Annotated in this window: 104 protein-coding genes and 1 riboswitch (2 of these 105 running past the window's edge); of the genes, 56 read left to right on the top strand and 48 right to left on the bottom strand. The window is 62.5% G+C overall.

Going from position 1 to position 114,417, the window contains the following annotated elements; all coding sequences use genetic code 11:
* The 3 genes from FNZ07_RS32450 to FNZ07_RS32440 all read left to right on the top strand — a co-directional run.
* A protein-coding gene (locus FNZ07_RS32450; protein ID WP_091017335.1) for a GMC family oxidoreductase crosses the window boundary here: on the top strand, positions 1-887 show its 3' portion. It extends 742 nt beyond the left edge of the window; 887 of the gene's 1,629 nt are visible here — the last part of the coding sequence; its start codon lies off the left edge, out of view; the stop codon is at positions 885-887.
* Between the two features lie 502 nt (positions 888-1,389).
* Positions 1,390-2,589 carry a porin gene (locus FNZ07_RS32445; protein WP_322788660.1) on the top strand — a complete coding sequence of 400 codons (1,200 nt, stop codon included), beginning with the start codon at positions 1,390-1,392 and terminating at the stop codon, positions 2,587-2,589.
* A gap of 295 nt (positions 2,590-2,884) precedes the next feature.
* Entirely contained in the window at positions 2,885-3,631 is a 747-nt protein-coding gene (locus tag FNZ07_RS32440) for a glucose 1-dehydrogenase (protein WP_091017337.1), read from the top strand.
* A 134-nt stretch (positions 3,632-3,765) separates the two neighbouring features.
* On the opposite strand, the gene FNZ07_RS32435 is transcribed toward FNZ07_RS32440, so the two are convergent.
* Positions 3,766-4,602, bottom strand: coding sequence for a hypothetical protein (locus tag FNZ07_RS32435; RefSeq protein ID WP_143098145.1), 837 nt, complete (start codon positions 4,600-4,602; stop codon positions 3,766-3,768).
* A 71-nt stretch (positions 4,603-4,673) separates the two neighbouring features.
* Here FNZ07_RS32435 and FNZ07_RS32430 point away from each other — a divergent pair, with 71 nt between their 5' ends.
* On the top strand, positions 4,674-5,561 hold the full coding sequence (locus tag FNZ07_RS32430; protein WP_245811684.1) for a LysR family transcriptional regulator: 888 nt from the start codon (positions 4,674-4,676) through the stop codon (positions 5,559-5,561).
* Between the two features lie 78 nt (positions 5,562-5,639).
* On the top strand, positions 5,640-6,332 hold the full coding sequence (locus FNZ07_RS32425) for a cytochrome b/b6 domain-containing protein (RefSeq protein WP_091017610.1): 693 nt from the start codon (positions 5,640-5,642) through the stop codon (positions 6,330-6,332).
* Between the two features lie 47 nt (positions 6,333-6,379).
* Here FNZ07_RS32425 and FNZ07_RS32420 read toward each other — a convergent pair whose 3' ends face one another.
* Positions 6,380-6,919 carry an ATP phosphoribosyltransferase regulatory subunit gene (locus FNZ07_RS32420; protein WP_245811686.1) on the bottom strand — a complete coding sequence of 180 codons (540 nt, stop codon included), beginning with the start codon at positions 6,917-6,919 and terminating at the stop codon, positions 6,380-6,382.
* Positions 6,920-7,376: 457 nt separating this feature from the next.
* Between FNZ07_RS32420 and FNZ07_RS32415 the strand changes: the two genes are divergently transcribed.
* Positions 7,377-7,814: a YciI family protein gene (locus FNZ07_RS32415; protein WP_091017344.1), complete on the top strand. Its 438-nt coding sequence runs from the start codon at positions 7,377-7,379 to the stop codon at positions 7,812-7,814.
* Between the two features lie 54 nt (positions 7,815-7,868).
* On the opposite strand, the gene FNZ07_RS32410 is transcribed toward FNZ07_RS32415, so the two are convergent.
* Entirely contained in the window at positions 7,869-8,783 is a 915-nt protein-coding gene (locus FNZ07_RS32410) for a LysR family transcriptional regulator (protein WP_091017347.1), read from the bottom strand.
* 190 nt (positions 8,784-8,973) lie between these two features.
* Between FNZ07_RS32410 and FNZ07_RS32405 the strand changes: the two genes are divergently transcribed.
* The 11 genes from FNZ07_RS32405 (at position 8,974) to FNZ07_RS32355 (ending at position 20,195) form a co-directional block, all read left to right on the top strand.
* Positions 8,974-9,390: a CidA/LrgA family protein gene (locus FNZ07_RS32405; protein ID WP_091017615.1), complete on the top strand. Its 417-nt coding sequence runs from the start codon at positions 8,974-8,976 to the stop codon at positions 9,388-9,390.
* Positions 9,391-9,397: 7 nt separating this feature from the next.
* The gene (locus FNZ07_RS32400; RefSeq protein ID WP_091017350.1) at positions 9,398-10,120 is read left to right on the top strand and encodes an LrgB family protein; all 723 of its coding nucleotides are present in this window, start codon (positions 9,398-9,400) and stop codon (positions 10,118-10,120) included.
* Between the two features lie 79 nt (positions 10,121-10,199).
* Positions 10,200-10,317: riboswitch (S-adenosyl-L-homocysteine riboswitch) on the top strand.
* 31 nt (positions 10,318-10,348) lie between these two features.
* Positions 10,349-11,770 (top strand): adenosylhomocysteinase, encoded by a 1,422-nt coding sequence (gene ahcY / locus FNZ07_RS32395; protein ID WP_091017352.1) that lies wholly within the window; start codon positions 10,349-10,351, stop codon positions 11,768-11,770.
* 150 nt (positions 11,771-11,920) lie between these two features.
* The gene (locus tag FNZ07_RS32390; protein WP_091017354.1) at positions 11,921-12,274 is read left to right on the top strand and encodes a phage holin family protein; all 354 of its coding nucleotides are present in this window, start codon (positions 11,921-11,923) and stop codon (positions 12,272-12,274) included.
* Positions 12,275-12,308: 34 nt separating this feature from the next.
* A complete protein-coding gene (gene metF / locus FNZ07_RS32385; RefSeq protein WP_091017356.1) occupies positions 12,309-13,139 on the top strand; it encodes a methylenetetrahydrofolate reductase [NAD(P)H] in 831 nt (276 codons plus the stop codon).
* 201 nt (positions 13,140-13,340) lie between these two features.
* Complete coding sequence (locus tag FNZ07_RS32380; protein ID WP_091017358.1) at positions 13,341-14,972, top strand: ABC transporter substrate-binding protein; 1,632 nt, start codon at positions 13,341-13,343, stop codon at positions 14,970-14,972.
* Between the two features lie 119 nt (positions 14,973-15,091).
* Positions 15,092-16,102, top strand: coding sequence for an ABC transporter permease subunit (locus FNZ07_RS32375; protein WP_091017360.1), 1,011 nt, complete (start codon positions 15,092-15,094; stop codon positions 16,100-16,102).
* 9 nt (positions 16,103-16,111) lie between these two features.
* Positions 16,112-17,029, top strand: a complete 918-nt coding sequence (locus FNZ07_RS32370) for an ABC transporter permease subunit (protein WP_091017363.1) — start codon at positions 16,112-16,114, stop codon at positions 17,027-17,029.
* A 1-nt stretch (position 17,030) separates the two neighbouring features.
* Positions 17,031-18,029, top strand: coding sequence for an ABC transporter ATP-binding protein (locus tag FNZ07_RS32365; RefSeq protein WP_091017365.1), 999 nt, complete (start codon positions 17,031-17,033; stop codon positions 18,027-18,029).
* The gene (locus FNZ07_RS32360; protein WP_091017367.1) at positions 18,026-19,042 is read left to right on the top strand and encodes a peptide ABC transporter ATP-binding protein; all 1,017 of its coding nucleotides are present in this window, start codon (positions 18,026-18,028) and stop codon (positions 19,040-19,042) included. The genes FNZ07_RS32365 and FNZ07_RS32360 overlap by 4 nt, the downstream gene beginning before the upstream one ends.
* Complete coding sequence (locus FNZ07_RS32355; protein WP_091017369.1) at positions 19,035-20,195, top strand: TraB/GumN family protein; 1,161 nt, start codon at positions 19,035-19,037, stop codon at positions 20,193-20,195. The genes FNZ07_RS32360 and FNZ07_RS32355 overlap by 8 nt, the downstream gene beginning before the upstream one ends.
* 23 nt (positions 20,196-20,218) lie before the next feature.
* Here the strand turns inward: FNZ07_RS32355 and FNZ07_RS32350 are convergent, their stop codons facing one another.
* From FNZ07_RS32350 to pxpB, 5 genes are all read right to left on the bottom strand, one after another.
* Complete coding sequence (locus FNZ07_RS32350) at positions 20,219-21,175, bottom strand: DUF979 domain-containing protein (protein WP_091017371.1); 957 nt, start codon at positions 21,173-21,175, stop codon at positions 20,219-20,221.
* Positions 21,172-21,924 (bottom strand): DUF969 domain-containing protein, encoded by a 753-nt coding sequence (locus tag FNZ07_RS32345; RefSeq protein ID WP_091017374.1) that lies wholly within the window; start codon positions 21,922-21,924, stop codon positions 21,172-21,174. Before FNZ07_RS32345 ends, FNZ07_RS32350 begins: the two co-directional genes overlap by 4 nt.
* A gap of 174 nt (positions 21,925-22,098) precedes the next feature.
* Entirely contained in the window at positions 22,099-22,851 is a 753-nt protein-coding gene (pxpA, locus tag FNZ07_RS32340) for a 5-oxoprolinase subunit PxpA (protein ID WP_091017377.1), read from the bottom strand.
* A gap of 8 nt (positions 22,852-22,859) precedes the next feature.
* Positions 22,860-23,921, bottom strand: a complete 1,062-nt coding sequence (locus tag FNZ07_RS32335; RefSeq protein WP_091017380.1) for a 5-oxoprolinase subunit C family protein — start codon at positions 23,919-23,921, stop codon at positions 22,860-22,862.
* Positions 23,918-24,571: a 5-oxoprolinase subunit PxpB gene (gene pxpB / locus FNZ07_RS32330; protein WP_091017617.1), complete on the bottom strand. Its 654-nt coding sequence runs from the start codon at positions 24,569-24,571 to the stop codon at positions 23,918-23,920. Before pxpB ends, FNZ07_RS32335 begins: the two co-directional genes overlap by 4 nt.
* A 191-nt stretch (positions 24,572-24,762) precedes the next feature.
* On the opposite strand from pxpB, the gene FNZ07_RS32325 reads away from it, so the two are divergent.
* Positions 24,763-25,275 carry a winged helix DNA-binding protein gene (locus FNZ07_RS32325; protein WP_091017382.1) on the top strand — a complete coding sequence of 171 codons (513 nt, stop codon included), beginning with the start codon at positions 24,763-24,765 and terminating at the stop codon, positions 25,273-25,275.
* 125 nt (positions 25,276-25,400) lie between these two features.
* On the opposite strand, the gene FNZ07_RS32320 is transcribed toward FNZ07_RS32325, so the two are convergent.
* Positions 25,401-26,000: a 5-formyltetrahydrofolate cyclo-ligase gene (locus FNZ07_RS32320; protein ID WP_245811687.1), complete on the bottom strand. Its 600-nt coding sequence runs from the start codon at positions 25,998-26,000 to the stop codon at positions 25,401-25,403.
* A gap of 20 nt (positions 26,001-26,020) precedes the next feature.
* On the opposite strand from FNZ07_RS32320, the gene FNZ07_RS32315 reads away from it, so the two are divergent.
* The 4 genes from FNZ07_RS32315 to FNZ07_RS32300 all read left to right on the top strand — a co-directional run bounded on the left by FNZ07_RS32315 (position 26,021) and on the right by FNZ07_RS32300 (position 30,936).
* A complete protein-coding gene (locus FNZ07_RS32315) occupies positions 26,021-27,988 on the top strand; it encodes a lytic transglycosylase domain-containing protein (RefSeq protein WP_091017385.1) in 1,968 nt (655 codons plus the stop codon).
* An 85-nt stretch (positions 27,989-28,073) separates the two neighbouring features.
* The gene (locus FNZ07_RS32310) at positions 28,074-29,027 is read left to right on the top strand and encodes a complex I NDUFA9 subunit family protein (protein ID WP_091017387.1); all 954 of its coding nucleotides are present in this window, start codon (positions 28,074-28,076) and stop codon (positions 29,025-29,027) included.
* Between the two features lie 29 nt (positions 29,028-29,056).
* Complete coding sequence (locus tag FNZ07_RS32305) at positions 29,057-29,704, top strand: glutathione S-transferase family protein (RefSeq protein WP_091017390.1); 648 nt, start codon at positions 29,057-29,059, stop codon at positions 29,702-29,704.
* The gene (locus FNZ07_RS32300; RefSeq protein WP_091017393.1) at positions 29,701-30,936 is read left to right on the top strand and encodes a multifunctional CCA addition/repair protein; all 1,236 of its coding nucleotides are present in this window, start codon (positions 29,701-29,703) and stop codon (positions 30,934-30,936) included. Before FNZ07_RS32305 ends, FNZ07_RS32300 begins: the two co-directional genes overlap by 4 nt.
* Positions 30,937-30,963: 27 nt before the next feature.
* Here FNZ07_RS32300 and FNZ07_RS32295 read toward each other — a convergent pair whose 3' ends face one another.
* Complete coding sequence (locus FNZ07_RS32295; protein WP_091017396.1) at positions 30,964-31,158, bottom strand: DUF2905 domain-containing protein; 195 nt, start codon at positions 31,156-31,158, stop codon at positions 30,964-30,966.
* A 22-nt stretch (positions 31,159-31,180) separates the two neighbouring features.
* The gene (locus FNZ07_RS32290) at positions 31,181-32,392 is read right to left on the bottom strand and encodes a class I SAM-dependent methyltransferase (protein ID WP_091017400.1); all 1,212 of its coding nucleotides are present in this window, start codon (positions 32,390-32,392) and stop codon (positions 31,181-31,183) included.
* A gap of 13 nt (positions 32,393-32,405) precedes the next feature.
* On the opposite strand from FNZ07_RS32290, the gene FNZ07_RS32285 reads away from it, so the two are divergent.
* The 5 genes from FNZ07_RS32285 (at position 32,406) to glmS (ending at position 38,051) form a co-directional block, all read left to right on the top strand.
* Positions 32,406-33,197, top strand: coding sequence for an SDR family oxidoreductase (locus tag FNZ07_RS32285; protein ID WP_091017403.1), 792 nt, complete (start codon positions 32,406-32,408; stop codon positions 33,195-33,197).
* A gap of 113 nt (positions 33,198-33,310) precedes the next feature.
* The gene (locus FNZ07_RS32280) at positions 33,311-33,706 is read left to right on the top strand and encodes a dihydroneopterin aldolase (protein ID WP_091017405.1); all 396 of its coding nucleotides are present in this window, start codon (positions 33,311-33,313) and stop codon (positions 33,704-33,706) included.
* A gap of 18 nt (positions 33,707-33,724) precedes the next feature.
* Complete coding sequence (ttcA, locus tag FNZ07_RS32275) at positions 33,725-34,717, top strand: tRNA 2-thiocytidine(32) synthetase TtcA (RefSeq protein WP_407670698.1); 993 nt, start codon at positions 33,725-33,727, stop codon at positions 34,715-34,717.
* A gap of 109 nt (positions 34,718-34,826) precedes the next feature.
* Positions 34,827-36,188: a bifunctional UDP-N-acetylglucosamine diphosphorylase/glucosamine-1-phosphate N-acetyltransferase GlmU gene (gene glmU / locus FNZ07_RS32270; protein WP_091017409.1), complete on the top strand. Its 1,362-nt coding sequence runs from the start codon at positions 34,827-34,829 to the stop codon at positions 36,186-36,188.
* 45 nt (positions 36,189-36,233) lie between these two features.
* Complete coding sequence (gene glmS, locus FNZ07_RS32265; protein ID WP_091017411.1) at positions 36,234-38,051, top strand: glutamine--fructose-6-phosphate transaminase (isomerizing); 1,818 nt, start codon at positions 36,234-36,236, stop codon at positions 38,049-38,051.
* Positions 38,052-38,125: 74 nt separating this feature from the next.
* Here glmS and FNZ07_RS32260 read toward each other — a convergent pair whose 3' ends face one another.
* The gene (locus FNZ07_RS32260) at positions 38,126-43,150 is read right to left on the bottom strand and encodes an AIDA repeat-containing protein (protein ID WP_170275868.1); all 5,025 of its coding nucleotides are present in this window, start codon (positions 43,148-43,150) and stop codon (positions 38,126-38,128) included.
* Positions 43,151-43,190: 40 nt separating this feature from the next.
* The gene (locus tag FNZ07_RS32255; RefSeq protein ID WP_091017414.1) at positions 43,191-44,459 is read right to left on the bottom strand and encodes an autotransporter strand-loop-strand O-heptosyltransferase; all 1,269 of its coding nucleotides are present in this window, start codon (positions 44,457-44,459) and stop codon (positions 43,191-43,193) included.
* Between the two features lie 915 nt (positions 44,460-45,374).
* Between FNZ07_RS32255 and FNZ07_RS32250 the strand changes: the two genes are divergently transcribed.
* Positions 45,375-45,707, top strand: coding sequence for an H-NS histone family protein (locus FNZ07_RS32250; RefSeq protein ID WP_091017416.1), 333 nt, complete (start codon positions 45,375-45,377; stop codon positions 45,705-45,707).
* 206 nt (positions 45,708-45,913) lie between these two features.
* Here FNZ07_RS32250 and FNZ07_RS32245 read toward each other — a convergent pair whose 3' ends face one another.
* Complete coding sequence (locus FNZ07_RS32245) at positions 45,914-46,441, bottom strand: hypothetical protein (protein WP_143098146.1); 528 nt, start codon at positions 46,439-46,441, stop codon at positions 45,914-45,916.
* A 566-nt stretch (positions 46,442-47,007) separates the two neighbouring features.
* Between FNZ07_RS32245 and trpS the strand changes: the two genes are divergently transcribed.
* Positions 47,008-48,024: a tryptophan--tRNA ligase gene (gene trpS / locus FNZ07_RS32240; RefSeq protein ID WP_091017622.1), complete on the top strand. Its 1,017-nt coding sequence runs from the start codon at positions 47,008-47,010 to the stop codon at positions 48,022-48,024.
* Between the two features lie 210 nt (positions 48,025-48,234).
* Here trpS and FNZ07_RS32235 read toward each other — a convergent pair whose 3' ends face one another.
* Positions 48,235-50,952, bottom strand: a complete 2,718-nt coding sequence (locus tag FNZ07_RS32235) for a beta strand repeat-containing protein (protein ID WP_091017420.1) — start codon at positions 50,950-50,952, stop codon at positions 48,235-48,237.
* 458 nt (positions 50,953-51,410) lie between these two features.
* Here FNZ07_RS32235 and FNZ07_RS32230 point away from each other — a divergent pair, with 458 nt between their 5' ends.
* Positions 51,411-51,653 carry a hypothetical protein gene (locus FNZ07_RS32230; RefSeq protein WP_091017422.1) on the top strand — a complete coding sequence of 81 codons (243 nt, stop codon included), beginning with the start codon at positions 51,411-51,413 and terminating at the stop codon, positions 51,651-51,653.
* 32 nt (positions 51,654-51,685) lie between these two features.
* Here the strand turns inward: FNZ07_RS32230 and FNZ07_RS32225 are convergent, their stop codons facing one another.
* Positions 51,686-52,549 (bottom strand): hypothetical protein, encoded by an 864-nt coding sequence (locus FNZ07_RS32225; protein WP_143098147.1) that lies wholly within the window; start codon positions 52,547-52,549, stop codon positions 51,686-51,688.
* A gap of 399 nt (positions 52,550-52,948) precedes the next feature.
* Between FNZ07_RS32225 and FNZ07_RS33815 the strand changes: the two genes are divergently transcribed.
* The 3 genes from FNZ07_RS33815 (at position 52,949) to FNZ07_RS32215 (ending at position 53,879) form a co-directional block, all read left to right on the top strand.
* Entirely contained in the window at positions 52,949-53,164 is a 216-nt protein-coding gene (locus FNZ07_RS33815; RefSeq protein WP_096722311.1) for a hypothetical protein, read from the top strand.
* Positions 53,148-53,408 carry a hypothetical protein gene (locus FNZ07_RS32220; protein ID WP_091017429.1) on the top strand — a complete coding sequence of 87 codons (261 nt, stop codon included), beginning with the start codon at positions 53,148-53,150 and terminating at the stop codon, positions 53,406-53,408. Before FNZ07_RS33815 ends, FNZ07_RS32220 begins: the two co-directional genes overlap by 17 nt.
* 75 nt (positions 53,409-53,483) lie before the next feature.
* Positions 53,484-53,879 carry a VOC family protein gene (locus FNZ07_RS32215; RefSeq protein ID WP_091017432.1) on the top strand — a complete coding sequence of 132 codons (396 nt, stop codon included), beginning with the start codon at positions 53,484-53,486 and terminating at the stop codon, positions 53,877-53,879.
* A 39-nt stretch (positions 53,880-53,918) separates the two neighbouring features.
* Here FNZ07_RS32215 and FNZ07_RS32210 read toward each other — a convergent pair whose 3' ends face one another.
* The 3 genes from FNZ07_RS32210 to FNZ07_RS32200 are packed head-to-tail and all read right to left on the bottom strand — an operon-like array spanning position 53,919 to position 56,933.
* Positions 53,919-54,854 (bottom strand): DMT family transporter, encoded by a 936-nt coding sequence (locus FNZ07_RS32210; RefSeq protein WP_091017625.1) that lies wholly within the window; start codon positions 54,852-54,854, stop codon positions 53,919-53,921.
* Positions 54,855-54,886: 32 nt separating this feature from the next.
* Positions 54,887-56,206 carry an ATP-binding protein gene (locus FNZ07_RS32205; RefSeq protein WP_091017434.1) on the bottom strand — a complete coding sequence of 440 codons (1,320 nt, stop codon included), beginning with the start codon at positions 56,204-56,206 and terminating at the stop codon, positions 54,887-54,889.
* A gap of 1 nt (position 56,207) precedes the next feature.
* Positions 56,208-56,933: a response regulator gene (locus FNZ07_RS32200; protein WP_091017436.1), complete on the bottom strand. Its 726-nt coding sequence runs from the start codon at positions 56,931-56,933 to the stop codon at positions 56,208-56,210.
* Positions 56,934-57,105: 172 nt separating this feature from the next.
* On the opposite strand from FNZ07_RS32200, the gene FNZ07_RS32195 reads away from it, so the two are divergent.
* The 3 genes from FNZ07_RS32195 (at position 57,106) to FNZ07_RS32185 (ending at position 59,519) form a co-directional block, all read left to right on the top strand.
* Positions 57,106-57,879 carry a MipA/OmpV family protein gene (locus FNZ07_RS32195; protein WP_245811689.1) on the top strand — a complete coding sequence of 258 codons (774 nt, stop codon included), beginning with the start codon at positions 57,106-57,108 and terminating at the stop codon, positions 57,877-57,879.
* 43 nt (positions 57,880-57,922) lie between these two features.
* Entirely contained in the window at positions 57,923-59,179 is a 1,257-nt protein-coding gene (locus FNZ07_RS32190; RefSeq protein WP_091017630.1) for an SDR family oxidoreductase, read from the top strand.
* 130 nt (positions 59,180-59,309) lie between these two features.
* Complete coding sequence (locus FNZ07_RS32185; RefSeq protein ID WP_091017440.1) at positions 59,310-59,519, top strand: hypothetical protein; 210 nt, start codon at positions 59,310-59,312, stop codon at positions 59,517-59,519.
* A gap of 150 nt (positions 59,520-59,669) precedes the next feature.
* Here the strand turns inward: FNZ07_RS32185 and FNZ07_RS32180 are convergent, their stop codons facing one another.
* The 3 genes from FNZ07_RS32180 to FNZ07_RS32175 form a co-directional block, all read right to left on the bottom strand.
* Positions 59,670-61,334, bottom strand: coding sequence for an NRAMP family divalent metal transporter (locus FNZ07_RS32180; RefSeq protein ID WP_091017443.1), 1,665 nt, complete (start codon positions 61,332-61,334; stop codon positions 59,670-59,672).
* A 66-nt stretch (positions 61,335-61,400) separates the two neighbouring features.
* Positions 61,401-61,562 carry a hypothetical protein gene (locus FNZ07_RS33810; protein WP_170275867.1) on the bottom strand — a complete coding sequence of 54 codons (162 nt, stop codon included), beginning with the start codon at positions 61,560-61,562 and terminating at the stop codon, positions 61,401-61,403.
* A gap of 740 nt (positions 61,563-62,302) precedes the next feature.
* Positions 62,303-62,587: a hypothetical protein gene (locus FNZ07_RS32175; protein WP_091017445.1), complete on the bottom strand. Its 285-nt coding sequence runs from the start codon at positions 62,585-62,587 to the stop codon at positions 62,303-62,305.
* A gap of 139 nt (positions 62,588-62,726) precedes the next feature.
* Between FNZ07_RS32175 and FNZ07_RS32170 the strand changes: the two genes are divergently transcribed.
* Both FNZ07_RS32170 and FNZ07_RS32165 read left to right on the top strand, forming a co-directional pair.
* Positions 62,727-63,596, top strand: a complete 870-nt coding sequence (locus FNZ07_RS32170) for an NAD(P)-dependent oxidoreductase (protein ID WP_091017447.1) — start codon at positions 62,727-62,729, stop codon at positions 63,594-63,596.
* A gap of 68 nt (positions 63,597-63,664) precedes the next feature.
* Complete coding sequence (locus FNZ07_RS32165; RefSeq protein ID WP_091017449.1) at positions 63,665-64,297, top strand: LysE family translocator; 633 nt, start codon at positions 63,665-63,667, stop codon at positions 64,295-64,297.
* A gap of 268 nt (positions 64,298-64,565) precedes the next feature.
* On the opposite strand, the gene FNZ07_RS32160 is transcribed toward FNZ07_RS32165, so the two are convergent.
* From FNZ07_RS32160 to FNZ07_RS32140, 5 genes are all read right to left on the bottom strand, one after another.
* Positions 64,566-65,393, bottom strand: a complete 828-nt coding sequence (locus FNZ07_RS32160) for an OmpW/AlkL family protein (protein WP_091017451.1) — start codon at positions 65,391-65,393, stop codon at positions 64,566-64,568.
* 259 nt (positions 65,394-65,652) lie between these two features.
* Complete coding sequence (locus FNZ07_RS32155; protein ID WP_091017454.1) at positions 65,653-66,876, bottom strand: DUF2957 domain-containing protein; 1,224 nt, start codon at positions 66,874-66,876, stop codon at positions 65,653-65,655.
* A gap of 113 nt (positions 66,877-66,989) precedes the next feature.
* Positions 66,990-68,468 carry a DUF2957 domain-containing protein gene (locus FNZ07_RS32150; protein ID WP_091017456.1) on the bottom strand — a complete coding sequence of 493 codons (1,479 nt, stop codon included), beginning with the start codon at positions 68,466-68,468 and terminating at the stop codon, positions 66,990-66,992.
* A 486-nt stretch (positions 68,469-68,954) separates the two neighbouring features.
* Positions 68,955-69,902 carry an N-acetyl-gamma-glutamyl-phosphate reductase gene (argC, locus tag FNZ07_RS32145; protein WP_091017458.1) on the bottom strand — a complete coding sequence of 316 codons (948 nt, stop codon included), beginning with the start codon at positions 69,900-69,902 and terminating at the stop codon, positions 68,955-68,957.
* A gap of 187 nt (positions 69,903-70,089) precedes the next feature.
* Positions 70,090-70,692, bottom strand: a complete 603-nt coding sequence (locus FNZ07_RS32140; protein ID WP_091017460.1) for a YbhB/YbcL family Raf kinase inhibitor-like protein — start codon at positions 70,690-70,692, stop codon at positions 70,090-70,092.
* A 247-nt stretch (positions 70,693-70,939) separates the two neighbouring features.
* Here FNZ07_RS32140 and FNZ07_RS32135 point away from each other — a divergent pair, with 247 nt between their 5' ends.
* Entirely contained in the window at positions 70,940-71,644 is a 705-nt protein-coding gene (locus FNZ07_RS32135) for a response regulator (protein WP_091017632.1), read from the top strand.
* A gap of 117 nt (positions 71,645-71,761) precedes the next feature.
* On the opposite strand, the gene FNZ07_RS32130 is transcribed toward FNZ07_RS32135, so the two are convergent.
* Complete coding sequence (locus FNZ07_RS32130) at positions 71,762-72,448, bottom strand: orotate phosphoribosyltransferase (RefSeq protein ID WP_091017462.1); 687 nt, start codon at positions 72,446-72,448, stop codon at positions 71,762-71,764.
* 271 nt (positions 72,449-72,719) lie between these two features.
* Here FNZ07_RS32130 and FNZ07_RS32125 point away from each other — a divergent pair, with 271 nt between their 5' ends.
* Both FNZ07_RS32125 and FNZ07_RS32120 read left to right on the top strand, forming a co-directional pair.
* On the top strand, positions 72,720-73,982 hold the full coding sequence (locus FNZ07_RS32125) for an MFS transporter (protein WP_091017634.1): 1,263 nt from the start codon (positions 72,720-72,722) through the stop codon (positions 73,980-73,982).
* A 348-nt stretch (positions 73,983-74,330) separates the two neighbouring features.
* Positions 74,331-76,616 carry an NADP-dependent malic enzyme gene (locus FNZ07_RS32120; RefSeq protein WP_091017464.1) on the top strand — a complete coding sequence of 762 codons (2,286 nt, stop codon included), beginning with the start codon at positions 74,331-74,333 and terminating at the stop codon, positions 76,614-76,616.
* A 248-nt stretch (positions 76,617-76,864) separates the two neighbouring features.
* Here the strand turns inward: FNZ07_RS32120 and FNZ07_RS32115 are convergent, their stop codons facing one another.
* A complete protein-coding gene (locus FNZ07_RS32115) occupies positions 76,865-80,470 on the bottom strand; it encodes an indolepyruvate ferredoxin oxidoreductase family protein (RefSeq protein WP_091017466.1) in 3,606 nt (1,201 codons plus the stop codon).
* 371 nt (positions 80,471-80,841) lie between these two features.
* On the opposite strand from FNZ07_RS32115, the gene FNZ07_RS32110 reads away from it, so the two are divergent.
* Positions 80,842-81,039, top strand: coding sequence for a hypothetical protein (locus FNZ07_RS32110; RefSeq protein ID WP_091017468.1), 198 nt, complete (start codon positions 80,842-80,844; stop codon positions 81,037-81,039).
* A 112-nt stretch (positions 81,040-81,151) separates the two neighbouring features.
* On the opposite strand, the gene hppD is transcribed toward FNZ07_RS32110, so the two are convergent.
* The gene (gene hppD / locus FNZ07_RS32105; protein WP_091017470.1) at positions 81,152-82,249 is read right to left on the bottom strand and encodes a 4-hydroxyphenylpyruvate dioxygenase; all 1,098 of its coding nucleotides are present in this window, start codon (positions 82,247-82,249) and stop codon (positions 81,152-81,154) included.
* Positions 82,250-82,391: 142 nt separating this feature from the next.
* Between hppD and FNZ07_RS32100 the strand changes: the two genes are divergently transcribed.
* Entirely contained in the window at positions 82,392-82,913 is a 522-nt protein-coding gene (locus tag FNZ07_RS32100; RefSeq protein WP_091017472.1) for an Lrp/AsnC family transcriptional regulator, read from the top strand.
* A gap of 92 nt (positions 82,914-83,005) precedes the next feature.
* Here the strand turns inward: FNZ07_RS32100 and FNZ07_RS32095 are convergent, their stop codons facing one another.
* From FNZ07_RS32095 to paaA, 8 genes are all read right to left on the bottom strand, one after another.
* On the bottom strand, positions 83,006-83,674 hold the full coding sequence (locus FNZ07_RS32095; RefSeq protein ID WP_091017475.1) for a GNAT family N-acetyltransferase: 669 nt from the start codon (positions 83,672-83,674) through the stop codon (positions 83,006-83,008).
* Positions 83,675-83,911: 237 nt separating this feature from the next.
* On the bottom strand, positions 83,912-84,508 hold the full coding sequence (locus FNZ07_RS32090) for a TetR/AcrR family transcriptional regulator (protein ID WP_091017477.1): 597 nt from the start codon (positions 84,506-84,508) through the stop codon (positions 83,912-83,914).
* Between the two features lie 12 nt (positions 84,509-84,520).
* Positions 84,521-85,354 (bottom strand): DUF1835 domain-containing protein, encoded by an 834-nt coding sequence (locus tag FNZ07_RS32085; RefSeq protein WP_091017479.1) that lies wholly within the window; start codon positions 85,352-85,354, stop codon positions 84,521-84,523.
* 142 nt (positions 85,355-85,496) lie between these two features.
* The gene (gene paaE / locus FNZ07_RS32080; RefSeq protein WP_091017482.1) at positions 85,497-86,585 is read right to left on the bottom strand and encodes a 1,2-phenylacetyl-CoA epoxidase subunit PaaE; all 1,089 of its coding nucleotides are present in this window, start codon (positions 86,583-86,585) and stop codon (positions 85,497-85,499) included.
* Position 86,586: 1 nt separating this feature from the next.
* Positions 86,587-87,153, bottom strand: a complete 567-nt coding sequence (paaD, locus tag FNZ07_RS32075) for a 1,2-phenylacetyl-CoA epoxidase subunit PaaD (RefSeq protein ID WP_091017494.1) — start codon at positions 87,151-87,153, stop codon at positions 86,587-86,589.
* A 19-nt stretch (positions 87,154-87,172) separates the two neighbouring features.
* The gene (gene paaC, locus FNZ07_RS32070; protein WP_091017496.1) at positions 87,173-87,976 is read right to left on the bottom strand and encodes a 1,2-phenylacetyl-CoA epoxidase subunit PaaC; all 804 of its coding nucleotides are present in this window, start codon (positions 87,974-87,976) and stop codon (positions 87,173-87,175) included.
* 7 nt (positions 87,977-87,983) lie between these two features.
* Positions 87,984-88,268 (bottom strand): 1,2-phenylacetyl-CoA epoxidase subunit PaaB, encoded by a 285-nt coding sequence (paaB, locus tag FNZ07_RS32065; RefSeq protein WP_091017636.1) that lies wholly within the window; start codon positions 88,266-88,268, stop codon positions 87,984-87,986.
* A gap of 40 nt (positions 88,269-88,308) precedes the next feature.
* Complete coding sequence (paaA, locus tag FNZ07_RS32060; RefSeq protein ID WP_091017498.1) at positions 88,309-89,307, bottom strand: 1,2-phenylacetyl-CoA epoxidase subunit PaaA; 999 nt, start codon at positions 89,305-89,307, stop codon at positions 88,309-88,311.
* A 382-nt stretch (positions 89,308-89,689) separates the two neighbouring features.
* Between paaA and FNZ07_RS32055 the strand changes: the two genes are divergently transcribed.
* The 3 genes from FNZ07_RS32055 (at position 89,690) to FNZ07_RS32045 (ending at position 92,443) form a co-directional block, all read left to right on the top strand.
* Positions 89,690-91,339 (top strand): S10 family serine carboxypeptidase-like protein, encoded by a 1,650-nt coding sequence (locus FNZ07_RS32055; RefSeq protein ID WP_091017501.1) that lies wholly within the window; start codon positions 89,690-89,692, stop codon positions 91,337-91,339.
* 17 nt (positions 91,340-91,356) lie between these two features.
* Positions 91,357-91,779: an EF-hand domain-containing protein gene (locus FNZ07_RS32050; RefSeq protein WP_170275866.1), complete on the top strand. Its 423-nt coding sequence runs from the start codon at positions 91,357-91,359 to the stop codon at positions 91,777-91,779.
* Positions 91,780-92,035: 256 nt separating this feature from the next.
* The gene (locus tag FNZ07_RS32045) at positions 92,036-92,443 is read left to right on the top strand and encodes a hypothetical protein (protein ID WP_143098148.1); all 408 of its coding nucleotides are present in this window, start codon (positions 92,036-92,038) and stop codon (positions 92,441-92,443) included.
* Between the two features lie 516 nt (positions 92,444-92,959).
* Here FNZ07_RS32045 and FNZ07_RS32040 read toward each other — a convergent pair.
* Together FNZ07_RS32040 and FNZ07_RS32035 are read right to left on the bottom strand one after the other, a co-directional pair.
* The gene (locus FNZ07_RS32040) at positions 92,960-94,063 is read right to left on the bottom strand and encodes a phytoene/squalene synthase family protein (RefSeq protein ID WP_091017510.1); all 1,104 of its coding nucleotides are present in this window, start codon (positions 94,061-94,063) and stop codon (positions 92,960-92,962) included.
* A 131-nt stretch (positions 94,064-94,194) separates the two neighbouring features.
* Positions 94,195-94,935 (bottom strand): SDR family NAD(P)-dependent oxidoreductase, encoded by a 741-nt coding sequence (locus FNZ07_RS32035; RefSeq protein ID WP_091017512.1) that lies wholly within the window; start codon positions 94,933-94,935, stop codon positions 94,195-94,197.
* Positions 94,936-95,055: 120 nt separating this feature from the next.
* Here FNZ07_RS32035 and FNZ07_RS32030 point away from each other — a divergent pair, with 120 nt between their 5' ends.
* Positions 95,056-95,946 (top strand): LysR family transcriptional regulator, encoded by an 891-nt coding sequence (locus FNZ07_RS32030; protein ID WP_091017514.1) that lies wholly within the window; start codon positions 95,056-95,058, stop codon positions 95,944-95,946.
* An 82-nt stretch (positions 95,947-96,028) separates the two neighbouring features.
* Here FNZ07_RS32030 and FNZ07_RS32025 read toward each other — a convergent pair whose 3' ends face one another.
* On the bottom strand, positions 96,029-96,406 hold the full coding sequence (locus FNZ07_RS32025) for a winged helix-turn-helix transcriptional regulator (protein ID WP_245811690.1): 378 nt from the start codon (positions 96,404-96,406) through the stop codon (positions 96,029-96,031).
* A gap of 97 nt (positions 96,407-96,503) precedes the next feature.
* On the opposite strand from FNZ07_RS32025, the gene FNZ07_RS32020 reads away from it, so the two are divergent.
* The 6 genes from FNZ07_RS32020 (at position 96,504) to FNZ07_RS31995 (ending at position 103,346) form a co-directional block, all read left to right on the top strand.
* On the top strand, positions 96,504-97,625 hold the full coding sequence (locus FNZ07_RS32020; RefSeq protein WP_091017519.1) for an NADH:flavin oxidoreductase: 1,122 nt from the start codon (positions 96,504-96,506) through the stop codon (positions 97,623-97,625).
* A 225-nt stretch (positions 97,626-97,850) separates the two neighbouring features.
* Complete coding sequence (locus tag FNZ07_RS32015) at positions 97,851-98,885, top strand: ABC transporter substrate-binding protein (RefSeq protein ID WP_091017522.1); 1,035 nt, start codon at positions 97,851-97,853, stop codon at positions 98,883-98,885.
* 27 nt (positions 98,886-98,912) lie between these two features.
* Positions 98,913-99,902, top strand: a complete 990-nt coding sequence (locus FNZ07_RS32010; RefSeq protein WP_091017525.1) for a quinone oxidoreductase family protein — start codon at positions 98,913-98,915, stop codon at positions 99,900-99,902.
* 89 nt (positions 99,903-99,991) lie between these two features.
* A complete protein-coding gene (tcuC, locus tag FNZ07_RS32005; protein ID WP_091017528.1) occupies positions 99,992-101,284 on the top strand; it encodes an MFS transporter in 1,293 nt (430 codons plus the stop codon).
* 12 nt (positions 101,285-101,296) lie between these two features.
* Positions 101,297-101,974, top strand: coding sequence for a response regulator (locus FNZ07_RS32000; RefSeq protein ID WP_091017530.1), 678 nt, complete (start codon positions 101,297-101,299; stop codon positions 101,972-101,974).
* A complete protein-coding gene (locus FNZ07_RS31995; RefSeq protein WP_091017533.1) occupies positions 101,955-103,346 on the top strand; it encodes a sensor histidine kinase in 1,392 nt (463 codons plus the stop codon). Before FNZ07_RS32000 ends, FNZ07_RS31995 begins: the two co-directional genes overlap by 20 nt.
* On the opposite strand, the gene FNZ07_RS31990 is transcribed toward FNZ07_RS31995, so the two are convergent.
* The 3 genes from FNZ07_RS31990 to FNZ07_RS31980 form a co-directional block, all read right to left on the bottom strand.
* Positions 103,343-103,765: an EF-hand domain-containing protein gene (locus FNZ07_RS31990; RefSeq protein WP_091017535.1), complete on the bottom strand. Its 423-nt coding sequence runs from the start codon at positions 103,763-103,765 to the stop codon at positions 103,343-103,345. The genes FNZ07_RS31995 and FNZ07_RS31990 overlap by 4 nt on opposite strands.
* Positions 103,766-103,810: 45 nt before the next feature.
* Entirely contained in the window at positions 103,811-105,640 is a 1,830-nt protein-coding gene (locus tag FNZ07_RS31985) for a S10 family serine carboxypeptidase-like protein (protein ID WP_091017537.1), read from the bottom strand.
* Between the two features lie 320 nt (positions 105,641-105,960).
* Positions 105,961-106,761, bottom strand: coding sequence for an alpha/beta fold hydrolase (locus tag FNZ07_RS31980; protein ID WP_170275865.1), 801 nt, complete (start codon positions 106,759-106,761; stop codon positions 105,961-105,963).
* A 50-nt stretch (positions 106,762-106,811) separates the two neighbouring features.
* Between FNZ07_RS31980 and FNZ07_RS31975 the strand changes: the two genes are divergently transcribed.
* Positions 106,812-107,246 carry a MarR family winged helix-turn-helix transcriptional regulator gene (locus FNZ07_RS31975; protein WP_091017541.1) on the top strand — a complete coding sequence of 145 codons (435 nt, stop codon included), beginning with the start codon at positions 106,812-106,814 and terminating at the stop codon, positions 107,244-107,246.
* Positions 107,247-107,324: 78 nt separating this feature from the next.
* On the opposite strand, the gene pdxR is transcribed toward FNZ07_RS31975, so the two are convergent.
* The 4 genes from pdxR to FNZ07_RS31955 all read right to left on the bottom strand — a co-directional run bounded on the left by pdxR (position 107,325) and on the right by FNZ07_RS31955 (position 112,746).
* Positions 107,325-108,812 carry a MocR-like pyridoxine biosynthesis transcription factor PdxR gene (gene pdxR, locus FNZ07_RS31970; protein ID WP_091017639.1) on the bottom strand — a complete coding sequence of 496 codons (1,488 nt, stop codon included), beginning with the start codon at positions 108,810-108,812 and terminating at the stop codon, positions 107,325-107,327.
* A gap of 118 nt (positions 108,813-108,930) precedes the next feature.
* The gene (locus FNZ07_RS31965) at positions 108,931-110,175 is read right to left on the bottom strand and encodes an NAD(P)/FAD-dependent oxidoreductase (RefSeq protein WP_091017543.1); all 1,245 of its coding nucleotides are present in this window, start codon (positions 110,173-110,175) and stop codon (positions 108,931-108,933) included.
* Positions 110,176-110,234: 59 nt separating this feature from the next.
* A complete protein-coding gene (locus FNZ07_RS31960; protein ID WP_091017545.1) occupies positions 110,235-110,873 on the bottom strand; it encodes an FMN-binding negative transcriptional regulator in 639 nt (212 codons plus the stop codon).
* A gap of 844 nt (positions 110,874-111,717) precedes the next feature.
* A complete protein-coding gene (locus FNZ07_RS31955; protein WP_091017548.1) occupies positions 111,718-112,746 on the bottom strand; it encodes a carbon-nitrogen hydrolase family protein in 1,029 nt (342 codons plus the stop codon).
* Positions 112,747-112,819: 73 nt separating this feature from the next.
* Here FNZ07_RS31955 and FNZ07_RS31950 point away from each other — a divergent pair, with 73 nt between their 5' ends.
* Both FNZ07_RS31950 and FNZ07_RS31945 read left to right on the top strand, forming a co-directional pair.
* Complete coding sequence (locus FNZ07_RS31950; protein WP_091017550.1) at positions 112,820-113,803, top strand: LysR substrate-binding domain-containing protein; 984 nt, start codon at positions 112,820-112,822, stop codon at positions 113,801-113,803.
* Positions 113,804-113,948: 145 nt separating this feature from the next.
* Positions 113,949-114,417: the 5' end (the start) of an SGNH/GDSL hydrolase family protein gene (locus tag FNZ07_RS31945; protein ID WP_091017552.1), read on the top strand. It continues 809 nt past the right edge of the window; only the first 469 of its 1,278 coding nucleotides appear in the window; the start codon lies at positions 113,949-113,951; its stop codon lies off the right edge, out of view.

Below are 114,417 nucleotides of genomic sequence, written 5' to 3'. Positions count from 1 at the left end.
AAGTCGTACTCGCGAGCGGCGCGTTCAACTCACCGCAACTGCTGATGTGCTCGGGCATCGGTCCAGCGCAGCATCTGCAGGCGCTCGGCATACCGGTTCTGCACGATGCACCGGAAGTCGGACAGAACCTCATCGATCACATCGACTTCACGATCAACAAGCGCGTGCGCTCGATCGAGCCGACCGGTTTCTCGCTGCGCGGCATCGCGCGCATGCTGCCGCAGTTCGTCACGTTCACGCGCCACGGTCGCGGCATGTTGTCGAGCAACGTGGCGGAAGCGGGCGGTTTCCTGAAGAGCCGGCCGACGCTCGATCGCCCCGACCTGCAACTGCATTTCTGCGCGGCGCTCGTCGACGATCACAACCGTCACATGCATTGGGGTCACGGCTATTCGTTGCACACCTGCGTGCTGCGACCGAAGAGCCGCGGCACCGTCACGCTTGCGAGTGCCGATGCGCGCGTCGCACCGCTGATCGATCCGCGTTTTCTGAGCGATTCGCGCGATCTCGACCTGCTCGTCGAAGGCGCGCATATTGCGCGGCGGATTCTCGATGCGCCGTCGCTCGCGCTGTCGGGCGGCAAGGAGCTGTACACGAGCGCGGACCAGAACGACGCGGATCTGCGCCAGACCATCGCCGAACACGCCGACACGATCTATCACCCGGTCGCGACCTGCCGGATGGGTCCTGACGAAAGGTCAGTGGTCGATCTGAAGCTGCGGGTGCGCGGTGTGTCGGGGTTGCGCATCGTCGACGCGTCGGTGATGCCGACGCTGATCGGCGGCAATACGAATGCGCCGACCGTGATGATCGGCGAGCGCGCGGCGGAGTTCATCGCGGCCGCGCGACGCGTGGGCGAGCCGGCAGCGGAGGGCGTGACGGCCTGAGCACGCGAGTTGTGAAGCAGACCGCACATTCCTGAATGCGGCAGATAGCAATTGCAGGACCCCATGACCCGCCGTCGCGATGCGTGACGGCGGGTTGTGTCCTTATGGCGCGTCATCTCGCGTCCGCCCCTACTTGAAACGCAAGTGGATTTAAAGGATTTCAATAAATCTGTTGTCCGGATAACACGCATTCTGACCAAATATTTCGGACAAAATAAAAGTCGATTCACCGTCACAGAAATGAAACCGGGCCTCTCTATGGTTCGTCTGGCCGCGCGTCCAGAAGCTCCGGATAGTCCTCTCCGCAGGGCACCAGAGGCGATTTTCCCGCCCCTGGTCAGGCTACCGGCATGCCGGACGTTTGGGCCCGCAGATTATTTTGATCAGACAATTCTTCAAATTAATCGAATAGCAATTAAATAATAAAGCAATCAAGCGGTACACGGTTTAGAGATCTTATCAACAAGGTTAAATCCTCTTTTAGAGAACGAAAAAGGCTGCGATGAAAATTCAAAAGACCACGGTCGCCTTCATGGCGATAGGCGCATTTGCGGGCGTCGCTCACGCGCAGAGCAGCGTGACGCTGTACGGTGTTGCCGACGGCGGCATTCTGTTCAACAACAACGTCAAGGGCGGACAGCTCGTCGGGCTGTCCAGCGCCACTTCGTCGCGCTGGGGTGTGTTGGGTACTGAGGACCTGGGCGGCGGATTGAAGGCGATCTTCGATCTGGAAAACGGCTATACCCTCGGCACCGGCGGCTTGAGCCAGGGCGGCCTTGAGTTCGGACGGAAGGCGTTTGTCGGCCTGAAGAGCGACACCTACGGTACGGTGACGGCCGGGCGCCAGTATTCCGCCAGTAACGATGCCACTGCCACCTTCGCGTCTGGCGCCGATTGGGCGGCTTCGGGCCTTGGTTATGGAACGCGCGCCGGCGACGTCGATAACGTCGATACGTCGAACCGCGTGCAGAACGCCATCAAGTATCAAAGCCCCAGCTTCCACGGTTTGTCGGTTGGCCTGTTGTACAGCCTCGGCGGTCAGGCAGGGCAGTTCACGAAGAACGAAGTCATCGACGGCGCAGTTTCGTATCTGAACGGCCCGCTGCGGCTCGGTGCGAGCTACATGTTCACCAAGAACCCGTACTACGCAACCTTCGGCGATCAGGGCAACTCGTCGTCGCCGACATCGTCGGCCACGGGCGCGAACAACAACATGCCGAGCCGTATTTACGGCGGGTACGCGTCGGCGGGTTCGCAGCAGATCATCACGGCCGGCGGTTCGTATGTGCTCGGCTCGGCGACGATCGCCGTGCTGTACTCGAATACGCAGTTCCAGAATCTCGGTGCGGTCAATGCAGTGGGCAGCTACGGCACCAAATACAACGGTGGAACAGCGACGTTCAATTCGGGCGAACTGAATCTGAAGTATCAGTTGACGCCTGCTCTGACATTGGCCGGCGCGTACATCTATACGCATAACGGCGGCGCGGACAACGTCGGTAGCGCCAGCTACAACCAGGTCAACCTCGGCACCATCTATTCGCTGTCGAAGCGCACCTCGCTCTACGCGATCGGTTTCTACGAAACCGCTTCGGGCGTCGATTCGACGGGCAAGAAGGCGGTGGCGGACTTCAGCGGATCGTCGTACTCGTCGACGAATCATCAGGTGGCGGCGATTGTGGGTATGACCCACCGGTTTTAAGCGGATGGTGTGACGCCCGGGCGAACATGCCCGGTGGTGTTGGTTTCTTGAAGAGATGTGCTTCGGCCTTCTCTGCCTGCTTCGCGGCGGGTAGAGAAGGCTTTTTCTTTTGCGGCGTCCGAGCCGACCGGATTGCACTGTTCGGAAATTGTGGCAAATGTATTCGCAATGGACACATTTATCCCACGCGTTTCGCTGAGTAGAGTGGCTCCAGTCGCACCGTCAACAGATCCGGACAGACAACGTCCAGCGGTGCACCGATAAATCAAACCATCGAATCTCAAAGGAAGCGATCATGGGCAAGCTGACTGGCAAGGTAGCCGTTGTAACGGGCGCATCGAAAGGCATCGGCGCGGGTATCGCAGTTGCGCTCGCGGCAGAGGGCGCGTCGGTTGTCGTCAATTATGCGTCGAGCAGGGAAGGTGCGGACGCGGTTGTCCAGACCATTACCGCGGCAGGCGGTAAGGCGATTGCCGTGCGCGGTGACGTGTCGAAGGCCGCGGACGCAAAAGGCATCATCGATGCAGCTATCAACACTTACGACCGTCTCGACATCCTCGTCAACAACTCGGGCGTGTATGAGTTTTCGCCGCTCGAAGAGATTACCGAAGACCACTTTCACAAGCAGTTCAATGTGAACGTGCTGGGGTTGCTGCTTACAACCCAGGCTGCTGCAAAACATCTCGGCGAAGGTGCGAGCGTGATCAATATCGGTTCAGTGGTGAGCCGTCTCACGCCGCCGGGAAGCGCTGTGTACACGGCGACCAAGGGCGCCGTCGATGCGATTACCGGTGTGCTCGCGAAGGAACTTGGACCGAAGAAGATCCGTGTCAACGCGTTGAACCCGGGCATGGTGAACACCGAAGGCGCGCGCGGCGCCGGTTTCATTGGTTCGGAGATGGAAACGGGGCTTGTCAGCCAGACGCCGCTTGGGCGTGTTGGCCAGCCTGATGACATCGCTGCGGTTGCGGTGTTTCTCGCGTCGGATGATGCTCGCTGGTTGACGGGGGAACAACTGCTTGCTGGTGGTGGTTTGCGATAACGTGGTTGTTTCTGTAGGTACTTCGCCCGGCAGCACAGGTTTGTGTGCTGCCGGGCGAGGGCATTACGCTGTTTTTTCGCCGCTTGGTTTGCTCGAAAAACTAACGGCGTCTATCTCGCAGTTCGACACCGATTTCACGACCGAAACGTCCGGCATTCGTGCCTCGTTGTGACGATCACAAGACTCCGCAAAAACCGATCCTGATGCAAGACCAGTGCGAGTGACCGCCGCCCGGCCAACCCAACAACCCGGCCGGCATCAAAGTGCTCCACGAACAGACCATACAGGGCGCTGATCCACAAGACACTGCCGGCGGCAAAACACGCGGTGGCGTGATTTGGCACGCCAGGGCCGAGTAGATAAGCGAGTGCCACTGCGAGCAATGCGAGGCCGGTCAGGTAATTCGGTCGATGCAGCGTAGCCTCGCCCAGTGCGAAGCAAACGACGCCTGTCAGCATCATGAGAGTTGGTAGCAGCCAATCCGGATGACCAAGCAGTTCCAGCACGAACACCAGGTTGAACAACAGCCCGGCGCCGCACAGCAGACCTTCGAGAACGAAGTACGCACCTGATCCACGCGCAGATTGAAAGCGGCGCGCGCCGGGAACCTTGAAGCCACGACGCGAGGCACGGCGATCGCACCAGGCCCACAGAAAAATCGCCGCACCGGCTAGCAACACCACGCATAGCGTCGACAGATCCTGTGCATGCTTTTGCAGACACCAACCCAACATCCAGAGCGAGCCGACCGCACTGAAAACCATCTGGTCCGGCGCCCGGACCGCTTGAATCGATTCTCCATATTTCATCGCAACTCCTGACGGGGATGAGGTGCACCCCAGTAGATCCTCTAACGTTCCTCGATACGTTCCTTCCGTTTCCCGGCGCACACGCAGCTTGCTCGCCTGAGCGCTTGCACTGCTGATGCGTCGTTCCTTTTCGCATGAGGTAAGGCCGAAGAATATATCCACACCGGGCAATCAACTAGATGGATAATCGTGTATGAATCATTAAGAGAAACAGGACAATGCGAAAGAATGGATTGACTGATCTCGAAGCGATATTGACGGTCGCCCGTTATCGGAGCTTCCGGTCATCGGCGGCCGAACTTGAGATTTCGACCTCTGCGTTAAGCCAGATGATCGCTGCATCGGAGTCGCGTATCGGCGTGCAACTGTTCCACCGCACTACCCGAAGCGTGTCGCTCACCGATGCAGGACGGGAGTTCGTGGAAACCATCGCCCCCGCGGTCGCCGTGATTCGTGACGCGACCGAGCGCGCGGGAGCGCAAAAGGATTCGCCTTCCGGGCGGATACGCGTGAGTACAAGCACGGGCTTCGCGCGACAATCCATGCCGATGTTTCTCTCGTTCATGGAGCGTTATCCCGACATCGAACTAGAGCTAAAGGCTGAGGACCGTATCGTCGATATTGTGTCGGAGGGTTTTGATCTAGGCATCCGTTTCCCGAGGGACGTTCCCAAGGACATGATCGCGGTCCCGTTCGGCCGTCCTCAGCGCAGTGCGGTGGTGGCAACGCCCGAATACTTTCTGCGACACCCGGTTCCGAAAACACCTGACGACCTGCATGATCACGAATGTGTTCGGTTCCGGTTAGCTGACGGAACGATCCACACGTGGAACTTCGAGTTCCGGAGCAAAAGAATCCAGATCGAACCGAAGGGCCGCTTAACAGTCAATTCCGCAAACCTGACACGCGACGCCGCCCTTAGCGGAGTGGGCATTGCCTTCGTCAACGATTGGCATGTCATGGGAGACGTTGCCACGCAAAGACTGCAACGCGTGCTTGAAAAGTGGTTACCCGTCTACGACCGGTCTTGCCTGTACTTTGCCAACCGTCGACATAGATCGAGCAGTTTGCGGGCGCTGATCGCGTTCGCAAGGAGTTGGACTCCGGAGTCCAACACGTGATTCAACGTGCCTGTATGTTCATCGCGTGCTCCGGCGATGCGCCGCATTCAGGTCTATGGGGCGTACAGGGACCAGACGATGAACACTGAACGACAGCCAGCTTCGCCCACGAACGACAACAACCGCCCCGTACAGGTCTGGGACCTCCCCATACGCCTCTTCCACTGGCTAACTGTCCTGCTCGTAGCCGGCGCCTACATAACCGAGCGCTTCAACTGGATCGACTGGCATGTACGCATCGGCGAGACGTTGTTCGCGCTCGTGTTATTCCGGTTGCTATGGGGCTGCTTCGGCAGCGAGACCGCGCGGTTTCGTAGTTTCGTCGCTTCGCCTGCTGCTGCATGGGCTCATCTTCGCCATATCTTTCGTCGCGAGGCCGACCTGCAGGTTGGCCACAACCCGGCCGGCGGCTGGATGGTGCTGCTGCTTCTCGCGCTGCTATTCGTCGAAACGTTGAGTGGCATCTATGTCTACAACGAAGTCGCCGACGAAGGCCCGCTAAGCGCATGGGTTCCTGCGTCAATCGCCAACGCGATTTCGACGCTACACGCGGTGGGATGGTACGTGCTGATTGCCGCAGTTGCGCTGCACGTTGGCGCAATCGTCCTCTACGCCGTCGCGAAGGGAAACAATCTGCTGCGCCCGATGCTTACCGGGCGCAAGCCGCTGCCGGCCTCGATCCGCGCGCCACGACGAGCGCCGATGTGGCGCGCGCTGCTGGCGCTAGCCGCAGCGGCGATCATGGTGACGTTGCTCGCAACGTACCTTTGATCGCCACTGCATCTCTACATGGAAGAACAGGGCCGAGCCCAGCAATACTACGGCGACAAGCTATCGATTCCCTGCGCCGTCATCGCCAGCAACAACCGTTCGGCACCGATACCAAACCCGGCTCCCTCGCGATACGCTCCGCCGCCCGCCACTTGCTGCTGGGCGCCGAGTTCCGTGCAACGCATCTCGAACCCACGACCGTCCAGGTAGTAGCTAAGCCCTCTGCGAGCAGCGTCATCGACGACATAGCGCAACCCCAGCGAATCGAAAAATCCCGCGGCGATGGCCTGGCTGCGCACAGCCGCCTGTTGCGGATTCGGGCAAAGATATTCGAATCCCAGTTGCGAGAACTCGCGGTATCGACCGGCTTGCGGTCGCTCGTACCGATAGCATCGCGCGATATAAAACAGCATGCGTTCCCGCCGCCGTCCCAGTAACTCCTTGCACTGCTCCTGGAAGAGCGCGGTCGCCTCGGGAATCAGACAGCAGGGGCGCCCCTTCTTGTCGGGAAACGTCCACATCTGGCCGATGATTTCACTGCCGCCGGCCTTCTCGATGAACGTGTCTTGCGACCACAGCGCGGGCACGATGGCTTCTTCGGCGCCCGCGTCAATGAAGATAGCTCCTGAAGCGGTTTTCGAGCGTACGGATTTGCGCGGCTTCAGTACCGACGACGAAACGGGTTCCACGAATCATGGTCATGCTTGACTCCTTGTAGACAATAAAAAAGGGCGCCTTGGGCGCCCTGGTCGTTGGTGCATGGAAGGGACTCGTGAAGTCCCGGGTTCCGTGCTATGGACGTAACGAACCACGGCGCAATAAGCTGCGGCCGTGATGATGAGATCTGATCGGGACGTTACGGAGTTCCATGCGCTTGATACTGGCATACAAATGTGGATTTGTGGGCCAATCCCGACGATCTCGAAGAATTTCCAGAAGCGCTGTCGATTCCGGAGATTTCCGTTCGTCGTAGTGGTAGAACCGCCTGACTCGTGTAGCCTCTTCGGGCCGAACGGTTCCCACTACCCACTCAAGGAGAAGACGATGCGTGTCATGGTGATGGTAAAAGCAAGCAGCGAATCGGAAGCCGGCAAGATGCCCAGCACGGAGTTGTTGACCGCAATGGGCAACTTCAACGAAGAACTCGTCAAGGCGGGCGTGATGCAGGCGGGCGAGGGGCTGCACCCAAGCTCGCGCGGCAAGCGCGTGCAGTTTTCGGGTAGCGGGCGGACTGTCGTCGATGGGCCGTTCGCGGAGACGAAGGAACTCGTCGCCGGTTTCTGGCTGTGGCAGGTCAAGTCGATGGAGGAAGCCGTCGAATGGGTCAAGCGCTGCCCGAACCCGATGGAAAGCGACTCCGAGATCGAAATCCGCCCGCTGTTCGAAGCCGCGGATTTCGGCGCCGAACTCACCCCTGAGCTGCAGGCGCAGGAAGCGCGTCTGCGTGCCGAGGCGGAAAGCGCAGCGAACAAGCCGCGTTGATTTCGAACGGGCTGGCCGGCCGCGCGAGCCGTCTCGCGCTCCGGCCGGCCGCCGCTACACCGGCGTATGCATAAACTCGTCGCCGGCCTGGCTCGGCAGCGTTTCGCGCGCAACATCGAGCCACGCACGCGCGGCATGTGACAGATAGCCGTTGCGGCGCCAGCCGATCGCCATCTCCCATGGAATCTCCGGTTCGACGACCGGCAGACACGTGAACTGCACCGGATCGAGCCGCCGGCAATACGGCGCAGGTAGCAGCGCGATACCCACGCCAGCCTGCACGAGTGCCGCCATGAAATCCCAATGACCGCTACGACCCACGATGATCGGCGCAAAGCCGGCCGTGCGGCACGCATTCAGCACAACATCGTTGAGCGCGAGGCTTTCCCCGTAGAACACGAACGGCTCGGTGGCCAGATCGCCGAGCGGCACCTGCTGCGTGCCGTCCCAGCGCGAGCCGCGACGCGCGACGAGCCACAGTAGCTGGCGCGTCATCGGTAGCACGTCGAGTGCTTGCGGATCGACTGGCTGCAACACGCCGCCCAGTTCGAGTTCGCCGGCAATCAGCGCAGCTTCGATACCGCGCGCACCCTGCTCGAAGAGCTTCAGTTCGACCTTCGGATAGCGCTGGCGGAACGCCGCGATGGTCGGCGTGAACAGCGAGCCGCCCATAGGCGGAATACCGATGGTCAGCTGGCCGCGGCCGAGTTTGTCCAGATCGTCGAGTTCCGCCTGCAACTGCGCATGCGCGGCCAACACCTCCTGACCGCGCTGGAACACGATGCGCCCGGCATCGGTGAGCATCATCTGGCGGCCGTCGCGCAGCAGCAGCGGCGAACCGATCTCGTCTTCCAGCGACTTCACCATCTTGCTGATGGTCGGCTGGGTGACGAACATCTGCTCGGCCGCCACGGTGAAGCTCTGCTGGCGGACGACTTCGACGAAATAACGGAGCGCGCGCAGTTCCATGGCTGAAGGCCCTCGATACCGGAGAATTCCAATTCGGAATGATGTTGATGATTCTAAGTCATTATATTTATGACGGGGCGCTCCTTATACTCAGTTACGTCAAAAATACTAAGGGTTTTCCATGATCTCCCGCGCCGTTGCCTACTTGCTGCCGCTGTTGCGCGCCGTCGAGCACAGTCGCGTCGCCGGCATGCTGCGAATCGTCCGGATTGTGCGGATTGCGCTGCAAAGCGCGGCGCTGGCGGGTCTCTGGCTCGCCGCCGATTTCGTCGTGCGCATGCTCGACCTGCCGGTGCCCGGCGGCGTGGTCGGCCTCGTCGTCCTGCTCGCGCTGCTGTTCTGCGGCGGCGTGACGACGCGTTGGGTCAAGGCCGGCGCCGACTGGCTGCTGTCCGACATGCTGCTGTTCTTTATTCCGGCGGCGGTCGCGGTCGTGCAGTACGGCGGGCTGTTTCGCGAGGATGGCTGGCGACTCGCGCTGGTGGTTGTCGGTGGGACGCTGATGGTGATGTTCGCAGTCGCATTGGCCGTCGAGCAGGCTGCGAAGCTCGAGCGCCGTGTCGCGTTGCGGCGCGTGCGGCATGCGCGCCACCTGACGCGTGCCTGAGACGGCCATGAGCGCGCTCTATACCTCCCTGTTCGCCGACGGCGCTTCGCGCCTGATCGCGGCCGGCTGTTTGGTGTTGACGGTCGCGCTCTACTTCGCCTCGAAGGCGCTGTACGCGCGCTACCGCTCGCCCTGGCTGACGCCGCTCGTCGCCGTGCCGGCCGTGCTGGCCGCCATTGTTCTGATCGCGCACATCCCGTATCCGGTGTACTTCCGCGACACGCGCTGTCTGATGTGGCTGCTCGGGCCCACGACCGTCGCGTTCGCCGTGCCGATCTATGAATACCGCGAGCTGCTGAAGCGCCACTGGATCTCGCTCGCCGTCGGCGTGACGGTCGGTATCGTGGTGGCGGTCGGCGGGTCGCTGTTGCTGGCGAGACTGCTGCATCTGTCGCCGGACCTGCAACGCAGCCTGATGACACGCTCGATCTCAACGCCGTTCGCGCTCGCCGTATCCGACAAGATCCACGCGCCGCGCGAACTGACCGCGCTGTTCGTGATCGCGACGGGTATCGTCGGAATGCTGTTCGGCGAACTCGTGCTGGCGCTCGTGCCGCTGCGTACGCGACTCGCGCGCGGCGCGTTGTTCGGAGCGGCCGCGCATGGCGTTGGCACCGCGAAGGCGCGCGAGCTGGGCGGCGAGGAGGGTGTCGTCGCGAGCCTGACGATGATGATCGCCGGCGTCGTGATGGTGCTGATCGCACCGCTGCTCGGCTTCCTGCCTGTCTAGCGGCTGTCGTAAGCAGAACCAGAAAAACCAGAAAAAACCCACCCAACGCCGTCATCGCGATTTGCTACAATCGCGGTTCGCCTTCGAGGAGCGTTGCGACGGGTTCACCCCGCCAGGCTTGGAGGCTTTCAATCGGACGGCTTGAAGAGTGCACCAAGCGCTTCGCAAACCACCGCATCGAACGGCGCTCACGTCAAATTTCTAGTCATTTTTAGAAAGGAGGGCGTGATGAACGCCGCAGTCTACGATTCCGCAAGTACTCAAGATTTCGCCGTTGCAGACCTGTCGCTAGCCGACTGGGGCCGCAAGGAACTCAACATCGCCGAAACGGAAATGCCGGGCCTCGTGCAGACCCGCGAAGAGTACAAGACCCAGCAGCCGCTGAAGGGCGCACGTGTAGCCGGCTCGCTGCACATGACGATCCAGACCGGTGTGCTGATCGAGACGCTGAAAGCGCTCGGCGCCGATGTCCGCTGGGCGTCGTGCAACATCTTCTCGACCCAGGACCACGCCGCTGCCGCCATCGCGAAGAGCGGCACACCGGTGTTCGCGTACAAGGGCGAATCGCTCGACGAATACTGGGAGTTCTCGCACCGCATCTTCGAATGGCCGAACGGCGAATTCGCCAACATGATCCTCGACGACGGCGGCGACGCCACGTTGCTGCTCATCCTGGGTTCGAAGGCCGAGAAGGACCGCTCGGTGATCGCCAAGCCGACCAACGAAGAAGAAGTCGCGCTGTACAAGTCGATCGCGAGCCACCTCGAAGCCGATCCGACGTGGTACTCGACGCGTCTCGCGCACATCAAGGGCGTTACCGAAGAAACGACGACCGGCGTGCATCGTCTGTATCAGATGGAAAAGGAAGGGCGTCTGCCGTTCCCGGCCATCAACGTCAACGATTCGGTCACGAAGTCGAAGTTCGACAACCTGTACGGCTGCCGCGAGTCGCTCGTCGACGGTATCAAGCGCGCGACCGACGTGATGATCGCGGGCAAGATCGCGGTCATCGCCGGTTACGGCGATGTGGGTAAGGGCTGTGCACAGTCGCTGCGTGGCCTCGGCGCGACGGTGTGGGTGACGGAAATCGATCCGATCTGCGCATTGCAGGCGGCGATGGAAGGCTACCGCGTGGTCACGATGGAATATGCAGCCGACAAGGCCGACATCTTCGTCACGGCAACCGGTAACTTCCACGTGATCGGCCATGACCATCTGAAGGCGATGCGCAACAACGCCATCGTCTGCAACATCGGTCACTTCGATTCGGAAATCGACATCGCGTCGACGCGCCAGTACACGTGGGACAACATCAAGCCGCAAGTCGACCACATCATCTTCCCGGACGGCAAGCGCGTGATCCTGCTCGCTGAAGGTCGCCTCGTGAACCTTGGTTGCGCAACGGGCCATCCGTCGTTCGTGATGTCGAATTCGTTCACGAACCAGACGCTCGCGCAGATCGAACTGTTCACCGAAGGCAACAAGTACGAGAACAAGGTGTACGTACTGCCGAAGCAGCTCGACGAGAAGGTGGCGCGTCTGCATCTGGCGCGCATCGGTGCGAACCTCACCGTGCTGTCCGACACGCAGGCTGGCTATATCGGTGTCGACAAGAACGGTCCGTTCAAGCCGAATCACTATCGTTACTAATAGCGCTACGACATCGTGCCGGCGCCCGCGGCGGGCAATCAAGCCGCGGGCGTCTCACGACGCTGCAGACAGGGCGGCCGGTATCGTGCAACTCACACGGTACCCGGCCGCTTCGCTCAATCCGGACTTCGCGCCTCCAAGGAGCTTGACATGACCGTACTGCTGACCTGGCTCATCAACGCACTCGCGCTGCTGATCATTACGTACCTCGTGCCGTCGATTCACATCAAGAGTTTCGGCACCGCGCTGATCGTCGCGGTGGTGCTCGGGCTGATCAACACGGTACTGCGGCCGATCCTGATCCTGCTGACGCTGCCGGTCACCATCGTCACGCTCGGTCTCTTCATCCTCGTCGTCAATGCGCTGTGCTTCTGGCTGTGCGCGTCGCTGCTGAAGGGCTTCGAGGTGTCGGGTTTCTGGTCCGCGTTCTTCGGCTCGATCCTGTACAGCATCGTGTCGTGGCTGCTGTCCGCGCTGATCTTCGGCAATCGTTCGCTGATCTGACACGCGCCGCTTCTCTTGCCTGGCATCCACATCCATGAATCCGCTAGAACTGTCATTTGAATTCTTCCCGCCGAAGACGCAGGAAGGCGTCGACAAGCTGCGTCTGACGTGTGTGCAGCTCGCGGCGCTCAAGCCGAAGTTCGTGTCCGTCACGTTCGGCGCCGGCGGCTCGACGCAACAAGGCACGCTCGATACCGTCGTCAATATCGCGAAGGAAGGTCTCGAGGCGGCGCCGCATCTGTCGTGCATCGGCTCGTCGCGCGAGAACCTGCGCGCGATTCTCAACGAGTATCGCTCGCACGGCATTCGCCACATCGTCGCGCTGCGCGGCGACCTGCCATCAGGTATGGGTGAAGTCGGCGAACTGCGCTATGCGTCGGAACTGGTGAGCTTCATCCGCTCCGAGTTCGGCGACTGGTTCTTCATCGAAGTGGCCGGTTATCCCGAGTACCACCCGCAGTCGCGTTCGCCGCGTCACGATCTGGAAAATTTCGCGCGCAAGGTCAAGGCCGGCGCGAACTCGGCGATCACGCAGTATTTCTATAACCCGGATGCTTATTTCCGTTTCGTCGACGATGCGCGCAAGCTCGGTGTCGACGTGCCGATCGTGCCGGGCATCATGCCGATCACGAATTTTTCGCAGCTGATGCGCTTCTCCGAGATGTGCGGTGCAGAAGTGCCGCGCTGGGTTGCGCGACAGCTCGAGAGCTTCGGCGACGATCGCGATGCGATCAAGGCGTTTGGGCTCGATGTGGTGACGAACCTGTGTCGGCGGTTGATCGACGGAGGCGCACCGGGGCTGCATTTCTATACGCTGAACGGCGCGGCCGCGACAAAATCGATCTGCGAACGGCTGGGTACCTGAGTAACGGCCGGGCGTGTGCCCGGCCAGGCGCCATTATCTATCCCAAAATCGCGCGCCCCGACCCACAAAACCTCCGCAGACACCCGCCACACCGCGCTCGCGCCGTGCCGCGCGGCGAATTTAGTCCGCTTGTGGCGTCCCGTAAAGCTCAGTAATATCGCGCTACGCTGGCTTTGGCCGGCGCCGAAACCTGGAGGAAACATGAAGCAAAACAAACTGTTGCGCGCGGCACGGCTCACGACGCTCGTCGCGGCCGCAGCGGCATCGATGGCGGGCGCTCAACTGGCGAACGCCGCCGATATCCCGAACAAGACCCTCGTCTACTGCTCAGAAGGCAGCCCTGCGGGTTTCGATCCGAGCCAGTACACCACCGGCACCGATTTCACGGCGAATACATTCACCGTCTATAACCGCCTCGTCGAATTCGAGCGCGGCGGCACCAAGGTCGAACCCGGCCTCGCCGAATCGTGGGACATCTCGCCGGACGGCAAGACCTACACGTTCCACCTGCGTCATGGCGTGAAATTCCAGACCACGGCGTACTTCAAACCCACCCGCGAATTCAACGCGGACGACGTCGTGTTCTCGTTCCAGCGCATGCTCGATCCGAACCAGCCGTTCCGCAAGGCGTACCCGGCATCGTTCCCGTACTTCACCGACATGGGTCTCGACAAGCTGATTACGAGCGTCGAGAAGATCGACCCGTACACGGTCCGTTTCACGCTGAAGGAAGTGAACGCGCCGTTCATCCAGAACCTCGGGATGGAATACGCATCGATCCTGTCTGCTGAATACGCGGATTCGCTGCTGAAGGCCGGCAAGGCCGCCGACATCAACCAGAAGCCGGTAGGCACGGGCCCGTTCATTTTCCGCAGCTATACGAAGGACGCGACGATCCGCTTCGACGGCAATCCGGATTACTGGAAGCCGGGCGCCGTGAAGATCTCGAAGCTGATCTTCTCGATCACGCCGGATGCCGGCGTGCGCGTGCAGAAGTTGAAGCGCGACGAATGCCAGGTGATGAGCTATCCGCGTCCGGCCGATATCGCACCGCTGAAGGCCGAGCCGAACATCGCGATGCCGTCGCAACCGGGCTTCAACCTCGGTTATCTGGCCTACAACGTATCGCACAAGCCGGTCGATAACCTCGTCGTGCGTCAGGCGCTCGACATGGCGATCAACAAGAAGGCGATCATCGAGTCGGTGTACCAGGGCGCGGGCCAGCCAGCGACGAATCCGCTGCCGCCGACGCAATGGTCCTACGACAAGAGCCTGAAGAGCGCAGCCTACGATCCCGACAAGGCGAAGGCGTTGCTCGCGAAGGCCGGTTTTGCGAACGGTTTCGACATGACGCTGTGGGCGATGCCGGTGCAACGTCCGTACAATCCGAACGGCAAGCTGATGGCCGAGATGATCCAGGCCGACTGGGCGAAGATCGGCGTGCGCGCGAAGATCGTCACGTATGAGTGGGGCGAGTACATCAAGCGTGCCCACGCAGGCGAAGACGATTCGATGCTGATTGGCTGGACCGGCGACAACGGCGATCCGGACAACTGGCTCGGCACGCTGCTCGGTTGCGAAGCGGTGAACGGCAACAACTTCTCGAAGTGGTGCTATAAGCCATTCGACGACCTCGTGCAGAAGGGCCGCACGACGCCCGATCAGGCCGAGCGCACGAAGATCTACACGCAGGCGCAGCAGATCTTCGCGCAGCAACTGCCGTTCTCGCCGATCGCGCACTCCACGGTGTATCAGCCGGTCAGCAAGAAGGTGATCGACATGCGCATCGAGCCGCTCGGTTACCTGCGTTTCGACGGTGTCGGCATGCAGTAAGACTTTCGCGTTAAGCTTTTCGCACGGTTAGAAAACTGGTCGAAATGGTCCGGCGACCGGGGTCACAAGCCCTCGTCGCCGGTTGTGTTTTCCGTTCATCAAGACCATAGGGACGAATCATGTTCCGCTTTGTTTTGCGCCGCATCGGGATGGTGATACCGACCTTCATCGGTATTACGATCCTGGCGTTTGCGCTGATTCACCTGATTCCGGGCGATCCCATCGAAGTGATGATGGGCGAGCGTGGAGTCGATCCCGCGATGCACGCCGACGCGATGCACCGCCTCGGGCTCGATGAGCCCCTGCCGATGCAGTACATCCACTATGTGGGCCATGCGCTGCGCGGCAACCTCGGTACCTCGATCATCACGAATACCAGTGTGATGGACGAATTCCTCGCGCGCTTTCCCGCCACGATCGAACTGTCCATCTGCGCGATGCTGTTTGCGTTGATCGTCGGATTGCCGGCCGGCGTGTTCGCAGCGTTGCGACGCGGTACGGTCGTCGATCACGGCGTGATGGGCACGGCGTTGACCGGCTACTCGATGCCGATCTTCTGGTGGGGTTTGATCCTCATCATGTTCTTCTCGTCGAAGCTTGGCTGGACGCCGGTGTCCGGGCGCATCGCAGTCGAGTACGACATTCCGCACGTTACCGGCTTCATGCTGATCGATGCGCTGCTCGCACCCGACGAAGGTTCGTTCAAGTCGGCGCTGAGCCATCTGATCCTGCCGGCAATCGTGCTCGGCACGATTCCGCTCGCCGTGGTCGCCCGCATGACGCGCTCGTCGATGCTCGAAGTGCTGCGCGAAGACTACATCCGTACTGCGCGCGCGAAGGGGTTGTCGCCGGTGCGCGTGATCGTCGTCCATGCGCTGCGTAACGCGCTGATTCCGGTCGTGACCGTGATCGGCCTGCAGGTCGGCACGTTGCTCGCCGGTGCGGTGCTGACGGAAACGCTGTTCTCGTGGCCCGGTATCGGTAAATGGCTGATCGATGCGATTGGCCGGCGCGACTATCCGGTCGTGCAGGGCGGCATCCTGATGATCGCGACGCTTGTGATCGTCGTGAACCTCGTCGTCGATTTGCTGTACGGCGTGTTAAACCCACGCATTCGCCATACGAGGTAGAAAACAGATATGGCCGACCTACAAAATACAATCCCCCAGGCAGTTACTCCCCCCAGCGGTCGAGCGCTGGCCGTCCGCGAATTCTGGGCGAATTTCTCGCGCAACCGCGGCGCCGTCGGTGCGGGTCTGATCGTGCTGGTGCTGATCTTCGTCGCGATCTTCGCACCGCTCATTTCACCGCATAGCCCGATCGAGCAGTACCGCGATTTCGTGAAGATTCCGCCTGCGTGGCTCGACGGCGGTAACTGGAAGTTCATCCTCGGCACCGACGAAGCGGGTCGCGACATCCTCTCGCGCCTGATGTACGGGGCGCGTCTGTCGTTCTGGATCGGCTTTGTTTCTGTGGTGCTGGCGTTGATTCCGGGCATCGTGCTCGGTTTGATCGCCGCGTTCTTCCAGCGCTGGGCCGATACGCCGATCATGCGCATCATGGACGTGCTGCTCGCGCTGCCGTCGTTGCTGCTCGCGGTCGCGGTGGTCGCGATCATCGGACCGGGGCTCGTCAACACGATGCTCGCGATCGCAATCGTCGCGCTGCCCGGCTATGTGCGTCTCACGCGCGCGTCGGCGCTTGGCGAATTGCAGAAGGAGTATGTGACGGCATCGCGCGTCGCCGGAGCGGGCACGCTGCGGCTGATGTTCTCGCAAGTGCTGCCGAACTGCACCGCACCGTTGATCGTGCAGGCCACGCTGGGTTTCTCGTCGGCGATTCTCGATGCAGCCGCGCTTGGCTTTCTTGGGCTGGGAGTGCAACCGCCATCGGCGGAGTGGGGCGCGATGCTGGCGTCCGCGCGCGACTACATCGACAGCGCGTGGTGGATCGTCACGATGCCGGGTCTCTCCATCCTGATCTCAGTGCTCGCAATCAACCTGCTCGGCGACGGGCTGCGCGATGCACTCGATCCCAAACTGAAACGGATGGCATGAGATGAGCAACTTACTGACCATCCGCAACCTGGCTGTGAATTTCAACGGCCTGCCCGCCGTCGATCGCCTCAACCTCGACGTCGCACCCGGCGAAGTAGTCGGCGTCGTCGGCGAATCGGGCTCCGGCAAGAGCGTCACGATGATGGCGCTAATGGGCCTGATCGACGCGCCCGGCAAGGTCAGCGCCGATGAAGTCACGTTCGACGGCAAGGATCTGCTGAACGCCTCGGCGCGAGAGCGCCGCAAGATCATCGGCAAGGACGTCGCGATGGTGTTCCAGGACGCACTGACGAGCCTGAACCCGAGCTACACCGTTGGCTACCAGATCAAGGAAGTGCTGAAGCTGCACGAAGGACTGCGCGGCGACACGTTGAACCGCCGAGCGCTCGAACTGCTCGACCAGGTCGGCATTCCCGATGCGAAGAACCGCATCGGTTCGTTTCCGCACCAGATGTCGGGGGGCATGAACCAGCGCGTCATGATCGCGATGGCGGTGGCGTGCAACCCGAAGCTGCTGATCGCCGACGAGCCGACCACCGCACTCGACGTGACGATCCAGGCGCAGATCATGGAGCTGCTCGTCAAGTTGCAGAAGGAGCGCGGCATGGCGCTCGTGCTGATTTCGCACGATCTTGCGGTCGTTTCCGAAGTCGCGCAGCGTGTCGCGGTCATGTATGCCGGCGAGGTCATCGAGACGAACCGCGTGCCCGATATCTTCGCCGCGCCGCATCATCCGTACACGGAGGCGCTGCTCGCGGCAATTCCCGAGCACAATGTAGGGGCCGTGCGGCTTGCCGCGCTGCCAGGCATGGTGCCAGGGCGCGACGACCGGCCGCGCGGTTGCCTGTTTGCGCCGCGCTGCAAGTACGTTGTCGACGACTGCATGAAGGCGAGACCGGCGCTCGCGCCGCTACCCGACCACAGCGATGCGATGCTCGTCCGCTGTATCAAACCGCTCAACCTCACCACCGATGCAATTCGACACGGAGGCGCACGATGAATGCAGTACCCGAAGCGCGCCGTGACGCGCATCCCGGCGGCCCCGTACTCGTCGCCGAGCAACTGGCGAAGCACTACGACGTGCGCCGCAGCATGTTCAGCAGCGGCACGGTGAAGGCGCTGAACGGCGTGTCGTTTGCACTCGAACGCGGCAAGACGCTGGCCGTAGTCGGCGAGTCCGGCTGCGGCAAATCGACGCTCGCGCGGCAACTGACGATGATCGAGCCGCCCACTTCAGGCCGCCTGCTCGTGGACGGCGAAGACGTGGCCGGTGCCGATCGCGCGAAGGTTGCGGCGCTGCGCCGGCGCGTGCAGATGGTGTTCCAGAATCCGTTTGCATCGCTGAATCCGCGCAAGACCGTCGAGCAGACACTCGGAGAACCGCTCGCGATCAATACGCCGGCAAGCCCGTCCGAGCGCGCCGAGCGGATCGCGCAGATGATGCGCACCGTCGGCCTGCGCCCGGAACACGCGAAGCGCTATCCGCACATGTTTTCGGGCGGTCAGCGCCAGCGTGTCGCGATAGCGCGGGCGATGATCCTCGATCCACAGATCGTCGTCGCCGACGAACCCGTGTCCGCGCTCGACGTGTCGATCCAGGCGCAGATTCTCAATCTGTTCATGGATCTGCAGGAGCAGTTCAAGACCAGCTACGTGTTCATCTCGCACAACCTGTCGGTGGTCGAACACATCGCCGACGATGTGATGGTGATGTACTTCGGCGGCGTGGCGGAGCTCGGTGACAAGCAGCGGATCTTTGCGCATCCGCGGCATCCGTACACGCGGGCACTGATGTCGGCCACGCCGTCGATCTTCGAGGCGGACCGCAGCATCAAGATCAAGCTGCAAGGCGAAATGCCGTCGCCGCTCAATCCGCCGTCGGGTTGCACGTTCCATCAGCGGTGCCCGTATGCGATTGACCGCTGCCGCAGCGAAGAACCGAAGCTGCGCGAAGTGGATGGGCGCCAGGTGTCGTGTCACCGTGCCGAGGAGGTGGGGGAGGCGGATGCCTGAAGCGTCGGCGGCGCGTCGTCCTGCGCGCCGCCTGCGTGAGGGCGGCCGCCGCGCCGTTTTCACGCGGCGCCGGGCGACGCTCGCGCTGGCGTTTGCAGTTGCGTTGAGCTGCGGTTACGCGACATTCGCGCCACACCTGTATTTCTCCGGTTTTCTGATTGCCTCCGCGTATGCAGCCGGTGCGTCGGCCAATACGCCGGGACAAAGCGGACGCACCGCGTTGCCGGCGCCTCCCACACCGCCGCGCGCAACGCTGCCCGGTTTCAATCCGCCACCGCCGGGTGCCGGTACGACAACCAGCGGCCGGGTGCGCACCCAGCCCGCCCGCATGCCGTTCTATGTCGCCACGCGCGGCACGACCACCATCTATCTGCTCGGCACGCTGCACGTCGGCGACCCCGCCGACTATCCGCCGAATCAACCGTTCCGCCGGCCGATTCTCGGCGCGCTTGCCGCATCGCCGACACTCGCGCTCGAACTCTCGCCGGACGACCTGCTCGTGTCGCAGGACGACGTGTCGCGCTACGGTGTCTGTTCGCGGCCGTGCCTGCCGCGACTGCTGCCCGAGCCGCTGTGGCGCAAGCTCGAAGCGCGACTGCGCGGCAATCCGGACGCGCTCGACGAGATCAAGAAGATGCGGCCGTGGCTCGCATCGCTGCTCGTCGAAACCTACGATTCGCTGAGCGCCGGCCTGCAGACCGAATACGGTACCGAGGCGCAACTGCAAAACATCTATCTGCGCTCGAAGGGCAAGATCGTCGGGCTCGAGACATTGTCGGAACAGATGCGCGCGTTCACCGGGCTTTCGCTTGCCCAGCAGCGCGAAATGCTCGCGCAGGACCTCGCGCAGACACCGGCGCAAAACGTCGCGGATGTGGAAGCGTTGCTGCGTCTATGGCGGGTCGGCGACGCGGATGCGATCGCCGCGTGGGAAACCGCGAAGTCGGAAAAGCTCGCACACGATCCGCGCGTGGCTGCGTCGATCGACAACAAGATCGTGTACGAGCGCAATCGACGCTTCGTCGCGCGGATGCTGCTGATCGCCGGATCGAACAAGCCGGTGTTCGTGGCGATCGGCGCATTGCATCTGGGTGGGCCGAAGGGCGTGCTGCAGCTGTTGCGGCAGCACGGGTTTATCGTCGATCCCTACTGAGCACACCGCGATATAAACGGAACTCAGCGGAACATCAGGAAGTTAAGCAGGAAGATATTCACGACCAGCAGACTCAACGCAGTCGGTATCTGCACCTTGATGACCGCGTTCTTGTCCGGCAGTTCGAGCAGCGCGGCGGGCACCATGTTGAAGTTCGCGGCCATCGGCGTCATCAGCGTGCCGCAGTAGCCGGAGAACATGCCGATCGCGACCATCACCGCCGGATTGCCGTGAAACACGTTGACGAGGATCGGTACGCCGACACCGCCCGTCATCACAGGAAACGCCGCGAAGCCGTTGCCCATCACCATCGTGAAGAGCGCCATCCCGATGCAGTACACCGCCACGGCGACGAGCCGGTAGTCGAGGCTGATGTAGGCGGTCGTCACGTGCGCGACCGCCTTGCCGACACCCGCGTCCGAGAACACGAGGCCGAGCATGCCGAGCATCTGCGGCAGCACTGCGGCCCACGACAGCGCATCGACGAGCCGGCGCGTTTCCTTCATCGACTGGCCGACCGTGTCGCGTGTGATCACGCACGCGATGCCGAGCGTAATCACACAGCCGATGCCGAAGCCGATCAGCGTGACGCTCTTCAGCTCGACGAGCGGCACGCCGCCGAACACGAAGTGGCTTGCGCCGAGCGTGATGATGACCGTGACAACCGGAATGGTCAGCGCGGGGATGAAGAGCCGGTTGCCGAGACGTTTCGCGCTGGCCTCGCGCGCTTCGCCGGATAGCACCTTCGGTTTGGCCGCGGTTACGCCGCCGAAACCGGCGATCAACGCCATTGCAATCACCAGCACGCCAACTACCTCGGCGGGCAGGCGGTCGCCGACCAGGAAGATCAGCGCGTACAGAATCCAGAAACCGCCGGCCGTGAAGCGGCGCGGGTGGTCGCGATCGCTGACGATCATCCCACCGACCACCAGCAACACGATGCCGAGCAGCCAGAACAGATAGTTGATGGTGATCGTCATGTGCGGTCTCCCGTGGCCGATTGCGTCGTCGAAGCGTTTGCTACGTTCGTCACGCCGTTATTGCCGCGCAGTTCGCGCTCGAGCCTGCGATCGAGCAGCATCAACCGGAAGCCATGAATCAGGAACGCGCAGATGGCCGTCGGGATACCCCACACCGCGACGTGCAGCGGCTCGACGACGATGCCGAGCTCTTTCAGGAACGTGACCATCAGCACGATCGCGCCGAACGCCACGAAGATGTCTTCGCCGAAGAACAGCCCGACGTTGTCGGTGGCTGCGGCGTAGGCGCGCAGCCGGTAGCGCACCGCATCGCTGAGCTTGCCGAAGCGGGTTTCGGTGGCGCCTTCGGCCATCGGTGCAACGAGCGGACGCACCATCTGCGGATGGCCGCCGAGGCCGGTCAGGCCGACCGCCGCCGTCAGCTCGCGCACGAGCAGATAGACGATCAGCAGGCGCCCGGCGGTAGCCGCCTTGATACCGCCGATCCAGGCCTGCGCGCGCTCGCGCAGGCCGTGCCGCTCGAGCAGCCCGATGACCGCGAGCGGCAGAAAAAGTATGAGCGGGATGTTGCGCGTCTTGATGAAACCGCTGCCGATGGCGGCAAGGATCCGGTCCGGCGGGAAGTGTGCGGCGAGCGCCGTGACAATCGATGCGACCGCGACGATCAGCATCGGGTTAAAGCGCAGTACAAACCCAACGATGATGACGGCCACGCCGATAAGCGGCCATAAATTGACTGTTGTCTGCATTCCGATCTCCAAACGGGTGTTTGCCGGGTGGCTGTCTAGCGCAGCCGACCCGGGCCAGTGCACGGACGTGCCGTGCGCCTTTTTTGCATGCTGCGGCTCTTGGCGGCCGCATGGGTACTGCTTCTCTCGTTAATACGGTTGGTGCGTTGGGTGCGGTGAATGCGGTGGGTGCGCTCAGCCCCGAACCGTCGCAGCCGCCTGCACATCGATACCGGCTTCGTCGAGTGCCGCGCGAATCCGCCGCGCGAAAGCCAGCGCGTGCGGGCCGTCGCCGTGCAGGCAGATCGTCTGCGCGTTCAGCGCGATCCACTGTCCGTTGATTGCCTGCACGCGATGCTCGCGGATCATCGACAGCGTGCGTGCGAGCACGAGTTCTTCGTCGTCGAGCAGCGCACCGGGCTCCTTGCGCGGCACGAGCGAACCGTCGGCCTGATAGCCGCGGTCGGCGAATACTTCTTCGATCGCGGTCAGCCCGGCGTCGCGCGCGGCCGCAACGAGCCCGCTGTCGGCGAGCGCGAACACCGCCATCGACGGATCGAAATCGTGCACCGCCGATACGATCGCATCGGCGATTTTCGGGTCGCGTGCCGCCTGGTTGTAGAGCGCGCCGTGCGGTTTGACGTGCGCGATGCGGCCGCCTTCGGCCTGGGCAATCGCCGATAGCGCGCCCAGTTGATACAGCACGCCGGCGTAGATCTCGCTGGCCGGCAGCTGCATTTCCTTGCGGCCGAAGTTTTCAGGATCGTTGAAACTCGGATGCGCACCGATCGACACGCCTTTCTCGACGGCCCACCGCACGCAATCGCGCATCGCGTTGGCATCGCCCGCGTGCCAGCCGCACGCGATGTTGGCCGAGCTGACGAGGTCGAGCAGTGCTTCGTCGGAGCCACAGCCTTCGCCGAGATCGGCGTTGAGATCGATTTCCATAACGTCCTCTAGAGTTCCTGTAGCGCCGCGGATGCTGTCCGACGCAGGTAGCGTTCCTCGTGCATGGCGATTGCCGCGTCGATCTGCCGCAGATACGTGCGTTCGTCGAGTAGTGCGCGGCGTGCGTCGTCGGGTGTCGTCTCGACGAAGCGCACGCTGCCGTTCAGTTTCGCCTGCGCGAGTTTCCATAAATCGGCGCGAATCACCGCGCCGATTCTCGGATAACCGCCGGTGGTCTGCGCGTCGCTCATCAGGACGATCGGCTGGCCGTTCGGCGGCACCTGGATCGTGCCGGGCAATACCGCGTGCGACAGCAGGTCGGCATTGCGCGTGCGCTTCAGTTCGCTACCGGACAGCCGGTAGCCCATGCGGTTGCTGTTCGGCGTCACGCGCCATTCATCCGACCAGACAGCGTGCTGGGCGTCCGCGGTGAAGCTGTCGTACTCAGGGCCACGCAGCACACGGACCGCTACCGCCAGTGCCTGTCCCGCCAGATGCCGGCCGCGTCGCAGCGGTTCGTCGGCGAGCGCGAACTTGCACCAGGCGGGCGCTTTCACGCCGAACCCAGGCGCGTCGGGCTCGAACCCGGAACCGTTGCGCGCCGACGGCACGCCGACCGGCAGACGGTCGCCGTCGCGCAGCGCACGGCCCCCGAGACCACCGAACCCCGCCGCGAGATCGGTACTGCGCGAGCCGAGCATCGGCAGCACATCGATGCCGCCCGCAATCGATACGTAACCGCGCATACCATGCTTCGCCACTTGCAAGCTCAGTGCCTGCCCGGCCTGGACCGGCAGGCTCCACCACGGATAGACCGGCTTGCCGTCGAGCGTCGCGCTAAAGTCCGCCCCGGTAATGGCGATGCGCGTCGCGCGCGGAAAGCGCAGCACGACGGGCCCGAAGGTGATTTCCAGGCCGGCCGCGTCCGGCCGGTTGCCGACGAGACGATTGCCGACCTCAAGTGAGAGACGGTCCTGCGCGCCGCCCATTGCAATACCAAGATGCCGGTAGCCGTGGCGCCCCAGGTCCTGGACCGTGGTGAGTACGCCCGCGCGGATTACGTCGATCATTCGTGTATCCCCGCAATCGTGAAGCGCACCTGGTCGCCGGGCTGGAGCAGGGTGGGCGGCGTACGTGCCGGATCGAAGAGCGGCACATCGGTACGCCCGATCAGTTGCCAGCCGCCCGGCGACACCGCCGGATAAAGCCCCGTCTGCGCCCCGCCGATACCCACCGAGCCGGCCGGCACCTCGAGCCGTGGCTCCGCGCGGCGCGGCGTGTGCAGCGATTCGTGCAGGCCGCCCATATAGGCGAAACCAGGCTGGAAACCGAGGAAGAACACGGTGTAGTCCCCGCCCGCGTGCCGCTCCACGACTTCCCGCGTCGACAGGCCAGTGTGACTGGCGACCACCGCCAGATCGGGGCCGAACTCGCCGCCGTACTGAACCGGCACTTCGACCGCGCGACCGGCGGCAGCGGAGTTGCCGGCCGCGTCCCATGCGGCTCGCAGCCGCTCGGCCAGCTCTTCGCTAGCGGTTTCGAGCGGATCGAAGACGATGGTCAGGTTGTTCATGCCCGGCACCACTTCCAGCACATGCGGCCAGTCGCGCGCGGCCTGGGCGGCCGCCCAGACGCGCCGCTGGCAATCGAGCGTGGCGGGCGGCGGCGCTTCGCAGACGAGAGCGGTATCGCCGAACGGGAAAATGCGGGGCTGGCTCATGCGCATTCAGGTGGTGTTGGGTGCTGGATTGCCTGCCATCATCCGACGGCAGCCTGCATTCGTGTTGCATAGCGTACATTATCAATAAATTATCTACGATTTATCAATAAGCGTTTTTGCCAGGCTCACATCGGCCTGCAGTCGTCGTACACTCCGGTCACTCCCCTTTATGCGTATTGAAAGCGACTGTCATGGCGCGACAACCGACCAACATCGTCTCCTCGGAACATCTCGTTTCTGAAACGAGCGCGGAACTCTCCGAGCTGGAGTACGGGCTCATCATGGCGAGCAATGCGTTCAACCGCTGGATGGTGCGTTGCATGTCGGCGGCGGGAGAGAAGGACATGACCGCCATCGAGGTCTCGCTGCTGCATCACGTGAGCCATCGCGAGCGCCGCAAGAAGCTGGCCGATATCTGCTTCGTGCTGAACATCGAAGACACCCACGTGGCAACTTACGCACTCAAGAAGCTGGTCGCGAGGGGCTATGTGGAAAGCGAAAAGATCGGCAAGGAAGTGTTCTTTTCGGCGACGGCAACCGGGCGCGACCTGTGCGCGAAATATCGCGAGGTGCGCGAAAGCTGTCTGATCGCCACGCTCAAGGAAAGCGGTTTGACCAATGAGCAGATCGGCGAGGCTGCACAGTTGATGCGCAACGCCTCCGGTCTGTACGACACCGCTGCGCGGGCGGCTGCTTCGCTATAGCTGTCTGATCTGGGACTAGTCTGGCGGGCGGCGGGGGTTCTTCATCGCTTCGCCTCACCTCACCTTACCTTGCCGCGCGTCGTGCAACGTGCGCGGCCTCGGCGCACTCACTACAGTCATTGCATTTAACCGGCGTCGGCGGGATAGACGCCTGCGTCGGTGACGATCGCATCGAGCGGAATGTCGTGTGCTTCGCGTTGCAGCGTGTCGATGCGGCACGCCTCGTACGCGATACCGATTGTCACGGGCTTGCGCGCGCCGGGCCACGCGGCAAGCGTGCGGTCGTAGTAACCGCCGCCGTAGCCGAGCCGATAGCCGTGCGCATCGAAACCGACGCACGGCACGAATAGCAGGTCGGGCAACACGACGCGCGCGGAGGCCGGTTCGGGGATGCGATGGTGACCGGTGCGCATCGGTGTGTCGGGAGCCCACGCGTGGAATTCGAGCGGCGCGCCGCGTTCGGCGACGACCGGCAGACTTGCTTCGCGCGTATCTGCGGTGGCGAGCCAGATTGCGATCGCGCTGCGTGCGTCGAACTCGCCCTCGAGCGGCCAGTAAAAACCAACGCATGCCGGCTCGTAACGCTTTAGCGCATCGAGCACCCGACGGCTCAACGCACGGTTGTGCGCCGGCTCGCGAGCCGCTTCGCGACGCGTTTCGAGCAGCGCCTGACGCAACGCGCTTTTCGAATTTGCCGTGGGGTTGCATGCTATGCTTGGCTTCACTTCGTGCTCCAGAAACAACGATGTCCAAAAGCTTCCATCGAGTATATCGCGCGGCCAGTGTGATGCTTGCCGCCGCGGCGCTTGTCGCATGCAGCACCGCCTCCGCGGTCAAACCGGTTCCGCTCTCCCAACTCACGAACGACGACCAGATCTTCGTTCAGCTTCGCGAGGCCGCACGCAACAACGACCCGGCGCGCGCCGCACAACTGGCGGCGATGATTCCGGATTATCCGGCGCCGTCGTATCTCGAGTACTTCCAGATCAAGCCGCAGTTGTTCGACAACCAGGGGCACGCGCTCGTCGATGCACCCGACGCACCGGTGCTGTCGTTCCTGCAAAAGTACGATGGCCAGGCCATTGCCGACCGGCTGCGCAACGACTACCTCGTCGTGCTCGGCGCGCGACATGACTGGCGCAACTTCGATCAGCAGTACGCGCGCTTCGTGCTGAACGACGATACGCAGGTGAAGTGCTACGCACTCGAATCGCGCGCGTCGCGCGGCGAGAACGTCGCCGATGCGGCACGCGGACTGCTCGTCGATCCGCGCAATTACGGCGACGGTTGCGTCGACCTGATCACCGCGCTGGCGATCAACCAGCAGTTCAGTACCGACGACGTCTGGCAGCAGATCCGCCTCGCGTACGAACAGAACCAGACCACCACCGGTAGCAAGCTGCTCGATGCACTCGGCAACCAGCGACCCGATCCGACGCTGTTCTATCAGGCGGCGAGCACGCCACCGCTGCTGCTCGCGCGCGGTGTCGGTCCCGACTCGCAGTCGCATCAACTGGCGTTACTCGCGATCACGCGGATGGCGCGCAACGATCCGGCCACGGCGGCGGCGACCTTCGCATCGGTGGCACCTTCGCTGAGCACGCCGGAGCGCGCCATCGGCTGGGGCACGATCGGCTATCAGGCCGCGGCGAAGCAGATGCCGGGCGCGGTCGACTGGTACAGGCTGTCGGCGAACGCACCGCTGTCTACGCCGGCCTATGAGTGGCGCACCCGCACCGCGCTGCTGGCCGGCGACTGGACGATGGTGCGCTGGTCGATCGAGCAGATGCCGTCATCACTGCGCAGTCAGCCGGCGTGGATTTACTGGCACGGCCGCGCGCTCAAGCAGGCCGGCGACACCGTGCAGGCCAACCAGGACTTCGAGCAGATTTCGCAGGGCTTTAACTTCTACGGCCAGCTCGCCCTGGAAGAGCTTGGCCAGAAAATCACCGTTCCGCCGAAGACGACGGTTACCGACGCCGAAGTGCAGCAAGCCGCGAGCACACCGGGCTTCGATCTTGCGCAGCGTTTCTATAACCTGAATCTGCGGCTCGAAGGCAATCGTGAGTGGAACTGGCCGCTGCGCAGCATGACCGACCGGCAACTGCTCGCCGTTGCCGAGTACGCGCGCCGTATCGAGCTGTACGACCGCACGGTGAACACGGCCGACCGCACGAAGACCGATCACGATTTCTCGCTGCGTTATCTGTCGCCGTTTCGCGATGTTGTCGAGCGCGATGCGCAGTCGACGGGTCTGGACGTCGAATGGGCGTATGGGCTGATTCGTCAGGAATCGCGCTTCATCATGAACGCGCGCTCCGAAGTCGGCGCAAGCGGGCTGATGCAACTGATGCCGGCCACCGCCCAACTGGTCGCGAAGAAGATCGGCCTCGGCACGATTTCGCGTGCGCAGATGAACGACATCAACACCAACATCCTGCTCGGCACCAACTACCTGTCCATGATCTACAATCAGTTCGACGGGTCCGACGTGCTGGCCACAGCGGGTTACAACGCAGGTCCCGGCCGTCCGCGCAACTGGCGGCAGTCGTTGCAACGTCCGGTGGAAGGCGCGATCTTCGCTGAAGCGATCCCGTTCCAGGAAACCCGCGACTACGTGAAGAACGTCCTCTCCAACACCGTCTACTACGCGGCATTGTTCGAAGGCCGGCCGCAATCGCTGAAGGCGCGCCTCGGCTACATCGCGCCATAAGCGTCGAGGCTGCACCGCCGCCGTGCCACGGCGCGGCGGCATGCGGTGCCGGCCGCTGCCGCGGCTTCCAGTCAGGGAGTCGAAAATGCGACATCAAGCCATTGCGGTTATCGGCGGCTCGGGGTTTATCGGCAGTCATCTTGTCAGCGCGCTTGTCGAGTTCGGCAAGGATGTGCGCATCGCCACGCGCCGTCGTTACAACGCACGCCATCTCACGCTGCTACCCATCGACGTGATCGAAACCGACGTCTACGACCCGGTGCAACTCGCCAGTTTCGTCGAGAACGCGGATGCCGTGATCAACCTGGTCGGCACGTTGTACGGGCGACGCGGCGATCCATACGGCCCCGAGTTCGCACGCGTGCACGTCGAACTGCCGACGAAAATCGCCGCCGCCTGCGAAGGCAAAGGCGTTCACCGGCTGATCCATTTCAGCGCGCTCGGTGCCGCGTCGAACGGGCCGAGCATGTATCTGCGCTCGAAAGGCGACGGCGAAAAGGCGGTGCACGCGTCGTCGCTGGCTACTACTGTGTTCAGGCCTTCCGTCGTGTTCGGCCCCGAAGACGAACTGCTCAACAAGTTCGCGTTCCTGCAACGTGTTTTCCCGTTGATCCCGCTCGCCATGCCCGATGCGAAGTTTCAGCCGGTGTTCGTCGGCGATGTCGCGAAGGCGATTGTCAACGTGCTCGATCTCGACGCTGCGAGCGGCCGCACTTACGAGCTCGGTGGCCCGAGCGTCTATACGCTCGAACAGCTCGCGCGTTATTGCGGTGATGTGATCGGCCGGCACGCGCGCATCGTGCGGTTGCCCGAACCGCTTGCTCGGTTGCAGGCGATGACGTTCGAAATGGCGCCCGGCGAACCGGTCATTTCACGCGACAATCTCGACTCGATGAGTGTCGACAACGTGCTGAGCGCACCGCTCGCGCCCGAACTCGACATCGAACCCGCGAGCATCGAGACGATCGCGCCCGTGTACCTGACCGGCGCATCGCCGCGTTCGCGCTTCAACGCGTTCCGTGCCAATGCAAGGCGCTGACCTTTCCTTCCACTACCTGTGTGTGCCGCATGAAACTGGTTATCGGTGACAAGAATTATTCGTCGTGGTCGATGCGTCCGTGGGTGCTGCTCAAGCACTTCGGCATTCCGTTCGATGAGGTGCCGATCGAATTGCGTGAACCCGGCACGAAGGCCGCGATTCTCACGCACTCGCAGTCGGGCAAACTGCCGTGCCTGATCACCGACGAAGGTTTCGGCGTGTGGGATTCGCTGGCCATCGCCGAGACGCTCGCCGAACGCTTTCCGCAGCATGCACTGTGGCCGCGCGCGGCGACGGCGCGCGCCCACGCCCGCAGCATTAGCGCAGAGATGCACTCGGGCTTTGCCGAATTGCGCCAGAGCATGTCGATGAACATCCGCGCGTCGTTTCCGGGCAAAGGTGCGACACCCGGCGTACTGGCCGACATCGCGCGCATCGAAGCGCTGTGGCGCGACTGTCTCGATACGTATGGCGGTCCGTTCCTGTTCGGTGAGTTCAGCATCGCCGATGCGATGTACGCGCCCGTGGTGATGCGCTTCAATACGTTCCAGCCCGCGCTGTCCGAAGTTGCGAGCGCGTACGCACGTCGCGTCACGGCGCTGCCCGCCGTGCACGCGTGGATCGAAGACGCGTTGCGCGAAACGCACCGCATCCCTAGCGAAGACACCTGCGAATGAATATCTATGCCGTAGGCGGGGCGATCCGCGATGCGCTGCTCGGCGTGCCCGTGCAGGATCGCGACTATGTGGTGGTCGGCGCGACACCCGAGCAGATGATCGCGCAAGGCTACCGGCCGGTCGGCAAGGACTTCCCTGTGTTCCTGCATCCGCATACACACGAGGAGTACGCGCTCGCGCGCACCGAGCGCAAGACGGCGGCCGGTTATCACGGGTTCCAGTTTTTCTACGCGCCAGACGTGACGCTCGAAGAAGACCTCGCGCGCCGCGATCTGACGATCAACGCGATGGCGCGTGAAGTGCGGCCGGACGGCGAACTGGTCGGTCCCGTGATCGATCCGTTCGATGGTCAGGCGGATCTGAGCGCGCGCGTGTTCCGGCATGTCAGCGACGCGTTTCTCGAAGATCCGGTGCGGATTCTGCGCATCGGGCGTTTTGCTGCGCGCTTTACCGATTTCACCGTAGCACCCGAAACGATGGCGTTGATGCGCAGCATGGTCACTGCCGGCGAAGTCGACGCACTGGTGCCGGAGCGCGTGTGGCAGGAAGTGTCGCGCGGGCTGATGGAAAAGCGGCCGTCGCAGATGTTCGATGTGTTGCGCGCCTGCGGCGCGCTTGCGCGAATCTTGCCGGAGGTCGATGCGTTGTTCGGTGTGCCGCAGCCCGCCGCACACCATCCGGAGATCGACAGCGGCGTGCACGTCATGATGGTGGTCGATCACGCGGCGGCGCAGGGTTATGCGCTCAGCGTGCGCTTCGCGGCGCTCACCCACGATCTCGGCAAGGCGACCACACCAGCCGACGTGCTGCCGCGGCATATCGGCCACGAAGGGCGCAGCGTCGATCTGCTCAAGCTGCTATGCGAGCGGCTGCGAGTGCCTAACGAATGTCGCGATCTGGCCGTACTGGTCGCGCGCGAGCACGGCAATATTCATCGCGTGATGGAGCTCGGTGCCGCGGCGCTGGTGCGGTTGTTCGAGCGTAGCGATGCGCTGCGCAAGCCGGGGCGTTTCGCCGAAGCGCTGCAGGCCTGCGAGGCCGACGCGCGTGGGCGGCTCGGTTTCGAGGCGCGCGAGTATCCGCAGGCGGAGCGGTTGCGGATCGCGCTCGTGGCAGCGCGTGCGGTCGATGCAGGCGCGGTTGCCAAAGCCCATGAGGACAAGCCGGCGCAGATCAAGGATGCCGTGCATCGCGAGCGGGTGCGGGCGGTTGAGGCGGCGTTGAAGTCTTGAAGGCTCGCCTGCTTTGGATATCCGCGTTCAAAACACCCGTGCGAGCAACGACAACACCATCGTCAGCACCAGTGTCGACATGAACGGAAACGGGTACTCGCGTCCGAACAGTCGCAGCGTGACGTCGCCAGGCATACGGCCGATGCCGATCTTGCGCAGCCACGGCCACGAGCCCGACAGGATCGCGACGGCGATGAAGGTGGTCAGCAGCCAGCGGATCATGGTCGGTACCTGAGGAAGCGCATCACAATGTATGCGTCCGGTCGCCGCTCGCGAATGTATCGAGCGTCCCGTCGATCCCACGCGAAAACGCGATCACCTTGAACAGCTCGCCCATCTCCGCTTCGGACAGCAGCTTCTGCACGGCATTGGCGGCCGGCAGGAAGTGCGCGGTATCGGCGGGATCGATCGTGGCGAGCGCTTCGGTGATACCTGCATTCAGCAGAAAACGCGCTTGCGACGTATAGCCGAGCAGATCCGCGCCCGTCTCGACACCGGCTTCCGCGATGCCCGTGAATTCGACGTGCGTCGTGATGTCCTGCAGGCCCGGGTAGACGAACGGATCGTCGTGCGCGCGATGCCGGTAGTGGCACATCAGCGTGCCCTGCGTGCGTTGCGCGTGGTAGTACTCGTGACGCGGAAAACCGTAGTCGATGAAGAATGCAGCGCCGCGTGCGAGCATCGTGCAAACGGTACGCGTGAAGCCGCGTGCGGCAACGTGCGTTTCGGTGACGTAGTCGCTGTTGTTGTCGTCGGCATCGTCGAGTTCGCTGAGCAGCGCGGTGTCGGATGCGTCGCGTGCCGGATCCACCGGGCGGTCCGCGAAAGCGAATGCACCGTCGTCCCGCAGCGAGACGCCGCGCTGATGCCAGATACCGCCGAACCGAGCAAAGAGCCGCACCGGCATCGCGTCGAGCACTTCGTTGCCGATCACGACACCTTCGAAGCTTGCAGGCAACGCATCGAGCCAGCGCACGCGGCTGGCCAGATCCGGCACCTCGGCTTCGAGCGTTTCGTGCTGGCGCTCGCGCAGTTCGCCGGACAGGTCGACGATCGCGTAGCTGTCGAACGGGACATCGGCGGACGCAAGGGCGCGCAGCAGGCCCGCTGCGAGCTTGCCGGTGCCCGCGCCGAACTCCAGCAACTGACGCGTGCCGCTTGCAGTGAGCGCCTGCGCAACCGGCCGCGCGAGCGTGGCGGCGAACAGCGGTGACAGTTCGGGGGCGGTGATGAAGTCGCTGCCGTCCTCGGCGCGCCGGCCGAATTTGATAGCGCCGCCGCTGTAATAGCCGAGTCCGGGCGCGTACAGGGCGAGTTCCATGTAGCGGTCGAACGGCAGCCAGCCGCCGGCTGACGCGATTTCGGCGCGGATCTGCGCGGCCAGCGTTTCGGACTGCGCGAGCGCGGTTGGGCCTGGAGCAGGTAAACTGTCGGGTTGGTGAGCTTTCGGATTCATCCGCGTATTGTAAATGACCGTTCCCTCTGACCTTTCCGCTGCCGGCAGTCCATCTGCGGGCGCCGCGCGTGTCGTCCTGATCACTGGCGCGGCCCGCCGGGTCGGTCGGGCGCTCGCACTGGGCTTTGCGGCGCAGGGTTGGGACGTGGCGGTGCATTTCGGTAGGTCGAAGGTCGAAGCGGATGAAGTCGTCGCTGGAATCGTCGCGTTAGGCCGCCGCGCGGTGGCGCTGCGGGCCGATCTTGCGATCGAGGCGGAAGTCGAGCAACTGCTGCCGGCCTGTACAGCTGCGCTCGGCCGGCCGGTGTGCGTCGTCAACAACGCGTCGCTGTTCGATGAAGACACGGCGCGCGACGTCGGCTACGAGCGGTTGCTGAAGCACACGGCGATCAACGTCGGCGCGCCGCTCGTGCTCGCGCGGATGCTGTTCGACGCGACACCCGATTCCGCGCTGACCGACGAGTCGCAACGCAGCGTCGTCGTGAATGTGCTGGACCAGAAGCTGTACAACATGAGCCCGGACTACCTGTCCTACACGCTGACGAAGGCCGCCTTGCAGACCGCGACCGTCACGCTCGCCCAGGCGCTGGCGCCGAAGGTCCGCGTGGTCGGACTTGCGCCGGGGCTTACGTCGCAGTCGGCGGGCCAGACGCCCGACAGTTTTGCCGCCGCTCACCGGGAAACGCCGCTCGGTCGCTCGTCTCGGCCGGAAGACCTGGTTACGGCAGCGCTGTATCTCGCGGATGCCACGGCTGTCACCGGAACGACGCTGGTCGTCGACGGCGGACAGCATCTGGTGCCGTAGCCGCGCGGCGTGTTTTTTTAACGGGCGCCTGAGCGCGTGGTCCGATGGGCCCGCGTTCATTGCACCCTTTGCGTGTCCGCACGCTTTTTTGCCCTTTTTCAATCGGAACGAACATGTTTGCCGATCTTTCGCATCCCCGGCTTGCCGATTGCCGCCGGCTTTTCCTGCGCAATTACGAAGTGCATATCAACATCGGCGTGCACGACTTCGAAAAGCGCGGCGAGCAGCGCGTGGTGATCAACGTCGAACTGTTCGTGCCGCTCGCGCTGTCCACGCCTGTCGAAGACAAGCTGCGCGAAGTCGTCGATTACGACTTCATGCGCTCGACCATCGCGCGCCGCGTCGAACAGGGGCATATCCATCTGCAGGAAACGCTCTGCGACGATCTGCTGACCGCGTTGCTTGCGCATCCGCATGTGCGGGCGGCGCGGCTGTCGACGGAAAAGCCGGACGTGTACCCGGACTGCGACGCGGTAGGCGTCGAGGTCTTTCGCATCAAGGAGGACTGAGCCATGAATGCTGCTGAAATGGCCGGCCTCGCCGCGCCCGACACGGTTGCCCGCGGAGCAACAGCAACGGCGCAAGCCGACGCACGCCCCGTGATGACACGTCGCGAGCAGAAGGAAGCGTACGAGAACAACAAGCTCTTCAAGCGGTTGGCGCGCCTCGTCGGTCAGGCGGTCGGCGACTACAACATGATCGAGGAAGGCGACAAGGTGATGGTATGCCTGTCGGGCGGCAAGGACAGCTACGCGATGCTCGACGTGCTGATGCGCCTGCGCGAGCGCGCGCCGATTCATTTCGACATCGTCGCGGTCAATCTCGACCAGAAGCAGCCCGGCTTCCCCGAGCACGTGCTGCCGGAGTATCTGTCGAAGCTCGACATTCCATTTCATATCGAGAATCAGGACACATACAGCATCGTCAAGCGCCTCGTGCCCGAGGGCAAGACCACCTGCTCGCTGTGCTCGCGGCTGCGGCGCGGCATTCTCTACCGCGTGGCGGGCGAACTGGGCGCCACCAAGATCGCGCTCGGCCATCATCGCGACGACATCCTGCAGACGCTGCTGCTGAACCTGTTCTACGGCGGCAAGCTGAAGGGCATGCCGCCGAAGCTGCAATCGGACGACGGCAAGAACATCGTGATCCGGCCGCTCGCGTATGTGAAGGAAACCGATCTGGAGAAGTACGCGGAACTGCGCGAATTCCCGATCATTCCGTGCAATCTGTGCGGCAGCCAGCCGAACCTGAAGCGTGCCGAGATGAAAGCGCTGGTGCGCGACTGGGAGAAGCGTTTTCCGGGGCGCGTCGAGAACATGTTCAACGCGCTGTCGAAGGTCGTGCCGTCGCATTTGATGGATCACACGCTGTTTCCGTTCGCCGGCCTGCGCGCAACCGGTGAAGCCGATCCGCATGGCGATATCGCGTTCGACGAAGACCCGTGTTCCACCGATACGACGAACAGCGCGACGCTGGGCAGCGCCCAGCCCATTTCAATCATCCAGTTCGACGACCTCTGAGGCCGCCCGCGCGCACCGGCCCGTCGTGCCAAAGCCCGCCTGCCGGGCCTTGGCACGCTGGGCCGCGTGCTAGAATTGCCCGCTCTGAACCCGTCCTTTCGCTTACGCCATGAACATCGTGATTTTGGCGGCGGGCACCGGCAAGCGCATGCGCTCAGCATTGCCCAAGGTGCTGCATCCTCTGGCCGGTCGGCCACTTCTTGCACACGTCATCGATACTGCCCGCACGCTCAACCCGACGCGGCTCGTCGTGGTCGTCGGGCATGGCGCCGATGCGGTGCGTGCCGCCGTCGCCGCGCCTGACGTGCAATTCGCCCTGCAGGCGCAGCAACTCGGCACCGGCCATGCTGTGCAGCAGGCGCTGCCGCTGCTCGATCCATCCGTGCCGACGCTCGTGCTGTATGGCGACGTGCCGCTCACGCGTGCCGGCACGCTGAAGCAGCTCACCGACGCCGTTGGCCAGCAGGGCTATGGCGTACTCACGGTCACGCTCGACGACCCCAGCGGCTACGGCCGGATCGTGCGCGATGCGCGCGGCAAGGTGCTGCGCATCGTCGAGCAGAAAGACGCGACGCCGGAGCAGCAGGCGATTGCCGAAATCAACACCGGCATCATCGCCGCCCCGACCGGGCAGCTTGCCGGCTGGCTCGCGTCGCTGAAGAACGACAACTCGCAGGGCGAGTTCTATCTGACCGACGTCGTCGAACTGGCGATCGAGGCCGGCATCGAAATCGTCACGACACAGCCCGACGACGAATGGGAAACGCTTGGCGTCAACAGCAAGCAACAGCTCGCCGAACTGGAGCGCGTGTATCAGCGCAACGTCGCCGAAGCGCTGCTGGTTGCCGGCGTGACGCTCGCGGACCCTGCGCGTCTGGATGTGCGCGGTACGCTTGAGTGCGGCCGCGATGTATCGATCGATGTGAACTGCGTGTTCGAAGGCACGGTCACGCTGGCCGACAACGTCACGATCGGCCCGAATTGCGTGATCCGCAACGCGACGATCGGCGCCGGCACACGTGTCGATGCGTTCACGCATATCGACGGTGCAGAAGTCGGTGCGCAGGCCGTGCTCGGGCCGTATGCCCGGCTGCGGCCCGGCGCGCAGCTGAAGGACGAATCGCATGTCGGCAATTTCGTCGAAGTGAAGAATGCGGTGATCGGTCATGGTTCGAAGGCCAATCACCTCACTTATATCGGCGACGCGGACATCGGCGCTCGGGTCAATATTGGCGCCGGTACGATCACGTGCAATTACGACGGCGCGAATAAACATCGCACGATCATCGAAGACGACGTGTTCGTGGGCTCGGATACGCAATTGGTCGCTCCGGTGCGCGTGGGCCGCGGCGTGACGATCGCAGCGGGCACGACCGTGTGGAAAGACGTGGCTCCGGACCAACTGGTGCTGAACGACAAGACCCAGACAAGCAAGCCGGGCTACGTACGCCCGGTCAAAAAGAAAAGCTGACGAGGCCGCGCTCGCGGACCTCCATCCTGCAAGGACAGATAGATCATGTGCGGTATTGTCGGCGCGGTTGCGCAACGTAACATCGTTCCCGTTCTCATCGAAGGTTTGCGGCGCCTCGAATATCGCGGTTACGACTCGTGCGGCGTCGCCGTGCTGGCCGACGGCGAACCGCGTCGCGCGCGCAGCGTGGCGCGGGTGGCCGACCTCGACGAGCAGGTGCGCGAGTCGCATCTCGAAGGCACGACCGGTATCGCGCACACGCGCTGGGCGACGCACGGCGCGCCGGTGACCGACAACGCTCACCCGATCTTCTCGCGCGACGCGCTCGCGATCGTGCACAACGGCATCATCGAGAACTACGAGACGTTGCGCGAGATGCTGCGCGGCAAGGGCTACGTGTTCGTGTCGCAGACCGACACCGAGGTGATCGCGCATCTGATCCACAGTCTGTATCGCGGCGACCTGTTCGCGACCGTGCAGGAAGCCGTGCAGCAGTTGCACGGCGCCTATGCGATCGCGGTGCTGCACAAGGACCAGCCGCATACGGTGATTGGCGCGCGTCAGGGTTCGCCGCTCGTCGTGGGGTTGGGCGACGGCGAAAACTTTCTGGCCTCCGACGCGCTGGCGCTGGCCGGCAGCACCGAACGGTTCATCTTCCTCGAAGAAGGCGACGTCTGCGAGTTGACGCTGACACACGTGCGCGTGGCCGACCGCCATGGCAGCGACGTGCAGCGCGAAGTCCGCCAGGTGGCCGCGTATGGCGGCGCGGTCGAACTCGGACCGTACCGGCACTTCATGCAGAAGGAAATCTTCGAGCAGCCGCGCGCGATCAGCGACACGATTCCGCAAAGCGACGGCTTCGATGCAACGCTCTTCGGCGACGACGCGGCGAAGGCGTTTGCCGGAATCGATAGCCTGCTGATTCTCGCGTGCGGCACCAGCTATTACTCGGGGTTGACCGCGAAATACTGGCTCGAATCGATTGCGAAGATTCCGACCCAGGTCGAGATTGCGAGCGAGTACCGGTATCGCGAGTCAGTGCCGAATCCGAAGGCACTCGTCGTGGTGATCTCGCAATCGGGCGAAACCGCCGACACGCTCGCGGCGCTCAAGCATGCGCAGGGGCTCGGGCATCGGCATACGCTGTCGGTGTGCAACGTCGCGACGAGCGCGATGGTGCGGCTCACCGAACTGTCGTTCCTGACGCACGCGGGCCGCGAGATCGGCGTGGCGTCGACCAAGGCGTTCACGACGCAGTTAGTCGGCCTGTTCGTGCTGGCGGCGACGCTCGGCAAACTGCGCGGTCATGTGAGTGCAGCGCAGGAAGCCGATTACATCCGCCAGTTGCGTCACCTGCCGGCGGCGCTGAACAGCGTGCTGGCGCTGGAGCCGCAGATCATCGCGTGGTCGGAGGAATTCTCGCGCAAGGAGCACGCCTTGTTCCTCGGGCGCGGGCTGCATTATCCGATCGCGCTGGAAGGCGCGCTGAAGCTCAAGGAGATTTCGTACATCCACGCCGAAGCGTATCCGGCCGGCGAGCTGAAGCACGGGCCGCTCGCGCTGGTGACGGAAGCAATGCCGGTTGTCACCGTGGCGCCCAACGACGCACTGCTCGAAAAGCTGAAGTCGAACATCCAGGAAGTGCGCGCACGTGGCGGTGAGCTGTATGTGTTTGCCGACGCGGACACGCGCATCGTTAACGACGAAGGGCTACATGTGATCCGCATGCCGGAACACTACGGAATGCTGTCGCCGATCCTGCACGTCGTGCCGCTGCAGTTGCTCGCGTATCACACGGCTTGTGCGCGCGGGACGGATGTGGACAAACCGCGGAATCTGGCGAAGTCGGTGACGGTGGAATAACTGGGCATTGGCTGTTGCATGGGTTTCTGCCTTGAACCGGGATCACCTGCTTGCCAGCACTCCACCACGCCCGCTTAGAACGACCTCCGCAACATCAGATCGACGCTCTGCTGCGAACGCCCACCACCGGTCGCAAGCCACCCCGAGTAACCCACACTGACTTCGATCCTCGGCGTCACAGCCCCCGCGATCCGCGCCGCAGTCATCAACCGACCGTGCGGCAGCGGCGCGCCCGCCGCAGAAAACGCTGTCCCGTCACCGCTAAACACCGCCACCGAGCGCGAACGCCGCGCGAGTTCCTGCGCGTAGTCGACGCTTAGCTGCAGCGTCAGCGGATGTGCACCGCTTTCGCTGAAGCGCTTGTCGAATTCGATGCCGACATAAGGCTGCACGCTGCGTGCGTTGTCGGTGCCGACCTGCAGATCCTGTCCGCCCGCGCCGTGCTCCGCGAAGACGCTGCGGTGGAAGTAGCCGTACAGCAGGCCCACGCGCGGTGTCAGCGTGAACGTGCGGATCGGCATCGGTAGGCTCAGCTGCGTGCCCAGTTCGATGTCGTGTCCCGTAGGGTCACCGTTCGCCGTGCCGCTCGCACCGAGTGGTCGACGCAGATGCATGTCGTCGTAGCCGTACGACATCAGCGCCGAGAGCACGACCGGCCCGAGACGACGTGATCCGTACAGCGAAGCACGCAGTGTATCGATGCGCCCGTCGTCGCCGGTCGCGCTTTCCGACAGATCGCTGTGTCCATAACCGAGTGCACCGCCGATGCTGTACGGTCCGCGCCGCCAGTCGACGCCAGCAGTGAATTGATACTGATTGACACCGAAACCCGGCGTACCGCCTGCCGCGCCGTGCAGCGACAGACGATCTGCGGAACTCGCGACCCACAGCGAGCCGTCGTCCGAAGAGCAATGCGCGGCGGCGGCGTCATCACAGCGCTGTGCGTTGTGCCCGAGCAGTTGCGTCGCCGCGGCTTCGCCGGCGAGCAGCGCAGTCGAGCCGAGCGCGGTGAAGATGCTCGTATCGATCGGCGCAATGACCGTCACCGGTGGCGCCGGCTGGCCTGGAGGCGGCGGGGGCAGCGTGCCGGTGCCGGCATTGTCGATGGCGTTGACGTTCAGGTCGACGGCCGTCGCTCCGTACACGACGCTCTGGGTAACCTGCGACGCGCCCGCGCCGTCCGCATTGACGCTGCCGAACTTGCCGTTGACGGTCGTCGCCGAGACGATCTCGTAAGTCTTGCTCGCCGCGTACGTACCGGGATCGTAGAGCAGATGCAGCGCGCCGTTGAGTGTCGCGGCACCGTTCACCAGCAGCTTCGATGCGGAGGTCGGGTTCAATTCGATGGTCAGCGTACCGGCCGGTTGCTGGACGTAATCGCCCGCGACGCTCAGCGTGCCGATGGACCCGCCCGGCTGCACGACGCCCGCGTTCGCGATCGAACCGAGCACCGTGCCGTGTCCGAGCAGCGTGCCGTTCGTCTCCACCTGGATGTTGCCGCCGAGCTTCGCCGACGGATTCGCTGCGTCGCCAATGGCGAGCCGTCCCGCGTTCACGACCGTCGTGCCGGCGAACGCACCGCTGTCGCCGGTCAGCGTCAGCGTACCGGTGCCTGCCTGGACGAATGCGCCGTCACCCGAGAGCGAGTTCGCGTAGCGGCTGTCGTCGGTGCGGTTGAAGACGAGCGAGCCGTTGTTCGCCAGGTTGCCCGTTACGTTGCCGCCCGCGATCTGCAATGTGCCGCCCGTGTCGATCGTCGCGCCGCTCAGCGTGCCGAAAATCTGTGCGATGCCACCCTGTGCGATCGTTGTGCCGTTGGCGACACCGCCGCTCGCAACCGTCTGCCGGCCGCCGCTGCCGACCGTTGTCGCATTCGCCGTGCCGCCCGACGACACCATTTGCAGCGCAGCGACCAGAGTCGTGCCATTCGCGATACCGCTGGACATCACGGTCTGCACGCCGCCGCCGTCGATCGTCGCGCGGCTCGCGATGCCGCCTGCGTGAACTGTCTGTGTGCCTTGTACGACCGACAGGTCTGCCGAGCCGAACAGATCCTGTAGCGCGCCGCCGCTCACCTGTGTGCCACTCGCGACAGCGCCCGCGTACACCGTTTGCGTGCCGCCGCTCGACACGGTAGCCAGGTTCGCGAGCGCGCCCGACGAGACGAACTGCTGCCCGCCTGAACCGATGCCGGTTGCTGTAACGACGCCGCCTGACAGCACGGTCTGAGTGCCGCCAGTCAGCGTGACCCCGCTCGTCGTCGCGCCGGACGAGACGATCTGCATGCCGCCTGTCAGCAGCGTCGCGGCGGCGACGATGCCGCCAGCTTCGACGGTCTGCATGCCGCCGCTGTTGACGAGCGTGCCGCTCGCGACACCGCCGGAGCCGACCTGTTGTTTGCCGCCGATGTCGACGACGGTGGCGTCCGCTTCGCCGCCCGACGTCACGGCCTGAGTGCCGCCGCTCTCGATATGCGCGCCGCTCGCGACCCCGAGCGCCAGCACGTTCTGCGTGCCGCCAGCGCTGATCAGCGTGCCGGTCGCGACACCGCCGGACGACACATACTGCACGCCGCCCACGAGCTGCGCACTGCTCGCCGTCGAGCCCGACGACACGTACTGCGTGCCGCCGCTGCCGACTATCGTGCCGGCGACGATCGCGCCTTGATAGAGCGTTTGCGTGCCGCCGTCGGCAACGTGTGTGCCGACCGAAATACCTCCGGAGGACACGATCTGCTGTCCGCCGCTCATCACGGTTGTGCCGTCGGCTTCGCCGTCGTTCGCGACGCGCTGGTCGCCGCCGAGACCGATGGTCGTGCTACTTGCGACACCGCCCGCGAGGATGTTCTGTACGCCACCGCTCATCACCGCGGTGCCGCTTGTTGTACCGCCGGCCGAGATGGTCTGCGTGCCACCGCTAGAAACGAGCGTGCCGGTCGCGCTGCCCGCGCCGAAGACAGTCTGTACACCGCCAACGAGCACCGTGCCGCTGGCCGTGCCGCCCGACAGCACGTTCTGTTGACCGCTGCCCGAAACGGTCGTGGTCGTCGCGATGCCACCGGCCGAGATCATCTGTGTGCCGCCGCTGGAGACGGTCGTATCGCTTGCCGCGGCCCCCGACAGCACGCTCTGCAGGCCACCGCCCGAAACGGTCGTCGCCGTGGCGATGCCGCCGGCCGAGACCACCTGTGCGCCGCCACTGGAGACAGTCGTGCCACTTGCCGCAGCCCCCGCCGACACAACCTGCAAGCCACCGCTCGCCACCGTCGCCGCGTTCGCGATGCCGCCGGAAGAAATCGTCTGCGTGCCGCCATTGCCGATCGCAGTCCCGTTAGCAACGCCGCCGTCGTAAACCGTCATCGAACCGGTGTTGCCAACTGAGGTCGTGTTCGCGATGCCACCCGACGACACGTTCTCCTGGCCAAAGTCCGACACTTGCGCACCGTTCGTCACGCCGCCCATCGCGACGTTTTCGTGGCCGAAGTTCGACACCACCGTGCCGCTCGCAATCCCGCCAGCCGAAACGGTCAACTGCGACGTGTCGAGCGTGCCGACGGCGACACCGCCGGAGACGACGAAGCCGTTGCCGTATGTGCCGATGACGGTGCCGCTCGCAATGCCACCCTTCGTCACGATGAACGTGCCGCCGTTTTCGAGCAGCACGCCGGACGCGATGCCACCGGAGATCGTGAACGCGCCGAGCGAATTCGTGCCGCTAACGAACGCGTCGTCGGTGGTGCCGCTGAACGTGGCACCGGCGTTCAGCGTGATGCCGATGGCCGTGCCGCCGGAGCTGACGGTGATCGTGCCGTTTCCGAACACCGTGGTTCCGCTCGCGACACCGGCCCCCGCGATGAGTTGCACGCCGCCGCTCGATACGACCGTGCCCGACGCGAACCCGCCGCCGTCGACGTTCTGCACACCGGTACTGCCGAGCGTCGTGCCGCGCGCAATGCCGCCCGATGTGACGTCCTCGCGCGAGTTCCTGTCGACGAGACTGCCGCTCGCGATGCCGCCCGCGAGGATCGTGTGCTGCGCGAAACCGAAGACGTGCGTGTCGAGCGCGAGGCCGCCGGACGAGACGATCTGCGTGAACATGTCCTGCGTATCGACGGCGGTTCCGCCGCCCATCACGATCTGCGTGGCGTGGACGATCGTGCCGCTCGCCGTGCCGCCGGACAGCACCGTGAAGAGACCGCCGTTGTCGAGCAGCACGCCCGAAGCGACGCCGCCGCCGATGACGAACGTGCCGGCCCCATTCGTGCCCGTGACGTTGCCGGCGCCGGTGTCCGCGATCAGGATGCCGCCGCTTTGCTGTACGACACCGGTCGCGTTACCGCCGGCGCTGATTCGCAACTGGCCGCCGCTCGACACCGTCGGCGAGACAGCGAGGCCTCCTGACTGCACCGTTTGGGAGGCACCGCCCGCGATCGTCGTGGCGCTCGCGATGCCGGTTGCGAGCACGTTCTGCGCGCCGCCGCTCGTGAGCATCGTGCCACTCGTCATGCCGCCGGACGACAGATCCTCGCGGCTGTTGCTCGTAACGATCGTCGCGACAGCGAAGCCGCCGTCGACCGACTGCGCGCCGCTGCTGCTGATCGTCGTGCCGCTTGCGATACCGCCCGACGAGACAATCTGCTGGGCGCCGGCACCCACCAGGGTACCGCTCGCGATACCGCCGCTCATCACGACTTCGGTGCCGAGGTCGTGTGTCGCATATGCAATACCGCCCGACATCACCGCCTGCAGGCCGAACGCATTGATGAAGCTCGAACGCGCCACGCCGCCCCCTTCTACGTTCAGCGCGCCGTGGGCATTCACCGTCGATCCATCCGCTTCGCCGAACACGAGAAGACTCTGGTTAGAGCCGACCGTCGTGCCGTCGACCGTGACGCCCGCGGCGACTGTCGTTTGCGCGTTCGCCGCGGCGGGTGCGAAGCTTGCGGCGTAGAGCGCGGGCGTCGCGAGTAACCCGGTCAGCAGAAGCGAGACGCGCCGCTGCGGCACGTCGGGCATGGGCACATAGCCGGTTGCGCCAGGCAGTGTCATGCCGCGCCAGGTAGTCGAATATACGTTGGGACCTGTTGCGTCTATCTTCATTGCCGGTTCCTTGCTGGGTGACTTGCTGCGTGTGCCGGTTTCAGCGGAGCACTCCGGGAATCGTCCGGATGGCATCGATCACCTGCTTCGATTCGATCAGACGGGTGCATTCGAACTGCCTCGGTGTGTCCTTGTGTCGCGGGCACCAGAGAAAGTCGTGATGATCGAAGCGCACGCGTGGGTCGTTCCAGCAACTGTTGCAGACGTGATAGTTGATGACGCGGTACGGCGTATGGAACTCGTTGACCGGATGGGTGAAGCCGCTGATCATCACGGCCGGCGTGCGCACCGCCCATGCGAGCCACGACAGTCCACTCGACAAGCCGATGAAAAACGCCGCGTGCTTCAACCAGCGCGCCCGCTCGACGAGCGGCCGATCGCCGGTTTCGTCTTCCACGCCGTGCGGGATGTGATTCCACGCCATGCCGGTGCCGTGCACTTTCTTCTGGTCGATGCAGACGACGCGATAACCGGCTTCCTTCAAGAAGGCGATCACGTCGTGCCAGCCCGTCGGGTTGTTCCAGTATTTGCACTGCGTCGAACTCTGCACGGCGATGCAGACATAGGGCTCGTCGATGGGGCGCGTATCGTCGGGTAGCGCGATTTCCGGCGGTTCCTCGCGCGGATCGACGCCGAGGATATAGCCCGCTGTGCGGTGCAGTCCGACCAGGCGGAAGTCGCTCGGCTGGTGGATTTTTTCGTCGTCGTCGAAGAAGAGTCCGAGGCTGTAGGTCGCGTAATAGCGCTGTGGCTGCACCTGTTCATGCGTAACGAATCCGATCTGCGGATAGGCGTCGCGAAAGAGCGGAATCAGCTTCTCCGACATCGCGCAGGTGAGCCGGCAGCCGTGCCGGCGCTGGAATGCCGCGGCGTAGGGCATCCAGCCGATCGTGTCGCCGATCGTGCCGACCGGGAACTGCACGAGCACCTCCTTGCCGGAGGCGTCGTAGACGTGGTGCAGCGTCGGCGGTGCCTTGCTGTCCCGCGCGAGTGCGACACGTGCCCAGACGAGAATCTCAAAGCGGGCATAGTATTTCCGTGTACTCGCCACATAGCCGCGCGCGATTTCCGTTTCGAACAACACGTTGCCCGTGTCGCAGTCTCGCAGGCAGACGCGCCAGTTGCCCGCGGGCAGTGTGACGCGGCAACCGTCGTTGAAATCGAAGCAGATGCCGGCCGGCCCCTGCTGGGTTGGAACGTTTGCGGGCGGTGGATAGGCCGGTGTTTGAGGCAGTCTGGCTGTGAAACCTGATACTGGGGCGCCCGGCGCTGAAGTGTCAGCGACCGGTGCAGTGACATCGCTATTCATATTGGTTCGTTGGATATCGTGTCGTCCGGGCCAGCCTGATGAGGCTTACCCTCCTTTTCGGTTTACGGCAGATTTTCTGAAGTTTGTATGGTGGGAAAACGCATAACAATGGTGGCTTTGGCGTTGCCGGGCGCTGAGCCTTGCGCAGCAGGCGCCAAACTGGTCTTGCGGGAATCGGTTGATCCTCAGGATTCCTGCGCGCCGTCGATCTGGCCAGCTGCTTTCTTCGTCAACTGGCAGGGCGTCAGGTGAGGTGGTCGAGGCACGATGCCGGTATTGCGATGAAATATGTCGTCAGTCGATTACTGGATGCCGGGGATCCTGCGTCTCCCTGACGTGCCGACGATCTGTTGTACTATGTCGCGTCGCCCGGGGCGGGCGTTGTGAGACCATCTTCGATAGATCAAAGGCCGCAATCGGAATCGGGTTGTTCCGCACAAACCCCGACAGGCGTAATTGTCTTTAGTCACTTTCGTCACATCTGCGATCGGTAATTTGTCTTACGTCTAAACGACAGTTTGTTCACAGATTCGTGCATTGATGGCGTAATTCGGACCGGTGAATTCTCTGAAATTAATGCAGATTTCCCGAATTGCGCAGTATCGGATCGTGATTTGAAGCGATAAACTATGTGCTATTGAAGGGACCGTTAAGTGCCCCGGTCGCAATCCGTTGCGGCCTTCGTTGAACGGAAACCTTCTAGATCACTCCAACCGCCGAATACGACTGCGGAGGGCCAGACATCCTGGCTCTCAACCCCGAAAGGCTGCGTGCGCCTGCTCCCCGAGCATCGAGGGATGCGGCAACCTGCTACAGGCATGATTTTCGTTACATCGGCGCAATCCACGCACGGTGCGATTTACCACAATCGGCGTTCAATGAACGCCAGGCCATAGGCTCAAGAAGGATTCTTTCATGGACGAACGTAAGCGAGACAGCATGATTGCTTATCTCCGCCACAGGATGGAGGAGTTTGGTATCACACCAGACGCCCTCGCCGCTGCGCTAGCAAGCGGACAATCGGAACAGGCGGGGGCGCGCTACCGCAGCGCGACCGGCAATACCTGGTCCGGCGAAGGGGAGATGCCCCAATGGCTTAAACAGGCGATCAGTGCAGGGCAATCCATCGAACACTTCGAATTGTCAGCCCCGCCGGCGCCCGCTCCCGCACCTAAAGCCGGTGTGGATTGGCGAGATGACCCGTTTGCGGGCAGCCCGCTTGCACGGCAGGAAAACCCATCGCGTTAGACGTAGTGCAATTTGCCATCCAGCCTCTGTGCTGGAGAGACTGGCTGTTCTCGTACACGCCAGGTACGTACACCTCGCTGATTTCCAATAGTTTCAGTTCACCGGTCGGTTTCCTTCTCGGTTTCCTGCTCAGTTTCCTGAGTAATCAGACAGACGGGTCGATTCAGAAGCGTCTCGCAGAAGCGGAAAGACCGGCTTCGCAGCGCTCAAAACCGCTTGCAGCGTTTGTGGAGCTGCTGGGTTATTCGTTCGATCTCCAGGATTTTCACGATCGGTGGCGTGGGTGAATACGCGACCCATGCGCTCCAGCCGCCGATCGAGCGGCCCGGTGCCAGGTGAACGGGCACGGCGTTTTCATCGGACGTTTTCCGGCCGGTCTTCAGATCGATATAGGTGCTGCGGAACCGCAAGGTCGTCACCGTGACGAAGCTGTCATTGCGAAACGACCACGTGTAAGTGTTGGCGCCCACTCGGGAAATGCAGATCGATATGCCTTGTCCCATCGATTCATATTGCCCGTCCGCGGCCACACTGCTGACAGCCGAAGGTGGGGACGCCGCGCTCACCAGTTGAAGTTTGCTTCGCTTCAAGCTTAACGGCGTCGCTGCGGATGGCGACCGCATGATTGCGCAGTTCAACGGCGCAATGGGCATCAGGCGAAGCGGACTCATGGCGAGTCTGTCATCCTCCCTGGCTTTTACGAGCGCCAGGATCTGTCGAGTAAACCAGTACATGGAGACCTCTGATCATTCTGTTGACCGGCGTCGAAAAGCCGTCGGACATAAATGTCCGACAACCTTTGCAGTCGCGAATCATGATTGTTTCTGCTGGGCTGAAAGAGCTCTGACGTGACTGAAGCGGCTGTTTAACGTAAGCGCCTCGTGGGTCGCATCAAAGGCAAATCTGATAACTCAAACGGACATTCCCCGATGCGTTTCAACACAATGCGGCCGTTCGCCTGTGCCAAAACCGGGTGTCCGTAGCGCTCGCGTCAATGTAGATGCGGCTGCGCGGAGATATCCGGTGAAATGACGTGGAATGAGGTATTGCGCACATAGCGACCCTGTAACGAAGTCGGATTTCACGGCAGGCTCAGCAGAATTGCGGCCTGGAGGCTGCGCTATACTCGCCCGATGGATATGAAACGAACCTCGCTGAATCTGCTTCATTGGTGGCGCGCCTGAACCCGGCGGCCCGTTTCCCATACCGATTGAAAACGTGATGCCGCCAGTCCTGGCGGCATTTTTGTATCTGCGCGCCGATGACTGGCGGTGTCGACAAACATCCGGAACAGCAAACCATGTCAGACGTAAAACAACCCGTCGTCCTCACCGGCGACCGCACAACTGGCCCGTTGCATCTCGGTCACTACATCGGCTCGTTGCGGGCACGCGTGAAATTGCAGCACGAGGCGCAACAGTTTCTGCTGCTCGCCGACACGCAGGCGTTGACTGACAACGTCGGTCGCCATCAGAAGGTCACCGAAAACGTCATCGAGGTTGCACTCGACTACCTCGCGGTCGGCATCGACCCGGCCAGGTCGACCATCTTCATTCAGTCGCAGGTGCCGGAGCTGGCCGAACTCATGCAGTACCTGCTGAACCTGGTATCGGTCGCGCGCCTCGAGCGCAATCCGACCATCAAGGCAGAGATCCAGTTGCGCGGCTTCGAGCGCGATATCCCCGCGGGTTTTCTGACCTATCCGGTGAGCCAGGCCGCCGACATCACGGCGTTCAAGGCAACGCACGTACCGGTCGGCGACGACCAGTTGCCGATGATCGAACAAACCAACGAACTCGTGCGCCGCTTCAACAACACCGTCGAGCGGCAAGTGCTGGTCGAATGCGAAGCGGTGCTGTCGCAGGTCACGCGGCTGCCTGGTCTGGACGGTAAGGCGAAGATGAGCAAGTCGCTGGGCAATGCGATTCCGCTGGGCGCCAGTCCCGACGAGATCACCAAGGCGGTCAATTCGATGTACACGGACCCCAACCATCTGCGGGCAAGCGACCCCGGCCAGGTGGAGGGCAACGTCGTGTTCGCGTTTCTCGATGCATTCGAGCCGGATGTGCAGAAGGTCGACGAACTCAAGGCTCACTATCGCCGCGGCGGATTGGGCGACTCTGTCGTCAAGCGTGTGCTGAACGAGCGGCTGCAAGCGCTGATCGAGCCGATTCGTACGCGTCGTCGTGAGTTCGAAGGCGACCGGGCCGAGGTGCTGAATATTGTGCGTCGAGGGACGATGCGCGCGCGGGAAGTGGCGGGCGGGACGTTGTCCGAGGTCAAGGGTGCGCTGGGTTTGACGTACTTCGATCAGTAAGGGATGGCTGCGGTAAGGACGCGTTGGGATATGGACGCGTTCGCGTTTGCAATGAGGCACACGGTAGATGAGTCGCGCGACCGGATCGCCGGCGCTGTCGAGCGAATTCGCAGATCGAGGCCGTTCTTTCGAGTGGATGTCGATCGTGCACTGGCAGGCCGGGTTCAACGTTCCGACGTTTCGACCTGCCAGTGCGACGCGTTACTTCGCTTACTTCTTCGCTGCGACGTTAGCCGCGCTCAACGAGCCGCCCAGCGGGTAGGAGGTGCCGCCACCGCCGATCGTCACGCCGCCCGCGAGTCCGCTCGTCAGTGACGCGACCAGGCTCGTCACCGGTGCGAGCAAGCCCGCCGTGGTCGGTGCTGCAGCCGATCCGACCGCGTTGGCTCCAGCGCTCAGCGCACCGCCGATTGCCGCAGTACTCGATGACGTTGCCGCACCTGCTGCGGCAAGGGTCGAGCCGAGCGCCGCACCGCCTGCGCTCACGCCGCCGCCTAGCGCACCGGCCACCGAGACAGCCGCACCGGCAGTCGAACCGACCACGCTGTTGAGTGCTGTCGTGACCGGCGCGAGCACCGAGCCGCCAAGGTTCGTGCCGCCCAATGCTCCACTCACAGTTTTCAGTGTGCCCGTGACGCTGCCGAGCGCACCTGTTACCGGTGCCAGCACGCCGCCGGCACCGCCACTACCCGACAGGGAGCCGGTCAACGACGAGACAAGACTCGTGATCGGCGCAATCGGGCTGCTAGCACCGCCGGTTACGCCGCTCACTACACCTGTCACCGCGTTGAGTGCGCCCGTGACCGGTGCGAGCGGATTGCTGCCGCCCGCGGCGCCGCCGAGACCCGCCAGCGTACCGGTGACCGTGTTGACCGCACCTGTAACCGGAGCCAGCACGCCGCCTGCGCCGCCGCCGATCACGCCGTTCACTGCACCGGTTACCGTGTTGAGTGCACCCGTGATCGGTGCCAGTGGGCTACCGCCACCGACGCTGCCGCCGAGACCAGCGAGCGTACCGGTGACTGTGTTGACCACACCAGTTACCGGAGCGAGCACACCACCTGCGCCACTGCCACCCAGGCTAGTGAGCGTGCCGGTGACTGTGTTGACCACGCCGGTTACCGGAGCGAGCACACCGCCTGCGCCACTGCCGCCGAGACCGGAGAGTGTTCCGGTGACTGTGTTGATGGCGCCGGTGACAGGCGCGAGTACGCCGCCTGTGCCGCTACCACCCAGGCCAGTGAGCGTGCCGGTGACTGTGTTGACCACGCCGGTTACCGGAGCGAGCACACCGCCTGCGCCACTACCACCGAGACCAGCGAGTGTGCCGGTGACGGTGTTGACCACACCCGTTACTGGTGCGAGTACACCACCTGCGCCGCTGCCACCGAGACCAGCGAGTGTTCCGGTGACGGTGTTGACCACACCCGTTACCGGAGCGAGCACACCACCTGCGCCGCTGCCACCGAGACCAGCGAGTGTTCCGGTGACGGTGTTGACCACACCCGTTACCGGAGCGAGCACACCACCCGCACCGCTGCCACCCAAACCAGAGAGTGCGCCGGTGACAGTGTTGACGACACCGGTAACAGGTGCGAGCACACCACCTGCGCCGCTGCCACCCAAACCAGAGAGTGCGCCGGTGACAGTGTTGACGACACCGGTAACAGGTGCGAGCACACCACCTGCGCCGCTGCCACCCAAACCAGAGAGTGTTCCTGTGACGGTATTGACGACACCAGTAACCGGAGCGAGCACACCACCCGCACCACCGCTACCACCTAGACCTGCGAGTGTCCCCGTGACCGTGTTGACCACACCGGTAACCGGAGCGAGCACACCACCCGCGCCACCGGTGCCACCTAGACCCGCGAGCGTCCCGGCGACGGTGTTAACGACACCCGTGACAGGAGCGAGCACGCCACCTGCACCGCCACTGCCGCCGAGACCAGCGAGCGTGCCAGTGACGGTGTTCACGACACCGGTGACCGGAGCGAGCACACCACCCGCGCCACCGCTACCGCCGAGACCTGCGAGCGTCCCAGTGACTGTGTTGACAACACCGGTGACCGGAGCGAGCACACCACCCGCGCCACCGGTGCCACCGAGACCAGCGAGCGTGCCGGTGACAGTGTTCACGACACCAGTGACGGGAGCGAGCACACCACCTGCGCCGCCACTACCACCGAGACCCGCAAGCGTCCCCGTGACAGTGTTCACGACACCGGTAACCGGAGCGAGTACACCACCTGCGCCACCGGTGCCACCGAGACCAGCGAGCGTCCCGGTGACGGTGTTGACAACACCGGTAACCGGAGCGAGCACACCACCTGCGCCACCACTACCACCTAGACCAGCGAGCGCTCCCGTGACCGTACTAACGACACCGGTAACCGGAGCGAGCACACCACCCGCACCACCACTGCCACCTAAACCTGAAAGCGCCCCCGTGACCCCATTGACCACCCCGGTCACCACGCCCACCGGATCGCCGATGTTGCCCAGCCCGAGATTGATCCCGCCGTTCCCGCCGAGCCCGATCGTCACCGCGCCGTTACCGCCCGCGCCGGTGATCCCTCCGCTGATCGCGATCCCCCCTGGGGTGACCGACGCGCCCGCGTTGGCGCCCAACGTAGCACCGCCGGCGCTGCCGGAACCTCCAAGGCCAACGACGACACCCGTCGGCCCAACCGACCCGTTACCGCTCAAGCCGGCCGACACCCCTGCGACGTTACCCGACGCACCCACGCCCAGCGCCGCACCGCTCGGGCCGGCAGTCCCCGTGGCGCTGATGCCCGCGCCGATATTCGCCTGGGGTAGCGAGGCGCTTGAACTGGCTGTCGCCAGGAGATCGCCGGTTGAGAGTCTGTCGATGTTGATCCCGCCGCCTAGTCCTGCGACAGGCACCACGATTGTCGAATCTGCCATCACGGGACTGCTTGCCACTGTCCCGAAAGCTGCCGCTAACGAAATAGCGATAACGCTATAAGCGAAATTGCCGTGCATTTTGTGACCTCGACTTGGTAGGTACTTCGGTGAAAGGCAAGTCGGGGTGTTTGCAGGTTGTATGCCATCGGTAATTCACCAATGAGCGTGTATTTTTTTGAAATTATTCAATGAGTTATATCGCTGTCATTCAATTCGGCAAATTTTACCGATGTCGACGTGATGAGGAACATTATTCCTATTGAATACGATGTAACGTAACGTTATGCCATTTAGATTGAGCGTTACGCTTGAATATCTTGCGTATTGCATATTTTCGGGAGTTTCGACTTTCCCTTGCAGAACCCCGGGAGCAATTTCCCGCAGATTTCCGATCGATATTGAATCCACCCGAAACGTCGCTATATGCGTGCCACATAACTCCGTGGGACCACACTTTCATGAAAACCAGTCCGATCAAAACCGCTTTCGCGATTGCCATGCTGGCATTGGCAACGACAGGAACGGCACACGCCGCGGGATGCCTGAAGGGCGCCGTCGTAGGGGGAGTGGCGGGTCACTATGCGGGGCATCATGCGGTTGTCGGCGCGGTAGGCGGCTGTGTGGTGGGTCACCATCTCGCGAAGAAGCACGCTGAGGAGCAGGCCGCCCAGCGTCGTCAGGCCGAGGCGCAACCTCAGTAAATCGTCGATAGTGCCTGCGCCCGACATCGGGCCTATTGAACGCCCGTACGTGTCAGGTAGTAGATACCGTCAGCGTCGACGTTAAAACCAAAGCCACAAGCGTCAGGCGATCCGAGCGTGCGGACCTTCAAGGTTTCCGCGGTGCCCAGCTGGAATTCGATCAGGCACTGCTCGGCCCCCGTGTATTTGTCGAGATTCCCTAGCCGGTGCGTGGCGTCGATCGGCCCGTCCCGGTTGGGATCGACCGGTACACGCGCCTCGCCTGCAAAGAAGCGGACCGTCGCCGCAAGATCGCCGACGTTTGCCGACAGGTCGCCGTTCTGCGTCACGACCGGGCGGATGAACGAACTCGAAAGCGTGTAGGTATCGGGCTTTCCGCGCACCGGTACCAGCGAGATTTCGTTGTTCGCGCCAAGCGCGACATAACGCTCGAACGTCGCGCCCGTGGCGGGAATGCGCGCGATAACGTTGCGACCGGCAAGCGCCGCCAGCCGCGCGTGCGCGACGGCGATAACCCGGGTCAACACGGGCGACTTCAATGCAAGCGCTTGTTGATCGATCGCGAAGCGATACCACGCGCGTGCCGCGGCAGCGTTACCGGCTTTTGCATCGATGTCGCCGTGATAGATCTGCGCCATCGCGATACGAGCGCTGGCCGAATTGGCTGCGTTGTCGCTATCGGCTGCGATTGAGTCGGCTACCGCGAACTCCAGTTCGGCAGCGACGATTTTTCGCGCTTCCTCGATATGGCCGGCTTCAAGCGCGATCACACCGGCTGCCGCACATGCCTCATTCGAACGGCAGGGCAGGTTCTTGTCCGCGAGCAAACTGTCGCGATAGCGCCCGACGGAGTCTTCGTTGCTCGCCGCGAATCCCGGCGCGCTCGTGCCGAACAATGCGAACGCGATGATCGCAACACCACAGTGACGCGATAACGGCCACGCGAATTTAAAGCGGAAATTATTTCCCATCCGAACAAAAGATTTGCGCCAGGCCAATCGAATACCCTCATTTATTTCGTCAGTTTTTTGGTCGAATATAGATTAACGACACCGCAGTGACCATCGGTATTGCAACCAGATCGCACGTGTGCCGAAAACGCTTTCGACGCTGCGCCGGATATCGCACATACGCTGAAAATTCCCCGGTGCACGCTGCAAGCGGGCCGTGTGACAGACCATCACACGTTTTAAAACCAGGTGTTGCTATTTCGTCAAAAAATAAACGCAGAGGCGCTTTAAGGCATAGAGTTAAAGTGCTTTCTCAAGTTTATTGTGCAGTGCAGGGGGTGTATCATGAAAAGAAGAACGCCACGGCAGCTGGTCCGTTTGCTTTCGGACCTCAACTACGCTGCGAGGTGTACGGCTTTGCGGTCAGCGGCGGCAAGCAGGGAGCTCGAGCGCACGCTGAACGACAAGGAATGCGAGGAAGCGCTGGAAATCGATGACGGGCAGGACGCTTCGCAGGACATAACGCTCGTCCGGGGAGCCCACCGTGAAAACCTCCAGTGAGCACTCGTTGCGCTTTCTCGTCGAGAAATGGCTTTCGCCGGGGCCGTCGGCGCCTATTCACGTGATCGAATTCAGCCGCACGCGCTGGGACCATCGGCGGTATGTCTGCGTCGAAGCCGTGCATGCGAGCGGTTCGCGCGCGCTGTTTTTCTTTCGCCACGACGACGGATGCTGGTGTGTGTTTCCGCCTACGCCCGACAAGCTGCGGCACGCGGAAGAAATGCTGGCGCTTGACGACGCGTAGCGCAAGGCGTCGATCGATCGAGCGACGCGGCATGGCCTGGTATCATCGTGAGGCGGTATCACACGGAGACAGGCCATGTTCAGTCACATCACCGTCGGCACGCGCGATCTCGATCGCGCGATCGCTTTCTACGACGCGGCACTCGGTCCGCTCGGCATCCGGATGCTGGCCCGTCGCCATAACCCGGAGCGTGCGCTCTACGCCGCTATGGACGCGCCCGACGGCGCGCTGTTCTCTGTCTACACACCGATCAATGGCGAACCCGCGACCGCGGGCAACGGCGTAACCGTCGCGTTCGAAGCGACGAGCCGCGCGCAGGTCGATGCGTTCTACGCGCATGCCATCTCGCGCGGTGCCACCGACGAAGGACCGCCCGGTCTGCGCCTCCACTACTCGCCGAATTACTACGGCACCTATATCAGGGACCTGGACGGCAACAAGCTTTGCTGTGTGTGCCATCGCGCGGCATAGCGCACGTCGCTGTAATGCGAGGAAGCGCAGCAGCGCAACTCAGACCGATTCCGCCGCCGGTACGCTGCGCCGCGCAGTCGCGAGCGGCATGATCTGACACACGATCAACCCCGCGAGCATCAACACACACCCGATCAGCGCGCGCGCCGCCAACGTTTCACCGAGCACGAGCCATCCTGCGAGTGCGGCGAACACACCTTCCATGCTGAAGATCACGGCTGCGTGCGCGGGCGTTGCGTCTTTCTGCGCGACGACCTGGATCGTGTATGCGACGCCAACCGACAGCGCACCGCCATACAGCAGCGTGGGTGCAGCCCGCACGATGTCGGCAATACGCAGCGGCTCATACGCGAGCGCGATCGCCAGACACACCACCCCGCACGTGACGAACTGCACCAGCGCCAGCGCAAGAGGATCGTGTCGTCGCGCGAACCGGCCGACCAGCAGGACCTGCGCGGAAATCACCGCTGCGCCGGCCAGCTGATACCAGTCGCCGTACAGGATCGAGAAGTGTTCGTCGACGCTAAGGAAATACATGCCGAGCACGGCGAGCAGCGCGCCGAACCACGTGCCGAGACCGGTCCGGTGGCCGGCCAGCACGCCGATCAACGGCACGATCATCACGTAAAGCGAACTGATGAAGCCGGCGTTTGCGACTTTCGTATAGCGTAGGCCGATCTGCTGCATCGAGATGGCGACGGCCAGCAGCAAGCCGAGCAACACGCCGGCGCGCAGCAATGCAGCGGTATCGTGTGTTGTCGTGTGCGGCACACCGCTTGCCGTGCGCCGTGCCCGCAGGAACGCCACCAGGATCAGCACGACGCCCGCGCCTAGCAGGAAGCGCAGGCCGGTAAACAGAAACGGCCCGATCGTATCGAGGCTCAGGCGCTGCGCGACGAACGCGGAGCCCCAGATCATCGCGGCGATCAGCATCAACAGATTGGCGCGGAGGTGTTTGCGGGTATCGGCTTTCAAATCGGACTTCAAATCACAGTTTCTGTATAGCGTTACGCCGCTTGGGCGGAATCCGCAGTCGGCAACGACATGGGCGGTAGCGTGATCACGAAGCGTGCGCCACCCCATGAGCCGTCGTCGAGGTGCACTTCGCCGCCATGTACGAGCGCCACGCGCCGCACGATCGCGAGGCCGAGGCCGAAGCCGCCCGTGTGGCGATCGCGGCTGGAGTCGAGCCGATGAAACGGTTCGAAGACGCGCGCGCGGTCTGCAACGGGAATGCCGGGGCCGTCGTCCTCGACGGTGAGCACCAGCGAACCGGCCGTGCCCATCGACGCACGCAGCGACACCGAGCGATGCGCGTAGCGCGTGCTGTTGCGAATCAGATTCAGCAGCGCGCGAGCAACGAGCTTCGGATCGCACACATGATACGCGGGCGCCCCGGCCGTCGTCACGGCAAGTGTCAGCCTACGGTCGGCGACATCGTGCGCGATGCTCGCGGCGACACTGTCGAGCAGTTCGCCGACCGAGACCTTCATCAGCACCATGTGCCGTTCGCCCTGTTCGAGGCTGCTCAACGTCAGCAGCTCGGTGACGAGGTCGTCGAGTTCGCGCACGTCCGCACGTAGCGCTTGTTGCCGTTCGCGTTGACGTTCGGCGGATTCCGGCGATTGCAACAGCGCGAGCCCGAATTCGAGTCGCGCGAGCGGCGTCTTCAGTTCGTGCGAGATGCCGTGCATCATGTCGCGCTGGTGCAGGATCGATGCTTCGATCTGGCGCGCCATTTCGTTGAACTGCTGCGACAGCTCGTAGATGTTCGACTTCCCCGACAGTTGCGCGCGGGTGGCGAGGTTGCCCGCGCCGAACGCGTGCGCGGCTGCCTGCAGCTTGCGCAGGTCGCGCCAGTGGTAGTGCACCCATATCATCATCGCAAGCAGCGTCGCGAGCGCGACCACGATGTACGCGTAGATCTGGATGCCGAGGTTCGCCGTATCGTCGGGATGCGCATGGACGATCGTGCCGTCCGGCAGCGGCAGGTAATAGTCTTTGGCGTCGAAGCTCAATACCAGCTTGCCGGCGCGTAGATCGCGCAGCTGTTCTTCGTTCATCAGCGGGATGACGTCACGCATTGTGAGCAGACTGAAACCCTCGCTGCCATGTGCCTGCAGCGCTGCAAGCGCAGCCGCACGTTCGGGACCGGCGTGACGCTGCAGATAATCCGTCAGCACGAAAGCGTAGGCTTTCGTGCTGTCACGCGCATCCGCAGTGACACGGTCGTGAAACAGCTGCGGAAACGAATGGTCGATGAACGCGATGGCAAGGGCGCCGCCCAGCACCACCAGCAGATACAGCTTGATCAGCGAACGGAACATGTCACTCTTCCCAGGCCGACGGGCTGAACAGGTAGCCCCGGCCCCAGATCGTCTTGATCTTGTGCGGCTCCGGCGATGCATCCTCGAAGCGGCGCCGCAGTCGCGAGATGCCTGAATCGACAGTACGGTCGATGCCGTCGAACTCGATACCGCGCAACTGCTTCAGGATGTCGTCGCGGCTCAGCACCTTGCCGGCGGCGCGCGCGAGGATCAGGAGCAGGTTGTATTCGGCGGTTTTCAGCTCGACCAGCTGGCCGCGCCAGGTCACGGTGCGGTTGGGCGGCGAGATCGTCAGTTCGCCAAACACCAGGGTTTCGCCGGCGTCGGTTGCGACTGCGCTTTCGCGCGGTGCGCGCCGAAGCAGCGCGCGCGCTCGCGCAACCAGCACGCGTGGTTCGATCGGCTTGATGACGTAGTCGTCGGCGCCGATTTCGAGCCCGGCAATCTGGTCGAACACGTCGACGCGCGCGGTCAGGATCAGCACCGGCACGCACGAAAACGCGCGGATGCGCCGGCACACTTCCATGCCGTCCATGTGCGGCAGCATCAGATCGAGGATCACGAGCGCAGGCTTCTGTTCACGCACCGCGGCGACGGCGATGTCGCCGCGTCGCACGATCGTCACTGCGAATTCGTAGCTGCCGAGGTATTCGGCGATGAGCTGGGCGAGGCGATCGTCGTCCTCGATCAGCATGACCGGATGCTTGAGCGGTATCGTTTCTTCCATTGTTTTCTCCCCCGCTGAAGCGCCGATTTTATCCGGCCCCGTACGCGCGAGGGGCAGGCCGGACACTCTTGGACATTTCCACACAATTGCGCACAAATTCAAAGGGTTTCGAGACAGACGTGGGTACGGGCTATCCCTAGACTGCGGCATTCCATCCCAAAAAGACCTGACCGTGCGCAAACGTCTCCTGCATTGCTGTGCCCCGCTGCTTGGCCTGACCTGCGTATCTGCCGCTCACGCGGAGAATACCTACCTGTTTTCGCTCGCCACCGGCGTGACGTCGCGCTATGAAGGCAGCCGCGACTATCGGCCGATTGTCGGACCCGCGTTCGCCGCGCAATTCGGCAACGGCTTTTTCATCAGCACCACCGACGGTGCAGGTTATCGCAAGGACTTCGCCAACGGACTGTTCGTGTCGGCAGCGCTCAGCTACGACGACGGCCGTGCCGACGAAAACCGCTTCGACCGCCCCGGTTCGGACTACCTGAAGGGGATGGGCAACATCCCGGGTTCGTTGCTTGTTTCGGTGCAGGCCGGCGCGCATCTGTTCGGCAGTTCGACTATCAGCGTCACGCTCGATCAGCCGCTCACGCATACGACGCGCGGTATCAGCGGCCACGTCGATCTGACTGTGCCGGTACTGCAGACGCCAACCAACGACATCAGCATCACCGGCAGCCTGCATGCAGGCAGCGGCCGCTATACGCAGACCTTCTTCGGCGTGACCGACGCGCAAGCGGCGGCCAGCCGCTTCCAGTCGTACTCGACCAAGGGCGGATTCGATCACGCGACGATCTCCGCGGCCTGGAACTACACGTTCTCGCCGCGCTGGTCGTTGAACACCTCGGCCGGACTCACGCGCCTTGTCGGCTCGTCGAGCAACAGCCCGATCGTGCAGACAAAGAACAACTGGTTCGCGACGACGGCCGTCACCTATCGATACTGAGCAGCGACGGCCCCGGACCGCCGCCGCTCAAATGGAGTTCGCGATGTTTGCCTGGCAAACCCCGCTGTCGACCACATGGAAGGACAGCCTGACTTCTTCGGCGCGCACGCATGCAATCGGCGTCGACTCGCTGGTGTTGACCGGCGCGACCGGTTTTATCGGCGGCAGTGTGCTGGCGACGCTGGTGAACGCGGGATTGCTCGACCGCGTGATCTGTCTCGTGCGTGGTACGAGTGCAGCGCATGCGCTTGCGCGGCTGCGCATGTCGGCGGTGCGCAGCGGTTTGCCGCGTTATCGCGCGGAACGTCTGACGCAGGCGAACGTTATCGTCGGGGAACTGGGCGGTGAATTCTCGGCCGCCGACGAAGCACGGCTCGCCGGTGCATCGCACGTGATCAACTGCGCGGCGCCGGCGTCGCTATCGACGCATGCGCGTCAGCTCGACATGAACGTGCGCGACACGCTGCGCTTCGCATCGCGCTTCGCGTGCAGCAAGACGTTGCAGCGCTTCGTGCATGTGAGCGCGGCGATGGCGTGCGGCACGCGCTGTAGCGCGGTCGTGCCGGAATCGCTATTCGGCTATGGCGAATCGCGGCATCTGGTGCCGCACACGCAGATTCAACGCGAAGCGGAGCGGCTGCTGCGCTTGACGTACCCGCGCCTGCCGATGGTGGTCGTGCGCCCCTCGACCGTAGTCGGGCACACGGTGCTCGGCACGTCGCCGTCGGCGCGCAGCTTCTGGGTGTTTCGCGTCGTGCACGCCGCGCGTCGGTTTGCGGCGCGCGCAGTGAGCCGCATCGACGTGGTATCGGTGGACGATTGCGCGCGTGCGCTGACGTTGCTCACCGTCAAGCCGAGGCTTGCGTACGACACGTATCACGTGTCCGCCGGTGCTAACGCGGCGACCATCACGCAGATCGTCAATGCAATGGACGAAGCGACGGGCACATCGGGCAAACGCTATTCGATGTGCGCACCGCGCGAGTTACGGGCCATTGCGCGCGAGACAACCGGCGGCGAGCGGGCACCGCATAGCCACCTCGTGGAAAGGGCGCTCGGGTTGTACGCGGGCTTCGCGCAACTGGACTACGTTTTCGACAACCGGCACCTGCGCGAAGAGATCGGTTTCGACCCGTTGCCGTTCACCGATTACCTGAACGAGTGCGTGCGCACATCGCAGGGAATCGGCATCGTCGAGCAGATGAAACGTGACTTTGTCCGGCCTGTGACGGGCTTTCCAGCGCAAGAAAGCTTTTTGAAAGAAACGTGTCTCCAGGAAAATACATATCGACTCTTATGAGATGACAAACCGCCTACGCTGCGTGATACTGCCCGGCGGGGAATCGGCCGACGCAACGCCGCCGGGTCCGCTTCACCGTTCTGCTGTTCCATCCAATTTGAAACGTCGTTCAGGTCTGGGGAATAAACATATGAAGAAGATCATTGCCTCGCTCGCAACCGTCGCAGTGGCGCTGGTGTCCGTTCAAGCTTTCGCACAGGCATCGGACGCAGCTGCGCCGGCCGCCGCTGCCAGCACGCCGAAGAAGCATCACAAGCAACTGAAGCACCACGGCAAGCGTGCCAAGGTTGAAGAGGCAGCATCGGCTGCCGGTACCGCCGACAAGGGTACGCAACAGTAAGTCGAACGCTGTGCCGGCGCGTCCTTGAACGGTACGCGTGTAGTAGACCGGCGCGACGCGTTTCAGCAAAAAGGCCAGAGCGTTTGCTCTGGCCTTTCTGTTTTTGCTTTCTGTGCCGCGTGCGTGAGCGTGCGCGGCAGAGATGCACAGTTACTGCAGCGCCATTTCAACGACCTTGACGAGCACCAGTGCAACGGCAATCACCAGGTAACCGCGCAGCACACCCATCCAGATCCGCTTGCTGAGCGTGAGGTTCGGCGCCGGCAGTTCATTGAGCGGCGGCATGCGCCACGTGTCGCGTGTGCCTTTTTCCAGCGATGCCGACAACGCATCCGCCCATCCGTTGATGCCGCGCTTGCGCAACGGTATCGCGATCGCAGCGACGGCCAGCGCGAGCGCCGTACCGCCGCCGAGCACTTCAAGGATCGTTTCGCCCGTGATATCCGGGTACATAACCGATGCGGTCAGTACGATCGACAGCATCACGAGTACCCAGATCACCGCGCCGGTAAAGACGTTCAACTGGGTCGAATTGACCCACGGTCCGAGCACTGCACGATCGTTGCACAACAGCAGCAGGAACACCGTTGCGCTTGGCAACAGCACACCGGCGAGCGTCTGCACGGCTTCCGTCAACAGACCGAGCGGGCTGCCGGGAATCAGCACGAGCGCCGCGGCGAACGCGATGATGCCGAAGTAGACGAGGTAGAAGCCCTTCGCGTCGGACACACCGCGATGCAGCGAGTGGCGGATGCGGAACACGTCGCCGATTGCGTAAGCGGTCGAGAGCGACACGGCAGCTGCACCGATGATGCAGGCATCGAGCAACGCCACCGCGAAGATCACCGCGGGCCACTTGCCGACGTACTTGTCGAGCCCGGCGATTACGCCGCCCGCATCGGTGAAGTTACCGAACTCCGGTCGGCCCTGGAACAGCGCTGCACAGAACGAAATCATCGCGACGGCGCCGATCATCACGAACGCGATACCGATCCACAGGTCCGCTTTTTCGTACTTCATGAAGCGCGGCGTGATGCGCTTGTCGACGATGTAGCTCTGCTGGAAGAACAGTTGCCACGGTGCGACCGTCGTCCCGACGATACCGATCACGAGCAGCATCACGTCGCTCAGCTTCGAGTGAGCGGGCCAGTTCGGAATCAGGAAATCGCGCGTCATCTGGCCGACCGGTGGATGGATCGAGATCAGCACGGGTACCAGCAGCAGGCTCAACAGACATAGCCCGAGCGCAAAGCGTTCGAATCTTCGGAAGTTGCCGGTACTGACCGCAGCTCCAGTGAGCAACGCAGCGATGATCACGCCGGGGATCTTCGGCACGCCGAGAAAATCGAGCGCAAACGTGATGCCGATGAACTCGGTGACCAGTGTCAGTGCGTTCAGGATGAACAGATCGATGACGCTAAAAGCGCCCCAGAATTTGCCAAAGCGCTCGAAGATCAGCCGTGCGTGACCGACCCCAGTGACCGCGCCGAGCCGCAGCACCATCTCCTGATTCACGAACAGGACGGGAATCAGGAGAAGGAGCGTCCACAGCAGCGTGGTGCCGTAGTTCTGGCCGGCTTGTGTGTAGGTGCCGAATGCGCCGGCATCGTTGTCGCCGACCATCACGATGAGGCCGGGGCCGAGGATCGCGAGCAGCGTACGTACCCGTGCGAACCAGGTGTTACGTGGGGCGATGTCGTGGCGCGCGATGGTGCCGAAGGCACCCTTGATGTCGCCGAGATGCGCTTCGTCGAGGACGGCGCTGCGCTCGAGCGCAGCATTGCGTGGTGGTGAAACCTGGGTTGGCGTGGACATGATGTCGTTCTCCGAAGCGTGAGTATTGTTTTCGCGGCCGTTGCCGGCCGCGTCGTGTGATGTGTTTTATCGACGCCGCACTTTCAACGCAGCGCGAACTGCGTTGAATGCCGTCGCAACGGACGCGCGCAAACCGCGGTGGCGCGGCTCCAGCGACAGCATGTCGTTGTAGTGGGTACGCGCTTCTTCGATGCGCGGCAGTTGTGAAACGAGGAGAGCGAATTGCATGGCGATTCCTCCGGTAAGACGTCAAAACGGGCGCGCAGAAAGCCGGCTGCGCCGTTTCACGTACGGCCGCGCCAAAGGGAGGCGGCGACCGGAAGAATGCGGCGGACTTTCCGTCAGGCGACGCGCAGTGCAGCGCAGGGGCTGCTCATGCGCCGCGAGTGCGTGCGGCAATAAAAGCGAGAAGGGCAAGAGTCACTAGAGTCACTGTCAGGCATGACGGCCTCCTCTGCGCATGTGCATGTGCGCAGGTACGTTGATCCACACGCCGGTCCCGCGACAACGCGGATGACGGGCGTGACGACGCAGCGCAACGGGCAATGCCCGCAACGCCAGACCGGCCATGACGCATACGCGCAAACGCACGTATGCCGTAACGGCAGCGGTCAGTAAATGTGCACGGAGGAGTACTGCGGATACTGCTACGAGTAACTACGGCGCGCACCGTTTGCCCTTTGGGCAAGACGGCGGCTAGGGAAGAGACTTAGCGCGGGACGTCCTGCCTGTCAGGCAGAGAAACCTGTCGAAGATCGACTACTGCTACTGTCCAAGGCGTTCGCCCCTTTTGTGATAACAGCGGGATTTTAGGCACTCGCCAGATGGCAAGTCAATGAAAAATACTTGAGCAGTTGAATTTTTTTCTTACGGTCAGCTTGCTCAAGAGTCCTGCATGAGTTCGTGCCGCCGGTCATCGTGCTGCCTAACCCCATACGCCGGCGCCCGGCTTCGCGAGATGTTTCGGGCTACGACGCATCGGCGGCAAGACCGCGCTTGATGAGTTCGTCGAGCAGGCCGTTCATGCCGCCCGGGTGTGCGGCCGCGCGCGTCTTCAATTGCTCGACCAGATTGCTTTCGAGCTTGCATGCGAACGGCACGAGCCCTTGCGCCTGATCGAGCTTGCGCTGCTCGCGCCGGTCGAGCGCAGGCGCCGCTGCGCCTTTGCCGAAACGGTCGGCGGTGGCCAGCTTCATCGCGTTGTTCAGTTTCAGCGCCTTGTTCTTCTCAAGGTCGGTCTTTTTCATTGGCATACGGATTGTCTCTACGGAAAGAATAAGTCCGCATTGTACGCATCGCGGCCACCGGTAGCGGCGACGCGCACGCGGCGTGTCACTGCAGGCGTCACACGGCTGTGCTTTACTTTCGTTTTTCGCAGATTGGGAGTGACAGATGGACATCGGTTTTATCGGTCTCGGTGAGATGGGCACCGCGATGGTCGCCAACATGCTGAAAGCCGGCCATCGCGTACGGGTCTGGAACCGCTCGCCGGAACGCGCGCAATCGCTGGCACAGGCCGGCGCGCAGGTCGTCGCGACGCCCGCCGAGGCCTTCGCCGGCGACGCCGTGTTCTCGATGCTCGCCGACGACACCGCATTGCGCGAAGTCGTCAGTGCAGGCCTGCTGGAAGGCGCCGCGCGCGGTCTGATTCACGTGAACATGGCCACCATTTCGGTGACGCTAGCCGAAGAACTCGCGCACGCCCACGCGGCACGCGGCCTGCACTATGTCGCCGCGCCCGTCATGGGACGTCCCGACGTTGCCGCCGCCGCGAAGCTGACGATCATCGCCGCGGGGCCTGCCGAAGCGATCGACCGTGTGCAGCCGGTGTTCGACGCGATCGGCCAGAAGACGTGGCGCATCGGCTCGCTTGCGCAACAGGCGAACGTTGCCAAGCTCGCGGCCAATTTCATGCTGGCTTCGGCCGTCGAAACGCTCGGCGAGGCGTCGGCGCTGCTGGGCGGCCACGGCGTTGCGATGCAGGACTTTCTCGACATCATCACGAGCAGCGTGTTTCCCGGCCCGGTTTATCAGGGGTACGGGAAGATGATCGCGGAGCAGCGCTACGAGCCCGCGCTCTTCAAGGCGCGTCTCGGGTTGAAGGACGTGCGGCTCGCGCTGGCGGCGGCCGAACTCGTCTCGACGCCGCTGCCGGTGGGCAGCGCCGTGCGCGACAGCCTGCTCGAGGCGATTGCGCACGGCGACGGCGAGAAGGATTTTGCGGTGCTGGGCAAGGTGGCGGCACGGCGGGCCGGGCGCTGAGCCGGCTCGCCCGCGATGCACCGTACGCGGGCATAATGGCTGCCCATTCGTTCTTCTGAAGCGTTGCCATGAGCCTGCATACCTGGTGGCTGTTCCTCGCGACGGTGTTCGTCGTGTGCGCGATTCCGGGCCCGAACATGCTGTTGATGATGACGCATGGGGCGCGGCACGGGCTGCGCCGCTCGAGTGCGACGATGGCTGGCAGCCTGTCCGCGCTCGTGTTGATGCTGGCAGTGTCGGTGGCGGGGCTCGGCGTGTTCCTGAAGGCATGGCCGGCGATGTTCAACGCGCTGCGGATCGCCGGTGCGGTGTACCTGGTCTATCTCGGCGTCAAGGCGTGGCGCGCGCCCGCTGTCGAAGCGTCCGCGCCATCCGCTGACCTGCCGGCGACGCACTTCCGCTCGCGCGCTGCGCTCTTTCGCAACGGCTTCCTGGTGGCGAGCAGCAATCCGAAGGCAATCCTGTTCGCCGCCGCGCTGCTGCCGCAATTCATCGACGCCGCGCGCCCGGTGCTGCCGCAATTCGGCATCCTCGTGGCCACGCTGTCGGTGATCGAGGTGAGCTGGTATTGCGTATACGCGGGCTTTGGTTCGCGGATCGGCGCGCATCTGAAGAGCCGCAACGTCGCGAAGGCGTTCAACCGGCTAACCGGCGGTGTGTTCGTCGGTTTTGGCGCCATGATGGCGCTCGTACGGCACTGAAGAGGGCTGGAGCGGTGCGACGCACCATCCCGGAATAGCCTGTATTTGTTACCGAAGAGCAATTTTAGAGCATGGATTCAGACAAAAATGTTGCGTCGCACCACGTGCTTTGCTATAGTTGGAACTGTCTCCTCCATGTCTCCTGATATGGATTCAGCCCGCCAAACATGGCGGGCTTTTTTTCGTCTGGAGTTTTTGCATGGGGGGCGGCCGCGCCCGCCATGCTGCGCTTAGGCACGCGGCGCGCAGGGCGCACGCCGCGTCACGCTCAGAACTTGTACGACAGCGCGAGGAACGTGATGATCGGGTCGGCTTTCAGCTCGGCCTTGCTCACGCCGAGTTCGCTGCCGTCCGCGGCCTTGATGATGACCGACGAGGTCGTCTTCAACGGGATGTAGGTCACCGATGCCACGACGCCAAAGTTCTTCGAGAGGGCGTAGGTCGCGCCCACGTTGAACACCGGCTGCCATGACGACGACGCTTTCCCTTCCACCGAAGTCAGCCCCGGTTTGCCGGCGCCCGCGGCGAGAATCGAGCCGAGGTTGTTCTGCGTCGACGTGACGAAGTTGTTGTTCAGCTGGATGTCGGAGAACCAGTTGTACGACACGCCGATACCGACGAACGGCCGGAATTTCGAGGTCGCCGAGTTGAAGTAATACTGGAATATCACCGCCGGGCTCCACTGCCGCACGCTCTTCACGATCGGGTTCGCGGGCCCGTCGCTGAGGTTCTGGCTACCGAGCGCGCCGGCCGGTCCAGGCGGCTTGATCGTGCCGTGACCGGACAGCTTGAACACCGGCGGCACGCCAGCCACCGACGACACGGCGATGTGGTCAGTAAAGAAGTGGCTGATGACGAGGCCGAGCGTGTCGGCGTTGTTAGTCGACAGCCCCGTGCCGGGTGACGTGAACGAATTGGGCAGCCGCAGCGGCCCATTGATCGGCGTCTGTGCGACACCGGTTGTCAACGGCCCCGAGTTCGGGTCGAGCGGTGCGACGTGAAACCAGCCGAGTGCGACGACGTTATCGCCCGCCTGCTGCGCGTAGGCACCTGCCGACAGGCAGGCGGCCAGCGCTGCCACAATAATTCTTTTCATCTTTTTCCTCTCCTTGTCGACCGCAGTACGCGCTTTAGCGCTGACTCCGGTCCCATGCACAGCGGTCGATCGGCCTCGATGCTTTAGCGTTTATTCCAGCCGCTTTGGCACCTGTTCCGACCTCATGCGGGCTTCCTGCAGCGCAAGTCACTGCGGCTTCCGGTTGCCCGCATTCCCCCGGCTCCTTACCCGCCGCTACTGGGGCGGCGGGCAGGGAGGCGTCATGTGGTTGCGCTCAGGATGCGTGTGCTGCATCCCCTCACTGGACAAATGCGCCGACGGTGAAGTACGGGGCCGACGGCGTCGTCAGATCGAGGTAGCCGAACACGCCGCCCGTGAAGATGAACTTCCCGGTTGGTGTGCTACCTGCTGCGGCGCTCGTTACCGACGACGTCACGATGCCCGGTACGGTCTGCGCGTAGTTCAGGTTCAGCGCCGTCGCGAGCGATGCCTGCGAAGGCTGGAACGGATCGAGCAACGTCGCTTGAGTACCTGCAATGGCTGTCGTGCGATAGTCGAACTGGCTGTCTACCCCGATGTACTCGCCGTCCTGCGAACCGCTGGCGATGGTCGTCTGCGGCGCGAGGATCGAGATACCCGATTCGTCGTCCGCGTACGGGCCTGTCGGCGACGAACTGGCCGCGCCCGTGCGGACCAGGATCGGCACGTTCTGGCCGCGCAGCTTGCCGACGATCATGTAGCCCTTCGCTTGCGGCGTGGCCGACAGCGTCGGTTTGGCCTGACCGAGGAAGCCGTTGGTGACGAATGCACCGCTGCCATCCGGCGACTGCGTGAAGTTCGAGCCGGCTTGCTGGGTGATGCCCGCGTTGACACCGCTAATGTCGGTCTCGGTCCACGTGCCGTCGGCGTTGATGACGATCGTCGAATTGACGGCCACCGGCGCGAAGGATTGCGACGGAATCTGGTGGTAGCCGACCTGGTTGTACGTGCCCGCTACGTTGGCCAGGTTCGTTTCCAGACTCGAGAAGCCGATGAACGGGTAGTACGGGAACTTCGTGTCAGGCACTGCACCGGTGCCGAGCACCCCGCCGAACGAAATTTCCGCCCCCGGAATCGTGCCGCCCGCAACGCCTTCACCGATGAAGACACGCGCGATACGGGTTGGGTCGAGGCTCGCGCCGTTCAGACGGTAGGCGCACTGGTTCAACTTCTGCGTCGGCAGCGTCGTTTCCTGCGTCATCGTGCCGCTCGCCGTCTGGCCTGCGCGGGTCGGCATGACCGTACCCACCGTGGCCGGAACCGGTGATTCGACATAGCTGACCTGCCAGGTCATCTTCGTCGTGTCGATCTGCAGCTTGGCGAGTTCGCCGTCGCCGCCGCCGCCGGTGTAGACCGTGGTGTAGTCGAGCGTAGCCGGACAGAGCCTGACCTCCGGTGTCGGCGGTGGATCGTTGCCGCCACCGCTACACGCCCCGAGAAGCGGCGCAGCAAGAGCGAGCGCCGAGACGATTTTCCATTCCATACCGCGCCTCCTATCCTATGTTTTGTTTGTGAGCAGCCAGCTCCCTGTCCAGCCGCCTCTTGCTTTAATTAACTGCTGCCACTGTCCCCGCCTGCATCGCGGCTATTTGCTATCTATTTGCTGATTTGGGCTCCGACGCCGAAGTACGGCATGTTTGGCGTGGCGTTCGGAATGGCGGACGTCGGGGTAATCCCGCTGTTCACCGAATCGTTCGAGTTACCCTGGATTTCAATCGCATAGAGACCACCTGAAGCGATCGCATAGCCCGTTTTGCTTGACGACACAGTGACGCCGATGAGCCCGGGGCTCGACAGACCGTAGTTCAGGGTGAACCCGTCTTCGGTTTGCGACGTGCTCGGATTAAGGAACGAGGCCGTCGTGCCCTGGACCAGCGTCGCCGTGTACTTGAAGTTGGAGTCGGCGCCGACGTAACCGCCGTCGAAGCCGCCTGATGCGATCGGCGTCGCTTTTGCTAGCAGCGAGATGCCGGATTCGTCGTCGATCTGCGCGTCGGTGTAAAGCGGTGCCGTACCAAGGTTGATGAAGCCGGTGCGGACTATGAGCGGAACCGTTGCGCCGTTGATCTGGCCGAGCACCATGTGCGCAGTACCGGATTTTCCGCTCGCTCCGACGATCGGTTTTTTGAACTGCGGCAATAGTTGCGGGGCCTGTTGGCTATCGAAATAACCGTTGCCGTTTAGCGTCCATGCTGCGCCTGTCGTCAAGCAGCCGGTCGAACTGGCAGAGCCACCCGTGGGGGCTGCGCTAGATGACGTACAGCCGCCGTTCGCGTCGAAGGTTTCGATCGAATTGGTCGCTATCGTCTGGTAACTTGCCGACGGCGCGAGGTGGTACAGCAGGCCGTTATAGGTACCAGGCAACTTAGAGATGTCAGTGGTTGTGCTCGCGAAGCCGAGGAATGGATAGAAATCGAAATGCCGGTTCGGCACCTGGCCCACGTTGCTGTAAAGCGGGACGCCTAGCACGTCGATATTCAGACCGTTGAATTGAACCGTCGCCCCAGGAATCCCACCACCCGCCACCCCAAGACCCACAAGAATCATCGGCGGATTAGCCTGATTGAACGAAGCCGCGGTGCTGTAAGTCGAGCCGTCGACCGAAGCTGTCCCGCTGCCAGGCGTGAGGATGAACGCGCAGCGGATCTGTTCGGCGGTCGGCAGTGCGCCGGTAGGCGGATGCGCCACGGCGCCCGTGATCTGCACGCCTGCACGCGACGGCGTTACCGTGCCGGTGTGCAACGGAATCGGAGACTCGAGCCACTTCAGCGTGTAGGTCATCGCTTGCGCGTCGATGTTCAACGACACCACTTCGCCGCTGCCCGCACCGCCAAGGTAAGTGCTCTTCACGATATCGCCAGTCGCAGGACACAGCGCGCCAGCGGTGGTGCTGGAGCCGGAACCACTACCTGAGCCCGCGCCTGACGTAGGCGGACCCTGTACGCCACAACTCGCTCCCGAGCATTGAGCGGAATTGATCGGTCCTGGATTGCCGGCGTTACCGCCTCCACAGGCGACCATCAGGGGCGCTGCGCAAACGGCTAGAGCAACGCCTCTGAAAATGGCGTACGACATGCTGCTGTCTCCCTTCTTTAATTGTGCGATGTAATTTCGCCGCGCTTAAAAGGGCTGTCAATTGATAGAACCGTCTAAAAAGATCGATTCAAACAACTCTTGATTCGCGCAACTCGCACTACAGCGAGCGTGCCGGGCCTTTTAAACAAAAAACGATTTTTCAGCGAACACACAACATCGTTGCTTTGCAGCACGCGCCTGTCGGGCAACGGCGCCGGCAAAATGGCTCTATCATCTTCGAACGATCGTTCGTGAAAAAGCCAGTGCTTTCCCTAAGACGAAAAAACTATGCGAAGCGAATCGGAAGTGAGGAATGAATTACCGGCCGGTAATCATGCGGGATGATTAAAGACTATTTGGGTTTTTACGGATCGGCGGGTTAACGCCAATTCGATAACGCGTAATTGCGGGCAAAAAAACAGCCGGCATTTTGAAAGCCGGCTGCGGGTTCGAAACGATTCTTGCCGGATCTGTCCGGCGTCTCGATTAGCGTTTCAGACCGGTGTCTTCGGTGACGCCGATGCTCAGGTTCATGCACTGGATCGCCGCGCCCGATGCACCCTTGCCGAGGTTATCGAGCCTCGCGACGGTGACGAAGTGCTCGTCGTTGCCGAACACGAAGAGGTCGACGCGATTGGTGTCGTTGGCTGCCTGAACGTCGAAGAAGCCGTCGTCGAGATTCTCGTTCGCATTGAACGGCGCAACGTTCACGAACGCTTCGCCGGCGTAGTACTCGGCGAACAGCGCCTGCACGTCTTGCGGCTTCGCGTTCTTCGCGAGTTGACCGGGCGAGAAGTACGTCGTGACCGCGAGACCCTTGTAGAAATCGCCGACGATCGGTGTGAAGAGCGGTGCCGCTTTCAGACCCGTATGCGCGGCCATTTCCGGCAGATGCTTGTGGGTGAGCGCCAGCGCATAGGCCCGCGGGCTTTTCAGCTTCGCATTGCCGGCGGCTTCGTACTCGGCAATCATTTTCTTGCCGCCGCCGCTGTAGCCGGTGATCGAGTAGCTGTGCGCGGCGAAATCGGCTGACACGATGCCGCCTTCCACGAGCGGGCGCATGGCCAGCACGAATGCCGATGCGTGACAGCCCGGCACGGCGATGCGCTTCGAGCCGCGAACCCGTTCGCGTTGCGCGCGGTTCAGCTCGGGCAGGCCGTAGGCCCAGTCGGCGCTGGTGCGAAACGCCGTACTCGCATCGATCAGCACCGTGCGGTCGTTGTCGACGAGCGTGGCCGATTCGCGCGACGCAACGTCGGGCAGGCACAGGAACGTCACGTCCGATGCGTTGATGAGACGGCGACGTTCATCGAGATCCTTGCGCTTCGCTTCGTCGATACGCAGGATTTCCACGTCGGCGCGCGCTGACAGGTATTCGAAGATCTTCAGGCCGGTGGTGCCTTCCTGTCCGTCGACAAAAACTTTCGTGCTCATCTCATTCTCACTGGCTAGCTGGAAGACGGGCGCCGTAGCGCCGGACCGACATTTTAAGACCGTTTGGCCGGGCGGTGCGACGATGTGTGCAGCAGTCGGCAAAAAAACACGTTATGCGCGCAGTTGCGTGCCGTTGACGGCGCATTCGCGGGGCATCGACGGCATTCCATGTGCTGCAACGTCGATGCTAGCGGCCGTAAGTGACAGTCATGCGTGCATAGCCGAGCGTCGCCGTCGAGATCTCGTGATCGAACATCAGCGCAGGACGCCCTTGCGCGAGCCGCAGGTCGACGGTGTCGAGCGCGTAGACGGTGACGATGTAGTGGTGCGGCTTGCCGGGCGGCGGGCAGGGGCCGCTGTAGCCTTCGTCGTCGAAATCGTTGCGCGCCTCGACGGCGCCGAGTTTCTTCAGCAGACCCGATGCGCTCGCATTCTCAGGCAATTGCTCGACCGTGGCGGGAATTCCGGCGACCGCCCAGTGCCACCAGCCGCGGCCCGGCGCATCGGGATCGAAGACGGTGACGGCGAAGCTGCGCGTGCCGGTGGGCGGGTCTTGCCACGACAGTTGCGGCGAGCGGTTGCCGCCCTTGCAATCGTCCTGGCCGTACACCTGGGCGGCGTCGACGGTGCCGCCGTTGTGAAAGCTTGCACTGGTGAGCGAGAACGGTCCTTCGGCGAGCGCATGTGGGCCGTGGGCGGTGACGAGCGCGAGGCCGAGCAGCAGCAACCCGAAAGACGGCAACCGTGGACGGGGCGACGCAAGCGAAACGACCAGGTAGCGCGGGCGCATGTGCCGGTTCTCCTCAGAAGGGCGTGCAGCGATCTTCGATCATTGTCCCTATTTTCTGCCCCGAACGCGATTGGCGTCCAACATTCCGCGCGGAAAGGCTCGCAGGCAGGCTCCCGGCCAATGAGTTCGGCTATAGTCTGGCGAACAAATCGATTGATTGCTTTTTCGATCGCATCCGTCGAGGACGGTGAGCGCATCGAACGAACGCCCGGGGTAAGCAGTGCGACAGAGCGAAAGAAAGCGCGCGATTCAGCTGCCGGTCAAGGTCGTGCTGGCCGACGACCATCCGGTGCTACTGGTGGGTGTCGAGCAGGCACTTCAGGCGTTCCCGGATATCAAGGTGGTGGCATGCGTGCGCCAGTCGACCGATCTGATCCACGTGCTGCAGAACACGCGCTGCGACGCGCTCGTGACCGACCTCGCGATGCCCGGCGGTCAGTATGGCGACGGCCTGCCGCTGATCGTCTATCTGCGCCGCCACTTCCCCACGCTGCCGGTCGTCGTACTGACGATGCTCGAAAACGTCGCGCTGCTGAAGCGACTGCGCGAACTCGGGGTGCTGGGGATCGTGAGCAAGTCCGATGCGTTGAGCCACGTCGGGCTCGCGGTCCTCTACACGACTCGCGGTAGCGAGTATCTGGGCCCCGCGGTCGCGGCATCGCTCGATGCAACGCGCCCTGGCAGCGATCGCAACGCCGCCGAAGCGATGCTGTCGACACGCGAGCTCGAAGTGGTGCGGCTGCTCGTGTCGGGTATGACGCCCACGGGAATCGCCGCACTGCTGAAGCGCAGCATCAAGACCATCAGCACGCAAAAGAAGGCCGCCATGCGCAAACTCGGGCTGGCGCACGACGCGCAGCTTTTCCAGTACGCGCAGCACAACGGGCTGTTGAATCTGTCGCCGCACATGCACATGTCGGAAATCGCCGACGATCAAGCGAGCGCTCCGTAGCCGGCAGCGGACCGGCTTCAAAAAGAAAGGCCGCCTGTCGTGACTCGTGACGACGGGCGGCCTTGCGTTTTTGCTACGGCAGTGGCCCGCCACTACCGGGCCGGAACTTCGAAACGCTTACTGCGGCGCAGCCGTCGCCCCGCCGTGCGCAGCGGACCATTCGGCCGGCGCGTGCAGGAATTTCTCGACTTCGTCGAGCGTCTTCGTTTCGAAGTAGCCGGCTTCCTTCGCGACACGCAGGACGTCCCACCACGTGGCGAGCGCGTGCAGGTCGACGTCGATGTCCTTCAGGACCGACACGCTTTCCTTGAAAATGTTGTAGTGGAACAGCACGAAGCAGTGGTTCACCGTCGCGCCAGCCGTGCGCAGCGCATTGATGAAGTTGATCTTGCTGCGGCTGTCGGTGGTCAGGTCTTCGACGAGCAGGACGCGCTGGCCTTCGGTCAGCAGCCCTTCGATCTGCGCGTTGCGCCCGAAACCCTTCGGCTTCTTGCGCACGTATTGCATCGGCACCATCAGCCGGTCGGACAGCCAGGCGGCAAACGGGATGCCGGCTGTTTCGCCACCGGCGACGGCGTCGATCTGCTCGTAGCCGACATCGCGCAGGATGGTCGCTTCGGCCATGTCCATCAGGCCGCGGCGTACGCGCGGATAGGAGATCAGCTTGCGGCAGTCGATATAGACCGGGCTCGCCCAGCCGGACGTGAAGATGTACGGTTTCTCGGCGTTGAAGTGCACGGCCTGCACTTCGAGCAGCATGCGCGCGGTGGTGTCGGAGATCGTCTGGCGATCGAAGCCTGTCATGGGCGGATCCTTGGTATGAGCGGGAGGGTGGGCGCGGGGCCCGATGGCGCGGCAAATGGTGCTCGGGGCATTCGGGCGGCGTTCCGGGTCTGGCGACCGGGCGGAACACACGGCCCGGTATGTGAGACCGGTTTGCTGCGCGCGTAGGCCGACATTTTACCCGATTCGGGTCGGAGGCAGAAGGTCGCGTTGAGCCGGCATGCATTACACTCACGCGATTTTCATGGTCCGGCGCGCGCATCGATCGTGTCGCGCCGACAAGGTGTCCTCGATGAGCGTCGTTCCGTCTTCTTCCCCTTCGTCCGTTCCTGCCGTTACCGTACGGCGTGGCCATGCCGGCCGCGCGCTGCTCGCCTCGGTACTCGGCTACGCGATGGACGGCTTCGACCTGCTGATCCTCGGCTTCATGCTGCCGGTCATCGCGGCCGATCTGCATCTGTCGTCGGCCCAGGCCGGTTCGCTCGTGACGTGGACGCTGATCGGCGCCGTAGCGGGCGGTCTGATCTTCGGAGTGTTGAGCGATTATTTCGGCCGGGTACGGATGCTGACGTGGACGATCCTGATCTTCGCCGTGTTCACCGGACTCTGCGCGCTTGCGCAGGGTTATGCGGATCTGTTGCTCTACCGGACGATCGCGGGCATCGGGCTCGGCGGCGAATTCGGTATCGGCATGACGCTCGTCGCCGAAGCGTGGCCGGCCGAGCGACGGGCGAGGGTGTCGTCGTATGTCGGGCTCGGCTGGCAGCTCGGCGTGCTGGCCGCGGCGTTGCTGACGCCGCTGCTGCTACCGCTGATCGGTTGGCGCGGCATGTTCGCGGTCGGCCTGCTGCCCGCTGTCGTGTCGTTCGTCGTGCGGCGGCGCGTCGAAGAGCCTGCACTTTTCACCGAGCGCGCTGCGCACCGCCGCAGCACGACCGGCAACGCACGCCGCCCGCTGCCGCTCAAAAGCCTGATCGTCGATCGGCGCAGCACCTGCGCGAGCGTCGGCATCGCGATCCTCTGCTCGGTGCAAAACTTCGGCTACTACGGCCTGATGATCTGGCTGCCGAGCTATCTGTCGAAAACCTTCGGCTATTCGCTGACGAAATCCGGTCTATGGACCGCGGCAACGGTTGTCGGAATGGGCGCGGGCATCTGGCTGTTCGGCATCGCCGCCGACCGGTTTGGTCGCAAGCCGACGTTTCTCGCCTATCAGGCCGGCGCCATCGTCATGGTGTTCGTCTATGCGCAACTCACTACGCCGCTCGCGCTGCTGGTGGGCGGCGCGATCATGGGGGTGTTCGTCAACGGGATGATCGGCGGATATGGCGCGCTGATTTCCGAGCTGTATCCGACCGAGGCGCGCGCCACCGCGCAGAACGTGTTGTTCAACATCGGTCGCGCGGTCGGCGGTTTTGGGCCGGTGGCGGTTGGCGCGCTTGCGGCACGCTTTTCGTTCGGTGTCGCGCTCGGCATGCTCGCGTCGATCTATGCGCTGGACATACTGGCGACGCTTTTTCTGATTCCCGAACGTCGGGGCGCCGCGCTGGAATAGGGCGCGTACGCCACATGTTGCGCTTCGGCACGCCGCACGCCACACGCGGCGTATCGGCATGTCGCACGGGGAACGGAGCCGCCCGCCAACCCGCCGCCGCAAGATGATCGGCGCCCTTTGCACAGCCGCCTATCCGTTATAGCCCCAGGCGCCGCGACACGCCTGCGGTGTACACTAACCGACCCGCATCTCCCTGCGTCATCTGCCTTCCGCCGAGGTTCAATGCCGCGCCCAACCGGCGCACGCGCGAACCGCCGCACAGTCGACTACCCCCTCGATACATGCAAGCGAAAAGGCCCTCATGACGCGATGCGCTGGACCCAATTTCTCTCGCCTCGCAGGCCAAAAATGGACGAACAACTGAAGCAAAGCGCTCTCGCGTATCACCAGAATCCGAAGCCCGGCAAGATCTCGGTCACGCCGACAAAGCCGCTATCGAACCAGCTCGATCTGTCGCTCGCGTACTCGCCGGGCGTCGCTGCCGCGTGCATGGCGATCTACGAGGAACCGCTCGACGCGCAGAAGTACACCTCGCGCGGCAACCTCGTCGGCGTGGTGACGAACGGCACCGCGGTGCTCGGCCTCGGCAACATCGGACCGCTCGCCGCGAAGCCGGTGATGGAAGGCAAGGGCTGCCTGTTCAAGAAGTTCGCGGGCATCGACGTGTTCGACATCGAACTGGCCGAGACCGACCCGGACAAGCTCGTCGATGCGATCGCGATGCTCGAACCGACGCTCGGCGGTATCAACCTTGAAGACATCAAGGCACCGGAGTGCTTCTACATCGAGAAGAAGCTGCGCGAGCGCATGAAGATTCCGGTCTTTCACGACGATCAGCACGGCACCGCGATTATCGCGTCGGCGGCGATTCTCAATGGTCTGAAGGTGGTCGACAAGAAGCTCGACGAAGTGAAGCTGGTCTGTTCTGGCGCGGGTGCTGCAGCGATCGCGTGTCTGGACCTGCTGGTGCACCTCGGGCTGTCGAAGAAGAACGTACTCGTCGCCGATTCCAAGGGCGTGATCTACGAAGGACGCGGCAATCTCGATCCGTCGAAGGAACGTTACGCAGCGAATACCGATGCGCGCACGCTGGCCGACGCGATTCGCGGTGCCGATGTGTTCCTCGGCTGTTCGAGCGCCGGCGTGTTGAAGCCGGAAATGGTCGTGGAGATGGGCACGCGCCCGCTGATCCTCGCGCTCGCCAACCCCGAGCCGGAAATCCGTCCGGAAGACGCAAAGAGAGTGCGCCCGGACGCGATCATCGCGACAGGCCGTTCGGACTATCCGAACCAGGTCAACAACGTGCTGTGCTTTCCGTTTATTTTCCGCGGCGCGCTCGATGTCGGCGCGACGACGATCACGGAAGAAATGAAGCTCGCCTGCGTGCGCGCGATCGCGGAACTCGCGGAAGAAACCGATCAGGGCGATGAGGTCGCAAAAGCGTATGAAGGGCACTCGCTGGAATTCGGCCCGGACTACCTGATTCCGAAGCCGTTCGATCCGCGCCTGATCATCAAGATCGCGCCTGCCGTCGCGCAAGCCGCAATGGATTCGGGCGTGGCGACGCGACCGATCAAGGACATGGACGCGTACCGCGAGGAACTCGGCACGACGGTGTACCGCACGGGCATGGTGATGCGTCCGGTGTTCGCCGCGGCGAAGTCGGAGCCGGCGCGCATCGTGTTCGCGGAAGGCGAGGACGAGCGCGTGCTGCGCGCGGCGCAGTTCGTGCTGCTCGAGAAGATTGCCAAGCCGATCATCATCGGCCGGCCGGCGGTGATCGAGATGCGTCTGCAGAAGATGGGCTCGAAGCTCAAGTGCGGCGAGGACTTCGAGATCGTCAATCCGGAAGACGACCCGCGCTTCCAGAAATGCTGGCAGGCGTATCACGAGATCGGCGCGCGCGAGGGCGTGACGCCGGAGCTCGCGAAGGCCGCGATGCGCAAGTCCAACACGCTGATCGGCGCGATCCTCGTGCGTCTCGGCGACGCGGACGGCATGATCTGCGGGATGATCGACAACTATCACAGCCACCTGAAGTTCGTCGAACAGGTGCTCGGCAAGGCGGAGAACGTGCAGAACTTCGCCGCGATGAATCTGCTGATGCTGCCGGGCCGCAATCTGTTCATCTGCGATACGTACGTCAACGAAGTGCCGACTGCCGAGCAGCTCGCCGACATGACGATCCTCGCCGCGCGTGAAATCGAGAAATTCGGTATTACGCCGAAGATCGCGTTGCTGTCGAATTCGAACTTCGGCAGCATTCCGTCGGCTTCGTCGCAGCGCATGGCGACGGCGCGCAAGCTGATCGCGGAACGCGCGCCGACGCTCGAGATCGACGGTGAAATGCACGGCGATGCGGCGTTGTCGGAGGCGGTCCGCAAGGCCGCGTTCCCGGGCTCGACGCTGAGCGGCGAAGCGAACCTGCTGATCATGCCGAACGTCGAGGCAGCGAACATCACGTACAACCTGCTGAAGATGATCGGCGGCGATGGCGTGACAGTTGGCCCGTTCCTGCTCGGCGCGGAAAAGCCGGTGCATATCCTGACGCCGGCTGCAACCGTGCGCCGGATCATCAACATGACGGCGGTTGCTTCGGCTAACGCGAACGTGCAGCGGGCGGCGGCGAAGTAATCGCTAGTTAGTACACGTTGTACGTCCAGCTCAAAAGGCCGGACGCGTAGCAAAAGAAAAGGGCGCTGCGTCGGCTTCGACGTAGCGCCCTTGTTTCATGCACGGTTCTAACGGGATCACTGCGGGCTTGTGCGACGAACCGCTCGTCATCCCGTTCCGGTCCGCGCCAATTGAAAGTAAAAGGGCGCTACGTCAGCTTCGACGCAGCGCCCTTGTTCCCGCGCGGTCCTTACCGGACCGCAGCCCGTTTAAGCAACGTGCCGCTCACCAGTCCCTTCCGGCGCCCGCCACTTCGCAAGCAGTGCGGTCCACTTCGTCCGCACGCCCTTCAGGTTGTTTTCCTTCACGTGACCGTAGCCGCGAATGCCGTCGGGCAGGCTGGCAAGTTCGATGGCGAGAGCGCGCTTCTGCGGACTCAAACTACCCACCAGCTCACGAACCAGCGCTTCGTACTCGCCGATCAGCGCCCGTTCGGTACGACGCTCTTCGGTCTTGCCGAATACATCGAGGCCGGTGCCGCGCAGGAACTTGAACTTCGCGAGCACGCGCATCGCGCTGAACACCCACGGACCGTACTGCTTCTTCACCAGGTGGCCGTGCGAATCCTTCTTCGAGAACGCCGGCGGCGCGAGATACAGCTTGAGCTTCCAGTCGCCTTCGAAGTTTGCCTTCAGCTTCTCGACGAAGGCCGGGTCGGCATACAGGCGCGCGACTTCGTACTCGTCCTTGTAGGCCATCAGCTTGTGCAGATTCTTCGCGACGGCTTCGGTGAGCGGCAACTGGCTGTCGATAGAGTCAAGCGACGTTTCCGCTGCGCGTACCTCATCGACGAGCTTGCGATAGCGCGCCGCATACGCGTCGTTCTGATAAGCGGTCAGATACTGCACGCGCTTGTCGATCAGCGTGTCGAGTGCCTTCGGCGTATGCAGCGAGATGATCTTGCTGCTTGCCGTATCGGTGGCTTCTTCGCTGCGGCCTTGCAGGTTCGCGAGCTTGCTGACGCCGGCAGGATCGTGGGCGGTGCGGCGGCCCCATTCGAACGCTGCGCGGTTCTTGTCGACCTGCACGGCGTTCAGTTCGATCGCGCGGATCAGCGATTCGTGCGTGAGCGGAATCCAGCCGCGCTGCCATGCGTAACCAAGCATGAACGGATTCGTGTAGATCGCATCGCCGAGCAGCGCGAGCGCGAAGCGGTTTGCATCGACGGCGGAAACACCGTCGTCGCCGGCACCGGCGCGCACGTCGGCTTCGGCGCTGGCCCCAGGGAAACGCCAGTTCGGGTTCTTGATGAACTCGGCGGTCGGCGTGGCTGCGCTGTTCAACACGACGCGTGTGCGTCCACCCTGCATCCGCGACACACATTCGTCGCTGGCGGTGACGATCGCATCGCAACCGATCACGAGGCTCGCTTCACCCATCGCGATACGCGTGGCGTGGATGTCGGCGGGCTGGTTCGCAATCTGTACGTGGCTCATCACGGCGCCGCCCTTCTGCGCGAGACCGGTGACGTCGAGTACCGTTACGCCCTTGTTCTCGAGGTGCGCAGCCATGCCGAGCAGCGCACCGATCGTCACAACCCCCGTACCACCGACGCCCGTGATCAGCACGCCGTACGGACGGCCGATTGCCGGCACTTGCGGGTCCGGTACGGGCGCCAACGTATCGCTGGCGACTCCACCGGCTGCTTTCGGCTTGCGCAGTTGACCGCCTTCGACCGAGACAAAGCTCGGGCAAAAACCCTTCAGGCAAGAGAAGTCCTTGTTGCAGGTGGACTGATTGATCTGGCGTTTCGTGCCGTACTCGGTTTCGAGCGGTTCCACCGACAGGCAGTTCGACTGCACCGAGCAATCGCCACAGCCTTCGCAGACCGCGTCGTTAATCACGACACGCTTCGCCGGATCGGGGTACGCATTGCGTTTGCGGCGGCGGCGCTTTTCGGTTGCGCAGGTCTGGTCGTAAATCAGGATCGTCGTGCCAGCGATTTCACGCAGCTCGCGCTGCACGTCGTCGAGCTGGTCGCGATGATGGATCGTCACGCCCGCTGCGAGCTGCTGCATCGCGCCCTGGTACTTTTGCGGCTCGTCGGTGACGATCACGATTTTCGTCGCGCCTTCGGCGGCGAGCTGCAACGTGATCTGCGGCACGGTCAGCGTGCCGTCGACCGGCTGGCCGCCGGTCATCGCGACCGCATCGTTGTAGAGGATCTTGTAGGTGATGTTCGCCTTCGACGCGATCGCCGCGCGGATCGCGAGCAGACCCGAGTGGAAGTACGTACCGTCGCCGAGATTCGCGAACACGTGCTTGTCGTTCGTGAACGGCGCCTGGCCGGTCCACGCGACGCCTTCGCCGCCCATCTGGCTGAAGGTGGTCGTGCTGCGATCCATCCACACCGTCATGTAGTGGCAGCCGATGCCGGCCATCGCACGCGAGCCTTCCGGCACGGCGGTCGACGTGTTGTGCGGGCAGCCCGAACAGAACCACGGCTTGCGCTCGACTTCGACGCGCGGCCGGGCGAGCGCTTTTTCCTTCGCTTCGATCACAGCGATGCGCGTCGCGATGCGTGCGCGGACGTCGGACGGCAGGTCGAACTTGTCGAGCCGCGTCGCGATCGCTTTCGCGATGATCGCCGGCGACAGTTCGTAGTGCGCGGGCAGCAACCACTTGCCCATCGGCACCGACCATTCGCCACCGGCGCCGTCTTTCTCGTCGAACTTGCCGTACACGCGCGGCCGTTGTGTGTCGGGCCAGTTGTACAGCTCTTCCTTGATCGCGTATTCGAGAATCTGACGCTTTTCCTCGATCACGAGAATTTCGTCGAGGCCGCGCGCGAACGCTTGCGCGCCTTGTGCTTCGAGCGGCCAGACGCAGCCGACCTTATAGAGCCGGATGCCGATGCGCGCGCAGGTTTCGTCGTCGAGACCGAGGTCGGTCAGCGCCTGGCGTACATCCAGATACGCCTTGCCGGCGGTCATGATGCCGAAGCGCGCGTGCGGCGAATCGATCTCGACGCGATCGAGCTTGTTCGCACGGACGTACGCGAGCGCCGCATACCATTTGTAGTCAAGCAGACGTGCTTCCTGCACGAGCGGCGGGTCGGGCCAGCGGATGTTGAGGCCGCCGTCGGGCATGGCGAAATCGGACGGCAGGATGATCTGCGTGCGGTGCGGATCGATATCGACCGAAGCCGACGATTCAACCACGTCGGTCACGCACTTCATCGCGGCCCAGAGGCCGGAGTAACGGCTCATCGCCCAGCCGTGCAGGCCGAAGTCGAGATATTCCTGCACGTTCGACGGAAACAGCACCGGCAGGCCGCATGCCTTGAACATGTGCTCGGACTGGTGCGCGAGCGTCGAGGATTTCGCGGCATGATCGTCGCCGGCGAGCACGAGGACGCCGCCGTGTTTCGACGAACCGGCCGAGTTGCCGTGCTTGAACACGTCGCCGGAACGGTCCACACCGGGACCTTTGCCGTACCACATCGAGAACACGCCGTCGTAGCGTGCGCTGGGATAGAGATTGACCTGCTGCGAACCCCACACGGCGGTGGCGGCGAGGTCTTCATTGACGCCGGGCTGGAACACGACCTGGTGTGCGGCCAGATGCTGCTTGGCTTTCCACAGCGACAGATCGAGGCCGCCGAGCGGAGACCCGCGGTAGCCGGAAATGAACCCTGCTGTATTGAGTCCGGCAGCCTTGTCGCGTTCCTGCTGCAGCATCGGCAGACGGACCAGCGCCTGGATGCCGCTCATATACGCGCGGCCGCGTTCGAGGGTGTATTTGTCGTCGAGCGTGACGGAAGATAGCGCAGCTTCGAGCGATGCTCGCTGATCTGCGTCTAGCGGGGCATTCATTATGTGTACTCCTCCACCCAGTTTGGGATCGCCAAAACAAAATTGCAGGGCCTCGACATCTTGTGAATGCTTTGGCCGGGGCCGACATATTGCCGACTTTCCGGCGATGGTAGCACTGGTAGAAACCCGCCGCATTGCAGCCAAAAATGCGGCGCTGCGGCATCGATTTCTACCGTCGATATTGCGTCTTATTGCGACTGTATGACACGCAATGTGTCGAGATGAATCTTGCTGTAACAGCCTGTAAAACCACCGGCAATTCATGAACCCGACTTGAAATGCCGGTCTAATACCCCACCTGTAGCCACTGCGCAGACTCCGCCATACGTTGCGGGGGCCTGCCGGGACAGGCAGTTGATAAAGGAGTACGCATGAACAAACGACACATCCAGACCTTCCTGACGGTCTCGGCCGCTTTTTTTGCCATCAGCGCGCCGCTACGTTCGAATGCCACGGAAAGTGCATCTGCCGGAACGCTCGCTCACACGACGCATGTTGTCCCCTGTCTGGGCAGCATGGACCGCTCGTGTGCAGGCGTCACCGTCGACCACGACGGCCAGCAAAAGTGAGGTAGCGCGCAGGCGCTGCATCGTCCCATTTTCTAGCTGAAGCCTTCGAGGCTTTGGCACTTAGTCAAAAAGCGAAGATCAATCGATCTTCGCTTTTTTTATGCGCAACGCTCTACGTGTTGTCCTTCACGACACCGCGCCGGATCTGATCGAGTTCGATCGATTCGAACAGCGCCTTGAAGTTGCCTTCACCGAAGCCCTGGTTGCCCTTGCGCTGGATGATCTCGAAGAAGATCGGGCCGATCTGGTTTTCCGTGAAGATCTGCAGCAGCAGATCTTCGCGTGCACCGTCGATCAGGATCTTGCGCTTGCGCAGTTCGTCGAGCGGCTCGCCATGGTTCGGCACGCGCCGGTCGACCAGTTCGTAATACGTGTCGATCGTGTCGAGCAGCGAGATCTTCGATGCGCGCAGTCCGTCGACGGTGCGGCAGATGTCGTTGCTACCGAGCGCGATGTGCTGGATGCCTTCGCCGTGATACGCGTCGAGGTATTCCTGGATCTGCCCCGACGTTTCCGAACCTTCTTCGTTGATCGGAATCCGGATCTTGCCGCACGGCGAGGTCATCGCCTTCGACTTCACGCCCGTCACCTTGCCTTCGATATCGAAGTAACGCACTTCGCGGAAATTGAACAGCCGCTCGTAGAACTCCGCCCATTCCTGCATGCGGCCGCGATGCACGTTGTGCGTCAGGTGGTCGATGTAGGTGAGGCCGTGGCCGGCGGGGTTCGGGTTCGCACCGGGGATCGGTTCGAAGTCGACGTCGTAGATGCCGATGTCGCCGATGCTGTTCGGCTGCGCACCGTTCTTGCCGCGCCAGCGGTCGACGAAATAGATCAGCGAGTCGCCGATGCCCTTGATCGCCGGGATGTTCAGTTCCATCGGGCCGGTCTTGTTGTCGAAGCCCCATGCGCCGAGATCGAGCGCATGCCGGTAGGCTTTCCCCGCGTCCTGCACGCGAAACGCGATCGCGCAGATCGACGGACCGTGCAGGCGCGCGAAGCGCTGCGCGAACGAGTCCGGTTCGGCATTCACGATGAAGTTGATTTCGCCCTGGCGGTACAGCGTCACGTCCTTGTGACGATGCCGCGCGATCGCCGTGAAGCCCATCTGCTCGAACAGCTTGCCGAGCGCTTTCGGATCGGGCGCGGTGTATTCGATGAACTCGAAACCGTCGGTGCCGACGGGGTTGTCCCAGGTTGGAACCTGCATGTCTGTCTCCTCTGTCGGGCGTGTGCCGCGATGGAATGACGCAAGTGTAAGTCGCCAGATAGGGAGAAAGCTTGCGAACTTAAATGGAGATCACTAGGATTGCGCTATTAAATAGCTGTGATTCGATAATCAGAGGCAGAAAATGGCTGACATCGAGATAGATGCGATCGACCGGCGGATTCTTGCCATCCTGCAGGAGAACGGGCGGTTGTCGAACCAGGATATCGCGGAGCGCATCAATCTGTCGCCGAGCCCATGTCTACGGCGCATTCGTCGGCTTGAAGAGAGCGGGGTGATCCGCGGTTACGTGGCCTTGCTCGATCCGCAGCGGCTCGGACTGGCGCTGCTCGCGTACGTCGATGTGCGGCTGGAAAAACGCGGCGGACCGGCGGTGAGCGTGCGCAGCGACGGCAGCACGTCGAGGCGTCCCGGTGCGACGCACGCGGAACTGTTCCGTGCGGCCGTCCAGGCGTGGCCCGAGGTCGTGGCGTGCCACGCGATGACCGGCGACATGGATTACATGCTGCGGGTACACGTCGAAGACATGGCCCACTTCTCGCGTTTCATGCAGGACCAGTTGCTGCATCACCCGTCGGTGATCGACGTCAAAACGAGCTTTTCGCTCGATACGATCAAGGAAACGACAGCACTGCCGATTCTCTAGGCGCGCGCCACAGTGGCTTCGGGCGGACTGTGCGGACATAAAAAAAGCGGCCGAAGCCGCTTTTTTCCTCATCGGTCGGGGTGGCCCGCGCTTTACGCCGCCGCCGCCGTGGGCAGAAACGATTCAAGCAGCATCGACGCCCGGCGTGCCTGCCGCTTGAGCGCGTAGTCGAACACCGCAGCCTGTTCCTGCAGCATTTCGCTGAGGATGCTCGACTGGTCTGCCGGCGACAACGTCAGGTACGCATCGGCTTCGCCATACGCGTACTCGATCTTCATGCCAGCTTTTCTCGCGATGTGCATCATCGTCGAGTTGCGCGACAGGCAGTGCATATAGAGCGTCGTCACGTGCGTATTGCGGCTGCGGATCGCAGCGCGTTCGAACAGCTTCGAGCCGGCACCCTGGCCGCGCGCGCTTTCCAGCACCGACACGCCGAATTCAGCAGTGCGCTTTTCGCCATCAGCGGGCAGGTAGGCCAGATGACCAACGCCGGCCAGCTGCAACTGGCTGTCGAACACACCGAATACGGTATCGCGCGAGAAATCGATTGCGCGGACATAGTGTTCGATCACGTGGTTCGGCACGACCTGGCCGAAGCGCAGCAGACGGTCTTCCTCGCTCAGCGCGAGGAAATGGGTGAGCAGACGGTCGCGGTCGGCGGAAGTGAGTTCCCGGACGAGAGCAGGCGCGCGACTGCCGGCCTGCAACAGGCGATCGGATGTCACGATCGGCTCATCGCCGCGGTTAGCGAGCTTGTTCATGGACGGTTCTCCTTTTCAGACGGACGGCATGATGCGATGCACCAAGTATTGTAGTCGAACCGTCAGGATGAACCTAGGGAAAACCCTGAATTTGATGGAGGGGATGTTCTAGAGCGTTATTTTATGACGATCAAGTATCTGATTTTATTGAATTTATTCGTTTAACTACATTCGGCTGATGAATCGCCATTTGCCGACTGGGTGGTCGAAAAAATGCTGCCGCGCCGCATTTCGTGGCTAACCGAGCCCGTGCTCGATCATTCCGACCACCTGTTCCGCAAACTCCTGGTACCCCATCCGGCCACCCGGTTTGAGCCAGGTAAAGGTCCAGTTGATCATGCCGAACACCATCATCGTTAGCGCGGTCTGGTTGTCGCGGGTGCTGCGCTCGGGGTAGGCACGCGTCAACTGGCGCGCGAACGCGGCGACCACGTCGCGCTGACGGTTCAGGATGACTTCACGCTGCGTATCGACCAGATACTTCACGTCGTTCAGCAGCGCCACGTGCCGGCTGTGCGAGGTCTCGTACTCGGTGAGAAAGGCGCGGATCAGTTCGGCGAAGGTCTCGCGCTCGGTCAGGCCGCGTCGCTGGCTGGCACCCTCGACCTCCGCGATGATCAGCATCAGCCGCTTCGTGTAGCGGTCGAGCAGATCGAACAGGATCGCTTCCTTGCTCGCGTAGTAGTGATAGAGGCGTGCTTTCGATGTGCCGCTCGCGGCGGCGAGGTCCGCCATCGAGGTGCTCGGATAGCTGGTCTGCGCGAATTTTTCGGCGGCCAGATCGAGGATCTGTTCGCGTTGCGTTTCGTGATCGGGCGCTCGGGTGCGGGCCATGGTTCTGGACGGTCAGTCGGGGCAGGTGGAAAGGGCGGCGCATTGCGCGGCGCCGGCGGCGCACAGTTCGAGCGTACGCCATGACGACGCGTCGCCGCGCAGCCGGACGCGGCCGGCTGCCGCGAGTTCGCGGCAGCGCCACAGCGCAACGCCGTCGCTGATGAGAAAGCCGATGTTGGCCGACATCAGCGCCGCGGCGAGGCGGGCGGCTGGTTGCCAGGCGCCGGTGGCCTGGCCGAGCAGGAAGCTGTCGAGTTCGCCGAAGCTGCCGCTCGTGAACGTGTTGTCGCGCAGGCGCCGTGTCTCGCCGTTCGCCTGCTTCACTTCCTGCCATTCAAGCGCGAGCCGGCTGATGCGCAGCACGGAGATCGGCGCTGCGTCGCGCAGATGCGCGCGCAGTACCGCCGGCGCGAACATGCCGACGGAAGTCGCCTGATCGGCGCGGCTATGCGCCCAGGCGCCAGGGTCGGTCAGATCACCGATCGACAGGCGCACTTCGTTCAACCGCTGAGGGCTGTTGCGCAGGTGGTAGCAGACGCGCCGCAGCGTCAATTGATCAGCGGCGCTTTGTGCATGCCAGATCACCACATGTGAGTCCGCGGCGACCAGTCGTTCCAGCTCGGTGGCCTGGTCGGCAAACTCGCCGATGAAGTCGCGTGTGCCGTCGCTGCTCACGCGTTGCCAGAAGTCCGCGCGTATATCGGGCGATTCATCGGCGCCGCGCAGAGGCCCGACCGCGAGATCGTCGCGCAGCGCGAGCACACGGTCGTCGCGGTTCGCTTCGCGTAGGGCGCCGCGCAGCGATTCCGCCGCCACGTCGCCATTGGTTATGTGGATTGTGCTCATCGAAAGCTGATTGCCCACTCCGTGAAAAAGGCCGCTCACAGCCGGAATGGAGTCCCGGACGTGAGCGGCCCCTAGTGTAAGCGGATCGCGACCGCGCCGGAAGCGGCGCAGTGGGCGTTTGAAGGTGTGCGCGGGTGATTGCCTAGCGTTCGTCGTAGCTGACCACGACGCGCTCGCTCACCGGGTGGCACTGGCACGTGAGCACGAAGCCGTCGCGCACCTCGTGTTCTTCCAGCGTGTAGTTCTTGTCCATCGTCACTTCGCCTTCCAGCACCTTCGCGCGGCAGGTACAGCAGACACCGCCCTTGCACGCGTACGGCAGCGCGAGGCCGGCGCGCAGTCCGACGTCGAGTACGCTCACGCCCTTGTAGGGCAGACGCAGCTTGCGCCGTTTGCCATCGAGAACGATTTCGAGGTCGGCAGCCGGGGTGTTGTCGGTGATTTCGACAATCGGTGCGCCGGCCTGCGGCAGCGGTGTGCCGAAACGCTCGACGTGCACTTGCGCCGGCGCAACGCCGGCCGTTTTCAGTGCGTTTTCGGCAGCGTCCATCATCGGCGCGGGGCCGCAGATGAACGCTTCGTCGATCGAATCGGCCGGTACGAGCGTGTTCAGGAAGTCCATGCACTTCTGCTGGTCGAGCACGCCGTTGAACAGCTCGACATCCTGGATGTCATCGGACAGCACGTGATAGAGCACGAAGCGGTTCATGAAGCGGTTCTTCAGGTCTTCGAGCTCTTCGGCAAACATGATCGCGTCGACGCTGCGATTACCGTAAACCAGCGTGAACGTGCTGCGCGGCTCGATTTCGAGCGTCGTCTTGATGATCGCGAGCACCGGCGTGATGCCCGAGCCGCCCGAAAATGCGACGTACTGTTTCCCCTGGCCTGCGTTCAGGTGGGTGAAGAAGCGGCCGTCGGGTGTCATCACATCGATCGTGTGTCCCGGCTGCAGCGTGTCGAACGCGAAGTTCGAAAAGCGGCCGCCACGCACGCGTTTGATGCCGACGCGCAGTTCGCCGTCGCGGTCGTAATCGGTGACGCCGACGCAGATCGAATACGAGCGGCGCGTTTCCTCACCGTCGATGTGCGTTTTCAGCGTCACGAACTGACCTTGCGTGAAGCGATACAGCTCGCGCAGGGACTCGGGGACTTCGAAGGCGACCGAGACCGCGTCGGCGGTTTCGGGACGGACTTCCCGGATGCGCAGCGAATGGAATTGCGGGGTGGCCATATCAGTATGGTTTGAAGTAGTCGAAGGGTTCGCGGCAGTCGAGGCAGCGATATAACGCCTTGCATGCCGTCGAGCCGAATTGCGCGAGACGTTCTGTGTGCGCGGAGCCGCAGCGTGGGCAAGCGGGTGCTGCGAGCGGTCTCGGTATGAAGCGGATGACCTGGCTCGGGCTTTGGCTTTCGCTCGATGTGGCCGATGTATGGCTTGCGCAATCGCCGGTGGGCGGGGCGATGCCGTACGCGCGTAGTTTTTCGCGGGCGTCGGCGGTGATCCAGTCGGTGGTCCATGCGGGCGCGAGCACGGTTTCGATACGGTATGGCGTGAGCGCGGCGGTGTCGAGTGCCTGCGCAACATCTTCGGCGATCTGCGACATCGCAGGGCAACCGGAATAGGTCGGCGTGATCACGACTTCAAGCGTGCCGTCGATACCGCGCCGCACGTCGCGCAGGATGCCGAGCTCGCGGATCGACACGACGGGAATCTCAGGGTCCGGCACGGCTTCGAGCGCGTGCCAGGCGCGTTGCAGCGTCGGGTCGTCGGTGCCGGCGGATGGCGTGGTCGAGATCACGGTCGTACTCTGCGTCCAGTTACCAGGTCGCGCCGGGATGCTGCCGCGCGATGCTTTGCAGTTCCGCGAGCAGATAACCCATGTGCTCGGAATGCTCGCCGTGCTTGCCGGTGGTGATGTGCTTCACCGGTTCGGGCAGCGCGAGCGTGGCTTCTTCGAGTGCTGCGCGTACGTCGGCAAACCAGGCGGCTTCGAGCGTTGCGGTTTGCGGGCCGATGCCGGCTGCGCTTACTGCTTCCTCGACGGCATCGGTACTGAAGAATTCACGCGTGTAGGGCAGCAGATAGTCGAGCGCCGCTTGCGCGCGGCGATGCGATTCGTCGGTGCCGTCGCCGAAGCGGATCAGCCACTCGCGTGCATGATGGACGTGATAGCGCGTTTCCTTGATCGACTTCGCCGCGATCGCAGCCAGTTGCTCGTCCGTCGATGCTGCGAGCGTGGTCCACAGGTGTGCCATCAGCGTCGAGTAGAAGAAGTTGCGCACGATCGTGACCGCGTAGTCGTTGTCCGCGTGCGCGGTGCCGGCGAGCGGACCGTAGTGCGGCAACTCGGCCAGCGTGTAGTTGGCGAACTCGCGTTCGGCGCGGAAGTACGCGTAGTCGTCTTCGGTGCGGATCGTGCCGGTGAGCTGCTGCTCGAGCGCGGCCGCGTGGCTGTACAGCAGCCGCGCCTGGCCGATCAGATCGAGGCTCATGTTGGCGAGCGCGATGTCTTCTTCGAGGATCGGGCCGTGACCGCACCACTCGGCGTTGCGTTGACCGAGCACGAGCGCGGTATCCGCGAGACGCAGCACGTAGGAAAGATGTTGGGTCGTGATGTCCATGACGCGCTTACATGTGGTTGACTTCGTCGGGCAGCGTATAGAACGTCGGATGGCGGTAGATCTTGTCGCCGGCCGGTTCGAACAACTCGGCCTTGTCGTTGGGATCGGATGCGGTGATCGCCGACGACGGCACCACCCAGATGCTCACGCCTTCCTGGCGGCGCGTGTAGACGTCGCGCGCCATGCGCAACGCCATCGATGCATCGGCGGCGTGCAGGCTGCCGCAGTGCTTGTGGTCGAGTCCCTGCTTGCTGCGCACGAACACTTCCCAGATCGGCCATTCCTTGTTGATTGACTTGTCCATTGCGGATCTCCTGAATCTTTGCGTGGGGTCAGGCGGCTTGCTGCTGCGCGCGCTGACGCTGCTTTTCGGTGTGGGCGAGCGCGGCTTCGCGAACCCACGCGCCGTCGTCGTGCGCCTTCACGCGAGTGGCGAGACGCTCCTTGTTGCAGGGGCCGTCGCCGTTGACGACGCGCCAGAATTCTTCCCAGTCGATCGCGCCGTAGTCGTGCTGACCGCGCGCTTCATTCCATTTGAGGTCCGGGTCCGGCAGCGTGACGCCGAGTACCTTGGCCTGGTCTACCGTGGCGTCGACGAATTTCTGGCGCAGATCATCGTTCGAGATGCGCTTGATGCCCCACTGCGACGACTGGTTGCTGTGTATCGAGTCTTTATCGCTGGGGCCGAACATCATCAGTACTGGCCACCACCAGCGGTTCACGGCCTGCTGCACGAGTTCGCGTTGTGCTTGCGTACCCTTCATCATCGACATCAGCGAGTCGAAACCCTGGCGCTGATGAAACGACTCTTCCTTGCAGATGCGGATCATCGCGCGCGCATACGGACCGTACGTGCAGCGGCACAGCGGAATCTGGTTCATGATCGCCGCGCCGTCGACCAGCCAGCCGATTACACCGACATCGGCCCATGTCGGCGTCGGGTAGTTGAAGATGCTCGAATACTTGGCCTTGCCCGCGTGCAACGCATCGACCAACTGGTCACGCGACACGCCGAGCGTTTCGCACGCGCTATATAGATAGAGGCCGTGGCCCGCTTCGTCCTGGACCTTGGCGAGCAGGATCGCCTTGCGCTTCAGGCTCGGCGCGCGCGTGATCCAGTTGCCTTCCGGCAGCATGCCGACGATTTCCGAATGCGCGTGCTGCGAAATCTGCCTTACAAGTGTCTTTCGATAGGCTTCGGGCATCCAGTCCTGCGGCTCAATCTTGCCGTCGGCGGTCATCACGGCGTCGAAGCGCGACTGTTCTGGGGAACCTGCGGCTGCGTCCAGCGGTGCGACGTTGCCCGGGATATCGAGGGATTGCGTGTACATGGGGAGCGCTCTCGTCGAGAGTTGTCTGTTTCCGGAGTATAAACCAACCGACCGGTCGGTAAATAAATTTTCGGTGCTGTTTCCAGTGAATTTTCATTCTTCGGTGGAATACGCGGTCACGCTGCTCGCAACGTTGTGGTCGCTGCCTCGCATAACAATCCTCAATAATTGTTATCTACCTTGCGTCCCCATTACCAGCAATCTATAAACGATGTGCGTCGGCTTGCCGGCGGATTATCGACAGAGAGGCGATATCCGGTTTGATTAGCCACGACTGCACGGAATCCGCGAAGCCTGCGCCGATAATAATCTGGATAACCAATGAAATTGTGAGGCCGCAACCGCAAGACCTTGATCAACCGTGCTTCGTCGAGAGCGTCCAATGAAAAACAAACCATGTCTGGCGATACTGATCGCCGCATCATGCGTCGGCTTGTCCGCGTGTGGCGGTGACTCGGGTAGTTCCTCCAGTGCAGCGAAACTCAACGCCAACACGCAGGCAAAGGCGACCTCTTCCGCCGCGGGCGCGTTGCCGGCCGATCAGCCGTACACCGATCCGAATCGCTACAGTTCGAGCGCGACGGCATCGTTGGCTGCGACCGCCGCGTTCGATAAGGCGGCTATCACCCACCACTCGATATCGCTGGACGGCAAGCCGGCCAACTACACGGCGACGGCCGGCCACCTTACCGCGATCACGTCCGCGGGCGACAAGGAAGTGTCCGTGTTCTACGTGGCCTATACGCTCGACGGCACGACGCCGGGCACACGGCCCGTCACGTTCTTCTGGAACGGTGGCCCGGGTTCATCGACGATCTGGCTGCACCTTGGCTCATGGGGACCGAGAACGCTCAATATCGATGAGGGTTCGCTGAAGCTCGGCACAACCGCGCCATCGAGTTTCCCGATGGTCGACAACGACGTCACGATGCTGGATGACAGCGATCTCGTGTTTATCGACGCAACGGGCACGGGCTATTCGGAAGCCGTCGCGCCGCACAAGAACCGGGACTTCTGGTCGACGGACAAGGATGCCGGTGTGTTCCGCGATTTCATCAACCGTTATGTGCAGGTCAACAGCCGGCAGCAGTCGCCGAAGTATCTGTACGGCGAGTCGTATGGCGGGATCCGTACACCGATCGTCGCCGATCTGCTCGAACAGCAAGGCAGTCCCGGACAGGGCGGCCCGGCGCTGACGGGCGTGATCCTGAATTCGCCGATTCTCAGCTACAAGACGAATTGCTACGAATACGGCTCCACGAGCGTGCCCTGCAACGGATTCCTACCTTCCTATGCCGGGGTTGCATATGGACGGGGCGCGAACATCAGCAACCCGAACCAGCTTTCGCTCGTGGACTACGTGAGCGGGATGCGCACCTTCACCGACCAGACTTATGCGCCGGCCAACAGCGCCTATCTGTCGAGAGGCACGACGCCGCCGGCGAGTGTGACCACCGCACTGAACGGCTGGACCGCGGTGTCCGCGGCGAACTGGAAAAGCAATTTCAACATGCAACCCGATACCTACGCGAACTACCTGCTGAACGGCGTGGGGTCGATCGATATGTACAACGGTCTGGTCGCCGCACCCGCTGGAGCGAACTATGATGGAAGTTCGTACAACGACACGGCATTCCAGAACGCAATCAACGACTATCTACCGAACTTCCTCAGCTACAAGAACGCATCCGCGTACAACCTGGAGCCTTCCGTCATCATCGATGACTGGAACTTCACGCACGGTTCCGATACCTCGGGGCGTCCGAGTTCGCTGGGAGATATCGTCGACGTGCTGACACTCGATCCGTCGCTGAAAATGAAGGTGTTCGGCGGTTACGACGATCTGGTGTGCCCGATCCATCAGACCGAGCTCGATCTGCAGGGCGCAAACCTGGCGCAGACGGTACCGTTCCAGCAATTCCCGGGCGGCCACATGATCTATCTGATGAAGAGTTCGCGGGCGCCGATGAAGCAGGCCATCGACACCTTCTTCGCCGCTACACCGGCCGCGGCCGACGTGGCGTCGCGCTAACCATGGAGAGCGCTAACATGAACAGGGTATGGGCTAGGGTTGTAATGGTCTGCGCGCTGTCGTCGCTGTCGTCGCTGGCATCGCATGGCGCGGTTGCGCAGGTGGCGAGGATCGCACCGATCTCGGGTTCGATCGATGCACAGATGGTCCGCGTGGGCGACATGCTGCGGCCGCCGCCATCGCCACCGAGCAACGACACGCCAGAACTGCGCGGACAGGCGCTGCATCAGCATGTGCTCGACCAGATGAAGGCCCGGTTTGACGCGGCGGCCGATCCGTCGACGCATCTGCTGACCCAGCAGGCCGCAAAGGACCATGGCATGGGCTACATCGCCGATCACTTTCAGCAGATCGATCGTAACGGTAGCGGCTATATCAGCTTCGAGGATTTCCGGAGCTTCCTGCGGGCCCGGCACGGGGTGGCTTTTTCGAACAACTAGCGTGATCGTGCGGTGGAAGGACGCCGTTGAGGTATAGGCCGGCCGGATAGACTCCGGCCGGTTTTTTTATTTCATCGCAGGAAACGCTGGGAATTCGAGCGCCTTTGATTTTCACGCATATATCGATCATCCGCATATCGGTCCTCCCGGTATCACAAGTCGATATCCGCGCAAGATCTGCTTTGTCGCAATCCTCATTTGAGCAACAATGCCCCCCATATCGTGAAACCACGGGCGGCAATCCGTTCGACTACAAATGACTGATATCTCCGAAGAATCGCGTTCACAGGATCACGTGGCAGCACAAGGCGAATCGGGCACCCCCTCCATGTGGCGGAGCTTCCTCCTGCTCGCGGCAGCGGGCGCTGTAGTCGCAGGTTTTTCTGTACTCGGCTACTCGAGCCTCTACTGTCGGGATCTCGGAGGCACCGTGTTCTGGACGATTCTCTTTGGCGTTGCTGCCCCCGCCATTTCAGCCGTCGAGACGCCCGAGATATTCTGGAGTGTGTTCTTCGGATACCTGGCGGTGGTTTTCATCGTCACCCGGTATACCCCGTTCCGACTCACATGGTCGCGATTCGCGATTGGAATTGCAGCTGGTTATATCCTGGCTGCCCTGATCACATGGAATTTTGTCGGCCACGGCAATTGCGGACTTGCCTAACTAGAGCTGGCGGTCACATGTCTACGGGACCAGGCAAATATCGACAGGGCCGTCCAGGACTCCGAGGCGCGTGACTACCACCTATGAAAAGAAATCTATTGAACCGCCTGTTCTTCCTCTCCATTGCGTTACTGGCAGTTGCCACGCTGAGCGGCTGCGGATGCGGGCCGCTCAGCGAACAGGATGTGGGTGTCAGCAAATGGCAACCCCAGACCGCCAAAGCCCGATTGTCGAACGCAGACACCGCGACCGATGAGTGTCTGGCAACCGTCGTGAGGCAATGCACCGATGATATGGCGTCGGCCTGTGGCGATCGCTCCCACTCTCACACGGTGTTCCGGGATCGCGTGACAGGTGATCGAATTAGTGACGCACGAATCAGCAGGCTCTGTGCAGCCCCTCAGAGTGGGCCTGAGTCGGCGTGCGCTCTCGGCGTGGTTCCACGCGACACCATAGATGAATGCATGGCTGGAAAGGGCTTCAAAAATGTAGAGATAACCAAGAAGGCCTGCTACCTCAATTTCGGTTAAGCGTTCGACCTGCCGGTCGATCCTGGCGCCGCACGACATCCGCTACCTGAAGCGCCCCCTCAACCTCCCCCACCAACCGATCGAACCATCGACGCAGCAAGCGATTCGACAACGACCGCGGAATCGACCACGCGATCGCTTTGTACACATCCTCGCGACGCACTTTCGACACATGCCCAGGCGTGAGCCAATCCTTGTTCGCGACGAGCAGCCGCAGCGTCATCAGACCGATCACGATGGGCCAGATACAGGCGAGGCGCAGACGCATCGCGGTCGGTGATATCGCGAACGTGTAGTCGAGCGCCGCCTGGTAATGCGCCATCGCGACACGCACGAGATCGAGCATTACGGGCCGCGCGAGATCCGACGCGTTTTCGCCGAGTAGATCGGTGGGTGATATCTGCGCACGAGAAAGACGATCGGCGGGGAAATAGCAGCGTCCGATCCGCAGATCTTTCGCGCCGTCGCGCAATACGTTGGTCAGCTGAAGCGCCTTGCCGAAGCGGATGCCGAGCGCTTTCATCTCGTCGGCGTCGCGTCTGAGCGCGCCTGGCTTGTGCGCGACCGACATCGTCGTCCAGAACTCACCGACGCAACCGGCAACCATGTACGTGTAGCGATCGAGTGCGGCATCGTCAGGCAACGCGAGGATCTGCCCTGACGTTTCGTCCGGGAACGTGACGAGATCGAACTCCATCCCGCGACTCAACGTCGTCACGATGCCGCGCACCGCTGCACGATCGGTCTCGTCGAGTTGCGCGAGGATCGCAATCGCGGGACCCAGCGATTCAAGCAATACCTTCTCGCCGGAATCGGTTTGCTGACTCGCGATCTCGGCCGCCATCGTGCGTAGTGCTGCATTGTCGGGCTGGCCGTTCACCTGTTCGCGTAGTGACAGCAGCCATTCGAGACGCCGTGCCGGCGGCAGCATGGACGTGTCGGCGATCGTATCGGCCGCGCGTGCGAGCAGGTAGGCGAGGCCAACCGGGTCTCGCATACCGGTGGGCAGCACAGCGAGTGTGAGATAGAACGAACGCGACACCTTCTTAAGCAAAGGGCCGAGCAGGAAGGCGCGGGAGGTTTGGCTCATGCCACGTTTGATGTGTTGCCAATTTCGGGAGCGCCCATTGTATCTTCTGATGCCGGGGGACCGACGGCAGCGAAGTGCGGATAAGGGGTGAACGAGTGGACCTACTCCCGAGGTGCACGCACCCTCGAATTTCAAACCTGGCCGATACCCCCATCGACCATCAGATCCGCTCCCGTCACATAAGAACTCTGGTCCGACGCGAGGAAAAGCGCCGCGCTGGCAATCTCCTTAGTCTCGGCGAGTCGACCGAGCGGGACCATGCTCTGGTACATGTCCACCAGATCCTCGCGCGTCGCCGACTGGGCATCGAGAATCGGCGTGTCGGTTACGCCAGGGCTCAGCATGTTGGCGCGAATGCCACGATCCTTGAACTCCGCAGCCCAGGTCCGGGCATAGGAACGTAGCGCCGCCTTGGTGGCCGCGTAGGCCGTGTGACCAGGAATGCCCATGAGGTGCATCGCCGACGAAACCAGGATGATCGACCCGCCACCTGTCATGAGCGGCAGCAACTTCTGCACGAGGAAGACGGGGCCGCGAGCCATGAGGTTGAATGCCTTGTCGAAATGCTCGGGTGTGATGGTGTCGATTGTGGCCTGCTCTGTAAAACCCGCGTTCGACACGACGATGTCGACGGCGCCTTTTTCTTCCCTGACTGCCGCGGCAACGCGGTCGAGATCGTCGAGGTTTGCGGCGTCCGCCCGGAGCGCGGTGACGTTGCGTCCGATCAGTTTCACGGCCTCGTCGAGTTGCGCTTGCCGACGACCGAAGATAAAGACGTGAACGCCTTCGGCGACAAAGCGCTGGGCGATTGCGAGACCGATGCCTGTGCTGCCGCCGCTAATAACGGCGATCTTGCCTGTGAGAGTGGACATTAAGCCTTCTGTCTGATGGGGATGACCGAAGGATGGTAATTGCTGCTTACGGGAATGATAATCCGCGGAATTCCCATATGATCTATTCTTCAAGAGAATTGATCAGGTGAGGGAAGTGCAATGGACCGGTTTCACGAACTGAACGCCTTCATCGCTGTGGTTGAAGCAGGTGGTTTCTCTGCGGCGGCGCGCAGAACAGGCGATTCGCAGTCCTCCGTCAGCAAGGCCATTGGCGCGCTGGAAAAGCGCCTCGGCGTGATGCTATTCAACCGGAGCACGCGCAGCGTGACTCTGACGGATCAGGGGCAGCGATACTACGACCGGACTAAACCGCTCGTCGACGAGATGGATGAAGCCGACGGCGAACTGACGAGTAGTACGCTCGATACCTCCGGCCCAATCAGGATCGCAGTAGCCTCTACTTTTGGGCGCCTCCACGTTCTCCCGCTAATACCCGAGTTGTTATCGCTCAATCCTGGTCTCCAGGTCGACCTCGTTCTATCGGATTTCGTGCGGGATATGGTGGAAGACCGGATCGATCTGGCGATTCGGGTAGGCCCCGTCAACGATCTTGACGCGGTCGTCAAGCGCGTGGCCAGCACGCCGCTCGTATGTGTTGGATCGCGTCGATACTTCGAGCAACGAGGTATACCCAGGACGCCCGCCGAACTCGTCGATCACAATTGCCTTTTATATGGCGGCCTGACGGAGTCGGCGAACTGGCCGTTCGTCGGGCCGGACGGTCGGTTCAGCGTGCCGGTTCGTGGAAATCTGTCGTCGAACAGTGTAGAGACGATACGAGCCGGTGTGCTGGCCGGCGTAGGAATTGGCTTGTTTGCCAAGGTCTCGCTTGCTGATGAGCTCCGGCATCCAGACGTGATCACGATTCTCGACGAATTTATCAGCGATGCGAGAGACGTCAGTATCGTCTGGCCAAAGCGCCGCTTTGTGCCGGCGCGCGTACGCCGTACCACGGATTTTTTTGCAAAGGCGCTTGCGCAACGAGTTTAAATCGACGTAATTGATCGATTCACCGACGACATTGTCATGGCTGCAGCTGTCGGCGACTTGCAGACCAGCACCACGCGCAACACTAGTCCGCAACTGCGCGCTCGTCATAGCGAGCGCGCGCTCGCTCGACTTCAGGAAGGTACTCGAGCGTCCATTGATAAAGCGCCTTGAACGGGCGATCGAGCGAACGCCCAAGCGCTGTGATCTCGTATTCGACCGAGATCGGCGATGTAGTAACCACGTTTCTCTCGACGATTCCATTGCGCTCAAGCCGCCTCAAACATTGCGTCAGCGCTTTCTGCGTGACCCCTTCAATGCGACGCTTGATCGCATTGAACCGCAACGGCCCCTCGCGAAGCGACGCAATGATCAACACCGACCATTTATCGGCGATCTGGTCGAGCAGCAGACGACTCGGACAATCTGCCGCGGATAACACCTTGGTTTGAGATTCGTGCACGACGGTTTCCTGAAGGCTACCTGGTTGCATTGCTGTGACTCATTGACACTAAGTATAAAACATATACCATCAAGTTTTCCATCCGTGAGATTCATCAATGACCAGTCCGCAACTCGACACGTTGTTCAGACCGTTTCAACTGAAAACACTCAACCTGAAGAACCGCATCGTAATGGCGCCGATGACGCGCTCGTTCTCGCCGGAGGGTGTACCCGGCGCCAACGTAGCGGATTACTACCGGCGGCGCGCATCAGGCGAAGTGGGCCTCATCATCTCCGAAGGAACGGTCATCGATCGTCCGTCGTCACGCAACGATCCCGCTATCCCGTTCTTCCACGGTGAGCAAGCGCTTGCCGGCTGGAAGAATGTGATCGATGCCGTGCATGAAGCAGGCGGCAAGATGGCACCGCAGATCTGGCACGTCGGCGCAGTCTCCAACCCGTTCACCGAATGGCGGCCAGATGCGCCGGCCGAAAGTCCCTCCGGCCTTGTTGCGCCTAAAAAGGAGCGCGGCAAAGCGATGACCGACGAGGACATCGCAGACACGCTTGCTGCGTTTGGACGGGCAGCAGCAGAGTCGAAGCGCCTCGGCTTCGACACGGTCGAGATTCACGGCGCGCATGGTTATCTGCTCGACCAGTTCTTCTGGGACGGAACTAATCAGCGTTCAGATCATTTCGGCGGAAGCACGGTGCGGGAACGCTCGCGCTTCGCAATCGAAGTGGTCAAGAGCGTCAGGGCAGCGGTTGGGCCCGATCACCCGATCATCCTCCGTCTAAGTCAATGGAAGCAGCAAGACTTCGCTGCCCGGCTGGCGCATACGCCGGACGAAATGGCGGACTGGCTCGTCCCCCTCGTAGAGGCGGGCGCCGATATCCTGCACTGCTCCCAAAGGCGCTTTTGGGAAGCGGAGTTTCCGCAAATCGATGGAGAGAACGGGCTCAACTTCGCCGGCTGGGCGAAGAAGCTGACCGGCGCCCCAACGATTAGCGTGGGCTCGGTCGGTCTTTCCGTCGACTTCATCGGCACCTTCGGCGGTGAAAGTTCGCCGCCGGCGAGCCTCGATAATTTGCTGGAACGGATGGCGCGCGACGAGTTCGATCTGATCGCGATCGGCCGCGCGATACTGAGCGACCCGGAATGGGTGGCGAAGATTCGTTCGGGCGACACCAGCAGCTTGAAGGACTTCAGTCCCGCGGTACTGGCCGAGCTTCACTGATTTTCGATCGGCGACGCCCGGTCTCGAAGCCCCGCGACGGCTCTGTCCAACTCCAACGTGACAGAGCCGTTCACCTGAGTGGTAGGCCTCCCATCCAACGGATCGGGAAACCACTGAGAAAACAGTCTGCCCGCAGAAAGCAATCAGAAGGGCAGCTTTCCCTATACTTCCTCGCATGCCAACGCCTGCATCGACAGGCGCTGTTTCAACTGTGAGGAGACAGCCATGCCGCGCCACACAGGAACCCTGTTCCGTGCACTGTTCTGCATCGTGGCGTTAACGGCGGCGAGCCTCGTGAGCGCGCAACCCATTGTGCTGATGACCGGTGGTGCTGCAAAGCTGATCTATCTGCCGGTGATTCTTGCTGACCAGCTCGGCTACTTTCGCAAGGAGGGGATCGAGGTCCGCATCGTGTCTGCGCCGGCGGGCATCGATACGTCGACCGAACTCGTTGCGGGCGCAATCCAGGGCGCGGTTGGTTTTTACGATCACACGATCGAGCTGCAAAGTCATGGTCTCGATGTGCAGTCGGTCGTCGTGCTGGGTCAGTCGGCCGGGCTCGTCGAACTTGCGCGACGCGACAGCGACATGAAGACGATGGCTGACGCGAGAGGCCGCCGGCTCGGCGTGACCGGCTTCGGCTCGTCGACTTACTTCCTCACGCGCTACCTCGTTGAGCGCGCAGGCGTGCCGTCCGGTGCATACACGGTTGTCCCGCTTGCCAACGAATCCGCGTTCGAGAAAGCGATTGTCGACGGCACGATCGATGCGGGCATGATCGAAGAGCCAACTGCGACGCGCATGCTGACTCGCCTCGAAGCGAGGCCGCTCGTCGACATGCGCAGCGTAAAAGACACGCGCATACAGCTGGGTGGGGCGTATGTCGGTGCCTGTCTCTACATGCAGCGTGACTGGGTCGACGCGCATCAGGACGAGACGGCGCGGCTCGCGCGTGCGGTGCGTGACGCGTTGCGTTTCATCCAGACACATGACGAAGCCGCCATCGCAGCCGTTGTACCTGCAACGATCCGCGGCGATGACCTCGCGATCTACCTGAAGGCGCTGGCCATTGCGAAGCCGGCGTACTCGTCGACGGGTGCGATGCCGGCGGACGCACCGTCGGCGGTGCTCGCAGTGCTCGCTGGGGCCAACCCCGAGTTGTCGGAGCGGCACATCGACCTCACGCGTACCTATACCAACCGCTTCGTCGCTGCTGCGCCTACGGGTGCATCGGACGACCAGGCCGCGGGTTCGCACTGAACCTCGCCCACACCGGAGACTGCTGTCATGCGCGCCATCCAGATCCACGAGTACGGCGGACCCGAAGTACTGCAGCGCGTCGAGATCGACGTGCCGAAACCGGCGCCGGGTGAAGTGCTGGTGCGTGTCGTAGCAGCCGGCATCAACTTTATGGACATCCACACGCGGCAGGGTAAGTATCGCGAGTCGCGCACCTACCCCGTGAGGATTCCATGCACGCTCGGTATGGAAGGCTCGGGCGAAGTCATCGAAGTGGGCGCGGGTGTCACGTCATGTCGCAAGGGCGACCGGGTTGCGTGGTGCATCGCGTGGGGCGCGTACGCCGAGTACGCGCTGGTGCCCGCCGCACGGCTCGCGAAACTGCCGGACGGGATCGACTACGACATCGCTGCTGCAGCGATTTTCCAGGGTTCGACTGCACACTATCTGCTTGAGGATGTCGCGCACATCGGAGCGGGTAGCACGTGCCTCGTGCATGCCGCGTCCGGCGGCATCGGACAGTTGCTCGTGCAACTTGCAAAGCGGCGTGGCGCGGAAGTGTTCGCGACGACCAGTTCCCCCGCCAAAGCGGCAATTGCGAAGTCGCTCGGCGCCGATCACGTGCTGATGTACGAGGATGGAGCGTTCGCCGACAGGGTCCGCGACTTGACGCACGGTCGAGGCGTCGATGTCGTATTCGATGCGGTGGGCCGGACTACGCTGCGCGACAGTTTCCGGGCGACGCGAACACGGGGTCTTGTCGTCAACTACGGCTCCGTCACCGGTCCAATGAGCGATCTCGATCCTTATGAACTGGGCGAAGCCGGTTCGCTCTTTCTCACCCGACCGCGGCTTGCGGATCATCTGGCCGATGTCGAAACGGTACAGCGTCGCGCCGACGATATCTTCGCCGCCATCCAGCAGGGCGCGCTGCACATCGGCATCAACGGCCGTTATACGCTGGATACCGTAGAAGCAGCGCACGCGGCGCTCGAAGAACGCCGCCAGTCGGGCAAGGCTGTGATGGATATCGCCTAGCCGCCGGCACTACTGCCAAGAACCGTTGCCCGGCGCACGCCATACGTGCGCCGGTTGTTCAGACTCGTCCTTACGCACAAAAGAGCACTATGGAACCATCCACTACCCATCCTTCAGAATCGCGTTTTCGAGCAGTTTTCCGCGTGGTCAGCGGCAACTTCCTCGAGATGTTCGATTTCACGGTCTACGCCTACTACGCCACCGCGATCGCTCACACGTTCTTTCCCGCTGACAACGAGTTCATCTCGTTGCTGCTTGCGCTCTCCGTGTTCGGCGCGGGATTCCTCATGCGGCCGATTGGCGCGCTGGTGCTTGGGGCGTATATCGACCGCCACGGCCGACGCAAGGGGCTAATCCTGTCGCTGTCGTTGATGGCGGCCGGCACCGCATGCGTTGCGTTCGTGCCCGGCTATGCGACGATCGGCGTTATCGCGCCCGTGATCGTGCTGATCGGTCGTTTGCTGCAGGGGTTCTCGGCCGGTGTCGAACTCGGCGGCGTGTCGGTCTATCTCTCGGAGATCGCGACACCCGGCAAGCGCGGTTTCTTCTGTTCGTGGCAATCGGGTAGCCAGCAGGTTGCGGTCATTTTCGCGGCGTCGCTCGGTGTGCTGCTCAATCAGCTGTTGCCCGCAAGCGAGTTGAGCGCGTGGGGTTGGCGTGTGCCGTTCCTGATCGGCTGCCTGATCGTGCCGTTTCTCCTGCTCATTCGCCGCACGTTGCGCGAGACCGATGAGTTCGCGGCGCGCAAGCGTCATCCGGGGTTCGGCGAAATCATGAAGTCGATGATCGACAACGCCGGCCTGATCGTCGCGGGCATGGGGCTGGTCGTGATGACCACGGTGTCGTTCTATCTGATCACCACTTACACGCCGACATTCGGCAAGACCGTACTGCATCTGTCTGCCGTCGATTCGCTGATCGTTACCGTCTGCGTGGGCGTATCGAACTTCTTCTGGCTGCCGGTTTCGGGAGCGGTTTCCGATCGCGTTGGACGACGTCCCATCCTGCTGCTCTTCACCGTCCTCACGATGCTGACGTCGTATCCAGCGATGCAGTGGCTGGTCAGCGCGCCGTCGTTCGAGCGGCTCTTGCTGGTGGAGCTCTGGTTTTCGCTGCTCTATGCGTGGTACAACGGCGCCATGGTCGTGTCGCTGACGGAACTGATGCCGGCCCATGTGCGCACGACGGGCTTTTCGATGGCTTACAGCCTCGCGACGCTGGTTGGCGGTTTCACCCCGGCCGTTTCGACGTCGCTGATCCACTTTACCGGGGACAAGGCCGCACCCGGTGCGTGGATGGGCTTGGCAGGATTGTGCGGCGCCGTGGCGACGCTGATACTCTACCGTTCGCAACAGGCACGCAACGGATACAAGCTGGCATAGCTTTCCAGGGCAATGAGACTTCTGCTGATCGAAGACAACCGGCAACTCGCGCATTGGCTGTCGAAGACGCTGACCGACGAAGGTTTCCTCGTCGAGCATGCACTCGACGGTGAAATCGCGGAGGCATCGCTGCGCGACGCGCACTACGACGTCGTGCTACTTGATCTGAACCTGCCCGGCATGTCGGGCAAGGCGTTGCTGCGTCGCATGCGCAAGAATGCCAACGACACCCCCGTGCTGGTCCTGACCGCAACGGGCGACGTCGGCGAGAAGGTGATCTGTCTGAGTGAGGGCGCCGACGATTACGTCGTCAAACCATTCGACGACCGCGAACTGGTGGCGCGCATCAAGGTGCTCGCACGCCGTCACGCACCCGCGCGTTCGAACCGCATCCGCTGCGGCACGCTGCTCTATGACATGGACCGCCGCCAGTTTTTTATCGACGACGACGCGCTGTCGCTTACGCCACGTGAGCATGCGGTGCTCGAAGCGCTGATCCTGCAAGCGGGACGCACGGTCTCGAAGCCGGTGCTCGCCGAAACCCTGACCGATAAGGACTCGCCGCCAAGCGGCGACGCCATCGAAATCTACGTGTCGCGCCTCAGAAAGAAAATCGAGAAGAGCACAGCGGCCATCATTACGCTACGTGGGCTCGGTTATCTGCTGGAAAATGAAGAACCGCAAGCGTAGCCTGCGTGCGCGGCTCCTGCTCTGGCTCCTTGTGCCGATGACGGCATTCAGCGTCGTCGCGGGCTGGCTCACGCATGAGAATGCGCGCCGCACGGCGGATCTGCTGCAGGATGCAGCGCTGCTTGCCGCTGCCCGCGTGATGGCTGCCGATGTACGCTGGAGCGGCGACGATCTCGTCGCGTCCGTGTCGCCGAGCACGATCCAGATCGTGGGTACGCCGCAGGGCGATCAGGTTTTTTATCGCGTCGAGATCGCGGACGGGCCTGTGATAGCGGGGACATCGGATTTTCCGGAGACACGTCTCACAGATTCACCCCATTGGTACGACGCGCACGTCTCGCAGATGCCGATACGCGCCGTTACGTTGAAGCGCCCTATGTACGACGCCGGCAGGATCGTCGACGTCGTGGTGTCGGTTGGGCGCACACAGATCGCGCGCGATGCGATGGTCGCCTCGCTATGGAAGCCGCAACTCGCGTATATCCTCGGCAGCATTGCGGCCGCGATGGTGCTGGTCTATGCGGGGCTGACACTGGAGCTGCGACCGCTCGAAAGACTAGCGAGAGGTCTCGCCGCGCAACCGTCGCAAAGACGGGTTCGCATCGATACCACCGATGTCCATGCGGAACTGCATCCGCTGATTGCCGCATTCAACGCGTGTCTCGACATCATCGAGCGGCAGGCGTTGACCCAGCGGCGCTTCATCGCCGACGCCGCACATCAGATCCGCACGCCGCTCACGCTGCTGGGAATCCAGCTGCAATACGCGCGGCGTCAGCACAACCTCGAGGACGTGAGAGAAACGCTGCTGGCCATGCACCACAGCAACCGGGCGATGGTTTCGCTGATCAACCAGTTGCTGATGCTTGCGCAGGCCGAAGCGGCCGACTATACGGCGTTCGAAGGCGAAGTTGTCGATGTGCGGGAAGTCATCGCGCGCGCGATCGAGAAACTTGCGCTTGCCGCACGGCGTCGCGATATCGAACTGGTCGTGTCTATCGCGAGTCCGCTCTTCGTGACGGGGAGCGAGACGTTGCTTTCGGAAGTGCTGTCGAACATCGTGGACAACGCGATTCGCTATTCGCCCAAGGGCACGCAGGTCGCGATCGATGCGAGTCAGACCGGCGGATCGGTCAGCATCCAGGTGCTTGACGGCGGTCCCGGCATTCCCGCAGCGTTGCGCGAGCGCGCATTTGAACCGTTTTTTCGTGCATCTGACGAAGAGGGCAGCGGGCTGGGACTCGCGATCGCAAGAGAGATCGTCCGGGCGCACCGAGGAACGATTTCGCTCGAAGATGCGCCCGGCGGCCAGGGGTTGCTCGTGAAGCTCACTTTTCCGGCGAGTGAGCCTCCGTCGCAGAGCCTTAGCTAGCTACGAAACGCCGGACCGTTCCGCGCTTTCAGGTAGCGCAGGAAATCGTCGAAGCTCACAGAGCCCTTGTTGTCCTGATCGATTTCCTTGAAATGCGTGACGACGTATCCCCAACCTGCACTCTTCGCCTGCGCGAGAGAGAGCAAATGCGTGGTGGGATCGGCGGCGGCGTTGAAGCGTTGCTGGAGATCGGCCACGACCTGACTCTGCAATGTCTTGCCGGTCGGTTGAGGCACGGTCGTGCCTGGGGAATCGGCGGGCGGGGCGGACATCTGCTCGCCGACCTTGATGTAGTAGCCGCCCGCGTCGTTCATGCTCGCGAAGCCGGTCGCGCGGGTCGTTCCTGCGGCACCGGCAAGCGAGGTCGACAGCACTGCGCCTGCGGCACATACCGCGGTCAGAAGGTGGATAGATCGCATAGTGGTCACGAAAGAGTAAGTTCGGAAATGTCGTTAGCGATGAATTCAGCTTGCATTAGCCGGCGACTGATTGAAGAAATCGTCGATAGCCTGCTTCATCGGTGCGCGCGACGCCTTCGTCAGATAGATCATGTGTCCACCCGGAAACGCCTTGATCGGAACCGCCGACGACAGACCCGCACCCGCAAGATCGAGTTCGCCTTGATGATACGGACACGCGAGATCGTGATACCCATGGAACACGATGACCTTGAGAGCAGGATCGAGTGTCATCGCTTCGCTCAGATCGGGTAGCGAAGTCGGGTGATTCGACGTGTCGGTACCGTGCGTCCATTTCCAGTCGTTGATGACCGCGCCGGGCTCGATCGCATAGGTCGACGCGCTGCTGTACTTGAGGAAATCTGGCAGATACGTCTTGATCTCGTTGGCGAACGCAGGGTCGTTGTAGTCCTCGGCGTCCTGGCTGTTCGGGCCCAACGGCTTACCGTCCGATCCAACATAGTCGGTTCCGGCGGGAATGGTCACCAGGCCGTTATAGCGGTCCATCCGCGACCAGAATCCCCACTTGAGCCACTGATTCGCCGGCAACTGCAGCGCAGCGGAAGCAAAATCCGGCACATTCATGTTGAACGCGGTTTGCCACTCAGAAGCAGTCAATCCTGTCAGCGTCGCCATCGTCTGGAAAAGCGCCTGGTCGGCCGGGGTAAAAGTGGACGCTGCGTAGGGCGGATAGAGACCGGACGTCTCGTTAACGTAGTTGGACAGATTGGGCGCCCATTGCTGAGATGCGGCAAGACGCGCCTGACTGACGTAGTCGCCTACCGACTGCGCACTCGCACCCGGATTCTTCATCGAGTACGTAACCGCTGCGTAGCTCGGGATAAATCCTTCGCAAGAGACGTTGGAAACAGTTTTGGTCCAGTTTGGATCGCTGCTGCTGCCCGTGTAATCGCCATATCCGCCGGCCGAATTCCAAGCCATGTAGCAGTTGGTTTTATAGCTGAGGATCGGCGAATTCAGGATCACGCCGGTCAGCGCCGGACCGCCTTGCCCGAGGCTGCCTTGCTGTTCAAGCAGATTCGCCACGATGGGTGTGCGAATGCCGCCATAAGACTCGCCGTACAGATACTTCGGCGACGTCTGTCTGCCGTTCACGGTGATATAGCGCGTGATGAAATCGCGGAACGCCGCCGTGTCCTGGTCGACGCTCCAGAAGTCCTGATTCTTGCGAGGCGCAATCGCTTCCGAGTAACCAGTGCCTGGCGCATCGACGAACACGAGATCGCTGTCGCCGAGCATCGTCACGTCGTTATCGACCAGCGGAAAATTCGCGGGCTGGGTTTGCAGCATGGCGGGCGTCAGACTGGCTTCATCGATGTCCAGTGTCTTGGGACCCCACGAACCCAGATGCAGCCAGATCGTGGATGAGCCAGGACCACCGTTCCAGAAGAACGTCACCGGGCGCTTGCCGAGCGGTTGGTTGTCGCGCGTGTAGGCAACGTAGAAAAAGGACACCTCTTTGTCGGCGGGTTTCGATGCATCGGTGCTCGGCGCCGCGGCCGTAAGGTGACCGGCAGTGGCGGTGTAACTGACCGACTGACCATTGATGGTCATCGTGTGATGCGTGATCGCTGCCTGATCGAACGCCGCGTTCGCGGGAAGCGCGTCGCTTGCGGCGGTGCTGTACTGGTTGGGGTCCGTATAAGGCTGATCTGCGAGTACCGCCGCCGGCGACGGTTGTCCGGATGACTGTCCCGACGATTGCCCGGAGCTTGCCGAACTCGTACTACCCGAGCTTGAGACGTCGCCGTTACATCCGGAAAGTGTCACCGCGCTCGCGCACAAGAGCGCGAGCCAGAGCAAGTTTTTCTGCATTGACGTGATTCCCCTGATAAAAACCGACTGTTCGGAACATCTTTCATTCGTAAGCTGGTTTCAGCTGGAGCAGCTGTCGCCGCGCCTGCTTCGTAAGTCGCAGGCGCAACCCGATGGACGGCCGCGCTCTCAAGGCGCAGTTGCCGTGCATCGTTTGTTTAGCTAAAGACGACCAGGGAACGGAAGGGGACCAGTTGGTTTGGGGGCTGGTGAGAATCAATGAGATTGCTGCTGCCTGGCAGGGCTCGCAGCGTGAACATGACGCCCGGATCTGTCGAAGCGCTGGGGCTTCGAATTACCACCTTGATGCTATCGAGTCGTTACATCCGGTTGCCGTACGCCTTGCCGGCATCCACAAGATCGCCAATCAGACTCACCACCCGATCCAGCTTCTCGATATGTGGAAAGTGCCCCGCTTCCGCGACGACTTCAAAACGAGCACCGGGGATGCTGTCTGCGTAGCGGCGTCCATACTCGACATCGATAATCCGGTCGCTCTCGCCCCAGATCACCATCGAAGGAACGGCAATTCCCGCGAGCCGCGCCCGCAGTGTCGGGTCATGCATGAATGCTTCGCCCGAGTAGGACAGCATCGCTTTCTGATTCGAGGCCATCATCGCCAGGCCCTCCGGGGTGGCGGGCACCACGGCAAATTGCCTGGGGTCGTGGAATGCAAATGCCGCTCTGTCGGCTGGCGGCAATGTGAGTGGGTTCAGGATCGGCCGACCGTCCGGTGCCGCATCGATCCCTGCTGCACAGAGAAGAACGAGCCCGGCCACGCGAGGCGAATTGCGCAGCGCCATTTCCGCTGCGATCCAGCCGCCGAACGAATTGCCCACCAGAATCACATCGCGGGCGTCCACCTGATCGAGCAGGGCCAGGTAGGCAAGCGCGAGATCGTCGACATGATGGAACCACTCGGGCTGCGGCTGACCCGAAAACCCGGGGTGCGTCGGAACGATCGCCCGTCCGTTTCCGGAGAGGGCACGGGCCAGCCCGGACATCGAATCTGGGCCGGCGCCGCCATGCAGAAGGAGGAAAATTCGCCCGCTACCCTGATCGGAGATTGCCAGAGGCAGTGTTTCCGCAAAGAGAGGCACAGTTTGATTGCCGATCGTCATGGTGATACCCTCGTTCATGTGTGTCAGCATAGTTATATAAACATATTTATATGTCAACACAACTCGAAGAACTTGGGCTGGCTATCAAGAAGGTTCAGTCGCGCCATCACCGTGTACTGGACGACCGATTGCAGCGTCTTGGCGTGAGCCTGGTCCAGTGGAATGCGTTGCGCGAAATCGATCGCAATCCCGGCAGCAATGCCCATCGGCTAGCGGAATTGACCTTCAACTCCGATCAGGCTTTCGGCACGCTGACCACCCGGTTGTTGCGGCTGGGTTTCATCGAACGGGAGGCCGGCCTTGGGCGTGCTAATGCCCATCATCTGACCGCTAGCGGGAAAGCGATGCTGGCGGAGGGGAAGGAGGTCATGCGGGCGGTGCTGGAGGCTTCATTTGCTCCTCTGGACGATGAGGAGCAGACGACGCTGCTCGAAATCCTGGGCAAGCTGCTCGATCATCCTCTTGATGATGACGATGACTCGTAGGTCAGTCGGCGTATTGTCGGTTCGTCCCGGTGATCACGACCGAAGCCAAGACCGAAGCCCAATCAACCCCAGCGTTTTCTAACGCAACTGAGCGACCTGCTCGATGACATCCCGCAGGCGGCCAGCAGCCTCGCTCAATTGCTCGACCGAATGTCCGCCGAAACCCAGCATGAGTCCCGGTCGCGGCGCAGGTCCGTCGTACATGGAAGAAATCGCCCGAACCGCAATACCTGAAGCCGCGGCGGCTGCTTCTACTTGCTTGTCGTCGATATAGGCAGGTAACCAGGCGAGCACATGCATCCCCTGATCGCTCGGTTGAACCTCGATAGCGGGAATCTGACGCTGAAGCTCAGCGAGTAGCGTTGCACGTCGTTCCGCATAGACTCCACGGATGCGGCGAACATGCGTCTCGAAGTAGCCATCTCTCATGAACGCTGCGATTACGTGCTGATCGGCCAGCGGCGAATGCCGGTCCATCAGTGCGCGCGCACCAATGAATGCATCGACAAGAGCGGGCGGCACGATCGCATAACCGAGTCTGAGCGACGGAGCCAACACCTTGCTGAAGGTCCCAAGATAGATGACCCGCGCGGGATCGAGTCCTTGCATCGACGGGAACGGATGGCCGGCGTAGCGCAGTTCGCTGTCGTAATCGTCCTCGATGACCCACGCACCGCTTTCCCGCGCCCATCTCAGCAGCGCTGCACGCCGCGCCATACTCAGCGGCATGCCAAGCGGATATTGATGCGAAGGCGTCACGAAAATCGCCCGGGCGGCCGGAAACCTGGCGATCGCATGCGTGAGATCCATACCGTTACTGTCTACCGGCACACGAAACAGTCTGGTCTGTGCATCGTCCAGAACTGCCGTCAGTCCAGGATATGCCGGGTTTTCCGCCCATGCGACATCGCCATGAGACAGCAGAACGCGTGCCGAGACATATAGCCCCTGCTGCGTGCCGCTCATGATGATCACGTTGTCGGCGGTACACGTCACCGCTCTCGACTTTCGCGCGTAGTCGGCGACGGCTTCGCGCAGCGAGCGCAGTCCGGCGGGGTCTCCGTAAGTGGTCGGTGCGGCTGCTTGCGTCGCGCGCACGCGATTGCTCAAGCGTCGCCAGGTGTCGTCGAGCGCTACGTCGCCGCGCGGCACCGCGATCGAAAAAGGCACGGGCGGAAGCGGCGACATCGCCTTGACCACCGCCGCATAGCGTTCGATGTTGGGCGGCAACGGGATCGGATCGTCGGGTGTCGTTGTTTCGAAACCGGTCGGCCTGTCGCGCCATTCCGGCTCCGCCCAGGTTTGCGATACGAGCGTGCCAGCGCCCATGCGTGCCTCGAGATATCCCTCCGCCACCAGTTGTCCGAACACGTCGGTGACGGTACCGCGCGCCACATCCAGCGAACTGGCGAGCGTGCGCGTAGACGGCAGACGCTCCCCGGGTTTCAGCTCGCCGCGCGTGATCGCATCGCGCAGCATGCGCGCGAGCTGCTCGCCGATCCGGCCGGCGCTTTTGTCGATGGCGCCGAGCACGGGGGCATCGACGGAATTTGTTTTCCTGGACATGACCGTACCGCTTGCATAAACCGTCATCACGAGTCCGGTCCATTATGGATACGGTCGTGTCGGAGCGACCTCACGCTGACGGCGCGTCCGCGCCGGCTGGCTTCAGCGCACAATCAAATCACGCCAGTGACGGTGCTGCGAAGGTGGCCACGTGGTCGAGCTTGATATCCGCGTCAGCCAGTAGTGCAGGGGAGAGTGGCGTGGCAGACAGGACCCATTCCTTGACGACGCGCATCGTGAGCGCCACGTCTCGCACAGGTCCGAACGCGCTGACACCGATCAACGTGCCGTCGTTGGCGAGTGAAAAGAAGATTCGACCGGCGCCGATCTTCCGTTGAGCAGTCACGCTTCCCAACGCCGGCAATCCGGCGATCTGCAACACGGCGTCGTATTGATTGGACCAGAACCACGGTAACGGGTCGTATGCGACTTGCTGGCCCAGCATGCTTCGCGCAACGAGATCAGACTGGTCTTCGGCGTTCTTCCAGCTTTCCAGTCGCAACGGCCGACCGTACCGTGTACTCGTAAAAGCGCACACGTCGCCGCAGGCGAAGATCGCCGGGTCGCTGGTGCGAAGATCTGGACCGACCACCACGCCGTTGTCGACATCGAGACCGGCTGCTTCAGCGAGGTGCGTATCGGGACGCACACCGATGCCGTACACGACATGGTCGCAAGGTATCGATTCTCCCGTCGACAAACGTACGGCCGTTACCCGCTCGGTTCCCTCAATGGCAACTACGGACACACCGAAGCGCAGATCGACGCCACGTTCCCGATGTATGCCGATCAGTTCATCCGATACGATTTCCGGAAGACTTCTCGTCAATGCATGCGGGGCGGCTTCAAGTACCGTGACGTGGCAACCGAGTTCCCTCGCCGCCGCAGCAACCTCCAGGCCGATGAATCCGGCTCCGATCACTACGATGCGGTTTTCCGCGGTCAGATAAGAAGCGACCAGGCTGGCGTCGCGGGTGGTGCGGAGCTGGCTGACGCCGGGCAGGTTCGCGCCGGGCACGGGCAGAGCGATCGCACGTGCGCCTGTCGCAATCAGAAGCTGGTCGTAGGGGATCGTTCGACCGTCGTCGAGCGTGACGGTCTTTTGCGAGCGCGTTATCGCCGTCACGTTCCGGTCCAGCACGAGTTCGACGGATTGCTCGACATACCATTGCGCGGGCCAGAACTCGCACGCATCGGCAGTCTTCTTGCCAAGAAGCACCGCCTTCGACAGCGGCGGCCGGTCGTAGGGCGGCTGCGATTCATTGCCGATCAAGGTGATCGGCCCGCTCCATCCTTGCTTTCTTAACGCGTGAGCCGCTTTCCCGCCGCTATGTCCCGCACCGATAATGACCACACCATTCACGCTCAGGTCTCCTCTGGCATTTGCATCCTGACGATCAGCAAAAACGTCGATGACGGATGTTATGCCTTTGTCTCGCCGATTGCATCCAGCGTAGCCTGCCCCATGGCTATGTCGCCTTGTGCCTTCAGCGCTTCTCCGAGGCTCAGACGGTCGCGCAGTTCCCGGTTCTGGCTGAGCTTGAACTTGCCTGTAATACGCGTGACTTCGATTTCGATACCGACGATTGCCTTGAGCATCGTGTCGATGTAGTCAGCAGGCGCATCGCTCATTTTCCAGGGCTTCGGCAGGGAAGCTTCGTGCGTGCGCGTCAGACGCGCGACCATGCCTCTCACGAACCGCTCGTCATCGCGGATGCGGATTTTTCCATGCAGGTGGACGACCTTGTAATTCCAGGTCGGAACCTGTTTGTGAAACTCGTGCTTGCTAGGGAACCATGTCGGCGACACGTACGCTTCTTCGCCACGGAACACGACCATGACCTCGTCGCCGTCCTTCACCTCCTGCCAGACCGGGTTCGACCGCGCGACGTGGGCGCGAAGCGTGCCGTGTTCGCCTTCATCTGGCGTGAGTTCAAATGGAATGTGATTGGCGTCCAGGCCACCCGGTGTATTGGCAATGAGAATGCCCAACGGATGCTCCCGGATCATGCGATGAAGCGCTTCTGCATCGGGTACAGCGAAGTGCGCGGGTATGTACATGTGAAACTCCAGATTCCACCGGTCATCGTCGCGTGACCTGGTGTGCGTACAGAGGGGATTCGGTGACGGAACTACACTGCGGTCATGTCGAACTCCGATGTTCGTCTACGACCGAGGCGTTCGGAAGTGCCATTTTTATTCGAATGGACTGGTCCACTTGTCGCTTTGATGAAATGGATCACTGCGTTCGTGACGAGCTCGCGACGATTGTGACAGGTTCGATTCGTTGACCTGGGTACGCGGTCCAATGGGAATTCGCCATGTCTTGCGATCCGGGTGGAACCTGGAACTGCTTCGGAGCGGCGACTTTCAACCAGACTTAAGCTGCGTTTAAGAAAGCCACCATATCCTGCAGTTAATCCCCTGTAGCAGATCTTCCTGGCCGCTCACGCGGCCTCTTTTTTTGGACTCAGCGCATGAAAACGCTCTGGCGGTTGATTCAGATCACCGTGTGCCTGCTGGTGTCCGTCACCGTTCTGATTTTCCTGCTCTCGCTCGTCGCGCGCGTGGTTCCACACGTGTAACAGACCAGCGATGCGTGGCGAATGACGCCGCGTTCGCTATTGCGTCGGGGTTCCCCATACGTTCGTGACGACTTGTATAGCCGCCATGTTTCCAGCATCAATCTCCGCCACAGTCACATTCGTCCGATGTCGACGTTGAGAGACGCCAGATCGCACCGCGGATCTTGAACGAGCGTGTCGCGGTATCAGGCAGGTCTTCCTCGTCGAGCGGAATCGGCGAGCCGTTGGGTGTCTTTCGACGGTTCACCGGGATCAGCGGCGACGTGACGTGACGAGCCGCTGTGCGAGAAATTCTGCGGTCCGGTGAACGTGGGGCGGTGTCAGGCTCCTGCGGATGTATCGGCGCCCGCTGCCTCGTCCCTCACGCTACTAATACCGGCGGCGGGGGCTGCTGCGGGTGTCGAGTTCATCGCATGCTGTGACCCACCAATGCTGACCGCGGAGCGCGCACGCGTGTCGACCTTCAACTCGAATACGTCGGGCCGCGCGTAGTGTCCGGTCACGTCGAGATCGAATTTGCCGCGCACGATGTCGTCGGTATCGATCTCGGCCGAGAGAATGGCTTCCTTGCCATAGACAGGGCCGGCCAGCACTTCGCCCAACGGACTAACAATAACGCTGCCGCCGCGGATCAACACCGTGTCGGGCGCGTCCCCGGCAATACCGGCGTAGTCGGGCGGGCAGCCGTCGCGGGTCAGATACTGGCAAGCGCTCAGCACAAAGCAGCGTCCTTCATAGGCGATGTGACGCATCGAGCTTTGCCACATGTCGCGGTCGTCCACGGTCGGCGCGCACCAGATGCCGATGCCTTTCGCGTACATCGTCATGCGCAACGCCGGCATATAGTTTTCCCAACAAATCGCTCCGCCCAGCCTGCCGAGCGGGGTATCGAGCACAGGCAGTGTCGAGCCGTCGCCCATGCCCCAGACCAGACGCTCGCTCGCCGTCGGCATCAGCTTGCGATGCCGGTCCATCAGCGCGCCGTCGGGGCCCCAGTACAGCATCGTGCAATACAAGGTCGCCCCGTCGCGCTCGATCACCCCGGCGACCAGGTACGCCTGCGCCTGTTTCGCAAACGTGCCGATCCGAGCCACTTCGGGACCGGGCACCTCGATTGCCGATTGCCAGTAGCGCAGGAAGTCGTTCCTCCCTTCGGCACTGCGCATGCCGACGCGTGCGCCGAAATCGAGTCCCTTCGGATACCCGCCCACATAGGCCTCGGGAAAGACGATGAGTTGCGCGCCGGTTTGCGCGGCTTCGCGGCACCGCGCTTCCATTCGATCGAGCGTGGCCGCCGTGTCGAATACCCGCGAGCCCGCCTGAACGACCGCTACCTGATATTTGCCCATGTATTCCTCCTGACCATTGATGCGGCGCAGTTTGCTATGCTGAGAAATATTCATCAAACAAATTATTTGGAAGATGAAAATTAATATTGTGGATATTCGGAAGCTGGATCTGAACCTCTCGGTTGTGTTTCTGGCGGTGTGGCAGGAACGCAGCGTCACGAAAGCGGCGTCCAGGCTGGCGCTCAGTCAGGCCGCTACGAGCGCGGCGTTGGCGCGTCTGAGGGAAACATGCGGGGATGCACTGTTCGTTCGCACCCGCGGCGGGATGGAGCCGACGCCGCGCGCGTCGGCGATGGCCGAACAACTGGAGTCCGGCGTCGCGCATCTGTGGCAGGTGCTCACGCAGCATCAGACTTTCAATCCGGCCACTACGGTGCGCAGCTTCTCGATCGGCATGTCGGACGACTTCGAGCTCGCCATCGGTCCGGGTCTGTCGCGGCTCGTTCGCGAAGAGGGCGAACATGTGTCGTTGATCTTCAGGCAAACCAACCGTCACACGGTCGAGCAGATGCTGAACGACCGCGAGATCGATCTGGCTGTGGTTTCGGGGACGGTGCGCCGGGCGTGGATTACCCAGGAACACATCGGCGACGCGGGGTATGCCTGCCTGGTGGACGCGAAGGCGCTAGATTGCCCGCTGCCGCTCACCGTCGACGACTACCTGCGGTTGCCGCATCTGCTCGTTTCGTACTCGGGACGCTCCGGCATCGTGGACACCGCGCTGAACGCGCTGGGAAAGCAGCGTGTGGTCCATACGGCGCTGACGCACTTTTCGGCGGTGCCCGCTTTTCTCGCGGGTGTCCGGGCGGTGGTGACGCTCCCGAGTCATGCCGCCGCGGCGCTGGCTCGCATGGCGGCGCTTACCGTTTGCCCCGTACCGATGGATCTCGGCGAGTATCCGGTTCAGTTACTGTGGCGGCGCGATAGCGACGGAGATCCGGCGCTCGAGTGGCTGAAGGAGAGGATCAGGGTTGCCTGCGCCGGCGCGCTCGATGCCGCTGGTGGTGAGGTTGGCCGTCTCCCTTCGGCGGAAATCAGGCCGACGTCGGCGGGATAGGGCACGCGATCGCTCGCGTTAGCGTGGGACTTGCGGGCGCTTGTGCGGCAACCGCCGGGAAGCTGGGTTGAGCTGCTTTGTTGCGGTTCGAGCGCAAGGTTCGGGCACAATGACCGGCTTCATCGTTACCTGCCCGACTATTCGTATGACCCTCCGTCGTCTGGCCGCAATCTGCGGTGCGTTGCTATTACCGTTTGCCACGCTGTCCTCCGCGCCGTCCTCCGCATTTGCCGCCGATGCCCCCGCGCACTGGGTGACCGCCTGGGCGACTGCACTGCAGCCTATTCCACAGCAAGCTGACCTGCCGCCGCTGTACCGCGCCCCCGAGGTAGCCGGTCGGACCGTTCGGCAGATTGTCTATCCGACCTTGTCGGGGGCGGCGGCGCGGGTTCACGTGAGTAATGAATACGGGCACGCGCCACTCGTCATCGAGGGGATGCGGATTGCTCGGGCCGCCGGCGGTGCTGCGGTTCGCGCCGATACGGACGTGCGGGTGACGTTTGCTGGCAAGGCATCGGTGGTGCTGTCACCGGGTGCAGAGATCGATAGCGATCCGGTGCGGGTAGGGATCGTTGGCGGTACACCGTATGCGATCAGCGCCTACATGGGAAGCG

Source organism: Paraburkholderia megapolitana, assembly GCF_007556815.1.
GTDB lineage: Bacteria > Pseudomonadota > Gammaproteobacteria > Burkholderiales > Burkholderiaceae > Paraburkholderia > Paraburkholderia megapolitana.
Note: the sequence above shows the minus strand (reverse complement) of the source record. Positions and strands in the feature narration are given on the sequence as shown.

Coding starts and splice junctions, on each gene's coding strand:
- FNZ07_RS32445 (WP_322788660.1), top strand. CDS start 1,390: ATGAAAATTCAAAAGACCACGGTCGCCTTCATGGCGATAGGCGCATTT.
- FNZ07_RS32440 (WP_091017337.1), top strand. CDS start 2,885: ATGGGCAAGCTGACTGGCAAGGTAGCCGTTGTAACGGGCGCATCGAAA.
- FNZ07_RS32425 (WP_091017610.1), top strand. CDS start 5,640: ATGAACACTGAACGACAGCCAGCTTCGCCCACGAACGACAACAACCGC.
- FNZ07_RS32415 (WP_091017344.1), top strand. CDS start 7,377: ATGCGTGTCATGGTGATGGTAAAAGCAAGCAGCGAATCGGAAGCCGGC.
- FNZ07_RS32410 (WP_091017347.1), bottom strand. CDS start 8,783: ATGGAACTGCGCGCGCTCCGTTATTTCGTCGAAGTCGTCCGCCAGCAG.
- FNZ07_RS32405 (WP_091017615.1), top strand. CDS start 8,974: ATGCTGCGAATCGTCCGGATTGTGCGGATTGCGCTGCAAAGCGCGGCG.
- FNZ07_RS32400 (WP_091017350.1), top strand. CDS start 9,398: ATGAGCGCGCTCTATACCTCCCTGTTCGCCGACGGCGCTTCGCGCCTG.
- ahcY (WP_091017352.1), top strand. CDS start 10,349: ATGAACGCCGCAGTCTACGATTCCGCAAGTACTCAAGATTTCGCCGTT.
- FNZ07_RS32390 (WP_091017354.1), top strand. CDS start 11,921: ATGACCGTACTGCTGACCTGGCTCATCAACGCACTCGCGCTGCTGATC.
- metF (WP_091017356.1), top strand. CDS start 12,309: ATGAATCCGCTAGAACTGTCATTTGAATTCTTCCCGCCGAAGACGCAG.
- FNZ07_RS32380 (WP_091017358.1), top strand. CDS start 13,341: ATGAAGCAAAACAAACTGTTGCGCGCGGCACGGCTCACGACGCTCGTC.
- FNZ07_RS32375 (WP_091017360.1), top strand. CDS start 15,092: ATGTTCCGCTTTGTTTTGCGCCGCATCGGGATGGTGATACCGACCTTC.
- FNZ07_RS32370 (WP_091017363.1), top strand. CDS start 16,112: ATGGCCGACCTACAAAATACAATCCCCCAGGCAGTTACTCCCCCCAGC.
- FNZ07_RS32365 (WP_091017365.1), top strand. CDS start 17,031: ATGAGCAACTTACTGACCATCCGCAACCTGGCTGTGAATTTCAACGGC.
- FNZ07_RS32360 (WP_091017367.1), top strand. CDS start 18,026: ATGAATGCAGTACCCGAAGCGCGCCGTGACGCGCATCCCGGCGGCCCC.
- FNZ07_RS32355 (WP_091017369.1), top strand. CDS start 19,035: ATGCCTGAAGCGTCGGCGGCGCGTCGTCCTGCGCGCCGCCTGCGTGAG.
- FNZ07_RS32350 (WP_091017371.1), bottom strand. CDS start 21,175: ATGACGATCACCATCAACTATCTGTTCTGGCTGCTCGGCATCGTGTTG.
- FNZ07_RS32345 (WP_091017374.1), bottom strand. CDS start 21,924: ATGCAGACAACAGTCAATTTATGGCCGCTTATCGGCGTGGCCGTCATC.
- pxpA (WP_091017377.1), bottom strand. CDS start 22,851: ATGGAAATCGATCTCAACGCCGATCTCGGCGAAGGCTGTGGCTCCGAC.
- FNZ07_RS32335 (WP_091017380.1), bottom strand. CDS start 23,921: ATGATCGACGTAATCCGCGCGGGCGTACTCACCACGGTCCAGGACCTG.
- pxpB (WP_091017617.1), bottom strand. CDS start 24,571: ATGAGCCAGCCCCGCATTTTCCCGTTCGGCGATACCGCTCTCGTCTGC.
- FNZ07_RS32325 (WP_091017382.1), top strand. CDS start 24,763: ATGGCGCGACAACCGACCAACATCGTCTCCTCGGAACATCTCGTTTCT.
- FNZ07_RS32315 (WP_091017385.1), top strand. CDS start 26,021: ATGTCCAAAAGCTTCCATCGAGTATATCGCGCGGCCAGTGTGATGCTT.
- FNZ07_RS32310 (WP_091017387.1), top strand. CDS start 28,074: ATGCGACATCAAGCCATTGCGGTTATCGGCGGCTCGGGGTTTATCGGC.
- FNZ07_RS32305 (WP_091017390.1), top strand. CDS start 29,057: ATGAAACTGGTTATCGGTGACAAGAATTATTCGTCGTGGTCGATGCGT.
- FNZ07_RS32300 (WP_091017393.1), top strand. CDS start 29,701: ATGAATATCTATGCCGTAGGCGGGGCGATCCGCGATGCGCTGCTCGGC.
- FNZ07_RS32295 (WP_091017396.1), bottom strand. CDS start 31,158: ATGATCCGCTGGCTGCTGACCACCTTCATCGCCGTCGCGATCCTGTCG.
- FNZ07_RS32290 (WP_091017400.1), bottom strand. CDS start 32,392: ATGAATCCGAAAGCTCACCAACCCGACAGTTTACCTGCTCCAGGCCCA.
- FNZ07_RS32285 (WP_091017403.1), top strand. CDS start 32,406: ATGACCGTTCCCTCTGACCTTTCCGCTGCCGGCAGTCCATCTGCGGGC.
- FNZ07_RS32280 (WP_091017405.1), top strand. CDS start 33,311: ATGTTTGCCGATCTTTCGCATCCCCGGCTTGCCGATTGCCGCCGGCTT.
- ttcA (WP_407670698.1), top strand. CDS start 33,725: ATGGCCGGCCTCGCCGCGCCCGACACGGTTGCCCGCGGAGCAACAGCA.
- glmU (WP_091017409.1), top strand. CDS start 34,827: ATGAACATCGTGATTTTGGCGGCGGGCACCGGCAAGCGCATGCGCTCA.
- glmS (WP_091017411.1), top strand. CDS start 36,234: ATGTGCGGTATTGTCGGCGCGGTTGCGCAACGTAACATCGTTCCCGTT.
- FNZ07_RS32260 (WP_170275868.1), bottom strand. CDS start 43,150: ATGAAGATAGACGCAACAGGTCCCAACGTATATTCGACTACCTGGCGC.
- FNZ07_RS32255 (WP_091017414.1), bottom strand. CDS start 44,459: ATGAATAGCGATGTCACTGCACCGGTCGCTGACACTTCAGCGCCGGGC.
- FNZ07_RS32250 (WP_091017416.1), top strand. CDS start 45,375: ATGGACGAACGTAAGCGAGACAGCATGATTGCTTATCTCCGCCACAGG.
- FNZ07_RS32245 (WP_143098146.1), bottom strand. CDS start 46,441: ATGTACTGGTTTACTCGACAGATCCTGGCGCTCGTAAAAGCCAGGGAG.
- trpS (WP_091017622.1), top strand. CDS start 47,008: ATGTCAGACGTAAAACAACCCGTCGTCCTCACCGGCGACCGCACAACT.
- FNZ07_RS32235 (WP_091017420.1), bottom strand. CDS start 50,952: ATGGCAGATTCGACAATCGTGGTGCCTGTCGCAGGACTAGGCGGCGGG.
- FNZ07_RS32230 (WP_091017422.1), top strand. CDS start 51,411: ATGAAAACCAGTCCGATCAAAACCGCTTTCGCGATTGCCATGCTGGCA.
- FNZ07_RS33815 (WP_096722311.1), top strand. CDS start 52,949: ATGAAAAGAAGAACGCCACGGCAGCTGGTCCGTTTGCTTTCGGACCTC.
- FNZ07_RS32215 (WP_091017432.1), top strand. CDS start 53,484: ATGTTCAGTCACATCACCGTCGGCACGCGCGATCTCGATCGCGCGATC.
- FNZ07_RS32205 (WP_091017434.1), bottom strand. CDS start 56,206: ATGTTCCGTTCGCTGATCAAGCTGTATCTGCTGGTGGTGCTGGGCGGC.
- FNZ07_RS32200 (WP_091017436.1), bottom strand. CDS start 56,933: ATGGAAGAAACGATACCGCTCAAGCATCCGGTCATGCTGATCGAGGAC.
- FNZ07_RS32190 (WP_091017630.1), top strand. CDS start 57,923: ATGTTTGCCTGGCAAACCCCGCTGTCGACCACATGGAAGGACAGCCTG.
- FNZ07_RS32185 (WP_091017440.1), top strand. CDS start 59,310: ATGAAGAAGATCATTGCCTCGCTCGCAACCGTCGCAGTGGCGCTGGTG.
- FNZ07_RS32180 (WP_091017443.1), bottom strand. CDS start 61,334: ATGTCCACGCCAACCCAGGTTTCACCACCACGCAATGCTGCGCTCGAG.
- FNZ07_RS33810 (WP_170275867.1), bottom strand. CDS start 61,562: ATGCAATTCGCTCTCCTCGTTTCACAACTGCCGCGCATCGAAGAAGCG.
- FNZ07_RS32175 (WP_091017445.1), bottom strand. CDS start 62,587: ATGCCAATGAAAAAGACCGACCTTGAGAAGAACAAGGCGCTGAAACTG.
- FNZ07_RS32170 (WP_091017447.1), top strand. CDS start 62,727: ATGGACATCGGTTTTATCGGTCTCGGTGAGATGGGCACCGCGATGGTC.
- FNZ07_RS32165 (WP_091017449.1), top strand. CDS start 63,665: ATGAGCCTGCATACCTGGTGGCTGTTCCTCGCGACGGTGTTCGTCGTG.
- FNZ07_RS32160 (WP_091017451.1), bottom strand. CDS start 65,393: ATGAAAAGAATTATTGTGGCAGCGCTGGCCGCCTGCCTGTCGGCAGGT.
- FNZ07_RS32155 (WP_091017454.1), bottom strand. CDS start 66,876: ATGGAATGGAAAATCGTCTCGGCGCTCGCTCTTGCTGCGCCGCTTCTC.
- FNZ07_RS32150 (WP_091017456.1), bottom strand. CDS start 68,468: ATGTCGTACGCCATTTTCAGAGGCGTTGCTCTAGCCGTTTGCGCAGCG.
- argC (WP_091017458.1), bottom strand. CDS start 69,902: ATGAGCACGAAAGTTTTTGTCGACGGACAGGAAGGCACCACCGGCCTG.
- FNZ07_RS32140 (WP_091017460.1), bottom strand. CDS start 70,692: ATGCGCCCGCGCTACCTGGTCGTTTCGCTTGCGTCGCCCCGTCCACGG.
- FNZ07_RS32130 (WP_091017462.1), bottom strand. CDS start 72,448: ATGACAGGCTTCGATCGCCAGACGATCTCCGACACCACCGCGCGCATG.
- FNZ07_RS32125 (WP_091017634.1), top strand. CDS start 72,720: ATGAGCGTCGTTCCGTCTTCTTCCCCTTCGTCCGTTCCTGCCGTTACC.
- FNZ07_RS32120 (WP_091017464.1), top strand. CDS start 74,331: ATGGACGAACAACTGAAGCAAAGCGCTCTCGCGTATCACCAGAATCCG.
- FNZ07_RS32115 (WP_091017466.1), bottom strand. CDS start 80,470: ATGAATGCCCCGCTAGACGCAGATCAGCGAGCATCGCTCGAAGCTGCG.
- FNZ07_RS32110 (WP_091017468.1), top strand. CDS start 80,842: ATGAACAAACGACACATCCAGACCTTCCTGACGGTCTCGGCCGCTTTT.
- hppD (WP_091017470.1), bottom strand. CDS start 82,249: ATGCAGGTTCCAACCTGGGACAACCCCGTCGGCACCGACGGTTTCGAG.
- FNZ07_RS32100 (WP_091017472.1), top strand. CDS start 82,392: ATGGCTGACATCGAGATAGATGCGATCGACCGGCGGATTCTTGCCATC.
- FNZ07_RS32095 (WP_091017475.1), bottom strand. CDS start 83,674: ATGAACAAGCTCGCTAACCGCGGCGATGAGCCGATCGTGACATCCGAT.
- FNZ07_RS32090 (WP_091017477.1), bottom strand. CDS start 84,508: ATGGCCCGCACCCGAGCGCCCGATCACGAAACGCAACGCGAACAGATC.
- FNZ07_RS32085 (WP_091017479.1), bottom strand. CDS start 85,354: ATGAGCACAATCCACATAACCAATGGCGACGTGGCGGCGGAATCGCTG.
- paaE (WP_091017482.1), bottom strand. CDS start 86,585: ATGGCCACCCCGCAATTCCATTCGCTGCGCATCCGGGAAGTCCGTCCC.
- paaC (WP_091017496.1), bottom strand. CDS start 87,976: ATGGACATCACGACCCAACATCTTTCCTACGTGCTGCGTCTCGCGGAT.
- paaA (WP_091017498.1), bottom strand. CDS start 89,307: ATGTACACGCAATCCCTCGATATCCCGGGCAACGTCGCACCGCTGGAC.
- FNZ07_RS32055 (WP_091017501.1), top strand. CDS start 89,690: ATGAAAAACAAACCATGTCTGGCGATACTGATCGCCGCATCATGCGTC.
- FNZ07_RS32050 (WP_170275866.1), top strand. CDS start 91,357: ATGAACAGGGTATGGGCTAGGGTTGTAATGGTCTGCGCGCTGTCGTCG.
- FNZ07_RS32045 (WP_143098148.1), top strand. CDS start 92,036: ATGACTGATATCTCCGAAGAATCGCGTTCACAGGATCACGTGGCAGCA.
- FNZ07_RS32040 (WP_091017510.1), bottom strand. CDS start 94,063: ATGAGCCAAACCTCCCGCGCCTTCCTGCTCGGCCCTTTGCTTAAGAAG.
- FNZ07_RS32035 (WP_091017512.1), bottom strand. CDS start 94,935: ATGTCCACTCTCACAGGCAAGATCGCCGTTATTAGCGGCGGCAGCACA.
- FNZ07_RS32030 (WP_091017514.1), top strand. CDS start 95,056: ATGGACCGGTTTCACGAACTGAACGCCTTCATCGCTGTGGTTGAAGCA.
- FNZ07_RS32020 (WP_091017519.1), top strand. CDS start 96,504: ATGACCAGTCCGCAACTCGACACGTTGTTCAGACCGTTTCAACTGAAA.
- FNZ07_RS32015 (WP_091017522.1), top strand. CDS start 97,851: ATGCCGCGCCACACAGGAACCCTGTTCCGTGCACTGTTCTGCATCGTG.
- FNZ07_RS32010 (WP_091017525.1), top strand. CDS start 98,913: ATGCGCGCCATCCAGATCCACGAGTACGGCGGACCCGAAGTACTGCAG.
- tcuC (WP_091017528.1), top strand. CDS start 99,992: ATGGAACCATCCACTACCCATCCTTCAGAATCGCGTTTTCGAGCAGTT.
- FNZ07_RS32000 (WP_091017530.1), top strand. CDS start 101,297: ATGAGACTTCTGCTGATCGAAGACAACCGGCAACTCGCGCATTGGCTG.
- FNZ07_RS31995 (WP_091017533.1), top strand. CDS start 101,955: ATGAAGAACCGCAAGCGTAGCCTGCGTGCGCGGCTCCTGCTCTGGCTC.
- FNZ07_RS31990 (WP_091017535.1), bottom strand. CDS start 103,765: ATGCGATCTATCCACCTTCTGACCGCGGTATGTGCCGCAGGCGCAGTG.
- FNZ07_RS31985 (WP_091017537.1), bottom strand. CDS start 105,640: ATGCAGAAAAACTTGCTCTGGCTCGCGCTCTTGTGCGCGAGCGCGGTG.
- FNZ07_RS31980 (WP_170275865.1), bottom strand. CDS start 106,761: ATGACGATCGGCAATCAAACTGTGCCTCTCTTTGCGGAAACACTGCCT.
- FNZ07_RS31975 (WP_091017541.1), top strand. CDS start 106,812: ATGTCAACACAACTCGAAGAACTTGGGCTGGCTATCAAGAAGGTTCAG.
- pdxR (WP_091017639.1), bottom strand. CDS start 108,812: ATGTCCAGGAAAACAAATTCCGTCGATGCCCCCGTGCTCGGCGCCATC.
- FNZ07_RS31960 (WP_091017545.1), bottom strand. CDS start 110,873: ATGTACATACCCGCGCACTTCGCTGTACCCGATGCAGAAGCGCTTCAT.
- FNZ07_RS31955 (WP_091017548.1), bottom strand. CDS start 112,746: ATGGGCAAATATCAGGTAGCGGTCGTTCAGGCGGGCTCGCGGGTATTC.
- FNZ07_RS31950 (WP_091017550.1), top strand. CDS start 112,820: ATGAAAATTAATATTGTGGATATTCGGAAGCTGGATCTGAACCTCTCG.